Origin of the sequence: Mesorhizobium sp. M0621, from assembly GCF_040320745.1 — a bacterium.
In the GTDB taxonomy this organism is placed as follows: Bacteria; Pseudomonadota; Alphaproteobacteria; order Rhizobiales; family Rhizobiaceae; genus Mesorhizobium.
Genome location: NZ_JAMYQF010000005.1, coordinates 1 through 112567, shown reverse-complemented (window position 1 = coordinate 112567; position 112567 = coordinate 1). Strand labels below are relative to the sequence as shown.

At 63.0% G+C, this 112567-nt stretch carries 111 protein-coding genes and 1 riboswitch (1 of these 112 cut by a window edge); of the genes, 58 read left to right on the top strand and 53 right to left on the bottom strand.

The genetic code is table 11. The features are described from left to right. Positions 1–589 carry the final stretch of a S8 family serine peptidase gene (locus NKI38_RS05555; RefSeq protein ID WP_352655457.1) on the top strand. The gene continues 833 nt to the left of window position 1, outside the view, so 589 of the gene's 1422 nt are visible here — the last part of the coding sequence; its start codon lies off the left edge, out of view; its stop codon occupies positions 587–589. A 23-nt stretch (positions 590–612) separates the two neighbouring features. On the opposite strand, the gene NKI38_RS05550 is transcribed toward NKI38_RS05555, so the two are convergent. Together NKI38_RS05550 and NKI38_RS05545 are read right to left on the bottom strand one after the other, a co-directional pair. Beyond that, positions 613–1959 (bottom strand): NAD(P)/FAD-dependent oxidoreductase, encoded by a 1347-nt coding sequence (locus NKI38_RS05550; RefSeq protein ID WP_352655455.1) that lies wholly within the window; start codon positions 1957–1959, stop codon positions 613–615. Between the two features lie 170 nt (positions 1960–2129). Further along, the gene (locus NKI38_RS05545) at positions 2130–3152 is read right to left on the bottom strand and encodes a LacI family DNA-binding transcriptional regulator (protein WP_352655453.1); all 1023 of its coding nucleotides are present in this window, start codon (positions 3150–3152) and stop codon (positions 2130–2132) included. A 364-nt stretch (positions 3153–3516) separates the two neighbouring features. On the opposite strand from NKI38_RS05545, the gene NKI38_RS05540 reads away from it, so the two are divergent. From NKI38_RS05540 to NKI38_RS05520, 5 genes are all read left to right on the top strand, one after another. Beyond that, a complete protein-coding gene (locus NKI38_RS05540; RefSeq protein ID WP_352655451.1) occupies positions 3517–4872 on the top strand; it encodes an ABC transporter substrate-binding protein in 1356 nt (451 codons plus the stop codon). Between the two features lie 251 nt (positions 4873–5123). After that, entirely contained in the window at positions 5124–6137 is a 1014-nt protein-coding gene (locus NKI38_RS05535) for a carbohydrate ABC transporter permease (protein ID WP_352655449.1), read from the top strand. Position 6138: 1 nt separating this feature from the next. Beyond that, on the top strand, positions 6139–7293 hold the full coding sequence (locus NKI38_RS05530; RefSeq protein ID WP_352655447.1) for a carbohydrate ABC transporter permease: 1155 nt from the start codon (positions 6139–6141) through the stop codon (positions 7291–7293). A gap of 4 nt (positions 7294–7297) precedes the next feature. Continuing rightward, positions 7298–8962, top strand: a complete 1665-nt coding sequence (gene bglA / locus NKI38_RS05525; protein ID WP_352655446.1) for a beta-galactosidase BglA — start codon at positions 7298–7300, stop codon at positions 8960–8962. Positions 8963–8986: 24 nt separating this feature from the next. Beyond that, positions 8987–10099, top strand: a complete 1113-nt coding sequence (locus NKI38_RS05520) for an ABC transporter ATP-binding protein (RefSeq protein WP_352628294.1) — start codon at positions 8987–8989, stop codon at positions 10097–10099. Positions 10100–10188: 89 nt separating this feature from the next. Here NKI38_RS05520 and NKI38_RS05515 read toward each other — a convergent pair whose 3' ends face one another. The 3 genes from NKI38_RS05515 to NKI38_RS05505 all read right to left on the bottom strand — a co-directional run bounded on the left by NKI38_RS05515 (position 10189) and on the right by NKI38_RS05505 (position 10984). Further along, positions 10189–10425, bottom strand: a complete 237-nt coding sequence (locus tag NKI38_RS05515) for a DUF680 domain-containing protein (protein WP_352655444.1) — start codon at positions 10423–10425, stop codon at positions 10189–10191. A 79-nt stretch (positions 10426–10504) separates the two neighbouring features. Continuing rightward, positions 10505–10714 (bottom strand): DUF680 domain-containing protein, encoded by a 210-nt coding sequence (locus NKI38_RS05510; RefSeq protein ID WP_352655442.1) that lies wholly within the window; start codon positions 10712–10714, stop codon positions 10505–10507. Positions 10715–10783: 69 nt separating this feature from the next. Then, on the bottom strand, positions 10784–10984 hold the full coding sequence (locus NKI38_RS05505) for a DUF680 domain-containing protein (RefSeq protein WP_352655441.1): 201 nt from the start codon (positions 10982–10984) through the stop codon (positions 10784–10786). A 472-nt stretch (positions 10985–11456) separates the two neighbouring features. Beyond that, positions 11457–11658: riboswitch (cobalamin riboswitch) on the top strand. A gap of 114 nt (positions 11659–11772) precedes the next feature. Here NKI38_RS05505 and NKI38_RS05500 point away from each other — a divergent pair. From NKI38_RS05500 to NKI38_RS05465, 8 genes are all read left to right on the top strand, one after another. After that, positions 11773–13020, top strand: coding sequence for an aromatic ring-hydroxylating oxygenase subunit alpha (locus tag NKI38_RS05500; protein WP_352655439.1), 1248 nt, complete (start codon positions 11773–11775; stop codon positions 13018–13020). Positions 13021–13056: 36 nt separating this feature from the next. Continuing rightward, on the top strand, positions 13057–14166 hold the full coding sequence (locus tag NKI38_RS05495; protein WP_352655437.1) for an FAD-binding oxidoreductase: 1110 nt from the start codon (positions 13057–13059) through the stop codon (positions 14164–14166). Continuing rightward, positions 14078–14716 (top strand): PqqD family peptide modification chaperone, encoded by a 639-nt coding sequence (locus tag NKI38_RS05490; RefSeq protein WP_352655435.1) that lies wholly within the window; start codon positions 14078–14080, stop codon positions 14714–14716. The genes NKI38_RS05495 and NKI38_RS05490 overlap by 89 nt, the downstream gene beginning before the upstream one ends. Positions 14717–14846: 130 nt before the next feature. After that, complete coding sequence (locus NKI38_RS05485) at positions 14847–15809, top strand: serine kinase (RefSeq protein WP_352655433.1); 963 nt, start codon at positions 14847–14849, stop codon at positions 15807–15809. Beyond that, positions 15806–16558, top strand: coding sequence for a glycosyltransferase family 2 protein (locus NKI38_RS05480; RefSeq protein ID WP_352655431.1), 753 nt, complete (start codon positions 15806–15808; stop codon positions 16556–16558). The genes NKI38_RS05485 and NKI38_RS05480 overlap by 4 nt, the downstream gene beginning before the upstream one ends. Before the next feature lie 55 nt (positions 16559–16613). Continuing rightward, positions 16614–17366 (top strand): glycosyltransferase family 2 protein, encoded by a 753-nt coding sequence (locus NKI38_RS05475; protein ID WP_352655429.1) that lies wholly within the window; start codon positions 16614–16616, stop codon positions 17364–17366. Next, the gene (locus NKI38_RS05470) at positions 17366–18043 is read left to right on the top strand and encodes a glycosyltransferase family 2 protein (protein WP_352655427.1); all 678 of its coding nucleotides are present in this window, start codon (positions 17366–17368) and stop codon (positions 18041–18043) included. The genes NKI38_RS05475 and NKI38_RS05470 overlap by 1 nt, the downstream gene beginning before the upstream one ends. After that, entirely contained in the window at positions 18040–19515 is a 1476-nt protein-coding gene (locus tag NKI38_RS05465; protein WP_352655425.1) for a nucleotidyltransferase family protein, read from the top strand. The genes NKI38_RS05470 and NKI38_RS05465 overlap by 4 nt, the downstream gene beginning before the upstream one ends. A 23-nt stretch (positions 19516–19538) precedes the next feature. Here the strand turns inward: NKI38_RS05465 and NKI38_RS05460 are convergent, their stop codons facing one another. The 6 genes from NKI38_RS05460 to NKI38_RS05435 all read right to left on the bottom strand — a co-directional run bounded on the left by NKI38_RS05460 (position 19539) and on the right by NKI38_RS05435 (position 25593). After that, the gene (locus tag NKI38_RS05460) at positions 19539–20285 is read right to left on the bottom strand and encodes a ferredoxin reductase (RefSeq protein WP_352655423.1); all 747 of its coding nucleotides are present in this window, start codon (positions 20283–20285) and stop codon (positions 19539–19541) included. Beyond that, entirely contained in the window at positions 20282–20893 is a 612-nt protein-coding gene (locus NKI38_RS05455; protein WP_352655422.1) for a molybdopterin-dependent oxidoreductase, read from the bottom strand. The genes NKI38_RS05460 and NKI38_RS05455 overlap by 4 nt, the downstream gene beginning before the upstream one ends. 141 nt (positions 20894–21034) lie before the next feature. Then, positions 21035–22561: a DegQ family serine endoprotease gene (locus tag NKI38_RS05450; protein ID WP_352655420.1), complete on the bottom strand. Its 1527-nt coding sequence runs from the start codon at positions 22559–22561 to the stop codon at positions 21035–21037. 302 nt (positions 22562–22863) lie between these two features. Continuing rightward, positions 22864–23559, bottom strand: coding sequence for an MBL fold metallo-hydrolase (locus NKI38_RS05445; RefSeq protein WP_352655418.1), 696 nt, complete (start codon positions 23557–23559; stop codon positions 22864–22866). A 16-nt stretch (positions 23560–23575) separates the two neighbouring features. Continuing rightward, entirely contained in the window at positions 23576–24742 is a 1167-nt protein-coding gene (locus NKI38_RS05440) for a diphosphate--fructose-6-phosphate 1-phosphotransferase (RefSeq protein ID WP_352655416.1), read from the bottom strand. Positions 24743–24828: 86 nt separating this feature from the next. Then, complete coding sequence (locus NKI38_RS05435) at positions 24829–25593, bottom strand: L,D-transpeptidase (protein ID WP_352655415.1); 765 nt, start codon at positions 25591–25593, stop codon at positions 24829–24831. A 239-nt stretch (positions 25594–25832) separates the two neighbouring features. Between NKI38_RS05435 and NKI38_RS05430 the strand changes: the two genes are divergently transcribed. Both NKI38_RS05430 and NKI38_RS05425 read left to right on the top strand, forming a co-directional pair. Then, positions 25833–25955, top strand: a complete 123-nt coding sequence (locus NKI38_RS05430; RefSeq protein ID WP_352628329.1) for a hypothetical protein — start codon at positions 25833–25835, stop codon at positions 25953–25955. Between the two features lie 96 nt (positions 25956–26051). Beyond that, the gene (locus tag NKI38_RS05425) at positions 26052–26675 is read left to right on the top strand and encodes a LysE family translocator (RefSeq protein ID WP_352655413.1); all 624 of its coding nucleotides are present in this window, start codon (positions 26052–26054) and stop codon (positions 26673–26675) included. Between the two features lie 62 nt (positions 26676–26737). Here the strand turns inward: NKI38_RS05425 and NKI38_RS05420 are convergent, their stop codons facing one another. Further along, entirely contained in the window at positions 26738–29524 is a 2787-nt protein-coding gene (locus NKI38_RS05420) for an autotransporter family protein (protein ID WP_352655411.1), read from the bottom strand. A gap of 225 nt (positions 29525–29749) precedes the next feature. Here NKI38_RS05420 and NKI38_RS05415 point away from each other — a divergent pair, with 225 nt between their 5' ends. Together NKI38_RS05415 and xylB are read left to right on the top strand one after the other, a co-directional pair. Continuing rightward, positions 29750–31072, top strand: coding sequence for a tetratricopeptide repeat protein (locus NKI38_RS05415; RefSeq protein WP_352655410.1), 1323 nt, complete (start codon positions 29750–29752; stop codon positions 31070–31072). 81 nt (positions 31073–31153) lie between these two features. Further along, the gene (gene xylB / locus NKI38_RS05410; RefSeq protein ID WP_352655564.1) at positions 31154–32608 is read left to right on the top strand and encodes a xylulokinase; all 1455 of its coding nucleotides are present in this window, start codon (positions 31154–31156) and stop codon (positions 32606–32608) included. A 191-nt stretch (positions 32609–32799) separates the two neighbouring features. Here xylB and NKI38_RS05405 read toward each other — a convergent pair whose 3' ends face one another. Then, positions 32800–33162, bottom strand: a complete 363-nt coding sequence (locus NKI38_RS05405) for a nuclear transport factor 2 family protein (protein ID WP_352655408.1) — start codon at positions 33160–33162, stop codon at positions 32800–32802. 109 nt (positions 33163–33271) lie between these two features. Between NKI38_RS05405 and xylA the strand changes: the two genes are divergently transcribed. Together xylA and NKI38_RS05395 are read left to right on the top strand one after the other, a co-directional pair. Further along, a complete protein-coding gene (gene xylA / locus NKI38_RS05400) occupies positions 33272–34597 on the top strand; it encodes a xylose isomerase (RefSeq protein ID WP_352655406.1) in 1326 nt (441 codons plus the stop codon). A gap of 392 nt (positions 34598–34989) precedes the next feature. Beyond that, the gene (locus NKI38_RS05395; RefSeq protein ID WP_352655404.1) at positions 34990–35199 is read left to right on the top strand and encodes a hypothetical protein; all 210 of its coding nucleotides are present in this window, start codon (positions 34990–34992) and stop codon (positions 35197–35199) included. Positions 35200–35245: 46 nt separating this feature from the next. Here the strand turns inward: NKI38_RS05395 and NKI38_RS05390 are convergent, their stop codons facing one another. Beyond that, positions 35246–36226 (bottom strand): GlxA family transcriptional regulator, encoded by a 981-nt coding sequence (locus tag NKI38_RS05390; protein ID WP_352655402.1) that lies wholly within the window; start codon positions 36224–36226, stop codon positions 35246–35248. A gap of 77 nt (positions 36227–36303) precedes the next feature. On the opposite strand from NKI38_RS05390, the gene bcoG reads away from it, so the two are divergent. The 7 genes from bcoG (at position 36304) to NKI38_RS05355 (ending at position 44142) form a co-directional block, all read left to right on the top strand. Then, positions 36304–37221, top strand: coding sequence for a 3-dehydrocarnitine:acetyl-CoA trimethylamine transferase BcoG (gene bcoG / locus NKI38_RS05385; protein WP_127415848.1), 918 nt, complete (start codon positions 36304–36306; stop codon positions 37219–37221). Positions 37222–37243: 22 nt separating this feature from the next. Then, positions 37244–37873 (top strand): HD domain-containing protein, encoded by a 630-nt coding sequence (locus tag NKI38_RS05380; RefSeq protein WP_352655400.1) that lies wholly within the window; start codon positions 37244–37246, stop codon positions 37871–37873. Beyond that, entirely contained in the window at positions 37870–38964 is a 1095-nt protein-coding gene (locus NKI38_RS05375) for a carnitine 3-dehydrogenase (protein ID WP_352655398.1), read from the top strand. The genes NKI38_RS05380 and NKI38_RS05375 overlap by 4 nt, the downstream gene beginning before the upstream one ends. Before the next feature lie 4 nt (positions 38965–38968). After that, positions 38969–40132 (top strand): acyl-CoA dehydrogenase family protein, encoded by a 1164-nt coding sequence (locus NKI38_RS05370; protein WP_352628346.1) that lies wholly within the window; start codon positions 38969–38971, stop codon positions 40130–40132. Positions 40133–40135: 3 nt separating this feature from the next. Beyond that, entirely contained in the window at positions 40136–42214 is a 2079-nt protein-coding gene (locus tag NKI38_RS05365; RefSeq protein WP_352655396.1) for an acetate--CoA ligase family protein, read from the top strand. Continuing rightward, the gene (locus NKI38_RS05360) at positions 42207–42989 is read left to right on the top strand and encodes a carnitinyl-CoA dehydratase (RefSeq protein ID WP_352655394.1); all 783 of its coding nucleotides are present in this window, start codon (positions 42207–42209) and stop codon (positions 42987–42989) included. The genes NKI38_RS05365 and NKI38_RS05360 overlap by 8 nt, the downstream gene beginning before the upstream one ends. A 217-nt stretch (positions 42990–43206) precedes the next feature. Then, positions 43207–44142, top strand: coding sequence for an alpha/beta hydrolase (locus NKI38_RS05355; protein ID WP_352655392.1), 936 nt, complete (start codon positions 43207–43209; stop codon positions 44140–44142). Between the two features lie 31 nt (positions 44143–44173). Here the strand turns inward: NKI38_RS05355 and NKI38_RS05350 are convergent, their stop codons facing one another. From NKI38_RS05350 to NKI38_RS05340, 3 genes are all read right to left on the bottom strand, one after another. Beyond that, on the bottom strand, positions 44174–45829 hold the full coding sequence (locus NKI38_RS05350; RefSeq protein WP_352655390.1) for an FAD-binding dehydrogenase: 1656 nt from the start codon (positions 45827–45829) through the stop codon (positions 44174–44176). Between the two features lie 34 nt (positions 45830–45863). Beyond that, on the bottom strand, positions 45864–46850 hold the full coding sequence (locus tag NKI38_RS05345; RefSeq protein ID WP_352655388.1) for a Gfo/Idh/MocA family protein: 987 nt from the start codon (positions 46848–46850) through the stop codon (positions 45864–45866). A 181-nt stretch (positions 46851–47031) separates the two neighbouring features. Beyond that, positions 47032–47922 carry a LysR family transcriptional regulator gene (locus NKI38_RS05340; protein WP_352655386.1) on the bottom strand — a complete coding sequence of 297 codons (891 nt, stop codon included), beginning with the start codon at positions 47920–47922 and terminating at the stop codon, positions 47032–47034. A 96-nt stretch (positions 47923–48018) separates the two neighbouring features. Between NKI38_RS05340 and NKI38_RS05335 the strand changes: the two genes are divergently transcribed. After that, complete coding sequence (locus NKI38_RS05335) at positions 48019–49014, top strand: aldo/keto reductase (RefSeq protein WP_352655384.1); 996 nt, start codon at positions 48019–48021, stop codon at positions 49012–49014. A 261-nt stretch (positions 49015–49275) separates the two neighbouring features. Here NKI38_RS05335 and NKI38_RS05330 read toward each other — a convergent pair whose 3' ends face one another. From NKI38_RS05330 to infC, 8 genes are all read right to left on the bottom strand, one after another. Further along, positions 49276–49878, bottom strand: a complete 603-nt coding sequence (locus NKI38_RS05330) for a nucleotidyltransferase family protein (RefSeq protein WP_352655382.1) — start codon at positions 49876–49878, stop codon at positions 49276–49278. A 122-nt stretch (positions 49879–50000) separates the two neighbouring features. After that, complete coding sequence (pheT, locus tag NKI38_RS05325) at positions 50001–52409, bottom strand: phenylalanine--tRNA ligase subunit beta (RefSeq protein WP_352655380.1); 2409 nt, start codon at positions 52407–52409, stop codon at positions 50001–50003. Further along, complete coding sequence (locus NKI38_RS05320) at positions 52406–52828, bottom strand: GFA family protein (RefSeq protein ID WP_352655378.1); 423 nt, start codon at positions 52826–52828, stop codon at positions 52406–52408. Before NKI38_RS05320 ends, pheT begins: the two co-directional genes overlap by 4 nt. Beyond that, positions 52825–53922, bottom strand: coding sequence for a phenylalanine--tRNA ligase subunit alpha (pheS, locus tag NKI38_RS05315; RefSeq protein ID WP_352655376.1), 1098 nt, complete (start codon positions 53920–53922; stop codon positions 52825–52827). The genes NKI38_RS05320 and pheS overlap by 4 nt, the downstream gene beginning before the upstream one ends. Positions 53923–54066: 144 nt before the next feature. Continuing rightward, complete coding sequence (rplT, locus tag NKI38_RS05310) at positions 54067–54468, bottom strand: 50S ribosomal protein L20 (protein ID WP_013528310.1); 402 nt, start codon at positions 54466–54468, stop codon at positions 54067–54069. A gap of 147 nt (positions 54469–54615) precedes the next feature. Continuing rightward, positions 54616–54819 carry a 50S ribosomal protein L35 gene (gene rpmI / locus NKI38_RS05305; protein ID WP_006201248.1) on the bottom strand — a complete coding sequence of 68 codons (204 nt, stop codon included), beginning with the start codon at positions 54817–54819 and terminating at the stop codon, positions 54616–54618. A gap of 205 nt (positions 54820–55024) precedes the next feature. Next, entirely contained in the window at positions 55025–55675 is a 651-nt protein-coding gene (locus tag NKI38_RS05300; RefSeq protein WP_352655375.1) for a methyltransferase family protein, read from the bottom strand. Between the two features lie 179 nt (positions 55676–55854). After that, positions 55855–56391, bottom strand: coding sequence for a translation initiation factor IF-3 (gene infC, locus NKI38_RS05295; protein ID WP_352630715.1), 537 nt, complete (start codon positions 56389–56391; stop codon positions 55855–55857). A gap of 207 nt (positions 56392–56598) precedes the next feature. On the opposite strand from infC, the gene NKI38_RS05290 reads away from it, so the two are divergent. From NKI38_RS05290 to NKI38_RS05275, 4 genes are all read left to right on the top strand, one after another. Then, positions 56599–57387, top strand: coding sequence for an alpha/beta hydrolase (locus NKI38_RS05290; RefSeq protein ID WP_352655373.1), 789 nt, complete (start codon positions 56599–56601; stop codon positions 57385–57387). Then, entirely contained in the window at positions 57387–58571 is a 1185-nt protein-coding gene (locus NKI38_RS05285; protein WP_352655372.1) for a benzoate/H(+) symporter BenE family transporter, read from the top strand. Before NKI38_RS05290 ends, NKI38_RS05285 begins: the two co-directional genes overlap by 1 nt. 75 nt (positions 58572–58646) lie before the next feature. Next, positions 58647–59126, top strand: coding sequence for a DUF2852 domain-containing protein (locus NKI38_RS05280; protein ID WP_352655370.1), 480 nt, complete (start codon positions 58647–58649; stop codon positions 59124–59126). A gap of 205 nt (positions 59127–59331) precedes the next feature. Next, on the top strand, positions 59332–60087 hold the full coding sequence (locus NKI38_RS05275; protein ID WP_352655368.1) for a M48 family metallopeptidase: 756 nt from the start codon (positions 59332–59334) through the stop codon (positions 60085–60087). A gap of 153 nt (positions 60088–60240) precedes the next feature. Here the strand turns inward: NKI38_RS05275 and NKI38_RS05270 are convergent, their stop codons facing one another. Continuing rightward, a complete protein-coding gene (locus NKI38_RS05270) occupies positions 60241–60459 on the bottom strand; it encodes a hypothetical protein (RefSeq protein WP_352630682.1) in 219 nt (72 codons plus the stop codon). 112 nt (positions 60460–60571) lie between these two features. Between NKI38_RS05270 and NKI38_RS05265 the strand changes: the two genes are divergently transcribed. The 6 genes from NKI38_RS05265 to NKI38_RS05240 all read left to right on the top strand — a co-directional run bounded on the left by NKI38_RS05265 (position 60572) and on the right by NKI38_RS05240 (position 66183). Beyond that, the gene (locus NKI38_RS05265) at positions 60572–61231 is read left to right on the top strand and encodes a phosphoribosylanthranilate isomerase (protein WP_352655366.1); all 660 of its coding nucleotides are present in this window, start codon (positions 60572–60574) and stop codon (positions 61229–61231) included. A gap of 78 nt (positions 61232–61309) precedes the next feature. Continuing rightward, complete coding sequence (trpB, locus tag NKI38_RS05260) at positions 61310–62530, top strand: tryptophan synthase subunit beta (protein WP_352655364.1); 1221 nt, start codon at positions 61310–61312, stop codon at positions 62528–62530. A 2-nt stretch (positions 62531–62532) separates the two neighbouring features. After that, positions 62533–63372, top strand: coding sequence for a tryptophan synthase subunit alpha (gene trpA, locus NKI38_RS05255; RefSeq protein WP_352655362.1), 840 nt, complete (start codon positions 62533–62535; stop codon positions 63370–63372). A gap of 48 nt (positions 63373–63420) precedes the next feature. Further along, the gene (gene accD, locus NKI38_RS05250) at positions 63421–64347 is read left to right on the top strand and encodes an acetyl-CoA carboxylase, carboxyltransferase subunit beta (protein WP_352655360.1); all 927 of its coding nucleotides are present in this window, start codon (positions 63421–63423) and stop codon (positions 64345–64347) included. 62 nt (positions 64348–64409) lie between these two features. Next, positions 64410–65735: a bifunctional folylpolyglutamate synthase/dihydrofolate synthase gene (locus NKI38_RS05245; RefSeq protein WP_352655359.1), complete on the top strand. Its 1326-nt coding sequence runs from the start codon at positions 64410–64412 to the stop codon at positions 65733–65735. Positions 65736–65763: 28 nt separating this feature from the next. Then, on the top strand, positions 65764–66183 hold the full coding sequence (locus NKI38_RS05240) for a VOC family protein (RefSeq protein WP_352655357.1): 420 nt from the start codon (positions 65764–65766) through the stop codon (positions 66181–66183). A gap of 138 nt (positions 66184–66321) precedes the next feature. Here NKI38_RS05240 and NKI38_RS05235 read toward each other — a convergent pair whose 3' ends face one another. From NKI38_RS05235 to NKI38_RS05165, 15 genes are all read right to left on the bottom strand, one after another. Continuing rightward, entirely contained in the window at positions 66322–66735 is a 414-nt protein-coding gene (locus tag NKI38_RS05235) for a PIN domain-containing protein (RefSeq protein WP_352655355.1), read from the bottom strand. Further along, positions 66732–66980: a plasmid stabilization protein gene (locus tag NKI38_RS05230; protein ID WP_352655353.1), complete on the bottom strand. Its 249-nt coding sequence runs from the start codon at positions 66978–66980 to the stop codon at positions 66732–66734. The genes NKI38_RS05235 and NKI38_RS05230 overlap by 4 nt, the downstream gene beginning before the upstream one ends. 69 nt (positions 66981–67049) lie before the next feature. Further along, on the bottom strand, positions 67050–67331 hold the full coding sequence (locus NKI38_RS05225) for a cupin domain-containing protein (RefSeq protein ID WP_352655351.1): 282 nt from the start codon (positions 67329–67331) through the stop codon (positions 67050–67052). 226 nt (positions 67332–67557) lie between these two features. Then, a complete protein-coding gene (gene trxA / locus NKI38_RS05220; RefSeq protein WP_023761143.1) occupies positions 67558–67881 on the bottom strand; it encodes a thioredoxin in 324 nt (107 codons plus the stop codon). Positions 67882–67955: 74 nt separating this feature from the next. Next, entirely contained in the window at positions 67956–71471 is a 3516-nt protein-coding gene (addA, locus tag NKI38_RS05215) for a double-strand break repair helicase AddA (RefSeq protein ID WP_352655349.1), read from the bottom strand. After that, a complete protein-coding gene (gene addB / locus NKI38_RS05210; protein WP_352655347.1) occupies positions 71468–74602 on the bottom strand; it encodes a double-strand break repair protein AddB in 3135 nt (1044 codons plus the stop codon). The genes addA and addB overlap by 4 nt, the downstream gene beginning before the upstream one ends. Further along, entirely contained in the window at positions 74599–75327 is a 729-nt protein-coding gene (locus NKI38_RS05205; RefSeq protein ID WP_352655346.1) for a nucleotidyltransferase family protein, read from the bottom strand. Before NKI38_RS05205 ends, addB begins: the two co-directional genes overlap by 4 nt. Continuing rightward, complete coding sequence (gene tsaE, locus NKI38_RS05200; protein WP_352655344.1) at positions 75324–76835, bottom strand: tRNA (adenosine(37)-N6)-threonylcarbamoyltransferase complex ATPase subunit type 1 TsaE; 1512 nt, start codon at positions 76833–76835, stop codon at positions 75324–75326. The genes NKI38_RS05205 and tsaE overlap by 4 nt, the downstream gene beginning before the upstream one ends. Before the next feature lie 8 nt (positions 76836–76843). After that, positions 76844–79399 carry a sensor histidine kinase gene (locus NKI38_RS05195; RefSeq protein WP_352655342.1) on the bottom strand — a complete coding sequence of 852 codons (2556 nt, stop codon included), beginning with the start codon at positions 79397–79399 and terminating at the stop codon, positions 76844–76846. 200 nt (positions 79400–79599) lie between these two features. After that, positions 79600–81000 (bottom strand): adenosylhomocysteinase, encoded by a 1401-nt coding sequence (ahcY, locus tag NKI38_RS05190; protein ID WP_352655341.1) that lies wholly within the window; start codon positions 80998–81000, stop codon positions 79600–79602. 179 nt (positions 81001–81179) lie between these two features. Continuing rightward, positions 81180–81491, bottom strand: a complete 312-nt coding sequence (locus NKI38_RS05185) for an HPr family phosphocarrier protein (RefSeq protein ID WP_352630650.1) — start codon at positions 81489–81491, stop codon at positions 81180–81182. After that, entirely contained in the window at positions 81488–81889 is a 402-nt protein-coding gene (locus NKI38_RS05180) for a PTS sugar transporter subunit IIA (protein ID WP_056589309.1), read from the bottom strand. Before NKI38_RS05180 ends, NKI38_RS05185 begins: the two co-directional genes overlap by 4 nt. Positions 81890–82053: 164 nt before the next feature. Beyond that, a complete protein-coding gene (locus tag NKI38_RS05175; RefSeq protein WP_111545059.1) occupies positions 82054–82515 on the bottom strand; it encodes an HPr kinase/phosphorylase in 462 nt (153 codons plus the stop codon). A 92-nt stretch (positions 82516–82607) separates the two neighbouring features. Continuing rightward, the gene (locus tag NKI38_RS05170; protein ID WP_352630646.1) at positions 82608–84392 is read right to left on the bottom strand and encodes a sensor histidine kinase; all 1785 of its coding nucleotides are present in this window, start codon (positions 84390–84392) and stop codon (positions 82608–82610) included. A gap of 21 nt (positions 84393–84413) precedes the next feature. Next, positions 84414–85115: a response regulator transcription factor gene (locus NKI38_RS05165; protein ID WP_352630644.1), complete on the bottom strand. Its 702-nt coding sequence runs from the start codon at positions 85113–85115 to the stop codon at positions 84414–84416. A 342-nt stretch (positions 85116–85457) separates the two neighbouring features. Between NKI38_RS05165 and NKI38_RS05160 the strand changes: the two genes are divergently transcribed. From NKI38_RS05160 to NKI38_RS05145, 4 genes are all read left to right on the top strand, one after another. Continuing rightward, complete coding sequence (locus NKI38_RS05160) at positions 85458–87083, top strand: phosphoenolpyruvate carboxykinase (RefSeq protein ID WP_352655339.1); 1626 nt, start codon at positions 85458–85460, stop codon at positions 87081–87083. Positions 87084–87168: 85 nt separating this feature from the next. Then, positions 87169–87606: an alternative ribosome rescue aminoacyl-tRNA hydrolase ArfB gene (gene arfB, locus NKI38_RS05155; RefSeq protein ID WP_352655337.1), complete on the top strand. Its 438-nt coding sequence runs from the start codon at positions 87169–87171 to the stop codon at positions 87604–87606. A gap of 89 nt (positions 87607–87695) precedes the next feature. After that, positions 87696–88169, top strand: coding sequence for a peptidoglycan-binding protein LysM (lysM, locus tag NKI38_RS05150; RefSeq protein WP_352630638.1), 474 nt, complete (start codon positions 87696–87698; stop codon positions 88167–88169). Positions 88170–88273: 104 nt separating this feature from the next. Continuing rightward, positions 88274–88918 (top strand): alpha-ketoglutarate-dependent dioxygenase AlkB family protein, encoded by a 645-nt coding sequence (locus tag NKI38_RS05145; protein ID WP_352655562.1) that lies wholly within the window; start codon positions 88274–88276, stop codon positions 88916–88918. On the opposite strand, the gene coaA is transcribed toward NKI38_RS05145, so the two are convergent. From coaA to hisB, 9 genes are all read right to left on the bottom strand, one after another. Then, complete coding sequence (gene coaA, locus NKI38_RS05140) at positions 88905–89864, bottom strand: type I pantothenate kinase (RefSeq protein ID WP_352630634.1); 960 nt, start codon at positions 89862–89864, stop codon at positions 88905–88907. The genes NKI38_RS05145 and coaA overlap by 14 nt on opposite strands. A gap of 23 nt (positions 89865–89887) precedes the next feature. Then, the gene (locus NKI38_RS05135) at positions 89888–90211 is read right to left on the bottom strand and encodes a phosphoribosyl-ATP diphosphatase (RefSeq protein WP_352655335.1); all 324 of its coding nucleotides are present in this window, start codon (positions 90209–90211) and stop codon (positions 89888–89890) included. Between the two features lie 72 nt (positions 90212–90283). Beyond that, positions 90284–91075: an imidazole glycerol phosphate synthase subunit HisF gene (gene hisF / locus NKI38_RS05130; RefSeq protein ID WP_352655333.1), complete on the bottom strand. Its 792-nt coding sequence runs from the start codon at positions 91073–91075 to the stop codon at positions 90284–90286. Continuing rightward, on the bottom strand, positions 91075–91911 hold the full coding sequence (locus NKI38_RS05125) for an arginase family protein (protein WP_352655331.1): 837 nt from the start codon (positions 91909–91911) through the stop codon (positions 91075–91077). The genes hisF and NKI38_RS05125 overlap by 1 nt, the downstream gene beginning before the upstream one ends. Beyond that, the gene (gene hisA, locus NKI38_RS05120; protein WP_352655329.1) at positions 91908–92651 is read right to left on the bottom strand and encodes a 1-(5-phosphoribosyl)-5-[(5-phosphoribosylamino)methylideneamino]imidazole-4-carboxamide isomerase; all 744 of its coding nucleotides are present in this window, start codon (positions 92649–92651) and stop codon (positions 91908–91910) included. Before hisA ends, NKI38_RS05125 begins: the two co-directional genes overlap by 4 nt. Before the next feature lie 4 nt (positions 92652–92655). After that, entirely contained in the window at positions 92656–92946 is a 291-nt protein-coding gene (locus NKI38_RS05115; RefSeq protein WP_352655327.1) for a DUF1330 domain-containing protein, read from the bottom strand. Between the two features lie 87 nt (positions 92947–93033). Then, complete coding sequence (gene hisH / locus NKI38_RS05110) at positions 93034–93684, bottom strand: imidazole glycerol phosphate synthase subunit HisH (protein ID WP_352655325.1); 651 nt, start codon at positions 93682–93684, stop codon at positions 93034–93036. Between the two features lies 1 nt (position 93685). Further along, positions 93686–94162, bottom strand: a complete 477-nt coding sequence (locus NKI38_RS05105) for a DUF2628 domain-containing protein (RefSeq protein ID WP_352655323.1) — start codon at positions 94160–94162, stop codon at positions 93686–93688. A 4-nt stretch (positions 94163–94166) separates the two neighbouring features. Next, on the bottom strand, positions 94167–94766 hold the full coding sequence (hisB, locus tag NKI38_RS05100) for an imidazoleglycerol-phosphate dehydratase HisB (protein WP_352655321.1): 600 nt from the start codon (positions 94764–94766) through the stop codon (positions 94167–94169). Between the two features lie 214 nt (positions 94767–94980). On the opposite strand from hisB, the gene hslV reads away from it, so the two are divergent. The 6 genes from hslV to NKI38_RS05070 all read left to right on the top strand — a co-directional run bounded on the left by hslV (position 94981) and on the right by NKI38_RS05070 (position 100449). Continuing rightward, a complete protein-coding gene (gene hslV / locus NKI38_RS05095; protein WP_352655319.1) occupies positions 94981–95532 on the top strand; it encodes an ATP-dependent protease subunit HslV in 552 nt (183 codons plus the stop codon). A gap of 53 nt (positions 95533–95585) precedes the next feature. Continuing rightward, positions 95586–96098 carry a GNAT family N-acetyltransferase gene (locus tag NKI38_RS05090; protein WP_352655317.1) on the top strand — a complete coding sequence of 171 codons (513 nt, stop codon included), beginning with the start codon at positions 95586–95588 and terminating at the stop codon, positions 96096–96098. Then, on the top strand, positions 96095–97249 hold the full coding sequence (locus tag NKI38_RS05085; protein WP_352655315.1) for a hypothetical protein: 1155 nt from the start codon (positions 96095–96097) through the stop codon (positions 97247–97249). The genes NKI38_RS05090 and NKI38_RS05085 overlap by 4 nt, the downstream gene beginning before the upstream one ends. 48 nt (positions 97250–97297) lie before the next feature. Beyond that, on the top strand, positions 97298–97897 hold the full coding sequence (locus NKI38_RS05080) for a DUF2585 domain-containing protein (protein WP_352655313.1): 600 nt from the start codon (positions 97298–97300) through the stop codon (positions 97895–97897). 4 nt (positions 97898–97901) lie between these two features. Next, positions 97902–99215 (top strand): ATP-dependent protease ATPase subunit HslU, encoded by a 1314-nt coding sequence (hslU, locus tag NKI38_RS05075; protein WP_352655311.1) that lies wholly within the window; start codon positions 97902–97904, stop codon positions 99213–99215. Positions 99216–99489: 274 nt separating this feature from the next. Then, positions 99490–100449: a DUF1402 family protein gene (locus NKI38_RS05070; protein ID WP_352655309.1), complete on the top strand. Its 960-nt coding sequence runs from the start codon at positions 99490–99492 to the stop codon at positions 100447–100449. A 27-nt stretch (positions 100450–100476) separates the two neighbouring features. On the opposite strand, the gene NKI38_RS05065 is transcribed toward NKI38_RS05070, so the two are convergent. The 3 genes from NKI38_RS05065 to NKI38_RS05055 are packed head-to-tail and all read right to left on the bottom strand — an operon-like array spanning position 100477 to position 103170. Further along, positions 100477–101706: an NAD(P)/FAD-dependent oxidoreductase gene (locus NKI38_RS05065; protein WP_352655307.1), complete on the bottom strand. Its 1230-nt coding sequence runs from the start codon at positions 101704–101706 to the stop codon at positions 100477–100479. 5 nt (positions 101707–101711) lie between these two features. After that, the gene (locus NKI38_RS05060) at positions 101712–102026 is read right to left on the bottom strand and encodes a MocE family 2Fe-2S type ferredoxin (protein WP_352655305.1); all 315 of its coding nucleotides are present in this window, start codon (positions 102024–102026) and stop codon (positions 101712–101714) included. A gap of 52 nt (positions 102027–102078) precedes the next feature. Continuing rightward, positions 102079–103170, bottom strand: coding sequence for a fatty acid desaturase family protein (locus NKI38_RS05055; RefSeq protein WP_352655303.1), 1092 nt, complete (start codon positions 103168–103170; stop codon positions 102079–102081). 167 nt (positions 103171–103337) lie between these two features. Between NKI38_RS05055 and NKI38_RS05050 the strand changes: the two genes are divergently transcribed. The 10 genes from NKI38_RS05050 to NKI38_RS05005 all read left to right on the top strand — a co-directional run bounded on the left by NKI38_RS05050 (position 103338) and on the right by NKI38_RS05005 (position 112331). Then, entirely contained in the window at positions 103338–104369 is a 1032-nt protein-coding gene (locus NKI38_RS05050; RefSeq protein WP_352655301.1) for a LacI family DNA-binding transcriptional regulator, read from the top strand. Positions 104370–104722: 353 nt separating this feature from the next. Continuing rightward, positions 104723–105664, top strand: coding sequence for a sugar ABC transporter substrate-binding protein (locus NKI38_RS05045; RefSeq protein WP_352655299.1), 942 nt, complete (start codon positions 104723–104725; stop codon positions 105662–105664). A 100-nt stretch (positions 105665–105764) separates the two neighbouring features. Then, positions 105765–106841 (top strand): ABC transporter permease, encoded by a 1077-nt coding sequence (locus NKI38_RS05040; protein WP_352655297.1) that lies wholly within the window; start codon positions 105765–105767, stop codon positions 106839–106841. Between the two features lie 2 nt (positions 106842–106843). Further along, positions 106844–107611, top strand: a complete 768-nt coding sequence (locus NKI38_RS05035; RefSeq protein ID WP_023761106.1) for an ATP-binding cassette domain-containing protein — start codon at positions 106844–106846, stop codon at positions 107609–107611. A 117-nt stretch (positions 107612–107728) separates the two neighbouring features. Further along, positions 107729–108730 (top strand): inositol 2-dehydrogenase, encoded by a 1002-nt coding sequence (gene iolG, locus NKI38_RS05030; protein WP_352655295.1) that lies wholly within the window; start codon positions 107729–107731, stop codon positions 108728–108730. Positions 108731–108753: 23 nt separating this feature from the next. After that, entirely contained in the window at positions 108754–109548 is a 795-nt protein-coding gene (locus tag NKI38_RS05025; RefSeq protein ID WP_352655293.1) for an SDR family oxidoreductase, read from the top strand. Positions 109549–109650: 102 nt separating this feature from the next. Then, complete coding sequence (locus NKI38_RS05020) at positions 109651–109917, top strand: type II toxin-antitoxin system prevent-host-death family antitoxin (RefSeq protein ID WP_292454106.1); 267 nt, start codon at positions 109651–109653, stop codon at positions 109915–109917. Further along, positions 109914–110336: a type II toxin-antitoxin system VapC family toxin gene (locus NKI38_RS05015; protein WP_352630591.1), complete on the top strand. Its 423-nt coding sequence runs from the start codon at positions 109914–109916 to the stop codon at positions 110334–110336. The genes NKI38_RS05020 and NKI38_RS05015 overlap by 4 nt, the downstream gene beginning before the upstream one ends. 50 nt (positions 110337–110386) lie before the next feature. Next, positions 110387–111031, top strand: a complete 645-nt coding sequence (locus NKI38_RS05010; RefSeq protein ID WP_352655291.1) for a DUF6904 family protein — start codon at positions 110387–110389, stop codon at positions 111029–111031. A gap of 208 nt (positions 111032–111239) precedes the next feature. Continuing rightward, positions 111240–112331, top strand: coding sequence for a 3-deoxy-7-phosphoheptulonate synthase (locus NKI38_RS05005; protein ID WP_352655289.1), 1092 nt, complete (start codon positions 111240–111242; stop codon positions 112329–112331). The last annotated feature ends 236 nt before the right edge of the window (positions 112332–112567 follow it).

Here is a 112567-nt window from a genome sequence, read left to right as displayed (position 1 = left end):
CGTCGGCGCACTGGAGGGTATGGCGCCTGGTGCCAGGATCTACCACGCCCGTGCCTTCGAGGGCGGCAAGTCGACCATGGACGTCATCCTGGCGGCGCTCGACTGGGCGGCGGACCAGGACGTGCGTATCATCAACATGAGCTTCGTCGGGCCGAAGAACGATCTGCTCGGCGTCGCCTGCCGCAATGCGCGCGCGCTCGGCATGGTTCTGGTCGCCGCCGCCGGCAATAACGGGCCGAAGGCGCCCTATGGCTATCCGGCCGCCTTCGACGGCGTCATCGCCGTGACCGCAACCGATGCCAAGGACGGGCTGATGCCGCAGGCCAATCGCGGCGCCTATGTCTTCATCTCGGCGCCCGGGGTCGAGATGGTGGCGCCGAGCGGCGCCGGCTCGGACGTGGTCACCGGCACCTCATTTGCCGCGGCAATCGTGAGCGGCGCCATCGCCAATCTCATCCATGCCGCACCCGATCGCTCGGCCGACGACATCGAAAAGGCGCTCGCGGCGACGGCAAGAGATCTCGGCCCTAAGGGGCGCGACAATGATTTCGGCTACGGGCTGCTGGACATCAAGGCGGCGGCGGAATGATCCTGGGCGACATGCACCAAAATTTACAGGGCCGGACCTAACCGAACGGCGCTTCCATCATGGAAGCGCGACAGTCGGAAGCGGCTGAGGTCATGCCCAGTCTCGTTTCCCTGAATCATGTCGGAAACGACGCGACCGATTCCAGGTCCGATACCGAACCCGTGGCCGCTCATTCCCGTCGCGACGAAAAGACCGCCAACTGCCCGCACGTGATCCACGACGGGGACGACGTCGGGCATGGCGTCAATCATGCCGCCCCAGCCTGCCTTTAGACGAACTGTTTCGAACTGTGGAAAGAGGTGTCTGAAATTGCGTTCTATCGAACGCAGACCGGAGCATTCCGCGGCTGGGTTGAGTACCCGCATTCTCTCGAAAGGACTCTGTGTATCCGGTGCCCAATCGCGCGGCGTCGACCAGCTATCAGGATAACCCGATGGAGCGAACGGAAAATAGCGGGTTCCGAGCGGATTGGCCATGAAGGCGGGAAGATACTTGGTGGCGTGCCGGAATGCGTCAGGCCCCAGGTAGAGCAAATTACTGCCTCCCGGGGCGAGCGTGTATCCGCCATCTTGTCTGCGCCTGAAAGCGATGTGTTCTTCAGCTGCCGCACCTGCATAGATTTCAGGCATGGGTTCCGTTGCGGCTACGGTTACCCTGACGCTGAGTTGGGGGATGGACACGCCGTGTCTTCTCAGGAACAGGGATGACCAGGCGCCGCCCGCGACCAGTACGCTGGGGGTCTCGATGTGTCCCGCCTCGGTCCACACGCCCCTGATCCTGCCAGCTGAGATTTCGAGAGTTCGCGCTGCGCAATTCTCTACGATTTTGGCGCCATTTCGGACAGCAAGCCGAGCAAGTGCAGGCACCGCCAGCCAGGGCTCCGCGCGCATGTCGGAGGGCGTCGTCATCGCGCCCTGGAACTTGCGCGACATGCCTTTGATGAGTTTCGCAGTTTCGTCCGCGTCCAGGAGGCGCGTGTCGAGCTCATGGATCGCGGCGATCTTCATGAACTCTTCGAAGCCGGTCATGTCCTTGTCCGAGTTCGCCAGGTAGGTCACACCTGTCTGGTTCAGCCCGATGTCTTCGCCGCATTCCTCGGCCAGCTGCCGCCATAGGCGACAAGCCTCGATAACGATCGGCAGCTCATCTGCGTCTCGTCCCTGCTTTCGAATCCATCCCCAATTTCGAGAGGACTGTTCGGCCGCAACGCGTCCTTTTTCCAGCAGCGTCACCGGAATGTTCCGCTTGGCAAGAAAAAGAGCTGTCGTTACGCCGATGATACCGCCACCGACAATGACCACCTCCGAAGTCTTCGGCGGTGGTCCAGGATGTTGGATTGGATCCGCTTCGGAGAATGGGAATTTGGGCAAGTGGCGCATCCTGGAGGGCTGATTGATGGCTCTGGTTTACTGGTTGCCACCCTCCAAAAGCCAAATCAAGGTCAGGTGCAGGCAGACCATTGTCCCACGACATGCAATCGATCTTCCGGCGACGCCGCAAGGGGGCGAACTTAGCCTTTCGGAGCGATTGGGTTTGATCCCTAGCCAGGCGCGCCGGCGACCGATCCCCTGACCACCAGGTCGACAGGCCAGACTTCCCCGCGGGCGCCCTCTTCCAGCCCCGAAATCCGTGCCGCCAACCGCTCGGCGACGCGGGCGCCGGCGAGGCGGATGGATGAGCGCGTCGTCGACAGCGGCACCGAAAAATTCTCCGGCCTCAGCCAGGGGAAGACATCGTCATGGGCGATCAGCGACACGTCGCCCGGAATGCTCAGGCCAAGGTCGCGCACCGCACGCACGACGCCCAGCGCCATGATCAGGCTGGAGCAGGCGATCGCCGTCGGCGCATCGTCCTCTTCCAGCAAACGCCTGGTGGCGCGATAGCCATTCTCCTCGGTCATATCAACGGAGCAGACGTGGCGCTCGGCCAATGTCAGCCCGCTCGCCACGAGCGCCCGGCGCACACCGCGCTCGCGATGGATGGCAAAGGTCTCGCGGTCGTCGCCGTTGATCAGCGCCAGCCGCCGGTGGCCGAGCTGGATCAGCAGCCTCGCCGCCTCGCGGAAGGCGCCCTCATTGTCGATGTCGGTAAAGGCATAGTCGAAATCGAAGCCTTCACTGCGGCCATGGACGATGAAGGGAATGCCGAGGGTGTTGACCAGCGCCACGCGCCGGTCGGCAGGCCTTGGTGAGGAGATGTAGACGGCGTCGACCTGGCGGTTGGCGACGATGCGCCGGTAGGTCGTCTCCTGATCGTCGGCGTCGGCCGGCGACAGCACCAGATCGAGCTCGTGCGAGCGTGCATAATCGCCAAGGCCGGACAGGAACTCGACGAAGTGCGGATCGATGTCGACGGATGCACCGGTCGGCAGGACATAGCCGATCATCCCGGTCTTGCCGGTCGCCAGCCGGCGCGCGCTGGGATTGGGGCGGTAGCCGTGGCGCTTGGCGGCGTCCATGACACGCCTTCGCGTTTCCTCGTTGACCTCAGGATAGCCATTCAGCGCGCGGCTTACCGTAGTCTGCGACAGTGCCAGCATATGGGCAAGCTGCTTGAGGTTCACGAAAACTCTCCATCTCCCTCAAAGCGCTTTTAAATTGAATCGACCCAAGTGCCGTCGGGCTTGGGCCATTCGACAGCGGACCATAAGCGTGGTTCAGAGGTGTTTGAAACAAAAATTGCTGCTGCACTGCCATAAAAGCATGTTGCGGCGCACTTTTCAGGCCGCAAACGCGTCAGATTAAATCGATTAGCCCGGCTGCCTCTTGACTTCCGGCCGATTCAATGGCGAGATCAAAAAGGCCAAAGCGCTTTGGAAGACTCTTCGAAAGGTTGCGATTCCTTTCTGACTGAGTCACAGTCCTGCGGCGTCGGCGGGCGGAATGGAGGTTCCGTCCGGTGTGTATGATCCACTGGGAGGAATACCGATGAAGAAAATGCTTTTGCTGGGTGCCGCGTTTGCCACGCTCGCCCTGAACGCGCCCGCGCATGCCGAACTGAAATTCAAGCCGGGTGAGGACAAGCGCTTCAACTGGGCGAACTACGAAGAGCTCAAGAAAGTCGATCTCAAGGGTGAGACGCTGTCGATCTTCGGACCATGGCGCGGTGAGGACGAAGGCCTGGTGCGCGGCGTTCTCGACTATTTCTCGGAAGCCACCGGCGTCGAGATCAAATACTCCTCCTCGGAGAATTACGAACAGCAGATCGTCATCGACACGCAGGCCGGCAGCCCGCCGAACATCGCCGTGCTGCCGCAGCCAGGCCTGATCCAGGATCTCGCATCGAAGGGCCTGTTGACGCCGCTCGGCGATGACACCGCCAAATGGGTCAAGGACAATTACGGCGCCGGCCAATCATGGGTCGATCTCGGCACGTTCAAGGACAAGGACGGCAAGCCGGGCTTCTTCGCCTTCCCCTACAAGGCCGACGTGAAATCGCTGGTCTGGTACTCGCCAGACAATTTCGAGGAAGCCGGCTACAAGGTGCCGAAGACGCAGGAAGAGCTCGCCGATCTCGAAAAGAAGATCATCGCCGACGGCGGCAAACCGTGGTGCATCGGCCTCGGCTCCGGCGGCGCCACAGGCTGGCCAGCGACCGACTGGGTCGAAGATTTGATGCTGCGCACCCAGTCTCCGGAAACCTACGACAAGTGGGTGAAGAACGAGATCCCGTTCAACGACCCGGCAGTGGTCAGCGCCATCGACATCTTCGGCAAGATCGCGACCGACGACAAGATGGTCGATGGCGGTGCCAAGGCAGTTGCGGCGACCGACTTCCGCGACAGCCCGAAGGGCCTCTTCTCAGTGCCGCCGAAATGCTACCTGCACCACCAGGCGTCGTTCATCCCGACCTTCTTCCCGGAAGGCACCAAGATTGGCCAGGACGCGGACTTCTTCTACTTCCCGCCCTATGCATCCAAGCCTGAACTGGGCACGCCCGTGCTCGGTGCCGGTACACTGGCGATGATCACGAAAGACAGCAAGAGTGCCCGCGCGTTCATCGAATTCCTGAAGATGCCGCTCGCCCATGAGATCTGGATGGCCGAGGGTGGTTTCGTGACGCCGCTCAAGTCGGTCAACAAGGATGCCTATGCCAGCGACGCGCTGAAGAAGCAGGGCGAAATCCTCGCCAACGCATCGACCTTCCGCTTCGACGGTTCCGACCTGATGCCGGGCAAGATCGGCGCCGGCGCCTTCTGGACCGGCATGATCGACCTGGTCGGCGGCAAGTCCGCGCAGGATGTCGCCACCGACATTCAGAAAAGCTGGGACGCCATTAAGTAGGCAAGTCGCCGATTGTTCGGCTGGACGTTTGAACTATCGATCCTGACTGGATCCGGGCCCCTGGGGCCCGGATCCAACCGGCGGCCCGTGCCGCGGCGACTATCATGAGCACACAGACATCCGGCATGAAGCGCGACCAGCAAAGAGGAAGACCTGTCTTGCTTGGCGATGGCGCTCTGAACAACTGAATCGGCGCATCTCACCGCCCTGACCGTTCGGCCTTGGCTAGTGATGCGCAGGGGGAGGGACCCATGGCGGCTCAGATTTTCTCGGCCATATTCGTCATCATCGTCGGCGTCGGCGGTTGCGTCGCCTATTTCTGGGGCGCCAACAGACTGGTCGACCTGATATTCCCGTCGCGCGGCGTCGCCGGCGCCGCGGCCATCGACAATCTGCGCCGGCAAGGGCTGGTCAGGCCATGGCTGTTCGTCGGTCCGGCGATGATCATCCTGACCATCTACCTGATCTATCCGGTGGTCGAGACGCTGCGGCTGTCGTTCCTCGATCGCGGCGGCGTCAATTTCGTCGGCTTGGCCAACTATCAATGGGCCTTCGGCGACCGTGAATTCCGCAACTCGATCCTCAACAACATCGTCTGGCTGGCGGTGGTGCCCGCCGCCTGCACCTTCCTCGGGCTGATCATCGCCGTGCTCACCGACAAGATCTGGTGGGGCACGATCGCCAAGAGCCTGATCTTCCTGCCGCTGGCGATCTCCTTCGTCGGCGCCAGCGTGATCTGGAAATTCATCTACGAGTATCGCGGCGAGGGCCAGACGCAGATCGGCATCCTCAACGCCATCATCCAGCATTTCGGCGGCCAGCCGCAGGTCTGGATATCGCTGCCGTTCTGGAACAATTTCTTCCTGATGGTGATCCTGATCTGGATCCAGACCGGCTTTGCCATGGTCATCCTGTCTTCCGCCCTGCGCGGCATTCCCGAAGAAACGCTGGAAGCCGCCGTCATCGACGGCGCCAATCCATTCCAGATCTTCTGGAAGATCATGGTGCCGCAGATATGGGGCACCATCGCCGTCGTCTGGACCACCATCACCATCCTGGTGCTCAAAGTGTTCGACATCGTGCTGACCATGACCAACGGCCAGTGGAACAGCCAGGTCCTGGCCAATCTGATGTTCGACTGGATGTTCCGTGGCGGCGGCGATTTCGGCCGCGGCGCCACCATCGCCATTATCATCATGATCGCGGTCATTCCGATCATGGTCTGGAACATCCGCCAGGCGAACAAAGAGACGGGAGGACATTGAGATGGCCGTTGCGACCGGAAATTCCTTCGCCAGCCGCTTCGGCGTCCACATCGCCGTGCTTGTCTTCGTCGCGATCTGGACCATACCGACGCTCGGCATCCTGGTCTCGTCGCTGCGCGACAAGAACCAGATCATCGCCTCTGGCTGGTGGAATTCGTTCGCCAGTTCCACTCAGACCGAAGCCGGCCGGCTGCCGGCCGCCTCGACGCAGGTCGAAAAGGACGGCAAGTTCGTTCTCGAGGGCAACATCTTCGGCGACGGCGCCAAGCGCAACATCAGCGCCTTCGGTGTCAAATCGGCGGCGCCAACGCAATATCCCGCTGGCACTTCGGCGGATCTCGGCGATGGCGTGACCTTGCAGCTGAATGAAGACGGCAGCTTTGTCATGCAGTCGCCCAAGGCATTCGAAGGCGATCGCGGCCAGCGCGTCTACTATGCCTCGTCGGCGCCGCCGAAATTCACCACCGAGAACTACAAGACAGTGTTGTTTTCCGAGGGCATCGGCCGGTCGTTCATGAATTCGCTGACCGTCACCATTCCGGCGACAGTCATTCCGATCCTGATCGCCGCCTTTGCCGCCTATGCATTGGCCTGGATGCGGTTTCCCGGCCGTGCGCTGCTGATCGCGGTCATCATCGGCCTGCTGGTGGTGCCGCTGCAGATGTCGCTGATCCCGCTCTTGAAACTCTACAATGGCGTCGGCGCTTTCTTCGGCATGCCGTCGAAGACCTATCTCGGCATCTGGCTGGCGCATACCGGCTTCGGCCTGCCCTTCGCCATCTACCTGCTGCGCAGCTACATTGCCGGCCTGCCGCGCGAAATCATGGAATCGGCGCGCATCGACGGCGCCAGCGATTTCGAGATCTTCGTCAAGATCGTCTTGCCGCTGTCGTTCCCGGTGCTGGCCTCGTTCGCCATCTTCCAATTCCTGTGGGTATGGAACGATCTGCTGGTGGCGATGGTTTTCCTGGGTACAGAAGCAGACCAGATCGTGCTGACCGCCAAGCTCAACGCGCTGTTGGGCTCACGCGGTGGCGACTGGGAGATTCTGACGACATCGGCTTTCGTGACCATAATCGTGCCGCTGATCGTCTTCTTCTCGCTGCAGCGCTATTTTGTCCGCGGGCTGCTTGCCGGCTCGGTGAAAGGAGGCTGAAACGATGCGATCCGCTTTGAAGGCCAGCTCGAAACCTGACCTCGCCATCGATCGCGACTGGTGGCGGGGTGCTGTGATCTACCAGATCTACCCGCGCAGCTATCAGGACTCGAACGGCGACGGTATCGGCGACCTCAAGGGGATCATCGGCCGCCTCCCCTACATTGCGGCACTCGGTGCGGACGCCATCTGGATTTCGCCGTTCTTCAAATCGCCGATGAAGGATTTCGGCTACGACGTCACCGATTACCGCGACGTCGATCCGATGTTCGGCACGCTGGCCGACTTCGACGCGCTGACCGCCGAGGCGCACAGGCTGGGCTTGAAGGTGATGATCGACGAGGTGCTGTCGCACACCGCCGACAACCACCCGTGGTTCCAAGAAAGCCGGTCGAGCCGCACCAACCCCAGGGCCGACTGGTATGTCTGGGCGGACGCCAGGCCGGACGGCACGCCGCCCAATAATTGGCTGTCGATTTTCGGCGGCTCGGCCTGGCAATGGGACACCAGCCGCCAGCAATATTACCTGCATAATTTCCTGGCCGAGCAACCCGACCTCAACTTCCACAACCCCCAAGTTCAGGATGCGTTGCTGGACGTCACCCGCTTCTGGCTGGAGCGTGGCGTCGACGGTTTTCGGCTCGACACCATCAATTTCTACTTCCACAGCCAGGGCCTGGAAAACAATCCGCCGCTGCCACCGGAAGAGCGCAACGACCAGACCGCACCGGCGGTCAACCCCTACAACTACCAGGACCATCTCTACGACAAGAGCCGCCCGGAGAACCTCGGCTTCCTCGAGCGCTTCCGCGCCCTGCTCGATGAATATCCGGCGACCGCTGCGGTCGGCGAGGTCGGCGATTCGCAGCGCGGACTGAAGGTGGTGGCTGCCTATACCGCTGGCGGCAAGCGCGTGCACATGTGCTACTCCTTCGACTTCCTGGCGCCTGAAAAGATCAGTGCGGTCAAGGTCCGCTCGGTGCTGGAATCCTTCGGCAAGGTCGCCAGCGACGGCTGGTCGTGCTGGGCCTTTTCCAACCACGACGTGATGCGCCCGGCCTCGCGCTGGGCGGCCGGCGAACCCGACCCGACCGCCTATCTCAAGGTCATTTCGGCGCTGCTGATGTCCTTGCGAGGTTCGGTCTGCATCTATCAAGGCGAAGAGCTTGGGCTCGGTGAAGCCGACCTCCAGTTCGAGGATTTACAGGACCCCTATGGCATCCGCTTCTGGCCGGAATTCAAAGGCCGCGACGGCTGCCGCACACCGATGGTGTGGGACGGCAGCGCCAAGAATGGCGGCTTCTCCCCGGCAAAGCCCTGGCTGCCGGTACCGGCCAAGCATCTGTCGCAAGCGGTCAATGTCCAGCAGGGTGACGAGACCTCGCTGCTCGAGCACTACCGGCGCTTTCTCAGCTTCCGGCGCGCCCATCCAGCGCTGGCCAAGGGCGATATCACCTTCATCGAAAGCGAGGGCGACACCGTCGCCTTCACGCGCCGCGCCGGCAACGAGCAGATCGTCTGCGTCTTCAATCTGGGCGCAAGGCCAACCGAGGTTGACCTTGGCGGCCGATCGCTGCAACCTTTGCCCGGGCACGGATTTTCGGGGCAGGCAAGCACTGGTTCCATCGAGCTTGGCGGCTACGGCGCCTGGTTCGGGCGCGTCGACTGAATTTCAAATCACTGGAGGAAACCAATGGCCGATGTCACGCTAAGGCAAGTGAAGAAGTCCTACGGCAATCTGAACATTCTCCACGGCATCGACCTCGATATCAAGTCGGGCGAATTCATCGTCTTTGTCGGCCCGTCGGGCTGCGGCAAGTCGACATTGCTGAGGTCGATCGCCGGGCTCGAGGAAATCACCTCCGGCGAACTCAGAATAGCCGGCGAGGTCGTGAACGACGTGCCGCCTTCGAAACGGGGCATCGCCATGGTGTTCCAGTCCTACGCGCTCTACCCGCACATGACCGTCTACGACAACATGGCGTTCTCGATGAAGATCGGGAAGGAGAACAAGGCCGAGATCGACCGGCGCGTGCGCCAGGCGGCGGAAATCCTGCAGTTGACGAAATATCTCGACCGCTTGCCCAAGGCGATGTCGGGCGGACAGCGCCAGCGCGTCGCCATCGGCCGCGCCATCGTGCGCAACCCGAAGGTGTTCTTGTTCGACGAGCCGCTGTCGAACCTCGACGCCGCACTTCGCGTTGCCACCCGTATCGAGATCGCCAAGCTCAAGGAATCGATGCCCGCCACGACCATGATCTACGTCACCCACGACCAGGTCGAGGCGATGACGCTGGCCGACCGCATCGTGGTGCTCAAGGACGGCCATATCGAACAGGTCGGCACGCCGATGGATCTCTACAAGAAGCCCGGCAATCTGTTCGTCGCCCAGTTCATCGGCTCGCCGGCCATGAACATCTTGCCCGCGACCATCGACAAGACCGGAAATCCGACCGTCGTCAGCCATGTTGGCGGGCGCAAGGCAACCGTGCCGATCACGACGCCTGCTTCGGCAAAGGGTGCCGCGGTGAGCTTCGGCGTGCGGCCGGAGGATTTGATCATCGCCAGCGGTGCGGACTATCTGTTCGAAGGGACGGTCGACTATGTCGAGCAGCTCGGCGAGGTTCAGCTTGTCTATGTCGACATCGGCCGCGCCGACCTGCCGTTGGTGACCAAGCTGCCTGGCAATGTCGAAGTCAAGCGCGGCTCGACATTGCGGCTGAGCGCCAATGGCGAAGACCTTCACATCTTCGATACGGACGGGCGGTCCTTCGCCCTTCACGAAGCGGAAGCGAAGGCGGCTTGAGACGAGGCAGGATTAGATTATGCGTCGACAACATGAAAGAGCGGCGGGCTAGGGCCCGCTGCTCTTTTTGTGAAGATCAGCTTCGGCTGTTAGCGGCCGAAGAGATTCCGATCGCTGCCCTGAGGGGCTGACTTCGGTACATCGCCCGACGAATTGAGCAGCTTGTAGACAGGCGATTCGCTCTTGCGGATCGAGCCCGTGTGCGAAGTGTCGACGTTGACGGTCGCCTGCTTGTTGATGTCGGTTCCGCCAACGTTGTCGTTGCGGGCATAGGCGCTGCCGGCGGCAATCAGAACAGCGGCGGCAGTAAGAACAATCTTCTTCATTTTTGATACTCCGTATTTTCGAATTCGATGCGGCGGGTTAACCCGCCGCATCGATGTCTGATGTTGGTTTGGTCGGATGTTAGTTGTTGCCGAACAGATTGCGGTCGCTGCCATGGTTGACAGGCGCCTGCGTGGCCGGCTCCGACTTCTGGGTGGAAGCCGTGTACGAGCTGTCGGTGGCGGTGGTGGCAGGCTGGTTGGCGCCATTGGAGCCAAAATTGTCGCTGCCGGCGAAGGCACTGCCGGTGATGGCCAGAACGGCGGCGGCGGCAATAAGGATCTTCTTCATTTCAAGTCTCCTGATTTTTGAATTTTGCCAGGGCGACGGGCAAGCCCGCCGTCTGCCGGTAATCGGCTTTTAGTTGTTGCCGAAGAGATTACGGTCGCTGCCCTGGGCAGGCGTCTGAGCAGCCGGTTCCGACTTCTTGACCGAAGCCGTGGACGAGCTGTCGACAGCAGTGGCTGCCGCGGCGTTCGAACCGTAGTGGTCGCTACCATTAGCGAAGGCGCTGCCGGAAATCGCCAGAAGGGCGGCGGCAGTGAGAATGATCTTTTTCATTTTGTGTACTCCAGTATTTTTCCCGTCCGTCTAGCGGCGTGTCTTGGGAAGAAATCGCGTCGTTCGGACAGCCCCGATGTGGGAGGGCATCCTCGCCTTTTCCAATCACGAAGTTGTTTCGTGTGGACCATGAGTCCGCCACTTGAAATTGTGCCAAGGGCTTCTACGCGCCACTTTTTACTTATATTTTTCAATGATTTAAGTAAAACCGCCCGCTTGATCACCAACTGTTTCGAGGGCCCAGCGTTCACACCGTCCTGCACGCACCGTCAACAGAAACGAACCGTTCGGTTCGATTTTAGAAAGAGCTAATAGTCACTTTTCGAAACTGTTAACTTTTTTGACCCCGAGTGAGGGGTCGGTTTCGAGGAGATTGCAAATGGGAAATGGCCGCCTCGGAACGTTTCGCATCCGTGTCGCGCCGCATGGATACGATGTCGTTTTCATGCCGATGGCGCGTCCGCGATCGTGGTTAGATCATATCATCTCAGGTGCCACTTCGTGACGACGAGGCGGAGAATTGGGAAGCCGGTCAGAATCCGGCGCTGCCCCCGCAACGGTGGTGGAGTTCAAGTCGCAACGGGAGACCACTGGGCAACTGCCTGGGAAGGTGTCGCGATGGTCCGCAAGGACAACTCCAGAGCCCGGAAACCAGCCCGAGATCATTGAACTCGACTGATCGCGGTGGGCGGTCAAGAGGTGGATAGTGCATGTCCGGCGCATCGCCGGCCTGTGTCCAATCCTTCCTCCGTCACCACCAGTTCAGTCCTTAGAAACGAGGACAGGACATGGAAACTCGCAACGACATGCTGAGGCTCTTGAACAGCCGCCGGCAAGGCTTTTCGCTAGAACAGCCCTTCTATACCGATCCGGACTACTTCAAGCTCGATATGGAGCTGATCTGGTATCGCGATTGGCTGTTCATCGGCCACGATTGCGAACTGCCGAAGCCGGGCAGCTACATCACCGTGCAGATCGGCGACTATCCGGTCGTCCTTGTCCGCGATCAGCAAGGCAAGATCAACGCCTTCCACAATTCCTGCCGCCACCGCGGCAGCCGCGTCTGCAATACCGAGAGGGGTACGGCGGCAAAGCTCGTCTGCCCCTATCACCAGTGGACCTATGAGCTCGACGGCCGCCTGCTGTTTGCCCGCCAGATGGCCGACGGTTTCGACAAGAGTGAGTTCAGCCTGAAGCCAGTCGCCTGCGAGAGCGTCGGCGGCTACATCTTCATCTGCCTTGCCAGGGAGCCCGCCGATTTCGCGCCGATGCGGGCGATGATCGAACCTTATCTTTTGCCGCACCGGTTGCGCGAAGCAAAGATCGCCTTCGAGAGCACGATCATCGAGAAGGGCAACTGGAAGCTGGTCTGGGAAAACAATCGCGAGTGCTATCACTGTGTCGCCAATCATCCCGAGCTGTGCAAGACCTTCCCCGAAGCGCCGACCGTAACCGGCGTCAACGGCGCCGACAGCGACCCCGAAATGGTCGCGCATTGGGCTAAGTGCGAGGCATCAGGCCTGCCGAGCAAATTTCGCATCGATCCGGCCGGACAGTACCGCGCCACCCGCGCGCCGTTGCTGCGCGATGCCGTCAGCTACACCATGACCGGCAAGCGGGCGGTGGAGAAGAACCTCTCCGACACTGTCTCCGCCGACCGGATCGGCACCTTGATGCACTATCACTACCCGACGACCTGGAACCACATCCTCATCGATCACGCGGTGACGTTCCGGGTGTTGCCGATCAGCGCCACGGAAACGGCGGTGACGACGAAGTGGCTGGTGCACAAGGATGCGGTCGAGGGGGTCGACTACACCATCAAAGATCTCACCCATGTCTGGACCGAGACCAACGACCAGGACCGCCGCATCGTCGAGGAAAACGCCTTCGGCATCCTGTCGCCCGCCTATGAACCAGGCCCCTATTCGGAGCTGCATGAGGGTGGCGTGATCCAGTTCGTCGAATGGTACGCGTCGTTCATCGGCCCGCGCCTCGCGGAAGGCGGTCGGCCGGCCCTGCGCAGCGTCGCCTAGGCTTTGGATCATGCACAAAACAAAAGAGACAAGAGGATGAATGCGGTGACGGATCTTGGCCTCTATCGCCATCTCGACCAGATGACGCCCTGGAACGACCGGCTGCAGGTGCTGGAGGTGATCGGCGTCAGCGACGAGGCGCCTGACGTCAAGACCTTCACCTTCCGCTCCGACAACCAGACCTGGTTCCGCTACAAGCCGGGCCAGTTCTTGACGCTGGAACTGCCGGCCGCCGACGGGCCGCTGATGCGCACCTACACGCTGTCGTCCTCGCCATCGCGGCCGTTCTCGATCGCGGTGACGGTGAAGGCGCAGGCCGGCAGCATCGGCACGCGCTGGATGTTCGACCATCTGACGCCCGGATCGCACGTCAAGGCTTACGGGCCGACCGGCGACTTTTCGCTGCACAGCCACCCGGCGGCGAAATATCTGTTCATCTCCGCCGGTTCCGGCGTGACGCCGATGATGTCGATGCTGCGCTGGCTGAACGACTGTGCGCCATGGACCGATGTCGGCTTCGTCAACTGCGCGCGCCGTCCGGAAGAGATCATCTTCCGCAAGGAACTTGAACTGCTCGGCAGCCGGATGCCCGGCCTGTCGCTCGGCTTCATGATCGAGGAGCGGTCGAGCCGCGAGGGCTGGTTCGGCCATATGGGCCGCATCGACGCCATTCGGCTGCCATTGCTGGCGCCCGATTTCCGCGAGCGCGAAATCTTCTGCTGCGGGCCCGATCCCTTCATGCGTGCCGTGCGCGGTATGCTCGACGCCGCCGGCTTCGACATGACGAAATACCATCAGGAGAGCTTTGCGGCGCCTGTGGTGGAGGAGGTCCCGGCTCCGTTCGCGTCGCCTGCGGGAGACGGTGCTGCCGTTGTCGTCGAAGCCGCGACGCCGATCCGTTTCGCGCTTTCGGATGTCGACGCCGAATGCGTCACCGGGCAGACCGTGCTGCAGACCGCGCGGGCCTCCGGCGTGCGGATTCCCGCCGCATGCGAGTTCGGCCTGTGCGGCACCTGCAAGGTGAAGAAGGTCACGGGCGCCGTCGAGATGAGCCACAATGGCGGCATCCTCGATCACGAGATCGACGACGGCTTTATCCTCGCCTGTTGCTCAAAACCGCTTTCGGCGCTCGAAATCGAGGCGTGATCGGCTTGGAGCCGCTGGCGCACGTTGGCTTGCCAAGCAAGAATCGAGTGTTTACAGGCGTTATAGGCTGAGCGACCGCGCCGACCGGCGACTGCTCGCGCGGCTGCGGGGGCCAAGACAAATGCGTCGTACCGATGTCTACGCAATTTCGAGCAAGGATATTGTCTTTGAATCTTTCGACGGCGAAGCCGTCGTGCTCGATCTTTCGAACGGGAAGTATTTCGGATTTTCCGATTCGGGCAGCAGGATTTGGCAGGCGCTATCGTCCGGCGTCGATGCCCAGGCTCTGGTCGGGCTGACCGTTGGCGCCAGGACGATTGGCCCAGATGAACTCGAAGGTTTCGTATCGCAATTGCTTGAACTGGGGCTCCTGGTTCGCCTGGATGCGCCACCGCTGCCGCTGCCTGGCGAACTGCTCGCCGACCTTGCCGCCACAACCGAGTCGCTCGCTGTGAGCGTTCACGACGACCTTGCCGACCTCATCATCGTGGATCCTATCCATGAAGTCGAGGAACCCGTTGGCTGGCCGGCGATAAAGCAGACATCCTGACGGGCGACTGGTTGCACGCCAGAGAGGGACACTGGACCTGACCATATCGCGCGTCACTCTCGAAATCTTGCCGGACTACGCCCGGTATCTCATTGCCGCCGCTGAACGCACGGCCGCGTACAATTCAGTCGTGCGTAGGATCAACCTTCCCCGGCTTGAGCTTAGCGCGCATCTCAGCCCCGGCGCGCTGGCGGATGCACTCAGCCATGCTTTTCTCGAGACTCGGGATGATCAGCCGGAAACGTCCCGTTGCCGCATTTTCATCGTGCATCCGGGCGTCGCTGGTATCCCCGACCCAGCCAAGTGGGCCGACGCGCATTTCACCGAGCACGGCTTTGCCAAGCGGCTTGCCGAGGCCGGGTTGCGTGGCCATCACTTTCACGATCTCGACTTCTGGCAGTTCTATGATCCGCAACGTCGCGTTGGCGTTCAGTTGATGGCCTCGGCCGAAGCTTTTCCACCATGGGAGCCGGGAGCACCGTTGCGGGCTTTCCTGCATTGGGAATATGCGGCACGCGGCACGCGCCTTGCCCATGCAGGCACGCTCGGCGCCAACGGCAAGGGCGTGCTGCTGGCGGGCGCGGGCGGCGCAGGGAAATCCGGGACTGTCGCTGCCGGCCTCCTCAACGGGCTGGACAGCGTCGGCGATGATTATGTGCTGATCGACCTCGCCGACGGCGTGACTGCCCGCCCGCTGTTTTCAACACTCAAACAGGATCCCCAGGGATTTGCACGGCTTGGGCTGAAGCAACGGCTGCCGGCGCATGGTCCGCTCAACTGGCAAGGCAAGCACACCTTTCACATTGGTGAGATTGCGCCTGAGCCGGTGCCTGAAACTCTGGACATCGTTGCGCTGGTGGTGCCACATATCGGTGGTGGCGAGGTAAGTTCGATCGTGCCGGTGTCGCGCAAAGATGCCATGATTGCCTTGGCTCCATCTGGCATAGCGCAGATGCCGGGCGAGCGGGAAAGCGGTTTTCGCTTCTTCGGCGACCTGACGCGCCTGCTGCCATGCTACCGTCTGTCGCTGGGTACGCAGCCCCGGGAGATAGCCGGCACAATTGCGGACTTTCTCGCGCGGGGCGCTTCGTGAAACTGAGCGTGATAATGCCTGTCTACAATCGCGAGCGCTATGTCGTTTCGGCATTGCGCTCGCTGGTGCGGCAGCGCGACGCCGCTGATCTCGACATCATCGTCATCGATGACGGCTCGACCGACGCCTCAGTTGAAGCCGTGCGCTCGATGATGCGCGAGACACCCTGCATCCGCCTGTTCCAGCAATCCAACATGGGCATCGCCAAGGCGCGCAATGCCGGGCTGCGGCAACTGCCGCCGGACGCCGCGTTTGTGTCCTTTCTGGATTCTGACGACATCTCGCTGGCCGGGCGGTTCAAGGCAGATCTTGCGCGCTTCAAAGCCGATTTCGACCTGGAGCTGACCTATTCCCTGATAACCCTGGCAGACCGGATTGACGACGAGCGGCTGGAACCGACACCCGACAGCCGCACGATGACACTGCGCGGAATTTCGCTGAGTGCGGCCCTGTTCAAAAGGCAGCTTATCGACCGGACGGGCCAGTTCGATGAGGATTTCGAGCAGGCCGAGGATACTGATTATCTGCTGCGCGTTTTCGAAACGGGACCGAACTGCGAACTGATGGACGCCGTCGCGATCTACTATCGACGGCACGCCGGGAATGTTACCAAGGAGCATGGCGGCAGGGTTCGCAACAATTTGCGTGCAATTCATAAGTCGATGCGACGGCGCAAGGCCGACCCTTCGCTGCGAGATGTCCAGGGAATCTTCGAACTGAAGAGTCCCGCTGATTGGCAGATGCTATGATGCTGCACACAATCGTGCCGCATCAGCCAAGCCGCGAACGGTCGTGGAGCCGCCTATGAGGCTGAGCGTGATCATGCCGGTCTACAACCGCGAAGCCTTTGTAGGCCCGGCCCTGCGCTCGCTGCTGAGGCAACGCGACGCTGCCGATCTCGACATCATCGTCGTCGATGACGGGTCGACCGACGGATCGGCGGAAGCTGTGCGCTCGGTGATGGACGAGAACCCGTGCATCCGCCTCTTCCAACAGCCCAATCTTGGTGTGACCCGCACGCGCAACGTCGGGCTTAGTCTGATCAAGCCGGAAACGGAATTGGTATCCTTTCTCGATTCGGACGATATTTCCCCATGCGGACGGTTCGCGACCGATCTCGGACTGTTCAGGAACGATCCGGACCTGGACCTCACCTATTCAAGAATGATGCTTGTCGACAAGATCGACGACGACCGCCTTGAGCCGGCCGCCGACAGCCACAGCGTTACGGTTCGCGGCATCCATTTGTCGGCGGCGATCTTTTCGCGCAGGCTTGTCGAGCGTATCGGTTGCTTCGACGAGGCCTTCAACCAAGCCGAGGATACCGACTACCTGCTGCGCACCTTCGAAAGCAGGCCAAGACATGCGATGCCGGAGACCGTGGCCCTCTACTACAGACGTCATCCTGGCAACATGACCCGCCAAACCGATGTCCAGTCGCGTGAATTCATGCGCGCTATTCACAAGTCGATGAATCGCCGCAAGGCAGATCCGTCCCTGCGTCGAATCGAAGGTATCTTCGATCTCAGGGATCTCGCTGACTGGCATTTCATGTGATGAGCGGATACGGCGTCGTCATTCCGGCCTTCAACGCAAGCGGTACGATCTCCGAGACGTTGCGGTCGGTCGCGGCCCAGACGGTGCGACCCGAAATGGTCGTGATCGTCGACGACGGCTCGACCGACGATCTTGCTTCGGCGATCGACGGCATTGATCTCCAGATGCAACTCCTACGCCAGGACAATGCGGGACCCGGCAGTGCTACGACCCGTGGCATTGCGGCACTCTCGACGCCGCTTATCGCGACGCTGGACGCAGACGATCTGTGGCTGCCTAATAAGATCGAAAGGCAGATAGCATTTTTCGACGGATCTCCCGCGACATCCGGGGTTTTCTGTCACCTGCGGAATTTCCGCAACGACCGACCCGACGCACCCGAGGCAGCGACGGTGCCCGGCTGGTTGCGGACGACCATGATGATCCGCCGCACGGTTGCCGAGGCCGTCGGGCCAGTCATCGACCAAGCAGGCGGGCGCGGTGAGATGATCGACTGGATCGCCCGGGCTCGTGAGGCAGGCTTTGTCCTTGCCATGCTCGACGACGTGCTTGCATTGCGCCGCATCAGGCCGGGCAGCCTTTCCCATGGCCGGGATCCGGAACGCGACCGCGGCTATCTCCAGGTGGCAAGGCTCGCCATGCAGCGGCGAGCCCAGAACAAGGCGGGCTCGAGTTGAAAGCCGGGCCGGTTCGCCGTATCGGCCGTCGCTTTCCGGACTATGGTTGGTCCTGGCCGACCGGCCAGCTCGACCAGTTGCTCAAGGCAGCCCTGTTCGCCGATGAAGACGCAGCCGCCGGCTGCGCCGAGCGCTGGCTGGATGAGAACGACATCGAGCTTGTCTCGTTTAGAGAACACCGGTTGCTCGCTGCCATCTCCGACAGGTTCGGAAGGAGGTTGGCTGGCCATTCCGCCCATCCGCGCCTCGTCGGCCTGCAGAAGATGCTGTGGACGAAGTCACGGATGGCGATGCGCGAAGCAGAGCCGGTGCTGAAGGCGATGGTCGACGGCGGCGCCGATATCATGTTGATCAAGGGCGCCAGCCGCGTTGCGGTGGACGCCTCGGCACAGCGTGGTCGGGTGGCCCACGACATCGATATACTGGTGCGCCCGCGCGACATGGCTGCCGTGTTCGACATCCTGCGCGATCGCGACTGGCAGATCGCCTCGGGCGTCAGTGCGCAATATCTGCGAACCCGATTGGCGTCGCTGCGGTCGATGAACTTTTTCAAGGGTCGTTTCGGCGACATCGACCTGCATCAGCTCGGCTATGACGGCTCGCAGATGAGCCCGGAAGACGATCTGGCGATCTGGCAGCGAGCGATCCCGGCCGAATTCAGCGGTGTCGCGGTCTTCGTGCCGTCGCCGGCCGACCGCATGGCCTTGGCCATCGCCCATGGCGGCCTCGACGCCCACACCCACAGCGACTGGCTTGTCGATTGTGCCGTCGCCATCCGTGGCGGAGACGTCGACTGGGATGTTTTCCTCGACATCGTCGGCAGACGCGGTCTGGCCGTTCCGGCGGCAGTGGCATTGTCCTACCTGGTGTTTGAGATCGGCGTTTCCGTGCCGGGGCCGACGTTGGCCAAAATCTTCGCGATGGCTGATAGGGCTGGCCTGTCGCGTTGGTCGTCGATTTTGCAAGCCAAGCCGCGCACGGATTTCGGCACCCTTGTCCGGCTGTCGCGCGGACTTGCCAAGCAATTGCGCCTGAAGCGCAAGAAGGGCCGGTTGCAGCAGAAGCCCCACGCCAAACCTTGGCGTGGCAGGCCAGCCGCGCGCAACCCGCAAGCCGCACCGATGCCTTTGACGTTTTCGCAAGCCATCGCCTGCCCGCCGATGACGGGCGACATGATGCTTGCTATCGTCGTGAGAATCAGTGTTCCGCCTGTCCGGCGCCGCATCGAAATGGAAATCAATGCCGGTGATGGCCATATCGCTCGGCTGCGCGCCATGGCCATCAGCCGATCCGGCAAGGAACGCGTGCTGTATTTTCGTGGAAGGGTGACGCTCGACGGCGCACGGAATGACCTGACGCTCGAAGCGCGACCGTCGCGTCAGTTTCGCGAATGGAACGACGACGCCACGGTGGCTGCTTATGGAGCCTTGCCTTTCCAGCTGCTGTCGGCGCACTTCTCGCCTATTGGCTGAGAGCGCGATCTCTATAGGACTCCTCAGACCCCGTAGCGTTCGGTGCGAATGACTTCCGCTGCGACGCCGGCATCGATCAGCGCCTGGGCGGCGGCTGACACGAAAGCGTTGGAGCCGCAGACGAAGGCGATGCCTGGCGGCTCGGGCAGCCGCGCCATCGCTTGCACCATCATCGCGACGTCCACCCGCCGCGCATAATCGGCCGGGCGCCGGGCGGCTTCGCGTGTCAGCGTCAGCACGAGGTCGAAGCCGTCCCTGCGGTCGTCAAGGCCGATCAGTTCGCCGCGAAAGATCACTTCGTCCCAGACCCGGGCTGAAAAGACCAGGACAACGGGGACCGGCGAATTGCGCGCGGCGCGATGACGGATCATCGACATCAAGGGTACGACGCCCGAACCGCCGCCGATCAGCACAAGCGGCCCACTCTCCCCATCGGGCCAGACGAAATGCCCGCCGAGCGGCCCGCGCAGTTCGACCTCGTCGCCAACCGCCGCGACCTCGTGGAAGAATGGCGAAACCTCTCCATCGTCGAGCTTCTCGATCGCCAACTCGATCACGCCGTCAATCTCGGGCGCGGAGGCAATGGAGTAGGAGCGGCGTACCTGATAGCCGTCCGGCGCCGTCAGCCTGACATCGACATGCTGCCCGGCGCGATAGGCAAACGGCCGCGACGGCAGGAAAAAGAAGCTGGTGACGCGCGGCGTGCGCTTTTCGATGCGGACAATCCCGGCTGTCTGCCAGGGCGACTGCACTGCTGCCGCATCGCTCATGGATCGTCCGTATAGCGCTGTTCGCGCCACGGGTCGCCATAGATGTGGTAGCCGCGCAATTCCCAGAAACCGGGTTCGTCGCGCGTCGTGAATTGCAGGCCGTTCAGCCATTTGGCCGACTTCCAGAAATAGAGGTGCGGCACCAGCAGCCTTGCCGGGCCACCGTGATCCGGCGTGATCGGCTTGCCTTCGTAAAGCAGCGCCACCATGGCCTTGCCGGCGGTGAGATCCTTGACCGGCACATTGGTGGTGTAACCGTCGAACGCGTGCGCCAGCGTGAAGCCGGTCGGCGGCTCCAAACCCGCGTCGGCAAGGATATCGTCGACCAGCACGCCCTGCCACGGCGTGTCGAACTTGGTCCATGCGGTCACGCAATGGATGTCGCGTGTCATCTTGGTCAACGGCAGTGTGTTGAATTCGGCCCAGGTCCATTTCTTGATCGGCCGTGGCCCATGCTTCAGCGTGAACGACCAATCCTGTGTGCGCACGCTCGGCGTCGGACCGGCCGACAGGACCGGAAAACCCTGTTCGAGATATTGGCCGGGCGGTATGCGCGCATCGTCATCGGTTGGCGGGCGCCGTCCTGAAGAGAAACCTCGGGTGACCATCGCGGTAATTCCTCTGCAGCAGGCATCCATCAGCCCGTCGCAGTTTTCTCGATGATGCCGCTGCGGGCAACCGAAATCTTGACGGACAGGGGCGGCAGGCTTGTCGAACCTGACGCCTCTGTCCTAATTCAGCGCGATGCGTCAGCCATTGGCAAACGGCACCGCGACATAGATCTGGCTGCCGTCGCGCTCGACCAGCAGAAGCACCGACTTCTTGCCGGACTTGCCGGCCTGGGCGATCGCCTGCGTCACTTGCCTGGCGCTCTTCACCGGCATCTGATTGACGGCGACGATGATGTCGTCGGCCTGAATTCCGGAAGCCGCGGCTGCCTTGTCGGGATTGACGCTGGCAACGACCGCGCCGCGCTGATTGTCGGCGAGATTCAGCTGCTTGCGGATGTCGGGAGTGATGTCCATCAGGCCAAGCCCCATCGCCGGCACGCGCGAGCCTTGGCCGGCGCTGGGCGCGCCGGATCCGTCGTCCACCGACGCCGTCTTCACGTCATCGGTGTTGCGCCCGACATTGACGGAAATATCCACGGCCTTGCCTTTGCGCCAGACGTTCAGTGTCTCCCGGGCGCCGGGCGCGACATCGGCGACCGCCCGCGACAGATCCTTGGGATCCTTCACATCCTGTCCGGCAAAGCCCGTGATGACGTCGCCGGTCTCGACACCGGCCTTGGCGGCCGGCGAGCCCTCATTGACATGCGAAACCAGCGCGCCGCCAGGATGGTCGAGCCCGACGGCACCAGCCACATCCGGGGTCACCGGCTGGATCTCGACGCCAAGATAGCCGTACTGGATGGAACCGCCTTTCATCAACTTGGCGACCACCTTCTGGGCCTGGTCCGACGGGATGGCGAAGCCGACACCGACGCTGCCGCCATTGGGCGAATAGATAGCCGTGTTGATGCCGACGACATTGCCGTTCACATCGACCAGCGGACCGCCGGAATTGCCATGATTGATCGGGGCGTCGATCTGGATGAAGTCGTCAAACGGGCCACTGTGCAGGTCGCGGCCGCGCGCCGAAACGATACCCGCCGTGACCGTGGTGCCGATGCCGAACGGATTGCCGAAGGCCAATACCTGGTCGCCTGGCATGAGCTTGTCGGAATCACCCCATTTGACGGTCGGCAGGGGTTTGTCCGACTTGACCGTGAGCACGGCGAGATCGTTCTTGGCATCGCGGCCGACGAGCTTGGCGGGAAGTTCGGTGCCATCGTCGAGCGTCACCTTGATCGAAGAGGCGCCATCGACGACATGATTGTTGGTGACGATGGTGCCATCGGACGCGACGATGAAGCCGGAGCCGAGTGCCTCGGCGCGCGGTGCCTGCTGCTGCGGCGGTGTCCGCGGGGCGGGCATGCCCTGGTCGCCGAAGAACTGACGGAAATAGTCGTCGAATGGCGAGTTGCCGAGAGGCATGCCGTCGTCCGGGCTTTCCGACTGTGCCCTCATGACGGTGGTGATCGTCACCACCGCCGGCTTGTCGGCGGCCACGATGGGGGCGAACGAGCCGTTGGGAGCCGTTATGCCGGCGACAGGTGTCTGGGTTGTCGGAATCGCGTCGCTGGCGCTTTGAGCAAAAGTCATAACGAAGGGGGATATGATCAGCGCAGCGCCCAGCAAGGCCGCGACGCGATGTCTGCGAAGGATATCTGACATGGTCGTTCGTCCGGGCGAGAGTTGATCCGGCGCCGTGGCGGCCCCTATGAGGAAAAACCGGCCATTCGGCGTGTCGAACGTCGCGATTGCCTGTCTCGCCTGGCAAGGCAGCCGGACCGGATCGACAGCTCTGAATCTAGTGCGCAGCTTGGCCCGATTTAGGGATTCCGGGCCACCTTACGAAGATTTAATTTCCGGAATGACGGCGATCACGATGTTGTCAGGCGACGGGCCAGTCCGGCCTTCCCTGCCCGCCGGGGGCTCAGAACCCGCCGGTTCGTCCGAGATACGCCGTGGCGATGTCATGCATGCGCTTGCTGTCGAAGCTCGGTCCGTGGCCGCCATGGCCGATGCGGATCGGCAGGTCGAGCAGGCGCTGCATCGTACTGATATAGGCCGTTCGGTCCGAATCCGGCAGATCGTCGATCAGTGTCGTCGTAGATGGCGTCGCCGCTGAAAAACAGGCCATCGGCCTCGTCGAACAGCGCGATCGAGTCCGGCGAATGGCCGGGCAAATGCAGCACACGGAATTGCCGGTCCCCGAGATCGACGATGTCGCCCTCGTCCAGGGTTCGCGTCAACGGCGCGGACGGGATTTTGTAGTCGGCAGCCTTCCAGCCCGGCGCCGGCAGTTTCGAAACGGCGCCTTCGAGATCCTGGAACATGTAAGCATAGGTCGCCGCCTCATCCATGCTCTCGAACTGCTCCGCGCTGTGCCTTGGCCCTGCGCGCCACAGGAATTCATGCAGCGAGCCGACATGGTCGAGATGGATGTGGGTGGCGACGACCAGCAGCGGCTTGCCCTGCGGCGTCTGGATCTGCGGCGCCAGCGGACTGATGCCCATGCCGGTGTCGACCAAAAGGTCGGCGTCGCGGCCGCGCAGGTGCCAGATGTTGGCGCGCAGGTACTCATGCACGAACGGTTCGGTCAGCATCGTCATCTTGTCGTCGACGATGCTCCTGCTGAACCAGCCCGGCATCAGGTGTGAGCCAGGCATCAGGTGTGATCCGACATCAGACGAAAGGCTTCCCGACCTTGTACTTTTCCGGCACCAGCCGCTTGAGATAGGCCATGCCGGCATCGGACAGCTGATTGACATCGGGCTTCATGAAATTATCCGGCATGTGGCGGGTCTTGCCGGCGACGTTCTTCAGCGGCACCTTCTTCAGCACCGTTTTGGTGCCGTCATATTGCAGCGCCACCGAGCCGCCGCCCTGTTCAGCGACAGTGACAGCGAAAGCGCCGGCATCGAACGCCTCCTGCGCGTCGACTGCGCTGATGGCGCCGATATAGCCGCGCGGCATGTAGCCGAGCGCATCGACGCGGGCGCGCTTGCCGGGCAGGCCTTCGGCCAGTGCGCGCTCAAGTGCGGCCGGCAGATCGCTGCCCGACAGCTTGACGTTGCCATGCGCATCGCGCTCGAGCTTGTCCGGCGGCACCAGGCTTTCGACCAGCGCCTTGCCGTCGGCGGTGCTGACACCTTCCGAAACGGCTACGATGCAGCGTTTGTGGCGGTCGAGCGTGGCGCGCACGTCGTCGATGAAGCCGGCGGCCGAGAATGGGCGTTCGGGCACATAGACCAGATGCGGGCCGCTATCGGGGTCGAGCTGCCATGCTGCCGCGGCGGCGGTCAGGAAGCCGGCATGCCGGCCCATGACGATGCCTACATAGATGCCGGGCAGCGCGCGAAAATCGAGGTCGACGGAGAGAAAGGCGCCGGCGACGAACTCGGCCGCCGAAATGAAGCCCGGCGTGTGGTCGTTTTCCTCGAGGTCATTATCGATGGTTTTTGGCGCATGGACGAAAGCGATCGTGCCGCCTGCGGCATCGGTCAGGATCTGCTGCGTGCCCGACGTGTCGTTGCCGCCGATATAGATGAAGGCATCGGCGCCCGCCTTCTTCAGTCCGTTGAGGATGACGTCACAATAGGCGGCATCCGGCTTGTCACGCGTCGAGCCAAGGGCGGCACTTGGCGTTCCGGCAATCAGCCGCAGCCGGTCCTCCGGGATTGCCGAAAGATCGACATAGTTGCCGTCACGGATACCGCGCACGCCGTGGATGGAACCGAGAACCTTGGCACCGGGATGCCGCTTGCGGATCTCCAGTGTCGCCCCGACCACCGTCTGGTTGATGACAGCGGTTGGGCCGCCGCCCTGAGCGATGACAAAAGTTCCGGCCATTCCTGACGTCTCCCGAGCGATGAATTCGCAGGCACATTCGCCTGTCTTTCGCTATCGCGCAACGGAAGAGTGGAGCGCGTGACGTGTCAGACGACCACCACCGGGTTTTTCTTGGAGACGCGGCTGTAGAGGTCGATGATGTCCTGGTTGATCAGGCGCACGCAACCCGACGACATCGCCTGGCCGATGCTCGCCCATTCGGGCGAGCCGTGGATGCGATAGCCGGTGTCCTTGCCGTCCTGGTAGATATAGAGGGCGCGCGCGCCGAGTGGGTTGGTGAGGCCGCCGGGCTGGCCGGCCTGCCATTTCACCAGTTCGGGCTTCCGGGCGATCATCTCCGGCGGCGGCGTCCAGGTCGGCCATTCCCTGCCGTACTGGATGTTGGCGCGGCCGGACCAGCGGAAGCCGTCCTTGCCGATGCCGACGCCGTAGCGGATGGCGTCCCCACCCGGCTGGACGAGATAGAGCATGCGCTCCTGCAGATGGACGACGATGGTGCCGGGTGCCTCGCCTGTCGTGTCGACGACGATCTGGCGACGGAATTCCGGCTTGACCTTCAGATACGGCACTTCCGGCACGTTGAAGCCGCCATCCGTCAGCGCGGCATACATGACGCCGGGGCTGGTGATGTTCTTGTCGACACTGATGCTCGGCCGGATCGGCACGGAGCTGGTGACGGTATCGTCGAGTTCGAGCGCCGGCAGGCCACCGCCCGAGGTCGAGCAACCGGCGGCGCTGAGCAGCACCAGCGCGCCTGCCCCGGACAGGATGGCGCGGCGGGAAAGATGATGATCGGCTACGCTTGCGTCGCCGTTTCGCGGCGGCGTTGGACCTTGCGGCAACTCACCCATATACCCAAACCCTACGCTGTCGGCGGGAAGCACGGTCCGGCCAGATAGCAGGCATTTTCATCATTCATGGTTGATAAAGCGTGAAGGCCTTATACAGCCTGCGTTTGCGCATGACCGTGTTGGCTTTCGACCTCCCTCCCGACCCGTCGACCGGGAGCTGCCGCGCGAAAAGACCTCGGTCGGGTCATAATCCCGACGCTGGCGCTTCCTACTCCTCAAGCGATCAGCGAGGGGCCTCCATGTGCAAGACGTTAAAAACCGACATCACGCTTTTTGCCGCGGCCATTGTGGCGGCGGCAACCGTTCTCGGTGCCAATGTCAGCCTGGCCGATATCGTGAGCGCGCTGAGCGGTGCGAACTGACGCCGGTCTGCCGTTGGCGAAATTAGGGAAATCGCATCTTTACATTCTCCCGGGCCTAAGGATTTATCCTCTTCTTTGAGCTCAAAGGAGACGAGCATGTCCTTCGAAAACTGGGCCGCCTTCGGCGCCGCATCGACGATCCTCCTCATCATCCCGGGTCCGACCATCCTTCTGGTCGTATCCTATGCGCTGGGCCAGGGCTGGCGCACCGCCCTGCCGATGGCCGTCGGCGTGGCACTGGGCGACTTCACCGCAATGACCTTGTCGATGCTGGGCATAGGCGCGCTACTTGCGGCCTCGGCGACCGTCTTCACCATCCTGAAGCTGATCGGCGCCGGCTATCTGATCTATCTCGGCGTGAAACTGTTCCGCGCCGGCGGCGCGCTGAAGGCCGAACCGCGCACCGACGCGGTGTCGTCGGCCAAGATGATGGCGCATGCCTGGCTGGTCACCGCGCTCAACCCGAAAAGCATCACCTTCTTCGTCGCCTTCCTGCCGCAGTTCCTCGACCGGCACGCCGATTTCTGGACGCAGATGCTGATCTTCGAGACGACTTTCCTGGCGCTCGCCTTCGCCAATGCCTTCGGCTATGCGCTGATCGCGGCACGCGCACGCAACGTCGTGCGCAATCCCAAGGCAATCCGCGTCTTCAACCGCACCGGCGGCACGCTGCTGGTCGGCGCCGGCATTGCCACGGTGGCGATGCGTTCGGGCAACTAGGCTCTATTCTGAATTCTGATCATGATCCCGAAACCCGGTTTCGGGATCATGATCGATCAGCCTCACCATTTGACGCTGAACCCCAGGTTGCCTTCGAGGATCCGGCGTTTGTCGCCGCCGAGATTGGTGGTGTAGTCGCCGGTGGCGAAGATACTGACCTTGTCCGTCACCTTGGCGACCACGCCGCCGCCGAACTCGAACGAGGTCGATCTGCCCTCGGTCGAGATGTCGGTGGTGTCGAAATTGACATGGCTGGTCCCGCCGAAGTCATGCCAGATGTTAGCTTTGAGGTAGGGCTGCAGCGGCACGCCGTTGATGGCAGTCTCGCCCTGCAGCCTCGCGCCCAGCCGGCCGGTGACGCTGCCGTCGGAATCGAAGGAAACCGAAGCAAAGCGGTCCGATGTATCGTCGAGCGACAGATGCTGCCAGACCAGTTGCGCCTGCGGCTCGAGCGTCCAGCCTTGTCCCAGCGCTATGGGATAGCCGCCTTCCAGCGAAGCGGTGACGCCGGTGCCATCGATGTCGACGCCGACGTCGCGCGACGATGTCGCGTTGCCGCCGAAGAAGGTGGCCATGACGACACCGTCCAGGTACCAGCCGCCCTGGCCGATGCGGGTCCAGTAGCCGCCGACACTGGTGCCATCGAGATCGATACCGCCGACGGACAGATAGTCCTGTCCCAGCGCCTGGCCGCGCACATCTCCATTCATGCTGGCATAGGCAATGAACAGGCCGGCGCGATCGACCGAGCCGGAGCTGGTTTCTCGACCGAATACGTCGAAGCCGCCCTGGAAGCCGAACAGAGTGCCGTCGAAGGACGGCGAGACCGTTCCCGAATAAGCCATCTTGCTGTCCTGGCCGAAGATACGGCCCCAGACCGGCGACAGCTCGGTGTTCGACAACAGGCTCTGCTCGCCACGCCGTTCGTGGAAGGTGCCGAGCGTCGTCATCGCCAGATGTTCGGCGACCGGCGGCAAGGCCGAATAGACCGGAACCTCGATGCGATAGAGCAGGATTTCCTCTCCCCCGGCCGGTGTTGGCAGGTCTGGCGTTTCCGTCGGCACCGGTGGCGGTGGCGGCGGCGGATCCGCTGGTGGCGCCGGTGGTGGTGGCGGCGGCGGGTCGGGCTCCGGATCGGCGGCCTGCACCGGCGGTGTCGGGTCGACCGGCGGGCTGTTGATGTCGCCCTCGGTCGGCGGCGGCGTTGGCGGCAACTCGGAAGGCGGCGGGGGCGGCGGCTCGGCCGCCGGCGGCACCGGTTCCGGCGGCGTAGGTTCGACCACTGGCGGGGCTGGGGCCGGCGGGGCCGGCGTGTTCAACGTCGAGCGCAGGTACCAATTCTCCTCGCTGCCGGCGCTGACGCCGCCCTTGAACAGATAATATTCGAAGGCACCGGCGGCGACTGGTGCGTCGAGCGCGAAGGTGGAGGCGCCCGAGTTGGCGCCGTTGACCGCCTGGACGACCATGATGCCGTCCTGCGTCGTCGCAGCACCGGCGCCGCCGAGATTGACCACGGAGATGCCGGTCGAACCGGAAGCCGTTCCGCCCGACAGAACCAGCCTGTCGGACGCGGAACTGTCGTCGCCGAGTTCGGTCTGGATCAACAGCAGGCCGCCCAGGCCGGTATAATTGCCTGATATCGTCAGCCGATCTGTCGCGCCGGTGCTGCCGTTGGTCAGATCGATGCGTCCGGCATTGGTGACCTGCGCCAGCTGGCCCGCCGTAAAGGCCTGGATCGCCGCGTTGAACCCGCCGCCATAGAGCGTGCTCGCGGCATCGACGCTGAGCGAACCTGTCCCGGTGCCGCTGTCGCCGAGCACAAGATTGCCGTCGAACGTCAGCTCGGTGTCGTTGGTGGCGCCGATGCTTTCCCAGTTCTGGAGCCGGCTGATCCCATGCAGCTTGACGTTGTCCAGGGTCAGCGCATCGGTGCCGAGGCCACCAGTGATTGCATCCGTGGCGCCGAGATTGGCGTTGGTGAGGTTGCTGAGCTTGGCGGTGTCGTTGTCGCCGCCGAGATCGACGGCGCCATAAATGATGCCGCCGCCATTCCAGACGAAGTTGTCGGCGCCAAAGCTCATCAGGATGTCGCCGCCCACCGTGCCGCCGGTGACCGTCACGCTGTCATTGCCACCGCTGACGCTGATGTTGCCGCCGATGGTGCCGCCCGACAGGATGATCGTGTCCATGTCGAAGCCGGTGACGAGGTTGCGGTCGATTGTGCCGCCTGACATGTTGAAATAGTTCTGGTCGAGCTTCATATTGACGCGGCCGATGCGGCCGCCGGTCATCACGGCATTGTCGCCATCGTCGAAGAAATCGACGATGCGGCCGCCCGTCATGGTGAACGTGTCAAGGCCATCGCCCTGGTTGAGCGAGCCGATCTGGCCACCGCTCATGTTGAAATCGTCGATGCCGGCGCCCTGCTGGACATTGCCGGCTACGGTACCCGCGCCAATGGTGAAGAAATCGGTGCCGCCGCCCTGATCGACAGTGCCGGTAATGGTGCCGGACTGCATGTTGATGCGGTCCGTACCGACGCCAAAGGTGACGTTGCCTGATATCTGCCCGGTCCCGCCGGCGGGGAAATTCAGCGTGTTGTCGCCATCGGCATCGGTGAGGCTGCCGCCTGAGTCGCCGCTATCACAGGTGTAAACGGTGTTCCCGGCGGATGGGCCCAGCACGCATGCGGCAAATGCAGCGGAACTGGGCAGCAACGCAAAGGCTATAGTTGCGAGAAGGCTAATGAACCATGGATGTAGTCCAGGCGGCCTTCGCCGCAGCAAAGCAACTGTGTCTTCCGCGTCCTCCGAACGACTGTTCGGAAGCCTGTTTTTCAGATGCCGCATCGCGTCCCTCTCGATTCGCGATTTCAAGCCCCCGCCCAATGCCGCAATGAAGACACAATTCGTTCGCCTTTACAAAGCCTAATCTGCCCCGCATGGTTGCTAAACTGCAAAGACTACTGAAATGGCCCAGCGTAGCGCGTGGTTGGCACGTTTGTGGTCCATGCCTTAAGATTGTCCTGGCCCGAAGGGCGTGGCGCCCGCCACGGGCCGATCAAAGGACGTTGCATGGCAATCAGGGACGCATTCGGCCTGACATTTTCGGGCGCGACGGAGTCGGGGTTCACGCCCTACAGCCAGGCAGTGCGTGAACTGCAGTGCTTCATCGGCGATCCCGTAGCCTCGATCGACCGCGCCATTGCGGAAGCTCCCGGCTTCGTCATGGCGCATGTCTTCAAGGGCTACCTTTTCGGCCTCGCCACCGAGCGAGAGGCGACGGACGTAGCCAAGGCTTGCCATCAGGCCGCATTGCCACTTGCCGCGACCACGCGCGAGCAGGCGCATGTCGCTGCCCTTGGCCATCTCACCAACGGACGCTGGCATCAAGCCAGCCGCATTCTTGAGGATGTCACCATCGAGACCCCTCGCGACGGGCTGGCGCTGCAGGTCGGCCACCAGATCGATTTCTTCACCGGCAATGCCCGCATGCTGCGTGATCGCATCGCCCGTGCCCTGCCATCATGGCAAAGCGGCATGCCTGGCTACCACGCCATGCTCGGCATGCAGGCGTTCGGACTTGAGGAGATGGCTGACTATGTCAGGGCCGAGCAGCTTGGCCGCGCGGCAGTCGACATGGAGCCGCGCGACGGGTGGGCGCAGCATGCCGTCGCTCATGTCATGGAAATGCAAAGCCGGCAAAGAGATGGTATTGCCTGGATGCGCGCCGACCCCGAGGCGTGGACAAGGGAAAGCTTCCTGCAGGTTCACAATTGGTGGCACCTGGCGCTGTTCCACTATGATCTCGGCGAGACAGACGAGGTGCTGGCGCTCTATGACGGTCCCATCTATGGCGGGCAGTCGACCATGGCGCTCAACATGGTCGACGCGTCGGCAATCCTGTGGCGGCTTTATCTTGGCGGCATCGATGTCGGCGACCGCTGGGCGGCGCTCGCCGCCAACTGGCGCAAGGCCGGCGCCGGCAATTATGCCTTCAACGATGCCCACGCGATGATGGCGTTCGTCGGCGCCGGGCTCGACGCCCCGGCCCAGACCTTGCTCGACGCACAGCGCGAGGCCATGCATGGCAACGACGATAACGCGGATTTCACCAGGGATGTCGGCTATCCCCTGACGCTCGCCATCAAGGCATTCGGTGAAGGCAGCTACGCCGAGACCGTCCGCCTGGTCCGGCCGATCCGGGCGATCGCCCACCGTTTCGGCGGCAGCCACGCCCAACGCGACGTCATCGACCTGACGCTGATCGAGGCGGCCCTGCGTGCCGGTGACGGTGCGCTTGGCAGGGCGCTCACGGCCGAACGGGGAATGGCTCGGCCCGGCAGTCCACTGTCGGCGCTGCTTTCTCGGCGTGCGGCCAATTTGTCAGAGAATTGACCCGCGACCGATCTTGTCTTAAAAACTGACCAAGCCGGATTTTTTCGAGACCCGAAAAAATTAATGGCAAGGGAGGAAATCATGTATCTCGGCCTCGATCTCGGGACATCGGGCGTCAAGGCGCTGCTGATCGATGCCGGGCAAACCGTCATTGGTTCCGGCCATGCGTCGATCGACGTGTCGCGACCGCATCCAGGCTGGTCGGAACAGAATCCCGACGACTGGATCCGCGCTTGCGAAGAGGCGATCGCCGACCTCAAGGCCAGGCATCCCGGGGAGTTCGCCGCGGTCAAGGGTATCGGCCTGTCCGGCCACATGCATGGCGCAACGCTGCTCGATGCCGCCGATAAGGTGCTGCGTCCCTGCATCCTGTGGAACGATACACGCAGTCACGCCGAGGCCGCCTTCCTCGACGCCGACCCGCGCTTCCGCGCGCTGACCGGCAACATCGTCTTTCCCGGTTTCACCGCACCCAAGCTTGCCTGGGTGAAGAACAACGAGCCCGCTGTCTTCGCCAAGGTCGCAAAAGTGCTGCTGCCCAAGGATTTCCTGCGGCTCTGGCTTACGGGCGAACACATTTCAGAAATGTCGGATTCCGCCGGCACGTCCTGGCTCGATGTCGGCAAGCGGCGCTGGAGTGCGGACCTGCTCGCGGCGACATCGCTCGATGAAAAGCAGATGCCGTCGCTGGTCGAGGGCACCGAGAAGGCAGGCGCGCTGCGTGCCGAACTGGCGTCGAAATGGGGCGTCCAGGCCGGCATTCCGATCGCCGGCGGCGCCGGCGACAATGCGGCCTCGGCCTGCGGCATGGGCACGGTCGGCGCAGGCAACGCTTTCGTTTCGCTCGGCACATCGGGGGTGCTGTTTGCCGCCAATGCTTCCTACCTGCCCAATCCGGCAAGCGCGGTGCATACCTTCTGCCACGCGCTTCCGAATACCTGGCACCAGATGGGCGTCATCCTGTCGGCAACCGATTCGCTCAACTGGCTGTCCGAAATCACCGGAAAAGGCGCCGGCGAGTTGACCGCCGAACTCGGCGACACATTGAAGGCGCCGAGCGGCGTGTCCTTCCTGCCTTATCTCTCGGGTGAGCGCACACCCTACAATGATTCCGCCATTCGCGGCGCGTTCACGGGGCTGGCGCATGAATCGAGCCGTGCCCTGCTGACCCAGGCCGTGCTGGAGGGCGTCGCCTTTGCCTTCCGCGACAGCCTTGAGGCCCTGGCCAATGCCGGCACGACCTTGACGCGGGTGACGGCGATCGGCGGCGGTTCGCGCTCGCGCTATTGGCTGAAGGCGATTGCCACCGCGCTTCAACTGCCTGTCGACATTCCCGCCGACGGCGACTTCGGCGCCGCCTTTGGTGCTGCTCGGCTCGGCCTGATCGCGGCGACGGGTGCCGATCCGCTCGAAATCTGTACGGCACCCAGGACGGATGCCACGATCGAACCGGACGTGACGCTCGGCGGCGTCTATGCGGATGCCTATCAGCGCTACCGGGCGCTGTACCCGGCAATCAAGGTCGCCACGGCGTGAGCGGGCGCTTACCCCCCTCTGCCCTGCCGGGCATCTCCCCCTCAAGGGGGGAGATCGGCAGCTTCATTGCCTCATTTCTTTCACCATGGGTTATTGGCGAAGGCCCGCGTGACAGCCGATCTCCCCCCTTGAGGGGGAGATGGCCGGCAGGCCAGAGGGGGGCGCTTCACGCCCGCCTCCCCCAGAAGTCCTCATTGCGCTGGCACTTTGTCGAGAAAACCGGTGACGCTCTTCAGGCGGCCGTTCTCGATGACGCCGATATCGGTGCCTTCGATCGCCGAAGGCGTCCCCTCAGGTCCGAGATTCCACGAGAAGCGGATCTTGTCGGCAAAACCGTCCGGCGTGCCCTTCAGCGAAAAGCGAAACCCGGCAAATCGCTGCTGCACGCCGTCGATCAGCGCCGCGACACCCGCATGGCCATCGCCCTGCATGAGCGGATCGCGATAGCTGACGTCTTCGGTGAAGGTCGCCTTGAGCAATTCGGCCCGGCGGCCGGCATCGCTTTCGTTCCAGGCGGTGATGTAGTTTTTGGCGATCTTGTTGAGGTCGGTCATGGTCTGTCTCCTTTATTGAGCGGCTTTGACACGAGCCTTTTCGACCAGCGGAAGAACGAAACCAATTACGCCTGAGGTAATCACGGCGAATTATTCGAGAGGAAAAAACATGAGCAGCGGATTTTTCGGCGACATCAAAGAGATCAAATATGAGGGGCCGGATTCGACCAATCCGCTGGCCTACCGGTTCTACAATCCCGACGAGGTGGTCGCCGGCAAGCGGCTGGAAGACCATCTGCGCTTTGCCGTCGCCTACTGGCACTCCTTCGCCTGGCCGGGCGGCGATCCATTCGGCGGCCAAACCTTCGACCGGCCGTGGTTCCCCAAGGCCGGCGGCACCGACACGATGGAGCTGGCCAAGCTCAAGGCCGATGTTGCCTTCGAGATGTTCACGCTGCTCGGTGCGCCCTATTTCTGCTTCCACGACGCCGATGTGCGGCCGGAGGGCAAGGACTTTTCCGAGAGCGCGGCGCGCCTCGACGAGATTGCCGACTACTTCGCGGGAAAGATGAAGCAGACCGGCGTCAAGCTTTTGTGGGGCACGGCGAACCTGTTCTCCAATCGCCGCTTCATGTCGGGTGCCGCCACCAATCCCGACCCGGATGTCTTTGCCTATGCTGCGGCGACGGTAAAAAGCTGTATCGACGTGACCAAGCGGCTGAAGGGCGAGAACTACGTGCTGTGGGGCGGGCGCGAGGGCTATGAGACGCTGCTCAACACCGACCTTGCGCGCGAACAGGAACAGGCCGGGCGGTTCCTCAGCATGGTCGTCGACTACAAGCACAGAATAGGCTTCAAGGGCACGATCCTGATCGAGCCGAAGCCGCAGGAGCCGACCAAGCATCAGTACGACTATGATGTCGCGACCGTCTATGGCTTCCTCAAGCGCTTCGGGCTGGAGAAGGAGGTCAAGGTCAACATCGAGCAGGGCCACGCCATCCTGGCCGGCCATTCCTTCGAGCACGAGCTGGCGTTGGCCAATGCGCTCGGCGTCTTCGGTTCGATCGACATGAACCGCAACGACTACCAGTCGGGTTGGGACACCGATCAGTTCCCCAACAACGTGCCGGAAATGGCACTGGCCTACTACCAAGTCCTGCAGGCCGGCGGCTTCAAGACCGGTGGCACCAATTTCGACGCAAAGCTGCGCCGCCAGTCGCTCGATCCGCAGGATCTGCTGATCGGCCATATCGGCGGCATGGATTCCTGCGCTCGCGGCTTGAAGGCCGCCGCCCGCATGGTCGAGGACAAGGCGCTGTCGGCACCGCTGGCCGAACGCTATGCTGGCTGGAACACGGCCGAAGGCAAGGCGATGCTGTCCGGCAAGCGCACGCTGGAGGACATCGCCGAGCGTGTCGTCAAGAAGAAGATCGAGCCGCAGCCAAGGTCGGGCCGCCAGGAACTGCTGGAAAACATCGTCAACCGATACGTGTAAAATCCGATCGCTGAAAGCCGCCGCCATCGCCTTCTGCCAGAGCAATTCCAGGAAAAGCGTGAAGCGGTTTTCCGTCCGGAATTGCGTCAAAACAAAGAGTTAGAGGGTTCGCCGTTTCCGTGAGACGGTGAAATGCTCCAGTCAGCCCATTCGCGACAGGCAGCCGAGGATCGCATAGATCCTCAGCTGCCTGCTGTTCGAAAAGCGGCTGTAAACTCTCCTTGGCCTGACATGCCCAGACACGGGAACAAACTTTGCGCAAAGCCGGGTGCGACGACACGGTTTTTGCCCTTTGACGCCCTTCAATGACCTCGCTCTTGCCTTCAAACTGCCGTCACGTATCTCGTATAAGACTGGCTCGTGGCGGGAGAGGAAGAAGGAGGCGAACCGATATGCAGAACGAACGTGAAATCGACGCCCTGCTCTCACCTGGCGAGGCCGGATCGATCATCGATAGGCTGATGGCAATGCCGCATCCGAAGGATGGCACGCGCCGCTCGAACGAGTGGGACCGCGCCGTCGCCAGCCGTTTTGAGACCCACCTTGCCAGACAGATGCGCTCACAGATCGATAGCGGCAGCGATCACCAAGACGCTGCCTGATCTTTCCGATTTTGTGCATGTCGTCGTCCTTTCGGTCGACCTGCACTCAGCCCCGGCGCAGCCTGACCGGCGCTTCACCGAAAGCCCTTGAAAACGCCCTAGAAAATGCCGCGGCGGACGAAAATCCGGTCCGCCCGGCAATGTCGGCCATCGCCACCCTGGTGTCGACCACGAGCCGGCGGGCAGCACCCAGGCGCAGCCTGAGATAATAGGCGCCTGGCGTCTCGCCGATCGACTTGCGAAAGATGCTTTCCAGCGTCCGTGCCGTCACCCCGGCACGCTTTGCCACCGCTTCTATGGTGAGCGGCTGGTCGACATGCGATTCCATCAGCCGGATGGCTTGCGCCAGCCGCGGATCGTAGCCGTCGAGCCGGCCAAGCGAGACCAGCGGCTGGGCATCGGTCGCGGCGCGCGCCTGATCGTAGATGAAGACGCTGGCGACATCGAGCGCGACGGCCATGCCCAGCCGCGTGCGAATGAGATGCAGCATCAGGTCGAAGGTCGGCGACGCGCCGCCTGAGGTGAACACCGGGCCGTCGATGACGTAGCGGTCCGGGCGCACGTCGACGCCGGGGAAAGCCGACGAGAAATCCTCCATGTCCTCCCAGTGGGTGGTGGCGCTGCGCCCTTCCAGCAGGCCGGCGCGTGCCACCAGCCAGGTGCCCGCTTCGACGCCGCCACAGGCGCGGGCCGTCCGCGCCGCCCGCCGCAGGCCGGAGAGCAAGGCCGATGTCGCATAATTCTGGGTGCCGAAGCCGGCGACGACGACAAGAACGTCGGTTGGCTCACCGGCATCGAAACGGTCGCTAACCGCCACCGGCAAGCCGCATGTGGTGACCGGAGCCTCGCCGGTCACCGAGACCAGCTTGAAATCGAACAAGGTCTCGCCGGAGATGCGGTTGGCGGCGCGCAGCGGATCGACGGCCGACGCCACGCACATGATCGACGAGCCGGAAAACACCAGCAGCGTTACCTTGAGCGAAGAGCGCTCGGCGCGAAAGATCGTCGGTTTTTCGCTTTTTGTCATACGCCCTTCGTAAAACGCAAAACAGTTTCCGGCAAGTCAGGCATTGTTGTGGCTTGTTTCTTTCGGAGGAGAGTTCCATGCCGCTTGCGATGAACCGTGAGGTCTTCATTACCTGTGCCGTGACGGGATCCGGCGGTTCGCAGGACCGCAGCCCGCATGTGCCGCGTTCGCCCAAGCAGATTGCCGATTCGGCCATCGATGCGGCCAAGGCTGGTGCGGCGATCGTCCACTGCCATGTCCGCGACCCCGAAACCGGCAAACCGCGACGCGACGTGCATCTCTACCGTGAGGTCACCGAGCGCATCCGCGCGGCGGAAGTCGACGTCATCTTGAACCTGACCGCCGGCATGGGCGGCGACATGGTGTTCGGCTCGCCGGAAGCGCCGCTGCCGCTCAACGAAAAAGGCACCGACATGGGCGGCGCCACCAATCGCATGGAACATGTGCGCCAGTGCCTGCCGGAAATCTGCACGCTCGACTGCGGCACCATGAATTTCGCCGAGGCCGACTATGTCATGACCAACACGCCCGGCATGCTGCGCGCCATGGGCGGCATGATGACGGCGCTGGGCGTCAAGCCGGAGATCGAGGCGTTCGACACCGGCCATTTGTGGTTCGCCAAGCAGTTGGTCGAGGAAAAGGTGCTCAATCCCGACGCGCTCGTGCAGCTCTGCATGGGCGTGCCGTGGGGCGCGCCCGACGACCTCAACACCTTCATGGCCATGGTCAACAACGTGCCGTCGACCTGGAACTGGTCGGCCTTCGCCATCGGCCGCAACCAGATGGCCTATGCCGCGGCGGCGGTGCTGGCCGGCGGCAATGTCCGCGTCGGCCTGGAAGACAATCTGTGGCTCGACAAGGGCGTACTGGCGACCAACGCGCAGCTGGTCGAGCGTGCCGCCAGCATCGTCACCAATCTGGGCGCCAGGATCATCGGCCCGGAGGAAGTGCGCAAGAAACTGAACCTGACCAAGCGGGCGCCGATAGCGGCATAAATTATTCGCTGGGAGGGCCGACATGACTACCGTAAAATTCACCGCGATGAAGGATGGCGACAGGGACGACTACGAGTTCCTGACCACGCATGAGATCGACTATGCGGCCAGGACCGGTGAGCGGCTGCTCGACGCGCTGGTCCAGCTCGACGAGGGCCTGTCGGGCTACAAGATCACAAGGCTCGGCCATTCGCTGCAGACGGCGACCCGCGCCTGGCGTGACGGCGCCGATACCGACTGGATCGCGTGTGCGCTGCTGCACGACATCGGCGACATCTACGCGCCCTACAATCACGATGAATATGCCGCTTCGATCCTGAAACCCTTCGTGCGCGAACAATGCACCTGGGTGGTGGAGAAGCATGGCGACTTCCAGCGGCTCTATTATGCCCATCATCTGGGCGGCAACCGCCACGCGCGCGACCGCTTCGCCGGCCACGCTTATTTCGACGATTGCGATCAGTTTTGCGAGCGCTGGGACCAGTCGAGTTTCGACCCCGACTACGACACGCTGCCGGTCGAATTCTTCCGGCCCTTCGTGCTCGAGGTGTTTGCCCGCAAGGCTTACGATGCGTCCGTGATCCGCGCCGGCGAGCGCTTGCCTCTCATCGATCCCGCAACAGCCAAGACAAGAACCGGAGCTTCCGCATGAGCATCATCAACAAGGCGGCCGCCATCGGTGGCGGCGTCATCGGCGCCGGCTGGGTGGCGCGGCTGCTGCTCAACGGCATCGACGTGTCGATCTTCGATCCCGATCCCGAGGCATCGCGCAAGGTCGGCGAAGTGATGAAGGGCGCGCGCCGCGCCTACAAGCAGATGGTGCCTGGCGGCCTGCCCAAGGAGGGCAAACTGACCTTTGCCAAGACCATCGCCGAGGCGGTTGCCGATGCCGATTTCATCCAGGAAAGCGTGCCGGAGCGGCTCGACCTCAAGCACCGCGTGCTGGCCGAGATCGATACCCATGCGCCGGCCAACGCCATTGTCGGCTCCTCGACCTCGGGCATCAAGCCGACCGACATGCAGGTGGCGATGAAGAAGCACCCGGAGCGGCTGGTCGTCGGGCATCCGTTCAACCCCGTTTACCTCTTGCCGCTTGTCGAGATCGTCGGCGGCGAACAGACCTTTCCCGAGGCGATCGAGGTCGCCAAGGAAATGTATGCCTCGATCGGCATGAAGCCTGTCGTCATCCGCAAGGAGATCGAGGCTTTCGTCGGCGACCGCCTGCTCGAAGCGGCATGGCGCGAGGCGCTGTGGCTGATCAAGGACGGCATCTGCACCGTCGAGGAACTCGACGATATCATGCGCTACGGCTTTGGCCTGCGCTGGGCGCAGATGGGCATGTTCCAGGTCTATCGCGTTGCCGGCGGAGAGGCCGGCATGCGCCACTTCATGGCGCAGTTCGGGCCGTGCCTGAAATGGCCATGGACCAAGCTGATGGACGTGCCGGAGTTCAACGACGAACTGGTCGACCTGATCGCCACGCAGTCGGACGACCAGGCGCACGGGCTGTCGATCCGTGAGCTTGAAAAGATCCGCGACGACAACCTGGTCGCCATCATGGCCGCGTTGTCGAAGCAGAACAAAGGCAAGGGCTGGGGCGCCGGCGCCCTGCACAAGGACTATACCAAACAACTGGCCAAGCTAGGGGCCAAAACGCCTGTGGCCTCCAAGGCGGCCGAGAAGGCCAAGGCGTTGAAGCCAGTGAAGAAAGCCGAGAAGCCAAAGAAAAAGAAGAAGGGCTGAGAGCATGGATTTCGGGCTGTCGGAGGAACAGAGGCTCATCGTCGAGACGACGAAGGCGTTCGTCGAGAACGAGCTTTACCCGCATGAGCGCGAGGTCGAGCGCACCGGCGTGTTGCGCCGCGAGCTGATCGAGGAGATCAAGGCCAAGGCGATCGAGGCCGGGCTCTATGCCGCCAATATGCCGGCCGATGTCGGCGGCGCGGGCCTGGATACCGTGACCTGGCTGCTTTACGAGAAGGAACTTGGCCGCGCCAATTATGCGCTGCACTGGACCTGCGTGGCGCGGCCCTCCAACATCCTGCTGGCCGGCACGCCCGAGCAGCGCGAGAAATATCTGTTCCCCTGCATTCGGGGCGAGAAGTGGGACTGCCTGGCAATGACCGAGCCGGGCGCCGGCTCCGATTTGCGCGGCATGAAGGCGACCGCCGTGCAGGATGGCGACGACTGGGTGCTGAACGGCACCAAGCATTTTATCTCCCACGCCGACCTCGCCGACTTTGCCATCGTGTTCATGGCTTCCGGCGAAGAGGATTCGCCGCGCGGCAAGCGCAAGAAGATCACCGCCTTTTTTGTCGATAAGGGCACCAAAGGCTTCACCGTTCGCGATGGCTACCGCAACGTCTCGCATCGCGGCTACACCAACGCCATCCTCGAATTCGACGATTGCCGGCTTCCCGCAAGCCAGGTGTTGGGCGAAGTCCATAAAGGGTTCGATGTCGCCAACTCATGGCTCGGCGCCACACGCCTGCAGGTCGGTGCCACCTGCCTCGGCCGTGCCGAGCGGGCGCTCGGCCATGCCGTCGAATATGCCGCGCAGCGCCAGCAGTTCGGCCAGCAGATCGGCAAATTTCAGGGCGTGTCGTTCAAGCTCGCCGACATGGCGACCGAACTGAAGGCCGCCGACCTGATGGTGTTCGAAGCCGGCTGGAAGTACGATCAAGGCACCGTCACCGACCAGGACATGGCCATGGCCAAGCTGAAGGCCACCGAGATGCTCGCATACGTCGCCGATGAGGCCATCCAGATCCATGGCGGCATGGGGCTGATGGACGACCTGCCGCTGGAGCGCATCTGGCGCGACGCCCGCGTCGAGCGCATCTGGGAAGGCACGTCCGAGATTCAGCGCCACATCATTTCAAGGGCGCTGCTGCGCCCGTTTGGGGCCTAACATATGCATAAACTCGAACGTCTTTTGCGCCCCAAATCGATTGCCGTCTTCGGCGGTGCGCAGGCTGCCGCCGTCGTCGCGCAATCTATCAAGATGGGATTTGCCGGCGATATCTGGCCGGTGCATCCGACCAAGGATGAAGTCGCCGGCCGCAAGGCCTATCGCTCCGTCGCCGATCTTCCCGGCGTGCCCGACGCTGCCTTTGTCGGCGTCAACCGGCATTTGACCATCGAGGTGGTCAAGGCGCTGGCCGAGCGCGGCGCCGGCGGTGCCGTCTGCTTTGCCGCCGGCTTCCTCGAGACCGAAGCCTATGACGATGACGGCGAGCGGCTGCAGGCCGAGCTGGTCGCGGCGGCGGGCCAGATGCCGATCATCGGCCCGAATTGCTACGGCCTGATCAACTATGCCGACGGCGCGCTTCTGTGGCCCGACCAGCATGGCGGCATCCGATTGGCCGAGGGCGGCAAGGGAGTCGCCATCATCACCCAGTCATCCAACATCGCCATCAACATGACGATGCAGAAGCGCGGCCTGCCGATCGCCTTCCTGATGACCGCCGGCAACCAGGCGCAGACCGGCCTCTCCGAAATGGCGCTCGGCCTGATCGAGGACGAGCGGGTCACGTCGCTTGGCCTGCACATCGAAGCCTTCGATTCCGTAGCCGGCTTCGAACGGCTGGCGGCGCGAGCACGGGAGCTGAAAAAACCGATCATCGCCATGAAGGTCGGCCGTTCCGAACAGGCGCGGCAAGCCACTGTCTCGCACACTGCCTCGCTGGCCGGCTCGGACGCGGCTTCGGGCGCCTTTTTGAGGCGGCTCGGCATCGCGCGTGTCGATTCCATCCCCGCCTTCATCGAGGCGCTGAAGCTGCTGCACATCACCGGACCTTTGCCCGGCTATAGGTTGTCGTCGATGAGCTGCTCCGGCGGCGAGGCCTCCGTCATGGCCGACAGCGCCGAAGGCCGCTGGGTCAATTTCCCGGTGCTCAGCGACACCCACCGCGCCCATGTCAAATCGACGCTCGGGCCGCTGGTCGCGGTCGCCAATCCGCTCGACTATCACACCTTCATCTGGAACAACGAGCCGGCGATGACCGCCACCTTCACCGCCATGGTGTCGGGTGGCTTCGACCTCAACATGCTGGTGCTCGACTTCCCGCGCCCCGATCGCTGTTCGGTCACCGACTGGTGGGCGACGCTGCGCGCCTTCGAATCGGCGCTGAAGACCAACAAGGCGCACGGCGCGATCGTTTCCTCGCTGCCGGAGAACCTGCCGGAGGAATATACCGCGGAGTTGATGGCACGCGGCATGGTGCCGTTGTTCGGCATTTCCGAAGCCATGGACGCAGCCCAGGCGGCGGCCTTCATCGGCTGGGCATGGCACGAGCCGCAGGCGCAGCCGATCGACACGTCCGCCTCCGGCGCGCCTGGCGGCGACCACGTCACGCCCGACGAGGCCGAGGCGAAGTCCCGCCTCATCGAGGCCGGCCTGCCGGTGCCGAAAGGCGAGCGCGCCGCAAATGCGGTCGAGGCGGTGATCTCGTCGATGGCGCTCGGCTTCCCGGTGGCGCTGAAGGCGCTGGGCGTCACCCACAAATCCGAGGTCGGCGCCGTGCGTCTCAACCTCAAAGACGCCGAGTCCGTCAGCACGGCGGCGCATGACCTCTTGCCGCTCGGCACCGGGCTCTATGTCGAGCGCATGGTGCGCGACGGCGTCGCCGAACTCATCGTCGGCTTCACCCGCGACCCGATGTTCGGCGCGGTGATGACGCTGGGCACCGGCGGCGTGCTGGTCGAGCTGCTGCGCGACAGTGTCACGCTGATGCTGCCTGCGACGCGCGACGACATCGAGGCAGCGTTGCGCGGCCTCAAATTGTTCCCGTTGCTCGAAGGCTATCGCGGCCGGCCGAAGGCCGATGTCGCGGCCGCCATCGACGCCATCTCCGGCATTGCCGCCTTCGTGCAGCAGAATGCCGGCGAGATCGAGGAACTCGACATCAACCCGCTGATCGTCTGCGCGGAGGGCAAGGGCGCCTGGATCGCCGATGCGCTGCTGGTGCTGGGAGACAAGAAGAATGTCTGACGTCATTTCGACCCGCCGCGAAGGCACCATCCTCGAAGTCACGCTCGACCGGCCCAAGGCCAACGCCATCGACCTGAAGACCTCGCGGCTGATGGGCGAGACCTTCAAAGCGTTCCGCGACGATCCCAGTTTGCGTGTCGCCATCGTCAAGACCGCCGGCGACAAGTTCTTCTGCGCCGGCTGGGATCTGAAGGCGGCTGCCGGCGGCGATGCGGTCGACGGCGACTATGGCGTCGGCGGCTTTGCCGGGTTGCAGGAACTGCGCGACCTCAACAAACCGGTCATCGCCTGCGTCAACGGCATGGCGGTTGGTGGCGGCTTCGAACTGGCGCTGTCCTGCGACCTCATCTACGCCTCCGACCATTCCTCCTTCGCGCTGCCCGAAATCCGAGCCGGCACGCTGGCCGACGCGGCAACGATCAAGCTGCCGAAGCGCATCCCCTACCATGTCGCCATGGATCTCTTGCTCACCGGCCGCTGGATGGATGTCGCCGAAGCGCATCGCTGGGGCCTGGTCAACGAAGTGCTGCCCAAGGAAAAGCTTGAGGACCGCGTCTGGGAGATCGCCCGGCTGCTCGCCGGCGGACCGCCGCTGGTGTTTGCAGCGATCAAGGAAACGGCGCGCGTGGCCGAAGCGCTGACTTTCCAGGACGCGATGAACAGAGTGACGCGCCGACAGTTGGCGACGGTCGACGCGCTCTATGGCTCCGAGGACAATATGGAAGGCTTTCGTGCTTTCGCCGAAAAGCGTGAGCCGGTGTGGAAGGGGAAGTAAGTATTGTTGCCGAAATGATGGCGCTTACCCCCCTCTGTCCTGCCGGACATCTCCCCCTCAAGTGGGGAGATTGGCAGTTTCAGCGCAACAGCTCAACCTGCAACGCCAGAGATTGGCGAAAGCCGATGCGACATCCAATCTCCCCCCTTGAGGGGGAGATGTCCGACAGGACAGAGGGGGGTGCCTGGGCTCAACCTTGGCGGCCCGTTCAGCACCCATGACGGACTACAAAACCCTCATCGACGCCGAGACCTGGGCCTTTATCGAGCGGACCAATTCCTACTATCCGCCCGATACGATCGACTACACGATCGCGCAGCAGCGCGAGATCTATGACCGCATGTGCCGCGAATTCTTTGCCGGCTATCCCGACGGCGTTGCGGTCGAAACCTCGGCCATTGCAACGCCCACGCACATCCCGATCCGCACCTACCGAAGCGTGCCGCAACCAGCCGCGACAGTGCTCTATTTCCATGGCGGCGGCTTCATCCTCGGCGGGCTGGACAGCCATGACGATGTCTGCGCCGAACTCTGCGCCCGCACCACCTATGAGGTGGTCTCGGTCGACTATCGGCTGGCGCCGGAGCACCTGCACCCAGCCGCCTTCGACGACGTGATGAGCGCCTTCGAATGGGCTGCTGTTACCCGCAACCACCCAATTCTGCTTTGCGGCGACAGCGCCGGCGGCAATCTTGCCGCTGCCGTCAGCCATGCGACACGCGGCCACGCGAAAAGGCCGATCGGCCAGGTGCTGATCTATCCCGGTCTTGGCGGCGACCGGTCGAAGGGATCCTATCTCAAGCATGCCGAAGCGCCGATGCTGACCAGGCGCGACCTAGAATTCTACAAGAACATCCGCACCGGCGGGAGAGACGGCACCGGCGACATCACGCAGTCACCGCTTGCCGACGCCGATTTCGCCAATCTGCCGCCGACCGTGCTGATCACCGCGCAATGCGACCCGCTGTCGTCCGACGGCGAAGCCTATCGCGACCGCATCGTCGCGGCTGGCGGACGGGCATACTGGTTCGAGGAACCAGGGCTGGTGCACGGCTATCTCAGGGCCCGGCACACGGTCGGCCGCGCCCGCGCCAGCTTCACTCGCATCGTTGACGCAGTTGCCGCCCTTGGACAGGGTGCCTGGCACTGGTGAGCGGTCTTTTCGCCTCGCGGCCTGAACCTTATTACACCGAGGCAGCCGCCGACCGGCCGGCGCTGCGGCCCGAAAAGATGCAGCCGCCCAGGAAGGTGCCCTCAAGCGCCGCATAGCCATGCACGCCGCCGCCGCCGAACCCGGCGGCTTCGCCGACCGCATAGAGCCCGGCGACCGGCTGGCCATCGGCACCCAGCACGCGGCTGTCGAGATCGGTCTGCAGGCCGCCTAGCGTCTTGCGGGTCAGGATGTTGAGGCGCACCGCGATCAGCGGGCCGTTCGCCGGATCGAGCATCTTGTGCGGCTTGGCCGTGCGGATCAGCCTGTCGCCGAGATAGGCGCGAGCGCCGCGCAAAGCGGTGATCTGCATGTCCTTGGAGAACGGGTTGTCGAGCTGCCGGTCACGAGCGCGGATTTCGCGCTCGACCTGGGCCAACTCAAGCAGCGGTTCGCCGCCGGCCAGCGCGTTCATGCGGGCGACCAGTGTCGGCAGGTCCGCCTCGACGATAAAATCCTCGCCTTTTTCCATGAACGCCTTGACCGGGCCCGGAATGCCCGAGGTGGCGCGGCCGAGTACCTGGCGCCAGCTCTTGCCGGTCAAATCGGGGTTCTGTTCGGAGCCCGACAGCGCGAACTCCTTCTGGATGATTTTCCTGGTCAGGATGAACCAGGAATAATCGAAGCCGGTACTCATGATGTGGGAGAGCGTGCCCAGCGTGTCGAAGCCGGGATAGAGCGGCACCGGCAGGCGCTTGCCGCGCGCGTCGAGCCACAATGATGATGGGCCGGGCAGGATGCGGATGGCATGATCGGTCCAGATCGGCGCCCAGTTCTTGATGCCCTCGACATAGTGCCACATGCGGTCGCGGTTGATGATCGAGCCGCCGGCCTGTTCAGTGATTGCCAGCATGCGGCCGTCGACGTGATCGGGCACGCCGGTGATCATGCGCCTGGGTGCCGCGCCGAGCCGCTGCGGCCAGTTTTCGCGGACAAGCTGATGGTTGGCGCCAATGCCGCCGGAGGCTACGATCACCGCCTGCGCATGAAGCTCGAAATCGCCGGCAATGTCGCGCGAGCTCTTGTGGCCGCGCTCGACAGTGCTCGGCTGCAGGATATCGCCGCGCACGCCGTCGACGGTGGCACCCGTTCGGGTCAACTCGTTGACGCGGTGGCGGAATTTGAAGCTGATCAGCCCTTGCTTCTGGGCTTCGAGAACGCGCAGGACAAATGGTTCGAGCACGCCGGGGCCGGTGCCCCAGGTGATGTGGAAGCGTGGCACCGAATTGCCGTGGCCGATGGCATTGCCGCCGCCGCGCTCGGCCCAGCCGACGACGGGGAAGAATTTCAGGCCGCGCTGCATCAGCCAGGAGCGTTTCTCGCCGGCGGCGAAACCAACATAGGCTTGCGCCCATTTGCGCGGCCAGAAATCCTCCGGCCGATCGAAAGCGGCGGTGCCCAGCCAGTCCTCGAGCGCCAGATCATGCGAATCGCGGATGCGCATGCGCCGCTGCTCCGGCGAATCGACGAGGAAAAGGCCGCCGAACGACCAGAATGCCTGGCCACCGAGTGACTGCTCCGGCTCCTGGTCGACGATGATGATCCGCTTGCCGGCCTCGGCAAGCTCGGCAGCGGCAACCAGCCCGGCAAGGCCGGCGCCGACAATGATCACGTCCGCGTCGTCCGACATTTTCCCCTCCCCATTCGCCGGCTAAAGCAATGCGTCAGACGGTTTCCCAGCCGTCCTTGTCGCCGGCGCGGAAGATGGCGTCGATGACCTTCTGGTTGAGCACAGATTCCTCCAGCGTGAAGACGCGCTCCTTGCCGCCTTGTGCCGCACGCGCGAAGGTCTCGACCTCCAGCCGGTACTGCTGAGTGCCGGGAAAACGGAACACCTGCGCCTCGGTGTGGTTCTGGTTGTGCAGTTCGACGCGGTGGTGGTCGTAGAGCCCGGCATTGAAGGGCGAGAACAGCTCGATGAAACCCTTCTCGCCGTGGAACACCATGACCTGGCGCGCCGCCATCTGCGTCGACAGGTAGAAGGACAGTTCGAAGTCGCCGAAATCGGCGCGGATCGAGGAGTAGATGTCGGTGCCGAATTTCTTGTCGCGCTCGATCGTCGCCTGCACGCGCAGCGGCTCCTTGCCAGTCGAAAAGCGCGTCGACACAGTCGGATAGACGCCGATGTCGGGCAGCGCGCCGCCGCCGAGATCGAGCTTGTTGCGCATGTTGTTGGGGTCGACATTGTAATAGGAGAACGCACCCTGCACATGGCGCAGCCGGCCGATGGCGCCGCTGGTGATGAGATCGCGCACCTTGATCCATTGCGGATGGTAGATGACCATGAAGGCTTCGCAGACCAGCACCTTCTTCTGGTCGCGTAGTTTGATCAACGGGAGAATGTCCTTGGCGTCGAGTGCCAGCGGCTTTTCGACCAGCACATGCTTGCCGGCTTCGATGGCCTTGGCCGTCCACTCGACATGCTGCGAGGTTGGCAGCGGGATGTAGACGCCGTCGATTTCGTTGGAGGCGAGCAGGTCCTCATAGGAGCCGAAGGCATGGCGGGCGCCAAAGCGCTCGGCCAGCGCCTTGGCCTTCGACAGGTCACGGCTGGCGATCGCCGACAGCACGCCATTCTCGGCCTCGACCATTGCCGGCAACAAATGCTCGCGGCCGATCTTGGCCGTGGACAACACACCCCATCGGAACATCAGGCTTCTCCATCACGATTACAGGTGACGAGGTTTGCCCGAAATCGCCGGAAAAGCCAATTGGAGACTGTCCATCGAAGCGCGCCTTCGTCATCCTCGGGCTTGACTGCGAGACGGGGTGGGGGTGCGCCCTGCGAGACCCCCACCCCGCTCCGCACAAGGAGGAAAGAGTGAGCGCGCTTTACCCGCTCACCTTGAAGAAATCGACGAAGGCGCGCAGCGCCGGCCGCATCTGGCGACGGCTGGGGTAGTAGACGAAGAACCCGTCGAAGGGCGGGCACCAGTCCTCCAGCACGCGGATCAGCCGGCCGTCGGCAAGCGCCTCGCTGACATAGCCTTCGAATACGAAGGTCAGGCCGGCGCCGTTGATCGCCGCTTCGACATTCAGGCGATCCTCGCCAACGATCAGCGGACCCTCGACTGATATCTCAAGCTCCTCGCCATCCTTTTCGAACTCCCAGCGGTAGAGCACGCCGCTCGAGAAGCGGAAGCGGACGCAGCGATGTGCCGCCAGATCGCGCGGATGCAGCGGGCGCGGCATGGTCTCGAAATAGGAAGGCGCGGCAACCACGGCGCCACGGATCGATGGCCCGATCCGCACCGCGATCATGTCGCGTTGCAGGCTTTCGCCGAGCCGCACGCCTGCATCGAAGCCGCCTTCGACCACATCGGTGAAGCGATCCTCGACGACGATCTCCAGCACGATGTCGGGAAAGGCCTGGGCAAAGGCGCCTAGCCGCGGCGCCAATGTGAGCTGCGCGGCGGTGCGCGGCACGGTGAGCCTGAGATTCCCGGCCGGCCGGTCGCGCGCCTCGATCGCCGTCTCCAGCGCCAGGTCGATCTCCGACAGCGCCGGCCGCAGCCGCTCCAGCAATTGCGCACCCTCTTCGGTGGGCGCAACGCTGCGCGTGCTGCGCGACAGCAGGCGAACGCCAAGCCGCGCCTCCAGGCTGGACACCGCATGGCTGACCGCCGATGGCGCGATGGCCAGTTCCCTGGCCGCGCCGCGAAAGCTGCCGCATTGGGCGACGGTCGCCAGCACCGCGAGTTGTGAAAGATGGGATCGATTCATTGATCTATCTTTTAGAACAGGCCGTACGGATGAACCAGGATTATCGAACATAGGGCAAGGCGCTATTTTTGTCGCATCACAACAAGGAGACGCGTGATGCAAACCCGCAAGCTAGGAACTGAATTGAACGTCTACCCGGTCGGCCTCGGCTGCATGGGCATGAGTTTTGGGTATGGCGGCCAGGCGGAAGCCGACGCGATCGCCACGTTGCACCGCGCCGTCGAGATCGGCGTCAATTTCTTCGATACGGCGGAAGTCTACGGCCCCTACGAGAACGAGATCCTGCTCGGCAAGGCGCTGAAGTCGGTTCGTGACAAAGTGACGATCGCGACCAAGTTCGGCTTCAAGATTTTGGAAGAAGGCACCGGCATCGATCGCATGGCCGGCGTCGACAGCCGTCCCGAGCACGTCAAGGCCGTTGCCGAAGCGTCGCTTAGGCGATTGGGCACCGACGTCATCGACCTTTACTACCAGCATCGCGTCGACCCCAACGTGCCGATCGAGGATACGGTCGGCGCCATGGCCGAACTGGTGCGCGAAGGCAAGGTGCGCGCGCTCGGCCTGTCGGAGGCGAGTGCCGCGACTATCCGCCGGGCGCATGCCGTGCATCCGATATCAGCCGTGCAGAGCGAATATTCGCTGTGGAGCCGCGATCCGGAAGACGAGGTGTTCGCCGTCTGCCGCGAACTCGGCATCGGCTTCGTCCCCTACAGCCCGCTCGGCCGTGGCTTGCTGACCGGCACGATCGCCAAGCCTGAGGCACTGAGCGACGACGACTGGCGCCGTGGCCTGCCGCGCTTCCAGGCCGATGCCATGGCGGCCAACGCCGCCGTCATCGCCACGCTGGAAAAGATGGCGGCTGAAAAGGGCGTGACCACGGCACAGCTGGCGCTGGCCTGGGTGCTGCACCAGGGCGATTTCATCGTGCCGATCCCCGGCGCGCGAAAAATCCATCATCTGGAGCAGAACACGGCTGCGGCCAGGATTGAGCTGAGCGCTGCCGAGGTGCAGGCCATCGGTGACGCGCTGTCGCCCGACAAGGTTGTTGGCAAGCGCTATACGGAGGAGTTGCTGGCGCTGGTGAATGGGTGAGTCAGGTCACCGTTGGAGGGGGCGCTTCGGCGTCCCTTTTGCGTGGCGCGGGTGTAGAAGATTGTGAGACCCTGGCGCGAGGCACCCCTCTGGCCTGCCGGCCATCTCCCCCGCAAGGAGGGAGATTGGCAGCTCCACTGCCGGCACCTCTCCTTCGATGTTGGTGATTGGCGAAGCCGGCGTGACATCCGATCTCCCCCCTTGCGGGGGAGATGTCCGGCAGGACAGAGGGGGGTGCCTCGCGCCGACATTCCGGCATTCCTACCAAGCCACCACCGAAATCTCCGGCCAGTGCTCCTTCGCCCGCGTACCCTTCACCTCATGCGTCCGCTGGTTGTCCATCACCCGGTTCGGCACGATGCGAAACGAGAAAATCTCGTCGAGCCCGAACGGCGCAACCAGATCAAGCTGCCCATCCGCGTCGTATCGCACGCCGACCGCGTGGGTCTTCGACGCGAAATAGCTGACGGATTCGCTGGAGCTGGAATAACGCGGGCACGGTTGCCCGAACTTCTGCGGATACCACAGATGCACCCGCGCCTGGTTGCGCACCTCGACCGGCAGCGGCAGTCCATCGAAATACACCGCCGCGCGGCGGATCACCGCGTCCTCCGCCTCGTAGGACAGGTCGCTGTCATCGAAATAGAACAGGTCGACATCCCTAATGCCATAGCCCGGCGGCTTGCCGGTCAGCTGATTCCAGACGGTGTTGTAGAGCGCGCCGGAGACAATCAGCCAGTTCGGGAGGTCGAGCGTGCGCGCGCGCGTCAGCGCCTCGCAAACAAGAGGATCAGCCGAGACGATCTCAAGAAACGTCGTGCGTTGCGTTTCGAACGGGAGCCCGGAATAACGCAGATGGTCCATCCCCCTTTGGAGGGCGATTCGCCATCTGCTCGCAAGGCTCAGAGCAATTCCAGGAAACGTGTGAAACGGTTTTGCCGGGAAAAGCGCAGAGCGCTTTCCCTTGGGAATTGCGTCAAAAGAATCTAGCCGCGCAGAACGCCGCCGGTCTGCTTGCCGACATTCTCGACGATGCGCTTGGCCAGCGCCTCGAAATCCTCGTCGGTCAACGTCTTTTCGACCGGCTGGATCGATACTTCGATGGCTATCGACTTCTTGCCCGCTCCGAGCGAGGCACCTTCGAAAATATCGAAGACCGAAACGCCTGATATCAGCTTCTTGTCGGCAGCGAGCGCTGCGCGCACCAGCGTGCCGGCCTCGACAGTCTTGTCGACGACAAAAGCAAAGTCGCGCTTGACCATCTGGAAGGCGGAGAGCTCGAGCTTCGGCTTGGTCTTCGTCGGCTTGGCCTTTGGCTCGGGCACGGCATCGACGAACACTTCGAAGCCGCAGAGCGGCCCGGAAACATCCAGCCCTTCCAGCGCCTTCGGGTGGAATTCGCCAAACGTGCCGAGCACGGTTTTCGGACCGAGCTTGATCGTGCCGGAACGGCCAGGATGATACCAGGCCGGACCGCCTGCCTCGATCTGCAGCCGCTCGACCGGCGCGCCGCAGGCTTCGAGCGCGGCGATGGCGTCGGCCTTGGCGTCGAACACGCCGACCGGGCCGGAATTGCCGGCCCAGTTGCGGCCGGAACCGTCGAGCTTGGCGGTGCCGCGACGCACGCCGGCGGCCACGCGCCGCTGCTGGTCGGCGCCGTCGCCCTCATAGGTGCCTGAAACTTCGAACAGCGCTACGTCGCCAATGCCCTTGTCGGCATTGCGCTGGGCGGCGGCGATCAGCCCCGGCAACAGCGAGGGCCGCATGTCGGACATGTCGGCGGCGATCGGGTTGGCGAGCTTCAGCGCGGTCTGGCCGCCGCCGAACAGTTCGGCGTGTTTGGCCGGAATGAACGACCAGGTGACGGCTTCCATCATGCCGCGTACAGCAAGTGCGCGCTTGGCCGTGCGGGTGCGGACCTGCAGCGTGGTGAGTATTCTTGCATTGACCGCGTCATGCGCGCCGAGCGGCTGCGGGGCGATGTTGTCGACGCCGTGGATACGCATCACCTCCTCGACCAGGTCGGCCTTGCCGTCGATATCCGGGCGCCAGGACGGCACCGCCACATCGATGACGTCGCCCGAGCCCTCAGGCCTGAAGCCAAGGCGCGAGAGGATATGGCGGCTTTCCTCCGTTGGCACTTCGATGCCGGTCAGCCGCTTCACTTCCGAGAGCGGAAAGGAGACGATCTTGGGCGTGTGGCCTCCATAGCCTGCCACTTCGATCTCCGTCGGCGCGCCGCCGCAGAAATCGAGCACCAATCTGGTCGCCAGCTCGACGCCGGGCACCATGAATTCGGGATCGACGCCGCGTTCGAAGCGGTAGCGCGCGTCGGTGATGATGCCGAGCGTGCGGCCGGTGCGCGCGGTGGTGATCGGATCCCAAAGGGCGGATTCGATCAGCACGTCAGTGGTGTTCTCGTCACAGCCCGAATGCTCGCCGCCCATGATGCCGGCGATCGACTCGACGCCGTCTTCATCTGATATGACGCACATCTCCGGTGTCAGCGTGTATTCGCGGCCGTCGAGCGCCTGCACCTTTTCACCATCGTGCGCCCGCCGCACCGTCAGATTGCCGGCAACCTTGCCGGCGTCGAACACATGCAGCGGCCGGCCACGGTCGAAGGTGACGTAGTTGGTGATGTCGACCAGCGCGCTGATCGGCCTGAGACCAATGGCGATCAGCCGTTGCTGCAGCCATTTCGGCGACGGTCCGTTCTTGACCCCCTTGACCAGCCGCAGCGCAAAGCCAGGGCAGAGTTCCGGCGCTACGATCGTCACCTTGACCGGGCACATGCCGGCGCCGACATGGGGCATGATGGCGCCGCCGACGAGGCGGCCAAGCCCGCTCGCCGCCAGATCCCTTGCGATGCCATAGACGCTGGTGGCGTCCGGCCGGTTCGGCGTCAGGTTGATCTCGATGACCGGATCGTCGAGATGCGCATAGGCAGCGAAGCTGGTGCCGACAGGCGCATCCTCAGGCAGGTCGATGATGCCGTGGTGCTCGTCGGAAAGTTCCAGCTCGCGCTCGGAACACATCATGCCATGGCTTTCGACGCCCCTGATCTTGCCGACCGTCAGCGTCACGTCGATGCCGGGAACATAGGTCCCGGGCGCGGCAAAGGCGCCGATCAGACCGGCGCGGGCATTGGGCGCGCCGCAAACGACCTGCACCGGTGGCTTGCCGTCGCCGGTGTCGACGGTGAGCACGCGCAGCCGGTCGGCATCGGGATGCTGCACCGCCGTCAGAACCCTGGCGATGACGAAGGGTTTCAGGCTCGACTTGTCGTCGACATGCTCGACTTCGAGGCCGATCGAGGTCAGCCGCTCGACGATCTCGTCGAGCGTGGCGTCGGTCTCGAGATGATCTTTGAGCCAGGAAAGGGTGAATTTCATTGGATTGTTCCGTCTGGTCTTTTGACGCTTGTTTTCAGATGTCTCGGCAGGTCGTCGGAGATATGCAGGAAGGGAAGCTGCTCGCTGACGTAGGCATGCAGCGTCGGCTTGAAATCGGCCGGCATGTCCATGGCGCCGAGCATGAAATAGATGTCGTCCTCCAGCCGCTCGTCGACATAGGCAATGGGCGAGCCGCAGATGCCGCAGAAGGAGCGCGTCACCGGGCCGTTCTCGAACATCTTCAGTGCCTTGCCTGTGAACGCGACCTGACCGGCCAGGAAGCCGACAAAGGCCGATACCGGCGCGCCGCTCGCCCGTCGGCAATCGCCGCAATGGCAATAGCTGACGTGATGCGGTTCGGCCGAGGCTTCGAACCGCACGGCGCCGCAGCGACAGCCGCCGGTGTGCGGCGCTGTCATGCGCTTAGGCCCCCGAACAAGGTCGGCATGTCGAGCGGCCTGAAACCGTAATGCGACAGCCAGCGTACATCGGCGTCGAAGAAAGCGCGCAGGTCCGGCATGCCGTATTTCAGCATGGCGATGCGGTCGATGCCCATGCCCCAGGCAAAGCCCTGATATTCGTCCGGGTCGAGCCCGCCATGGCGCAGCACGTTGGGGTGCACCATGCCGCAGCCGAGGATCTCCATCCAGTCGGAGCCCTCGCCGAAGCGCACTTCGCCGGGCCGCGAGCGGTCGCATTGGATGTCGACCTCGAGGCTGGGCTCGGTGAACGGGAAGAAGGACGGCCGGAAGCGCATCTTGACCTGTGGCACCTCGAAGAAGGCCTTGCAGAACTCCTCCAGCACCCACTTCATGTTGGCGACATTGGCCGTCTTGTCGATCACCAGTCCCTCGACCTGATGGAACATCGGCGAATGGGTGGCGTCCGAATCCTGCCGGTAGGTCTTGCCCGGAATGACGATGCGGATCGGCGGCTTCTTTGCCTCCATGGTGCGGATCTGCACGGGCGAGGTGTGCGTGCGCAAAAGCTTGCGCTCGCCCTTCTCGTCCGGCTGAAAGAAGAAGGTGTCGTGCATCTCGCGCGCCGGATGGCCTTCGGGGAAATTCAGCGCGGTGAAATTGTAATAGTCGGTCTCGATATCCGGACCTTCGGCTATGGAGAAACCGAGATCGCCGAAGATCGCCGCGATCTCGTCGATGACCTGGCTGATCGGATGGATGCGGCCGCGCTCGGCCGGCGACTGCCGCACCGGCAGCGTCACATCGACCTTTTCGGCGGCCAGGCGGGCGGTGATCGCTGCATCCCTGAGTTCGGCCTTGCGGGCCGTCAGTGCGTCGGTGACGCGGTTCTTGAGTCCGTTGATAACAGGACCCTTGACCTGCCGCTCCTCAGCCGTCATGGCGCCAAGCGTTTTCAGCATCTCGGACACTGTGCCCTTCTTGCCGAAGGCAGCGATGCGCACGGCCTCGATGGCCGGCTCATCGGCGGCCGACGCGATGTCGGCCAGAAGTGAAACTTCCAGGGCTTCAAGATTTCCGGCAGTGGCGTTCACGGCGAAGCTCTCTCGATCGGGTGACCCGCCACCATCAGGCGTGTCACCAATTTGGTTACATCAGGGTCAAAAAAAGAACCCGCGCCAGCTGTGCCAGCGCGGGTTCCCCGAATCAGAATTGCGAATGCTTGGGAAGCGCTGGTCTTAGGCGACAGCGCTTTCAAAAGCGTTCGGCGTGGTGTTCTTCAGATATTCGAGCGCCACCTTGGCCTTGGCCACAAGCGCTGCGAAAGCCTGCGGCTCGTGGATGGCCATATCCGACAGGATCTTGCGATCGATCTCGATACCCGACTTGTTGAGGCCGTCGATGAAGCGGCCATAGGTCAGGCCGTGCTCGTGGGTCGCTGCGTTGATGCGCTGGATCCACAGCGCGCGGAACGAGCGCTTGCGGTTCTTGCGGTCGCGGTAAGCGTACTGCAGCGACTTTTCCACCGCCTGCTTGGCGATGCGGATGGTGTTCTTGCGGCGGCCGTAGAAACCCTTGGCGGCTTTCAGGACCTTCTTGTGCTTGGCGTGCGAGGTGACGCCTCTCTTTACGCGTGCCATGTCATGATCTCCTTAATAGCAATTCCAGGAAAAGTGCCTTGCGGTTTTCCGTTCGGAATTGCGTAAAACAAATGCGTGTCCGGACCGAATGATGCCTATTTGCGCGGGATGTTATCCAAAAAGTCTGCAACTTTTTGGCATCACGCCTTAGAGGCCGTTCGGAAGAAAATTCTTGATGACCTTCTTGCCATCCGGTTCAGCCAGAACCATCGTGCCGCGGGCATTTCGAATGAACTTGTTGGAACGCTTGATCATGCCGTGACGCTTGCCGGCCGCAGCCGACAGGACTTTACCCGTACCTGTGATCTTGAACCGCTTTTTGGCGGCGGACTTGGTCTTCATCTTGGGCATTTTGCTACTCCGTTTCTATGAGGTCCCTGTCGTGCCTCCGGCACTCCACGCCTCTTGTCTTGTTCGCTTCGGGCCGACCAAAGCCCGAAAAGCAAATGAAACCGCCACGGCATGCCCTGCCGGGCGGTTTTCTTGAACGGCGGTCCTATACGTCAAAGCCGGCGGCTGTGCAACACCTGTAGAGATGCGGGCTCTGCCCTTTGAGTCAGGGCAGCCGGAACAATACCGGCAGCATGCCCGACTGCTGGGCGCCGTCGATCAGTTCGAAGGCCGGCAGCGCGACGAGGAACACCAGGCCGTCGAGCAGCGTGGTCAACAACAGGCGCGGCTTGAAGCTGCCCGTGTCGCCCTCCTGGTAGAGCGACAATTTCGGGAAGAAGCGCGGCACCCGCGCCAGATAGGCCGCATACGGCGCGCCGAGTACTTCCTGGAGGAATTTCTCCTCGCGCAAGATGACGATGTGGAAGGCGCCCGCGCACAGCAACGCGAACAAGATGATGCCGGAGAATGAACCGATCTGGGCACCGACACCGGCCGCGGCCACGGTCGAGAACACATAGAGTGGGTTGCGGGTGATCGAGTAAGGCCCGCCGGTCACCACCTCGGAAGATTTGCGCCCGCCAATGTAGAGCGTCGCCCAGAGGCGACCGACGATGCCGAGGAAAATCAGCAGCACGCCGAACATCTCGATCGACTCATGCACCCAGGTTTCAGGCGGGAAGGTCGATTGGCCGAACAACAGCGCCGCGAACAGCACCAGGACCAGAACGGCAAGCACCATCCTGCGTGTCCGCTGATAGTTGCCCAGCCCGTATTTAAAGTCCTGTACGTCCGAAATCTTGACTTCATTGACCATGGCGGAATCCGATCGTCGAAGAGCTTTGCTGGCGGTCGCAGCTTGGGCCAATGAAATAAGGCGTCCCGCCGATCGCCGGGACGCCTTGGGATGTGATTCAGGCGGATTTAAGCGCGACAACCAAGCCTGACGTCATCGTGATCTCAGATGTGTTGGTATTCAGCACACCTGAGCGCGGCTTAGCGCGGCGACAGCACCATCATCATCTGGCGGCCTTCGAGCTTCGGTTCCGCCTCGACCTTGGCGATGGTCGCTACTTCCTCGCGAACCTTGTTCAGAAGCTGCATGCCGAGTTCCATATGCGCCATCTCGCGGCCACGGAACCGCAGCGTCAGCTTGACCTTGTCGCCTTCCTCGAAGAAGCGGCGAACCGCCTTCATCTTGGTCTCATAGTCATGGCTGTCGATGTTCGGGCGCATCTTGATCTCCTTGATCTCGATGACCTTCTGGTTCTTGCGCGCCTCGGCCGCCTTCTTCTGGTTGGCGTATTTCAACTTGCCGAGATCGAGAATCTTGACGACGGGGGGCACCGCATTGGGCGATATCTCGACGAGATCGAGCCCAGCCTCTTCGGCGAGCAGCAATGCGTCGTTGATGGAAATATCGCCGCGGTTCTGGCCTTCGGCGTCGATAAGCTGGACCCGGGGGACCCGGATATCACGGTTGGAGCGCGGGCCATCCTTGGTCGGCGCCGCTGCTTTGAAAGGTCTGCGAATGGTCGTGGTCTCCTTGGCCGTTTCGTTCAGGGTTTGTCAGTGTTGATAGGTGGACGCGCCAATGTGGTGAGCGCGCGGGCGGAGTCAATAGCACAGCATTGACAGAAAATCACCCTGATCGCTGCCCTGCACCAAACAAAGAAACATCGCGAGCACTTTCCGCCTCGCCGCCGGCTGTGTCACAAGACCGATGTTGAGGAAAAAACCATGATTGTCACGCCCCCACTCTTTCTAGATGTCCCAATCTTTCCCGGTGTTGGGGGATCGCGCATCGCGGTGCGCCACACTGCTGGTTCTGCGCCCGGCATCGTCTGGCTCGGCGGCTACAAGTCGGACATGCTTGGCACGAAGGCGCAGACGCTGTCGGACTGGGCGGCAAGAGAAGGCCGCGCGTTCCTGCGCCATGATTATTCAGGCCATGGCGAATCCGGCGGCGCCTTTGCCGACGGGACGATTTCGACATGGCTTGCGCAAAGCCTTGCCGTGTTCAGGCATTTCACCAAGGGCAGGCAGATCCTGGTCGGCTCGTCGATGGGCGCCTGGATCGCTTTGCGCATGGTGCAGGAATTGCGCAAGGCAGGCGACAGCAACATCGCCGGCCTGGTGCTGCTGGCGCCGGCACCGGATTTTACCGCTGAGCTGGTCGAACCGGCGCTGACGAAGGCGCAGAAACGCGACCTCGCCAAAAAAGGGTTTTTCGAAGAGCCGTCGGACTATGCCGCCGAGCCCTACATCTACACGCGCGCCCTGATCGAGGACGGGCGCGATAACAGGGTGATGACGGGTCCGATCGACACGCATTGCCCGGTGCACATCTTGCAGGGGCTGGCCGATGCGGACGTGCCGGCAAGTCACGCGCTGAAGCTGGTCAGCCTGCTGCCGGCCGACGACGTGACCTTGTCGCTGATCCCCGATGGCGACCACCGCCTGTCGCGGCCGCAGGATCTCGACATGCTGGTGCGGGCCGTCGACGCGATGGCGCGGAGGGGAAACTGATGCGCCTTTCCATTCCGATATCCGCCTTCGTCGCGGCAATCGTCGGCTTCGGCGGCACGCTGGCCCTCGTCATTGCCGCCGCCAAGGCGGTCGGCGCGACGCAGATCGAGACGGCGAGTTGGGTAACGGCGATCTGCCTGGCGATGGCGATCGAGTGCCTGTGGCTGTCCTGGCGCACGAAAATGCCTGTTATCACCGCATGGTCGACGCCGGGCCTGGCGCTGATCGCCGCGTCAAGCGGCTTTTCGATGAACGAGGCGGTTGGCGCCTTCATCGTCACCGGCATACTGTTGATCGCCACCGGCCTGTTCGGACCGCTGACGCGGCTGATCGCCAGGATACCGGCGTCGGTGGCATCCGGCATGCTGGCCGGTATCCTCATCAGCTTCGCCATCAACGCGGTCAAGGCCATCCCCGCCGATCCCTGGCTGATCCTGCCGCTGATCGCGGCCTTCTTCGTCATCAGGCTGTTCAATCCGGCTGTATCGGTGCTGGTGGTGCTGATCGGCGGCGGCCTCGCGGCATTTCTCACCGGCCGCGTCGGCGGCCTGCCGACACCGGAACTGTCGACGCTGACGCTGATCGCGCCGCAGTTCAGCGCCGCCGCGATCATCGGCCTGGCGCTGCCGCTCTACCTCGTCACCATGGCTTCGCAGAACCTCTCCGGCCTCGCCGTGCTGCGCGCCGCCGGCTATCACCCGGAGCCCGGCCCGCTGATCGGCGTCACCGGCCTGTTTTCGCTGCTGTCGGCGCCGTTTGGCGGGTCAACCACCAATCTGGCGGCGATCTCGGCGGCGATCTGCACCGGGCCTGACGTCCATCCGGACCCCGCCGAGCGCTGGAAGACCGGTCCGTTCTATGCGCTCGCCTATCTCGTCTTCGCCATTTTCGGCGCTTCGCTGGTGGCGATCTTCGCCGTCCTGCCGCAGAGCCTGATCGTGCTGGTGGCCGGTCTCGCGCTGATGGCGCCGCTTGCCAATGCTTTGTCGATCGCCTTGAAGGATGAAGGCGAACGCATGCCTGCCACCGTCACCTTCGCCGTCACCGCGTCGGGGCTGACGCTGTTCGGCGTCGGCGCGGCATTTTGGGGACTTGTCGCCGGATTGGTCGTGCTTTTCCTCGAAGCGTTCAAAAAGCAACAATCATTTCAGCCTCTTGTCCGGTTTTGGCGGATATTGTCTTGAATCGCCGTTTTCTTCTTCCCATTTCGATTCCACGCAGCCGGTCTTGGCTGTCTCCAACCGAAGGAATGGGAGAAAATGAACACATCTGCATTGATCCGCCCGGCTTGGACGCCGGCAACCATCGCGTTGATGGTGATCGGTTTCATGGTGTTCTGGCCACTCGGCTTCGCCATGCTCGCCTACATCATCTGGGGTGACCGCCTCGATGGCTTGAAGCGTGACGTCAACCGCGCGACCGACGGCATCTTCGCCGGCTGCCGCCGCGGTTCCGACAAGGCCGCGCGCTGGGGTCACGGCTCCGCCCGCACCGGCAACGTCGCTTTCGACGACTGGCGCGAAAAAGAACTTGAGCGCCTCGCTGAGGAACGCCGCAAGCTCGACGAGATGCTGACCGAGTTCGACGAGTACGCCCGCGAATTGCGCCGCGCCAAGGACCAGGACGAGTTCGACCGCTTCATGGCCAACCGCAACAAGTCGACGGCGCCGACCAAGGCCGGTCCGAGCACGGGGACGACCACCAAGCGAGGCAAGGGTTCGAACCTGCTTGACGACTAGCGCATCGGCCCGAAAATCGACTTCGATTTTCGGAAAGCACGATGCGTAGATTCAAAAGTGTTAGAGCGTACTTTGTGCGTCCAATTGGACGCACGTCGCTCTAATGACCCGGCGACTGGTCACATCGTGAAAAAACGGCGTCGCGAAAGCGGCGCCGTTTCTTTTTTGTTCTATTCGTTTTCCTCGAATCACGTATCGTCCGGCCATGTCTTTCGGCTTCTTCCGCAATCTGCCAAAGCCCAAGCCCGCGCCCGAAGAGCGCGAGCATGTCGTTGCCGGCCGCTCGCTGCCGCTCAAGATCGTCGAGAACAACCGCGCGCGGCGGCTGACGCTGCGCATCGATTCCGGTGGCCGGGGCCTGCGCATCACCGTGCCGCCAGGCTTGCGCCGGGGCGAAGTGGAAAAATTCCTCGACCGCCATCAGGACTGGCTGGAACAGCGTTTGGCCAAGGTTCCGGCCCGGCCGCAGGTGCGGCCCGGCATAAAGATCCCAGTGCGTGGCGTGGCGCACCGCATAGTCCATGAGCCTTCAAGCCGCGGGACCGTGACCGTGTCGAGCGACGAGCGTGGCCCGCTGCTGATCGTGCATGGCGACCGCATACACCTGCCGCGCCGCGTCGCCGATTTTCTCAAGCGCGAGGCCAAGAAGGAAATCGAGAAGCTGGTGCTCAAGCACACCCAGGCGCTGGGCAAACGTGCCAAAGCCGTCCGCTTCAAGGACACGTCGAGCCGCTGGGGCTCCTGCACTTCCGACGGCAATCTGTCCTTCTCCTGGCGGATCATGATGGCGCCGTCGCCGGTGATCAACTACCTCGTCGCGCATGAAGTGGCGCATCTCAAGGAGATGAATCACGGGCCTAAATTCTGGAAACTATGCGAGCAACTCTGCCCGGACACAGAGCGCTGCAAGGCATGGCTGAAGCGCAACGGCGGCGCGCTGCAGGCGATTGCGTTCGAGTAGAGGCAGCCGGGCGGCACGTCGAGCGCAGCAGGCTACTCACGTGACCGTTGAAGATTGGCGGAGCCACCTCCAACGTCGTCATCCTAGGATCTGCGCTCCGCTTCCTAGGATCTGCGCTCCGCTTCGCGTCGCTCCGCCCTAGGATGACGACATTCAATCGTCGTTGGCGGCGTTGAGCTCCTCCGGACGCAGCCCCTCATCGCCATGATGCGGCCAGGGCAAAAAATTGCCGTCGAAGGCGTCGCTGCCGAAATAGTCGAGCGCGCGGTGTGCCTCGGCGCCGTTGAAGGCGGCCTTGTCCATCAGGTGGGCGATGACCTCGCGCGCCTGCGTTATCTTCTGCCTGAGTTCGGCAACGGTTCTATCGGCCATGGTTTTGCTCCCGCCTTGCATCCTGTCCATCAATAGGTAGCGCCTTTGGCTTCGCCGGCAAACAGCATGCTTTTTCTCGACTCTTTTCGCTTTTCATGCCAATTCCCGCGCCATGGCACTCGACATCAAGATCTGCGGCTTGAAGACCGACGGGGCAATGGCCGCGGCGCTGGCCGGTGGCACCAGCCATGTCGGGTTTATTTTCTTCGCCAAAAGCCCACGCTATGTCGAACCTGTCGAGGCTGGCCGTCTGCGCGAAGCCGCACGCGGCAAGGCCAAAGCGGTTGCGGTCACCGTCGATGCCGGTGACGTCTTCCTGGATGAAATCGTTGCCAAGATGCAGCCCGACATGCTGCAGTTGCACGGCGCGGAAACGCCCGAGCGCGTGACCGAAGTGAAGGCACGCTTTGGCCTGCCGGTGATGAAGGCGCTACCGCTCAGCGTGGCTGCCGATCTCGAACGGATAAAGCCGTTCATCGGTATCGCCGACCGCTTCCTGTTCGACGCCAAGCCGCCGAAAGGCTCCGAACTGCCGGGCGGCAACGGGGTGGCCTTCGACTGGCGTATCCTCGCCGGCCTTGACGCCGGCGTCGATTACATGCTTTCCGGTGGGCTCAACGCCGCCAACATCGGCGAGGCCCTTCAGCTTGCCAACCCGCCCGGAATAGACATTTCCTCAGGCGTGGAAAGCGCGCCGGGCGTCAAGGATCCGGCGCTGATCGAACAGTTTTTCCGGGCCGTCAGGGCAGCGCGCGACAACCGCGCCGCCTGACCGGTTCAAACAGAGCATGTGGGAACTGGTTTTCCGACAAGAACATGCTCAAGACATCAAGATGCCAGGAGATCGGCGATGAACAAGCCGGCGACACCCAATTCCTTCCGCACCGGACCCGACGAGCAGGGCATGTTCGGCATTTTCGGCGGTCGTTTCGTTGCCGAAACACTGATGCCGCTGATCCTCGATCTGGAGCGTCACTGGAACGAGGTCAAGAACGATGCGGATTTCAGGGCTGAACTGACTGACCTCTCGACCCACTATGCCGGGCGGCCCTCAAAGCTCTATTTCGCCGAGGGCCTGACCAGGCATCTCGGTGGCGCGAAAGTCTATTTCAAGCGCGAGGATTTGAACCACACCGGTTCGCACAAGATCAACAACTGCCTAGGCCAGATCCTGCTGGCCAAGCGCATGGGCAAGAAGCGCATCATCGCCGAGACGGGCGCAGGCCAGCATGGCGTGGCATCGGCCACGGTCGCGGCCCGCTTCGGCTTTCCCTGCGTCGTCTACATGGGCGCCACCGACGTCGCCCGGCAGAGCCCCAACGTCTTCCGCATGAAGCTGCTCGGCGCCGAAGTGCGGCCGGTGACCGCAGGCCACGGCACGCTGAAGGACGCCATGAACGAGGCCCTTCGCGATTGGGTGACCAATGTCGAGGACACTTATTACCTGATCGGTACCGCCGCCGGCCCGCATCCCTATCCGGAGTTGGTGCGCGACTTCCAGTCGGTGATCGGCATCGAGGCGCGCGCGCAGATCCTCGAACAGGAAGGCCGGCTGCCGGACACGATCATCGCCGCTGTCGGCGGCGGTTCGAACGCCATCGGCTTGTTCCATCCGTTCCTCGATGACAAAGAGGTTCGCATCATCGGCATCGAGGCCGGCGGGCGCGGCCTCGATGGCATCGAGCATTGCGCCTCGATGAATGCCGGTGCGCCGGGCGTGCTGCATGGCAACCGCACCTATCTCCTGCAGAATGCCGACGGCCAGATCATGGACGGCCATTCGATCTCGGCCGGACTGGACTATCCCGGCGTCGGGCCGGAACATTCCTGGCTGCGCGATTCAGGCCGCGTCGAATATGTGCCGATCCTCGATGACGAGGCGCTGGAAGCCTTCAAGTTGACGACGCGCGTCGAAGGCATCATCCCGGCGCTGGAATCGGCGCATGCCATCGCGCATGCGGTGAAGATCGTGCCCGCCATGGATAAGGACCAGATCGTCATCGTCAACCTGTCCGGCCGTGGCGACAAGGACGTGCATACGGTGGCCTCGATGCTGGGCATGGAGATCTGATCATGGCTACCCGCATCGATCGCCGCATGGCGAAGCTGAAGACCGAAGGCCGCCCGGCGCTCGTCACCTATTTCATGGGTGGCGACCCGGACTACGATACCTCGCTGTCGATCATGAAGGCACTGCCTGGCGCAGGCGCCGACATTATCGAGCTCGGCATGCCGTTCTCCGACCCGATGGCCGACGGCCCGGCGATCCAGGCGGCGGGCCTCAGGGCGCTGAAAGGCGGCCAGACGCTGGTCAAGACGCTGAAGATGGCGTCGGAGTTCCGGACCGGCGACAATGAGACGCCGATCGTTTTGATGGGCTACTACAACCCGATCTACATCTACGGCGTCGACCGCTTTCTCAAGGACGCGATTGCCAGCGGCATCGACGGGCTGATCGTCGTCGACCTGCCGCCGGAGATGGATGAGGAACTCTGCATTCCGGCGCTGAAAGCCGGCATCAATTTCATCCGGCTGGCGACGCCGACCACCGACGACAAACGCCTGCCCAAGGTGCTGCAGAACACGTCGGGCTTCGTCTACTATGTGTCGATGACCGGCATCACCGGCTCGGCGCTGGCCGACACCGGCAAGGTGGCGGCGGCGGTCAAGCGCATCAAGGGCCACACCGACCTGCCGGTCTGCGTCGGCTTCGGCGTCAAAACCGCCGAGCAGGCCCGCGTCATCGGCGCCAATGCCGACGGCGTCGTCGTCGGCACCGCGATCGTCAATGCGGTGGCCAATGTGCTGGGGCCGAAAGGCGAAAAGACCGCCGACCCTGCCGAAGCCGTGGCCACGTTGGTCAGCGGCCTTGCGCAAGGTGTGCGCTCGGCCCGCCTTGCTGCCGCCGAATAGTTTCCCTACCTTTTTACCCAACTCTTCGTCAGGACAGGAGCCGAAGCGATGAACTGGATCACCAACTACGTTCGCCCGAAGATCAATTCGATGCTCGGCCGGCGCACCGACATGCCCGAAAATCTCTGGATCAAGGATCCGGAGACCGGCGAGATGGTGTTCCACAAGGATCTGGAATCCAACCAGTTCGTCATCCCCTCGTCCGGCCATCACATGAAGATCTCGGCCAAGGAGCGGCTGAAATTCTTCTTCGACGACGGCAAATACGAGACCCTGGACAACCCCAAGGTCATGCAGGATCCGCTGAAGTTCCGCGACGAGAAGCGCTATGTCGACCGGCTGAAGGACGCCAAGGCCAAGACCGGCCTGGAAGATGCGATCATCAACGCGCTGGGGACCGTCGAGGGCCTGCCGGTTGTGGTCACGGTGCAGGACTTCGCCTTCATGGGCGGCTCGCTCGGCATGGCTGCCGGTGACGCCATCGTGCATGGTTTCGAAGTCGCCCTGCAGCGCAAGCGGCCGCTGATCCTGTTTGCCGCCTCCGGCGGCGCCCGTATGCAGGAAGGCATTTTGTCCCTCATGCAATTGCCGAGGACCACGGTCGGCGTCGACAGGCTGAAGGAAGCTGGCCTTCCCTACATCGTCGTTTTGACCAATCCGACCACCGGCGGCGTCACGGCCTCCTACGCCATGCTGGGCGACGTGCACATTGCCGAGCCCGGCGCGCTGATCGGCTTTGCCGGACCGCGCGTCATCGAACAGACCATCCGGGAAAAACTGCCCGACGGCTTCCAGCGCTCCGAATATCTGATGGAGCACGGCATGGTCGACATGGTGGTGTCGCGGCTGGAATTGCGCGAAACCATCGCGCGCCTGCTCAAGATGCTGCTCAAGCTGCCGGAAGAGCAAAAGCCGCTGGAGCCGGAAATCCTGCCGCCGGCAACAATTCCGACGGAAGCCCGACCGCAAGCCTGACGCGACATCGTGCGCCGCGAACCGCGATTGCGCGCGCTTTGCGACCCGCATAGGATTCTTCCATGATGACGCTTGCCGCCGACCGCGAAATCGAAGCCCTGATGGCGCTTCACCCGAAAGGCTTCGACCTTTCGCTCGACCGCATTTCGCGGCTCCTGGAGCGGCTTGATAATCCGCAGGACCGGCTGCCGCCGGTCATTCACATCGCCGGGACCAATGGCAAGGGCTCGTGCGCTGCGTTTTCGCGCGCCCTGCTCGAAGCGGCGGACTACCGCGTCCATGTCCACACCTCGCCGCATCTGGTCAACTGGCACGAGCGCTACCGGCTGGCCGCCGATAGCGGCGGCAAGCTGGTGGAGGACAGGGTGTTCGCCGATGCCATCGCGCGCGTCGCCAGGGCCAATGAAGGTGAGACGATTACCGTCTTCGAGATTCTCACCGCAGTTACTTTCCTGCTGTTTTCCGAACACCAGGCCGATGCCGCCATCATCGAGGTCGGGCTCGGCGGCCGTTTCGATGCCACCAATGTTGTCAAGGAGCCGGCCGTATCGGTGATCATGCCGGTGTCGCTCGACCACGAGGCCTATCTCGGCGACCGTGTCGAACTAATCGCGGCCGAAAAGGCCGGCATCATCAAGCCTGGCTGCCCGGTGGTCATCGGCGCACAGGAAAGCGAGACGGCACTGCAGGTGCTGATCGAAACCGCCGAGCGGCTCGAGTGTCCCACCTTCGTCTATGGCCAGGATTTCCTCGCCTTCGAGGAGAACGGCCGCATGGTCTATCAGGACGAAGACGGCTTGATGGACCTGCCACCGCCAAGGCTGCCCGGCCGCCACCAGTTCGCCAATGCGGCGGCGGCGATCGCAGCGGTCAAGGCGGCCGGCTTCGAGATCAGCCATCGCGCAGCCGAAAAGGCGATGATCAGTGTCGCCTGGCCCGGCCGCATGCAGAAGCTGGCGCAAGGCCGGCTGGCCGATCTGGCGCCCAAGGGCGCCGACATCTGGCTCGATGGCGGCCACAATCCCGGCGCCGGCGTGGTTATTGCCGAAGCGCTGGCCGAGCAGGAAGAAAAGAACCCGCGTCCGCTCTTCCTCATCTCGGGCATGATCAACACCAAGGACCAGAGCGGCTATTTCCGCGCCTTCAAGGGCCTGGCCCGGCATGTCTACACGGTGCCGGTGAGCCTCAGCGAGGCCGGCGTGCCGAACGACGAACTGGCGATCCGCGCGACGGATGCCGGGTTGACGGCCGAGCCGGTGAGTTCGGTCGCCAATGCGCTGATGCTGCTGCGCGACACCTGGGATGGTCCGGCGCCGCGCATCCTGATCGGCGGTTCGCTTTATCTGGCTGGCGCTGTCCTGGCCGAGAACGGCACGCCGCCAACCTAAGGCCGGACCTTCTCGAGAGGAGCCAGTCATGATCAAGGTCAAGCAACTCGCTCACGTCTGTATCTTCGCCGACGACCTGGAGGCGACGCGAAGCTTCTACCGCGACGTGCTGGGAATGGACACCCGCTTCAATTTCCTGCGTGACGGCAAGATTTTCGGGTTCTATCTCGATTGCGGCGGTCGCAGCCATGTCGAGGTGTTCCGGAAAAGCGAGGCCCGCTACAGCGACCTGAACCAGATCAACCATTTCTGCCTCGAAGTAGAAGATATCGACGCGGCAATCGCTCACATCCGGTCGAAGGGATGCGAGGTCACGTCCAGGAAACTCGCCTGCGACGACACTTACCAGGCCTGGATCCGCGACCCCAACGACGTGAAGATCGAATTGTTCGAGTACACCGAAAAAAGTGCGCAATTCACCGGCGGCGATCGTATCGCCGACTGGTAGAGCATTCCGCCTTTTCCGTGAAACGGTGAAACGCCCTAAAGCGCGTCGCGTTTGAACGGATTCAGGCGGCGCGCTTTAGGTCTTTGTTTTTATGCATGTCGTCTTCCCAAAACCGAGATCACTTTTGGGCGACATGCATTAGAAATCCCAAGGTGAGATCAGATCAAGGTTGGCCGGACCGAAGTCGTTCAGGTTACGCGTCGCCAGCCGACCGCCATTGACGCGCACTATCGCTGCAATCATGCCATCGGGTGCCGACATGCCCCGGCCCTGGCGCGTCGCCGTTCCCATAATCTCGCCATAAGCCAGAACCGCCTCCTCCGTCAGCCCAAAAATGCGACCGGCAAAGCGATGGCGCCATTGGGAGAGACCTTGCTCCAGGCGATCGGCACGCTCGTCAGGTCGTATCTTTTGGATGCCGAAAGCGATCTCGGCAATCGCGACCGTGGGAAGCGCCAGTTCGGCATCATTGCGGACCAGCCAAGCCATGGCAGCCGCGTCAGGCGCCTTTCTAAGGCTCTCTGAAATCACATTGGTGTCGACGAAAATCAAAGCTCCGGCCCTGTATGGACCTTGCGGCTTTCCCGGATGATTTCTTCCAGATCGATGTCGACGCCAACGCTTGCCGTCAGGCGAGAGTAGAAGGCGGATGCCGGTTCTCGCCCGGCCTCCCGAATCTCATAGGATTCAAGCGCGCGTTCGACGACATCAGCTATTGAGCGGTTTTCGCGACGAGCGAGTCGATGCGCAAGATCACGTGCTTTTGCGCTGCGGACGGAAAGCTGGGGTTCGGCCATTTCAAACTCCCTTTTGAGAAAGATAGCTTTCCTGCCCCTGCCATCAAGATGGCAGTTGATGGCAGGCCATCACCTCAGCTCGATCTCGATGAAGGCATATTCACCGTCATTGGCGTTGATGACGTCGTGCTCGACGCCTTCCTTGCGGAAATAGGGTGCGCCCTTCTTCATCTCGGCAAAGGATTCGCCGTCCTTGGTCAACAGCTTCACCTTGCCGTCCATCAGCGGCACGACGACATAGTCGTGGCCGTGGCGGTGCCAGCCGGTGTTTTCGCCCGGCGCGAAGCGATATTCGGTGACGATGACACGCTCATTGTTGATGAAGACGGTGGCCTTGGCGGATCCGGTCATTGGGTTCTCCTATCTCCCTCAAGCAGATGACATGGAGTGGCCGGACGCGAGGGCCAGAGCGTGGCAGCGCATGACCCAGAAAATCGGAATCGATTTTCTGAAAGGATCATGCGCCAATCAAACTGCTACAGCGTCCTTTGCGCGTCTAAGGACGCGCGGCTGTAGACGACGCCCAACAAAAAAGCCCGGCGCGAGGCCGGGCTTGATATCAGGAAATTCGGACCGGTCAGGCGAGGCTGCCGTTGATCCAGTGCGACAGCGCGGTCTTTGGTGCGGCACCGACCTTCATATCGGCCACTTCGCCGCCCTTGAAGATCATCAGCGTCGGGATCGAGCGCACGCCGAACTGCGCGGCAAGTTCGGGATTCTCGTCGATGTTCAGCTTGGCGATCTTGATCTTGGCACCAAGTTCGGTGGCGATGTCTTCCAGCGCCGGCGCGATCATCTTGCAGGGACCGCACCATTCCGCCCAGAAATCGACGACGACCGGTACGCTGGCGTTAAGCACATCGGCCTGGAAATTGCTCTTGTCGACCTTGACAGTGGTCATGCGGAAATCCTTTCGAAATTTTTCGTCGCACCAAATGTGGTGGTGATCGCGCCCGTCTTCAAGCAGGTGTTGTGTCACGCTCCCGTGAGTCGAGCAAGGGCGTCATCCATGGCACCGGCCGGCAGCTCGATCAGCCGCGGCGCCTCGGTGAACAGCAGGGCCGCCTTGACCGCGCGTCCGGGATAAAGCGGCTGCAACAAAGCGCGATAGAGCGCGAGCTGCAGGACATAGGCCGGCGGGACCTCGGCCAGAGAGGCGGGTGCCGGCCGGTTGGTCTTGTAGTCGACGATCGATACCGACTCTGGCGTCACCGCCAGCCGGTCGATCTTGCCTGAAATCGAGCGCTTTTTGCCCTTGACCTCCAGGCTGCCCATGATCGCGACCTCGGCACGCGACGACGGCGCAAACAGCGGACTGAAGCTGGCGTCGGCAAGGATGGCGGTCACCGAAGCCAGGGCCTTCTCCCGCTCCGACGGAGGCCATTCCGCACCCGTTCGTGCGAGATAGCGTTCCGCCGCGCCCTGACGTTCGGGCGCGGCAATGCCGGGCAGCATCTGCAGCAGTTTGTGCAGGGCAAGCCCACGCAGCACGGCAAAGCCCGGCTCGGCATCGGCGTCGAGCACCGGCGAAGCCTTGTCGACCACCGCTTCCTTGCCTTCGTCGATCAGCGCCGAGGCGCCGGATGGCGACAGCGGACGCGGCAAGTCCTCGAAAGGCGGCAACGGCCGGAACAGGCCAGTCGGCAAAGGCTCGAAAGCGTCGGCTTGCCGTGCCTGCTCGCTGGATACCAGTGCGACCGGCGGCAGCTTCGTGACATGGAACCGATGCACCGGCTCGCCGCCGGCGGGATGGGGACGTTGCTCGCTCTCTGGAGCGCCGAGCAGCGCGCGGCTGACGATCGAATGCCAGGTGCCGGCGTTCGGTGCCCGCTTGCCGTGATAGCCGCAGACGATCAGCCGGTCCTCGGCGCGGGTCATGCCGACATAGAGCAGCCGGCGGTATTCGTCGTCGGCGAGCTCTCGGGCCCGCGCTGCCGCTGCTTTGGAAAAGCCGTTGGCGACGTCGCTGGCCGAGCGCCAGAGATAGCCCTTGCCATCCCAGTTGGCGCCGGAGCCATCGAAGGGCATCAGGCGCGGCAGATGCTGGTCGCTGAACGGGGCGGAGCCGCCATCGACAAGGAACACGACCGGCGCTTCCAGGCCCTTGGCGGCGTGCACGGTCATGACCCGGACCTCGTCGCGGGTCTGGTCCATCTCGCGCTTGATCTCGGGACCGGCGTTTTCCAGTGTCGACAAGAACGCTTCCAGCCCCGGCAGGCCGGTCCGCTCCTCGGCGAGGCAGAAGCTCAGGAACTCGTCGAGAATGTCGCCGGCTTCAGGCCCGAGCCGCGCGATCATCTTTTTACGCACGCCATCGCGCGCCAGCAGCCCGGCATAGAACTCGAACACCGGCTTGAAGGCGGCCTCATTTGTCCAGATGTCCAGTTGCGTGACGATCTTTGTCAGTCGCTCGCTTTCGCCGGCACGCTGGCGCAGCGATGCGAGCAACGACAGCCCAGCCCTCTCCGCAGCGAACGTGAACAGTTCCTCCTCAGGCAGATCGAAGATCGGGCTGCGCAGCACGGCGGCGAGCGACAAATCGTCCTGCGGCTGGATCAGGAAATGGCCGAGCGCGATCAGGTCCTTGACCGCTATGTGACCGGGCAAGCTCAGCCGGTCGGCGCCGGCGACCGGAATGTCGCGGCGTTTCAAGGCGCGAGTCAGCGCATGGACGAAGCGGTCGCGCTTCCGCACCAGCACCAGCACGTCGCCCGGCCGCAACCGCTTGCCGCTGCCTTCGATGATCTCACCGGTGCCGATCCAGCCGGCTATGGTGGCGGCGACGTTCTCGGCAACGCGCACCGCCGGCGCATGCGCGTGGTCGATGGCCTGCGTCCAGTCGTCGGGCTCGTCGACGACATCGGCGCCGACCGACGACCAGACCTCAACATAGCCTGGCGCGTCGGTGCGGATCGCCTTGTGGCTCAGCGGATCGGGATCATGGCTGATGCCGCGCCGCACGAGGGGATCGGCGAAGACGCGGTCGACGGCGGCCAAAACGTCGTCGGTCGAGCGGAACGACCAGGTCAGCTTGAGATCGGCGAAAGACGCTTCGGCGTCGCGCACTCGTCCCGCGAACAACAGCCGGCTGTCGGCGAAGGAGTCCGGCGCGGCTCCTTGAAAGGAATAGATCGACTGCTTCTCGTCGCCGACGGCAAAGACCGTGCGATGGACCCTGTCACGGGCGCCGAAGCCGGCAAAGAACTCTTCCGCCAGCCGCTTCACCACCTCCCATTGATCCGGGCTGGTGTCCTGCGCCTCGTCGAGCAGGATATGATCGATGCCCTGGTCGAGCTTGTATTGCACCCAGGGACCGGCATCAGGCCGCGCCAGAAGGTTGACGGTGCGGGTGATCAAATCGTTGAAGTCGAGAAAGCCGCGGCTGCGCTTCAGTACTTCATAGCGGGCGATCAGCCAGTCGGCGATGGTCAGTGCGGCAACCGTGCCTTCCAGCATCCGGAACAGAGCCAGCCGGTCGACGGTTTCGATGATGGCTTTTGTCGCCGAGAGATAGCGCTCCGCCAGATCCGGCAGCCGATCGACCAGAGCTTTCTTGAAGGCCTTCGCCGGGTCGTAGGCATCGCCATCGGTCTTGAGGAAGGCTCTTGCGAGCAATTGCAGACGGCGAATGGGGTCGCCCTGGGCGAAAGCCTGGCGCGCATAGGGCAGGATGTTGTTCAGCACCGATCTGGCGTCGGTGGCTTCAGCAGCCTGGGCAAAGCCGGCAAAATAGTCGGGCAGGAAGCCCGGCAGCGGCCAGACCGATGCCGCAATGCCCTCGGCGGTCTGGCCGGAGCGGAAATGGAATTCGTCGAACAGCACCTGGAAGCGCGTGCCGTCGCGCCCGACAGCGTCGATGAAATTGCGCAAGCCGTCGCGCTTGCGCACGATCTCACCCAGCAAGGCGTCGAGCCCGGCTTCGCCGCCCCGATCGAGAATGGCGGCAAAAGCCTCGGCCAGATCCTTGTCACCGGCGGATGTGCCCGAAATCATGTCGCGGCGCGCGGCGGCAAACAGCGATGCCTCCATCTGGCCGTCGAGCATCTCGAAATGGGCCGGGATGTTGGCTTCCAGCGGGAACTGGTGGAGCACGGATTCACAGAAGGCGTGGATGGTCTGGATCTTCAGCCCGCCGGGCGTTTCCAGCGCCTCGGCGAACAGGCGCCGCGCCCGGCGCATAGTCTCGATATCGGGCCGGCGATCCTCCAGCGCCTCGACCTTTGCCGCCAGATCCGCATCACCGAGCGTCGTCCATTCCGACAGTGTCGAGAACACCCGGTTCGACATGTTGGCGGCAGCGGCGCGCGTGTAGGTCAGGCACAGGATCTTCGACGGGTCCGTGCCGCGCAGCAGCAGCCGGATGACGCGCTGGGCCAGCACATGGGTCTTGCCGGAGCCGGCATTCGCCGACACCCAGGCGGAATTGCCGGGATCGGCGGCGCGGGCCTGGCTGGTCGCGGTATCGCTCGGGATGGGATAGGCCTTCTTCATGCCTCCCCTCCCTCGTCGCCGGCGTCGCCGCCTGCCGACCATTCGAGCACGCGGGCAAGATGGTCGTAATCGCCATCGGTCTCGCCTTCGCGAAACGGCAGCGCGCGCGACAGGTATCCGGTCGCCGGGTCGGCATAGTGGATCAACAGCTTTTCCAGCCGCGCCCAGGCCTCTTCGGCAAGATCGGTGGCGGTTCGCGGCTGGCGATTGTGTTCGAGGATGGACTCTTCGAACACTTCGCCATTCGGCTTCAGCCTGATGAAGGCCAGTTGCGAGGGTTCGCGCGCGCCCAGACCCTTGAAAGCGCCGCGCCTGAGCAGCGCGCCCTCCAGCGCCAGTTGCGGCGCCAGCAGCGTATGCGCCTGCGCCTTGGACGGCGAGGAGCCGGTCTTGTAATCTAGTATGTCGGCCATGCCGCCGGCCAGCAGGTCGACGCGGTCGGCGTAGCCGGACAGCGTCACGCCGGACTGGCCGACGACGGTCTTGCCGGCGCGCTCCTCGGCATGCCGCCGTATCACCGCGTCGGCGCGTGTGCGCTCCCATTCGATGACGTTGGCGGCGAGTTTTTCAAAACGCGGCCACCACACCGCCTCGACATCAGCCGGAAGTGCGGCTTCGGCAAAACAGGCGCGGCCGGCGGCGATGAGACCGGCGAACGCGTCGGGCGCGCGTGGATCGGCCACACTCGCGGAGAACAGATGCAGGATGGCATGGAACAGCGTGCCGCGCTCGGCGGCACCGGGGTCGCGAATGACCGGATCGAGCGGCATCAGGCCAAGTATCCGTCTTGCATAGACGGCGTAGGGATCCCGGCGCAGGGTCTCGATCTCGGTGACCGAGAAATGGGTTGGGCGCACTGACAGTGGCGGTTTCGGCTGCGGCCGCGGCGCGAAATCCTGCCTCGGGCCGGTATCGAGCGCGCGCGCCCAGGCGAGCAGTTCGTCACCACGGCGGCGCAGCTCTGCCGCCTGCCCCTTGCCGATGAAGGTGAGCAGGCGCTGCAACCAGCGCGATGGCACTGCGGGTGCGTCGCCAGCGCGCGCCGAGCGGGCCAGCACCACTTTCTTCGCCCCCATGGCCATCTGGAAATCATGCGCGGCGAGGCCGATGCGCCGTTCCGGCGGTTCGAGGTCGATACCGGTCTTCATCAGCCGCGACATAAAGCGGTCGCTCTCTGGCTTGCGCGGCCACACGCCCTCGTTGAGCCCGCCGATGACCAGGGTGTCGACAGTCTGCAACCGCGCTTCCAGCGCGCCCCAGATGGCGATGTTCCTGTCGGTGCCTTGCGCCGGTTTGACCGTTTCAGGCGCGATCAGTGCCGCCATCACGTCTGGCCATTCGCTCGCCGCGAAGGACAGCGATGCAGAAGCAGCGACCAGTCCGCGCAGCAGTTCGGCGAGCTTCTCGCCGGCGTCGCCGGCATAGAGTTCGGCAAGGCCGCCATCGGCGGTGCGGCCGACACTTTCGAGTGCGACGACGCTGGCCCCGACCAGCGCTGCAAGGTCGGCGTCATCCTGGCCCCGGAAAGCCGCAAGTGGGGCCAGTGCTTGCGTGAGACGTTCCAGCAAATTCCGCGCGCTTTCGATGGAACGCACGGTCAACCGGGAAAACCAGAAGGGCGGCCGGCTGCCGCTGCCGAGCCCAGTGAGGCGGGCTTCGAATAGTTCCGGCAACGAAACGATGTCGGGACGGCCTGTGCCGCCGCGCAGCGCCACCAGTTCGACCAGTTCCGCAGCATGGCGCACATCAGCCCGTTCGAGGCCGAGGCCAAGCAGCGGATGCTTGAGCAGCGATAAGAGGCCAACCGGATCGCCTGGCCGGAACACCGCTTCGAGCGCCAGCCGGAGCAGGCTGGCCGGCGGGGTGTTGGCGAGCGAGGTGCCGCCGGAATCGTCGGCGACGACGCCGAAGCGCTGGAGTTCGATCGAGACGCGCCGCGCCAGTGCGCGGTCGCCGGTGACGAGAGCCGCCCTTTGGTCTGATACTTCGACCGCGCGCTTCAGCGCGACGGCAATGGCGACGGCTTCATCGCGTTCGCTGGCCGCTTCGAGCAAGGTCACGCCGGCGAAGGCCCCGGCGACGTCGGACACTGAAAAACCGTCGCGCGTCTCGGCCCACAATTCGGTGGTCTCGGCCGGCCGCAACGCTTCGCCGACAAGAGCGGCGCGAAGCGCAAGTTGCGGTTCGGCCGCGCCGATCTCCCCGACATCGCCGCGCAGCACGCCGATCTTGCCGATCAGCCTGGCGAGGCCATATTGCGGGTGGCCGAGCACGGCCGGACGGGCCCCGGGCGCCGCGATTGCCTGGAAGGATGCGTCGTCCAGTGTCCGGTCGAGGCCGGGCAGCACGATGGCGCCGCCGGGCAAGCGCGCGATCGCGGTAAGCAGTTCGGCGGTGGCCGGTATCGAGCCGGTCGAGCCTGCGGCGATGACCGGTCCAGCGGGCGGATTGCGCTGCAGCCGCGCTGCCTCGGCGCGGATCAGCGCGCTGCGATGCGCGGCCGGGTTTGAGCGATCGCTCTCGGCAAGGAATTTCGGCCAGGCGTCGGTGACGATGCCGAGGAATTCGAGCGTCACCTGCCACCATCCGGCAAGGTTGCCACCCACCAGATCGGTGAGCTTGGCCCAGTCCGTGCCCTCCGTCTCGATCTCGTCCATCAGCCCCGCGAGATCGCGCGCCAGCCAGATCGCGTCGGCGGTCGAAGCCGGGATGACGATCTCCTCGGCGAAAAGTGCCGCGACATGCGCCGGCAGCCGGCGTTTCCAGGCGCGCACCAGCGGCGTCAGCAGCAACAGGCGTTCGGAAGCGGCGATCGGTGGTGCGAGATCGATGGCGGCCGCTGCCTCGGTCTCGAATACGGCCTCGTCCTCGTCGAATTCGCCGAGTGGGCGGATGACCGGCAGGATCGCCGAACCGCCGCCGCCGCGCGCCGCCAGACTGTCGACGAAGACACCCCGCAGAGCGCGCGCCGCGCGGCGCGTCGGCACATAGATGGTGACATCGGCCAGAGCGAGCGGGTCGCCGTCAAACCGAAACCCTGGAACAAGGCAACCGTCAAGCAGCGCCTCGGCAAGCGTCGGCAGAAACGGCGCTCCGGGGGGAATTGAGAAAACGCGGCTCGAGCCGCTCATTGCAACTCGGTCAGTGCGCCGGCGACCGCCGCTTCCGCGAGCGGAATGGCATCTGGCGTGCCGACGGTGATCCAGTGGCCATGCATCGGCATGCCAAATAGGCGCCCGGCGGCAATGGCGGTGTCGAAATAGGCGTTGAGCGAGTGCGGCCCGGCCGGTGCCTGCTCGAACAGGCGCGGATGGATGATCGCCGCCCCAGCATAGATCAGGCCCGCCGGATCGCCTTTTGAGCGCCGCAAGGCGCCATCCGGCGCGACCAGGAAATCGGTGCTGCCGCAGTGTCCGGTCGCCTGATGGAGATCCGCAAGCATCAGCAGAATATCCATTTTCGCCGCGTCCCATGCAAGGGCGAGACGCTTGAGATTGAGAGGACCGTCGTCGATCCAGAACGTGTCGGCGTTGAGGATGTAGAAGGGCCGCTCACCCAGTTCCGGCAACGCCTTGACGATGCCGCCGGCGGAATCGAGCAGTTTCTCACTCTCATCGGAGATAACAATCTTCGGCGACTGGCGCGCCGCGACATGGGCGACGATCTGTTCGGGAAAATAATGGACGTTGACCACGGCCTTGCCGACACCGGCGGCGGCCAGGCTGTCGAGGCTCCAGTCGAGCAACGTCTTGCCGGCGATCCTGACCAGCGGCTTGGGAATGGTGTCGGTGATCGGCCGCATGCGTTTGCCGAGCCCGGCGGCAAGTACGATGGCGGTGTCCGGTTTTGCTGTCACAGCGCTCGCTCCTCCAGCAAACCGTGGCGGTCGTAGAACTCGCGCAGGCTTGCCAGCGCCGGATGAGACAAGGCCCGGCGCAGATAATCGCGAATGCGCGGCAGGTGTTTCAGATAGTAGGGTTTGCCGTCGCGCTTTTCGAGACGGACGAAGATGCCGAGGATCTTGGAGTTTCGCTGCGCCGCCATGATGGCGTAAGATTCCAGGAAACTTGCTTCGTCGAAAGCACCGGCTGCGTGGCGCGCCGCGATATAGGCATCCAGCGTCTGTTTCTCGATCTCGGGTGACATGGTGATGCGCGCGTCCATGGCGAGCGAGGCGACATCATAGGCGGATGGGCCGATCAGCGCATCCTGGAAATCGACGATGCCCAGCCGGTCATGCCCGGAACGGTCGCCGCGCCAGATGATGTTGGGCGAATGGAAATCACGCAGCATCAATGTGACTTCGCGGCCCTGCAGCCGGTCGAGAAGCGCGTTCCACTCCTTGTGGTAGCCGGCGCGCAACCTGTTGCTTGCCGGGCTGCCCGATATCGCCGGCACGTACCAGTCGACCAGCAGATCGGCTTCGATCATCATGGCATCGCGGTCGAAAGGCGGCACTTCGTGGAAGCCGCCCAGCCCTGTTTCCAGGCGTCGCGGCCAGGTCCTGCCATGCATCATGGCCAGCAGTTCGGCCGCCGCCGCATAGCGCTCCGCCACCGGCTGGCCATCGCTGCCGAGAAACCCTTCCGAACCCAGATGTTCGAGAAGCAAAAACCCCTGCTCCTGATCCTCGGCATGGATTTCCGGAACGCTGACGCCGGCGGCCTTCAAGGCGCGGTCGATGGCGACGAAGGCGGAGACCGACTGCGCGGTGTGAGCGATTTCGGCATAGGGCTTGCCGTCGCGCACCGGCGGGCCGAGCACCAGCCGGGGCGAGTTCATCAGCACTTGCGGCTTCTGGTCCGGCAGCGAAACGATCTCATAGGAGCGGGCCGAAGCATCGCCGATGAAGTGGCGGCGCTGCGCTTCCCCCCAGCCGGCGTTCACGAGAAAGTCGCGCATGGCCAGCGACCGTGTCGCCCGGTCGAAGGCAGCACCCTGCCCCGACAGCCGCGCCAGCCGGCCCTCGCCATGCTGGATGAGTTCGATCAGGACCGTGGTTTTCGGCAGATAATCTTCCGCCCGTTCCGGCCACTCAACCAAAGCAGCGCCTTGGGTCAGGGCTTCATCGAAGCCGAGCTCATCGATCTCGGCCGCCGAGGACAGGCGGTAGAGATCGAAATGATGGACCGGAATGCGGGTGTCGTAGCTCTGCACCAGCGTGAAGGTCGGGCTCGGCACATCGAGGCCGGCATCGTCAGCCAGAGTCCTGATCAAGGCTCGGGCGAGCGTCGACTTGCCGGCACCGAGATCGCCCTTGAGGGCAAGCACATCACCCGGGCGTAGCGACAGCGCGAGATCCTCGCCCAGCCGCGCTGTCTGTGTCTCGTCGGCGAGTAAACGCTCCAGCACCAATTCGGTCATCGAGCGCGCTACTCGGCCGCGGCGCGGATGCCCGGCATGTCGGGAAAGGTGCAGATGACGGTCGTACCCTTGTCCTTGCCGGTTTCGATGCGAACGCTGCCGCCATGCAGCTCGACAAAGCTCTTGACGATCGACAGGCCGAGACCTGCGCCGCGCCGGCGGCCACCATTGGCGCGCGGCTCGAAACGGCGGAACACCGAATCGAGCACATCGGGCGGCATGCCGGGGCCGTCGTCATGAACCGAGAATTCCACCCCGTCCGCCAGATGGCGGCAAGTAAGCCGGATGGTGCTGGCTTCCGGCGCGTAGTTGGCGGCGTTGCTGAGCAGATTGTAGAGTATCTGGCGGACACGGATTTCGTCGCCGTGGAACGTCTTCGGCGCGGCAGTGGCATCGACCTCGAGCCTGATCGCATGCTCTTCCAGGCGGTCGGCCACCAGTTCGGCCGCAGCCGCAATGGTGCGATCGACCTGCACCTCGGAAATGTCGAGCTGCATAATGCCGGCGTCCACCGTCGCCAGGTCGAGGATATCGTTGACGATGGTGAGCAGGACCGAGGAAGACGAGCTGACATGCTCGACATATTCGCGCTGCTTCTGCGTCAGCGGACCGGTCGTGGACTGCGACAGCAGTTCGGTGAAGCCGATGATGTTGGTCAGCGGCGAGCGCAACTCATAGGAGACGTGCTGGACGAATTCGTTCTTGAGCTGGTCGGACTTTTGCAGCGCCTCGTTCTTGTCCTTCAGCGCCCGTTCGACATGGACGCTGTCGGTGACATCGACGAAGGTCATCATCACTTGCCCGTTGGGCAACGGGATCATGGCGTAGCTCAGCACGTTGCCGTTGTTGAGTTCGGTCTGGCCGTGGCGGTCGCGGCGCTCGTCGTCGAACCCGGTGACGGCCGCCACGAAGCCTGGCCAGGGACTGTCCGCCGCCTGCCGGTCGCAAAGGTCGCGGATCGTGGACACGTGGACATTGGCCTTGGCCGCTTCGCCGCTCAAACCCCAGAGCGTGGCAAAGGCGGGGTTCGACAGCCGAAGCCTGCCGTCGGGGCCGAACACAGCCACGCCTTCGGCAAGATTGTCGAGCGTCTCGCCCTGGACCCGCACCGCCGTCTGGTAGCGGCTTTCGAGGTCCATCTTCTCGGTCAGGTTCTCGAACACCCAGGTCACGCCACCCTTGGGCTGCGGATTGGCGACGACGCGGATGGTCTTGCCGTCCGGCAGATGCCACCAATGTTCCTGGGATTCGACAGCGCGATAGGCGCTGAGCAGGCCTTCCTTCCAGCGGCGCCATTCAGGTTGCTCGGCGATCTTGCCCTCGCTGCGCAGCCGGTCGAGCAGCAGCGCATTGTCGGGAGCGCTGTGCAGGAAACCACTGTCGAGGCCCCACAGCTTCTGGAAAGCCTGGTTGAAGAACCGCAGCTTCTCGTCGGTGTCGAAAATGGCGACCGCCGTATTGAGCTGGTCGAGCGTGTCGGCGTGGCTCCTGACGGTCCGCTCGTATTCGCCGCGAACCGTCTCGATGGCGCTGGTGTCGCAAGCAAGACCGGCCGAGCCATCGCCGCCGGCGAAATCGGTGACCGCGAACACACGGCGATCGCCTTCGATCACGGTGGAAAGCGACTGTTCGAAGACCGGATGCGTCTTGTGCTGGGCGGCAATCGCGTCGCGTGCCTGGCCGCCGAGGAACTCTTTTGCCTCCCGTACCGCGGCTTCGGCATTTTCCGCCTCGACCGCATCGGCATAGGCGCGGTTGACCCACTTCAGCCGCCCGTCCTCGCTGCGCAGCCAGGCTGGCATGTTCAGCGCGTCGAGCAGGCCGATCATCGTGTCATGGTCGGCAGCCAACCGCTGGTTCTCGATCTTCAGCCTGGCTTGGCTGCGCTGCGTCTCCGAAAGCGAGACGAAGCGCACGAGCACATGCGCCGCGCTCTTGCGGCCATGCACTTCGAGCGGCGCGCCGGCCTGCGATTCGATGACGAGGTCGAAGGGTTTCGCCTTTTCGCGCAATCCCGCAACGGCATGTTCAAGCGCCGCCGCGGAACGCGGCATCAGCCAGCGGCCGAAAGCAAGAAAAGCGGCCCTGTCCTCCGGAGCGCCGCTTTCGACGGGCAATGTGCCGATGAGTTCGGGCTTCTTGTTTTCCGCGGCCCAGACGACCACGCGCTGGTCGCGCAGATTGAGCAGCGCCTCCGAGCGGCGGAGCGCCGCGTTGATGTCGGCGAGGCGGCTCCTGAGCTCGACATTTTCCGCCGAGGTGCGGGCTCTTTCGCGGATGAGGACGATCGCCGATATCAGTGCAGCACCCGTCACACCGACAAACACCGCAAGCTGCATCACCTCGACGGCGCTCATGGAAAATCCGGCGACGGCGGAACCAGCGGTTTCGGCACGCGCGACAGCACCGGCTAAGGGGCCGGCAAGCGCGGAGGTGGCAAGGAAGAATGACGCACGGGCGCGCCAGGACAGGCTTCCGCTTTGCAAGGCGGAGCCGGTGATCCTCGAATCGTCATGGCCGCCGGAAACGGCCCGTCCCGCTCTGTGCGGGTGTTGCCCCGGCATGTCTTGGTCCTCTCCGCCGCCTGAATGCAAGACCGCCCTGATGCGCACCTCTCTTGAACCCCTCTCGGGCCGGAAGCATCGCCGAATCACCTGACAATAAACCCTCGCCGAATCGGCGTGAAGGCTGATGGCGCGCAAAAATAAAGCCGGGCGAAAGTCAATCGCCCGGCCTCAATATCTGGTAGTAATTTTAGCTTTGGTTAATAGCGGTAGTGTTCCGGCTTGAACGGCCCCTGCTGGGTGACGCCGATATAGGCGGCCTGCTCATCGGACAATTCGGTCAGGCGGGCGCCAAGCTTGTCGAGATGCAGGCGCGCGACCTTTTCATCGAGGTGCTTGGGCAGGACGTAGACCTGGTTCTCGTACTGGCCGGGCTTGGTGTACAGCTCGATCTGGGCCAGCACCTGGTTGGTGAAGGACGCCGACATGACGAAGCTCGGGTGACCGGTGGCGTTGCCGAGATTGAGCAGACGGCCTTCCGACAAAAGGATCATCCGCTTGCCGTCCGGGAAGGTGATCATGTCGACCTGCGGCTTGACGTTGGTCCATTTCAGGTTGCGCAGCGAAGCCACCTGGATCTCGTTGTCGAAGTGGCCGATGTTGCCGACGATCACCATGTCCTTCATCGAACGCATGTGGTCGAGGGTAACGACATCCTTGTTGCCGGTGGTGGTGATGACGATGTCGGCGGTCGGAGCCGCGTCTTCCAGCGTGACGACTTCAAAACCGTCCATCGCCGCCTGCAGGGCGCAGATCGGATCGACCTCGGTGACCTTGACGCGGGCGCCGGCGCCCTTGAGCGAGGCCGACGAGCCCTTGCCGACGTCGCCATAACCGCAGACGACCGCGACCTTGCCGGCCATCATCGTGTCGGTACCGCGACGGATACCGTCGACCAGCGATTCCTTGCAGCCGTACTTGTTGTCGAACTTCGACTTGGTGACCGAGTCGTTGACGTTGATGGCGGGGAAGGGCAGCAAGCCCTTCTTCTGCAACTGGTAAAGCCGGTTGACGCCGGTCGTCGTCTCTTCGGTGACGCCGCGGATCGCCGCCTTCTGCTTGGTGAAGAAGCCGGGCGAGGCCTTCAGGCGCTTCTTGACCTGGGCGTAGAAGTACTCCTCCTCCTCGCTCTGCGGGTTGGACAGCACGTCCTCGCCGGCCTCGGCGCGGGCGCCGATCAGAATGTACATGGTGGCGTCGCCGCCATCATCGAGGATCATGTTGGAAAGGCCACCGTCGGTCCACTGGAAGATCTTGTCGGTGTAGTCCCAGTACTGCTCGAGGCTCTCACCCTTGACGGCGAACACCGGGATGCCAGCCTCGGCAATGGCCGCGGCCGCGTGATCCTGGGTCGAGAAGATGTTGCAGGAGGCCCAGCGGATATCGGCGCCGAGCGCCTTCAGCGTCTCGATCAGCACCGCCGTCTGGATGGTCATGTGCAGCGAGCCGGTGATGCGCGCGCCTTTGAGTGGCTTCTTGTCGCCGAATTCCTCGCGGCTGGCCATCAGGCCCGGCATTTCGGTTTCGGCGATCTCGATTTCCTTGCGGCCCCAGCCGGCAAGCGAGATGTCGGCGACCACATAGTCCTTGCTACCCGTCATGGTAGTACTCCCTGCGAATGTTGTGCTGCGAATTGGTTGCGGATGCGCCCACGCCGGCCGGCGCGTCGAAGGGCGCGAATTGCCGGCCTGACTAGCAGATCGGGGCGAAGACGACAATGGGATATAAAGAAATCTTTATTCGTGCATGTCTCTCGGACATGCATTTGCGATGCACCGGATCAGCTTTCCTCGCCGAAGCGGGACGCCACCAGCTGCTCAAGGGCGTCGATGACCTGCCGGGCCTCCGGTCCGCTGGCGGTAACACGGATCGAGTAGCCGGGGCTTGCCGCCAGCATCATCAGGCCCATGATCGAGGTGCCGCCGACTTTGACGCCGTCCTTCTCGACATGCACCGAAGCGTCGAAACCGCTGGCCAGCTGGACGAACTTCGCCGAGGCGCGCGCGTGCAGGCCGCGCTGGTTGATGATGGGAAAGTCCCTGGTGATCGTATCTTTGGCAATATGATCTTTTTCCGGGTACAGCGCGTTCATTTGCTGCTCAAAAGCTGGCTGGCGACATTGATGTATTTGCGGCCGGCCGCCTGAGCCTCGTCGAGGGCGGCCGCCATATTGTCGCCCTTGCGGATCGAGGAGAGCTTGATCAGCATCGGCAGGTTCATGCCGGCGATCACCTCCGTGCGGCCCGATTCCATCACCGAGATAGCGAGATTGGAGGGCGTGCCGCCGAACATGTCGGTCAGCACGATGACGCCCGTTCCGGTGTCGACACGGGCAACCGCATCGACGATGTCGCGGCGACGCTGCTCCATATCGTCGTCGGCGCCGATCGCCACGGTTTCGAAATTGTCTTGTGGCCCGACGACATGTTCCACGGCATGTCGAAACTCGGCGGCCAGTTGACCGTGCGTTACAAGCACGAGTCCGATCATTCTTTGGTGGCTCCCGTCATCGCCGCTTCACAGGCGCATATTATGCTCGCCAGCCATTCCTGGCGGCGGGAGCGCTATCTTGTCGACGCGCGGCCCGTTGACAAGCCCAAAATTGCGCAGGCCCATGCCATTTTGACGCATTGCAGCAAAAAAACCGGGGCGGATCATAGAAAAGGCGCGATCGACAGCCGCGCCATCACGGCCGGCAAGGCCGTGGCGGCGTTACGCTCGGCAAGGTCGATACGCGGCACCGGGCAGCCTGCGACCGGCTCGCTGATTTCCTCCTGGAAACGGGCCATCTCTGCCTTGGGCACCAGCCTCACATGCAGGTCGATCACTCCGCCCGGCTCGAACGGCAGCGGGCGCGGCATGAACCCCGGTACTTCGGCGAGACCGGCGATGGTCGCCGGCACGCGACAGACCAGCCGCCCAGCACGGGCCGCGGCAAGCAGCCTGTCGTCGCCGATCAGCCGCGAGAACAGCCCGCGCGCGCGGCAATGGTCCAGGAGTGTCAGCGCCAGCGTCGTCTTGCCGGCGCCGGACGGCCCGGTGATGAGGACGCCGCGCTCGCCGATCAGGATCGCGGTTCCGTGAATGTTTTCAGGCTGTGCAACTGGATCAGGCACGGTCTTGCACGATCATGTTTTTGGATGAAGCATGATGATCTCTGGACGAACGGAACCGTTCGTCCGAGAAAACCGGCTCCCACTTTTCGGGATCATGCTTCGGCCGGCAGCGTCACGACAAAGCGCGCGCCCTTGATCTCGCCGGGTTTGGTGCCCGGGATGTTCTCGGCGGTCAGCGTGCCGCCATGGGCCTCGACGATCTGCCTGGATATCGACAGGCCAAGGCCAGAATTCTGGCCGAACGCCTCGCCGGCCGGTCGGTCGGTGTAGAAGCGTTCGAAGATGCGATCGATGTTGTCGGCCCGGATGCCGGGACCATTGTCGTCGACGGTGACGATGTTGAACTTGCCGGCGCGCGCCAGCGACAGGCCGATGTGGCCATGGTCCTCGGGAACGAAGGAGCGGGCGTTCTCGATCAAATTGGTGATGACCTGGCCGATGCGCAGATCATGCCCGACGACGAAATAGCCTTTGACGCCCTGCGGCAGTTTGGCGACCTTGAACTCGATCTCGACCGCCTTCTTGTTGCGCGTGGCTTCACGCGAAACGGCGACGAGATCGGTAATGAATTTCTTCAGGTCGACGTTCCCGGCATCTTCGCGCGCGAGCTCCGCATCAAGGCGTGAGGCGTCGGAAATATCGGTGATGAGCCGGTCCAGCCGCCTGACATCGTGTTGGATGATGTCCATCAAACGGCCGCGCGAATCGTCGTTCTTGGCCAGCGGCAAGGTTTCCACCGCGCTGCGCAGCGACGTTAGCGGGTTCTTCAATTCATGCGACACATCCGCCGCAAAGCTTTCGATCGCCTCGATGCGGGCGTAGAGCGCGTTGGTCATATCGCGTATGGCGATCGACAGATTGCCGATCTCGTCCTGGCGGTCGGAAAAGTCAGGGATTTCCTCACGGCTCTTGACGCCGCGCCGCACCCGCACGGCCGCCGCCGACAGCCGGCGCAGCGGATTGGCGATGGTGGAGGCGAGCAGCAGCGACAGGATGGCAGTGACCAAGGCCGCGATGCCGAAGACGCGCAGGATGGCCTTGCGCTCGGCGGCAACGATCTTGTCGATGTCGCCGCCTTCGGTCGACAGCATCAGCACGCCGAGAACGGCGCGGAAGCGCTGGATCGGCACCGCCACGGAAACGATCTGCTCGCCCTGTTCCGAGACGCGAACGATGGTCGACGGGCTGCCGGTGAGCGCCTTGACCACTTCCGGGAAGGCGGCGCCATTGCCGCCCGGCTGCTCGTGATAGACCGGCAGCTCGGTGTTGCGGAAGAAGTCGAAGACGAATTTCTGGATGCGCTCGACCAGGTCGGGCTCTTCCTCTTCGACCGGCGGCAGGTCGTAGCGCAGGATCTGGCCGCGCGAATAGAGATGGCGCGAATCGAGCAGCAGATTGGCGTCGCGGTCATAGATGCGGGCGCGGGTCCGGGTCGGCGAGATCAGCCTTCTCAGCACCGGTGCGACGCGCTCCGGGTTGATCGGGAAGTCGAGATTGTCGAGTTGGTCGGAGCCCGGTCCCAGGCTTTCGCCGGCCTGCAGCTCAAGCAGCTTTTCCGGGTCGATGCTGATCGAATCCGTCTCGACCGTCGCCGACGCGGCGATCGCGCCGGCGATGATCTCGCCCTGGGTCATCAGGCTTTCGACGCGGGCGTCGATCAGCCCGTCGCGAAAGGTGTTGAGATAGAGGATGCCGGTCACCAGGACGGCAAGGCCGGCAAGGTTGAGGAAGAGGATACGCCGCGTCAGGCTGGAAAAGATATGATGGCCGAGGAAGCGGCGCATCGGCACCGTGATCTTCGACACGAAAGACGGCATGATCCGCGACGGCCGCCTGGAGGCGCCCGCCGGTCTGCTTCGCTGTGCTTCCACTGCCATCGAATAGCAGTCCCTGCTAACTTACGCTTCGCGGAACCGGTATCCGACTCCGTAAAGGGTTTCGATCATCTCGAAGTCGTCGTCGACGGCCTTGAACTTCTTGCGCAGCCGCTTGATGTGGCTGTCGATGGTGCGGTCGTCGACATAGACCTGTTCATCATAGGCCGAATCCATCAGCGCATCACGGCTTTTTACGACACCGGGACGCTGCGCCAGCGAATGCAGGATGAGGAACTCGGTGACGGTGAGCGTCACCGGCTCGCCCTTCCAGGTGCAGGTATGGCGCTCCTGGTCCATGACAAGCTGACCGCGCTCGAGCGAGCGGGCCGCTTGGCTTGGTGTCTTGGCCGCGGCTTCGCGGGCGCTGGCACGGCGCAGCACGGCGCGCACCCGCTCGACCAGCAGACGCTGCGAGAACGGCTTGCGGATGAAATCGTCGGCGCCCATCTTGAGGCCGAACAATTCATCGATCTCGTCGTCCTTGGAAGTCAGGAAGATCACCGGGAGGTCGGACTTCTGGCGCATCCGGCGCAGCAGTTCCATGCCGTCCATGCGCGGCATCTTGATGTCGAGGATGGCAAGATTCGGCGGGCGTGCCGCCAATCCTTCCAGCGCCGACGCACCATCCGTGTAGGTCTCGACGCGATACCCCTCGGATTCGAGGGCGATCGACACCGATGTCAGAATGTTGCGGTCGTCATCGACAAGCGCGATTGTTGCCATTTCAAGCGGCTCCCTCATGAGCTGTCCCTTCTTTCGTAGAGAAGGGGCTTTTGCAGGACAAATTAGGTACAAAATGTGGCATAGGCCTTGTCCGCTGTCACGCGCGGCTTGCCGGCGGCCACAATCCTACCTCGATAAGAATTGGACGAACGAACATCGCCAATCCTTTGGGCAACCGCGAAACTTTTTGCACATATAAACGATTTAAACAACTTTCAAAATATTTAAATCGATTAATGATTTGATATCATTTGGCTTTTCTGGTTCTGACCATTTCAGCCTGCGGTGCGGGCTTGCCGGAAACGTGCCGGCAAAGATGCGGCAAATCCAGAAGGGACACCCATGTCGGAAGTCGGCAAACGCAATTCCGCCTGCGCGATCGATCATATCGGCCTGAAAACCACCGGCATGGTGCGCTATAATTTCGGTGCAGCCGCCCTTTATGAGGAATCGATCCGGCGCGGCGAAGCCCGGCTGACCGCACATGGCGCGCTGGTCGCCGAGACCGGCCAGCACACCGGCCGCTCGCCCAAGGACAAGTTCGTCGTCCGCGACGACGCCACCGAGCCGCATATCTGGTGGGACAACAACAAGGCGATCTCGCCGGCCCAGTTCGACACGCTGCTTGCCGATTTCCGGGCGCATGCCGCGGACAAGGATCTTTACGTCCAGGATCTGGTCGGCGGCGCCGATGAGGAGCTGAAGCTGCCCACCAGGGTGATCACCGAGTTTGCCTGGCATTCGCTGTTCATCCGCAATCTGCTCATCCGTCCGAATGCGGCCGAACTTGAGCATTTCGTGCCCGAGATGACCATCATCGACCTGCCATCCTTCCGAGCCGATCCCGTCCGCCACGGGAGCCGCACCGAAACGGTGATCGCCGTCGATCTCACGCGCAAGATCGTGCTGATCGGTGGCACCTCCTATGCCGGCGAGATGAAGAAGTCGGTGTTCACCATGCTCAACTATCTGCTGCCGGCGAAAGGCGTGATGCCGATGCACTGCTCGGCCAATGAGGGCGCGGCCGGCGACGCCGCCGTCTTTTTCGGCCTGTCGGGCACCGGCAAGACGACGCTCTCGGCCGATCCCTCGCGCACGCTGATCGGCGACGACGAGCATGGCTGGGGGCCGCACGGCATCTTCAATTTCGAAGGCGGCTGCTACGCCAAGACGATCAAGCTGTCTGCGGAGGCCGAGCCGGAAATCTTTGCCACCACGCAGCGCTTCGGCACCGTGCTGGAAAATGTCGTGCTCGATGTCGATGGCGTGCCGGATTTCAACGACGGAAGGCTCACCGAGAACACGCGCTGCGCCTACCCGCTGCATTTCATCCCCAACGCCAGCAAGACCGGACGCGCCAACCATCCCAACAACATCATCATGCTGACCGCAGATGCCTTCGGCGTGATGCCGCCGATCGCGCGGCTGAGCCCGGCGCAGGCGATGTATCATTTCCTGTCCGGTTACACCGCCAAGGTGGCCGGGACCGAAAAGGGCGTGACCGAGCCCGAAGCGACGTTTTCGACCTGCTTCGGTGCACCGTTCATGCCGCGCCATCCATCGGAATACGGCAATCTGCTGCGTGAGCTGATTGCCCGCCATGGTGCCGATTGCTGGCTGGTCAACACCGGCTGGACCGGCGGCGCCTACGGCACCGGCAAGCGGATGCCGATCAAGGCGACGCGGGCCCTGCTTGCCGCCGCACTCGACGGCTCGCTGAAGACGGCCGAGTTCCGCACCGACCCGCATTTCGGTTTCGAGGTGCCGGTGGCGGTTCGCGGCGTCGACAGCGCCATTCTCGACCCGATGATTCTGGACCCTCGGGCGACCTGGGCGGACAAGGCCGGCTATGACCTGCAGGCGGCAAGACTGGTCGGCATGTTCGCCGTTAACTTCGAAAAATTCGAAAGCCATGTCGACGCCGTGGTGCTGGGTGCCGCCCCGCGCATGCAGGAAGCGGCGGAGTAATCACGCCATCCGGCTCGGCTATCGTTGAAAGGCCCGGTTTCGATCGGGCCTTTTCTTTTTTGATTCGCCGCGCCATGACTGCGGCATGGCGAACGACGACAACATCATCATATCAGACGATGCGGTGATCTACCCGGGCGACCTGCACGAGGACTTCATCCGTTCGTCCGGTCCGGGCGGCCAGAACGTCAACAAGGTGGCGACAGCGGTGCAACTGCGCTTCGACGCGGCCAACGCGACGGGCCTGTCGGAGCGCGTGCGCGAGCGGACGATCAAGCTTGCCGGCCAGCGCGCCACCAAGGACGGTGTCATCGTCATCGAGGCGGGCCGCTTCCGCACCCAGGAACAGAACCGGGCGGACGCACGGGCACGGCTTACGGCATTGGTCGCCAAGGCCGCCGAACCGCCACCACCGCCGCGCAAGAAGACGCGGCCGTCGAAAGGCGCCGTGGAACGGCGGCTGAAGAGCAAGGCCGGACGCGGCACGATCAAGAAACTACGCGGCCGGGTGGAGAACGATTAAGCACCACACCAATAACGCGCTCAAAACGACTTCCCATTTCGCATCGCAGATGCAAGGTTCCACCATTGCCACAGCAAGGGAGACCAAAGATGGGCATGTTCGATTTCGTCAAGAGCGTCGGCAAGAAACTGGGCATCGGCGGCGACGAAGAAGCCGCACCCACGGCCGATACACTCAAGAAGGAGCTCGATTCGCACAAGCTCGGCACCGATGGCGTCGAGGTCGTCGTCAAGGGTGATACGGCAGTACTCAAGGGCGTGGTCAAGGACCAGTCGATCTTCGAAAAGGCGGTCATCGCCGTCGGCAACACGCTTGGCGTCTCCAAGGTGCAGGCGGACGAATTGCAGGTTGCACCAGAGGCCGGCAAGACCGCGGCCCCGGCAAAGGAACCCACCTTCTACACTGTCCAGAAGGGCGACAATCTCTGGAAGATCGCCGAGAAGAGCTACGGCAAGGGCAAGGGCGTCAAGAACACGGTCATCTTCGAGGCCAACAAGCCGATGCTGACCCATCCCGACAAGATCTATCCGGGCCAGGTGCTGCGGATACCGGACCTCGCCTGATCGGGGCGATTGCCAATTAGGCATGAGCGGCGGCTTTCGGGTCGCCGTTTTCATTCGATCGTGACATTTTACGGTTTCGAACTCTTCGCAAGGTGACCGAATCCGTGCTCGTCCTGCCCAAAGGCGTCCGCCACATGCCGGCTTACCTGTCACGCAGCGTGCAGGAAGCGCTGGTCGAGGAGGTGAGAAACATCGTGCAGCAGGCGCCGCTGTTCGTGCCGGCGATGCCGCGCACCGGCAAGGAGATGAGCGTGCGCATGACCAATTGCGGCCCGCTCGGCTGGGTCACCGACAAGGAGCAAGGCTACCGCTACCAGCCGACCCACCCGGTGACCGGAGCGCCATGGCCGCCAATCCCGAATGGGCTGCTCGAGCTGTGGCGTGAGGTCTCCGGCTATCCGCATCCGCCTGAGGCGTGCCTGGTCAATTTCTATACGCCGGAGGCAAAAATGGGCCTGCACCAGGACCGCGACGAGGCCGATTTTTCGGCGCCGGTGGTTTCCGTCTCGCTTGGCGACGATTGCCTGTTCCGGGTCGGCCGAGTGACGGGCGAGGGGGCGACGCGTGAGGGCGGCACAAAGTCGTTCCGACTGAAAAGCGGCGATGTCGTGGTGCTCGGCGGCGAGGGGCGGCTGTGCTTTCACGGCGTCGACCGCATCTATCCCTCGACCTCGGCGCTGCTGAAAAATGGCGGCCGCATCAACCTGACGCTGCGACGGGTGACGAAGCCGGCCGTCACAGCTTCCTGAGCGCCACTTCCTCAACCAGGTGGTCGGCGCCCTTGCGCAGGATAAGGTCGGCACGGGCCCGCGTCGGCAGGATGTTTTCGCGCAGATTCTTCAGATTGATGTTGGTCCACAGGCCTTCGGCGATGGCGCGCGCCGAACCCTCCGAGAGCTGCGAATAGCGGTGAAAGAAGGAGTCCGGGTTGCGGAAGGCGGTCTCGCGCAGCCGCATGAAGCGGGAGATGTACCAATTGTGGATCAGCTTCTCGTCGGCGTCGATATAGATGGCGAAGTCGAAGAAGTCCGACAGGAAGGGTACGATCTTGCCGTCCTGCGGCAGCTTGCCGGGCTGCAGGACATTGATGCCTTCGAAGATCAATATGTCGGGCCGGTCGATGGTGACGAACTCGCCGGGAATGACGTCATAGGTCAGGTGCGAATAGACCGGCGCGCGGACATCGGGCAGCGCCGACTTAATGCCCGAGAGGAAGCGCAGTAGCGCGCCGACGTCGTAGCTGTCCGGAAAACCCTTGCGTTCCATCAGGTTCTCGCGGCGCAGCACCTCGTTGGGCAGCAGGAAGCCGTCGGTGGTGATGAGGTCGACCTTGGGGCTCGACGGCCAACGCGCCAACAGCTCCTTCAACACGCGCGCCGTGGTCGATTTGCCAACCGCGACGGAACCGGCAATGCCGATGATGAAAGGCGTCTTGACGATGTCCACCGCGTTGAAGAAGGCCTGGCGTTGCCTGAACAGCAGCTGGCTCGCCTCGACATGCGCGGACAAAAGCCGCGACAGCGACAGATAGATGCGCTTGACCTCTTCGAGGTCGATCGGGTCGTTGAGCGAACGCAGGCGGCGGAATTCGTCCGCGCTCAGCGTCAATGGCGTGTCGGCGCGGAATTGCGACCATTGCTCGGCGGAGAAGAAACGAAAGGGGGAATATTTCTCGGTTGGCGCGAGCTGATCCATCGAGATACCTGCCCTCCTCGCGGTCAGCCCTTGGGCCGTGACGCCTTCTCGGCGATGCCCGAACGCCCGGTGCGGCCTTCGAGTTCCCTAAGCACGTCGCTCAGCGGAATCCCGGAGAGGCCGAGAACGACGAGCCAATGATATACAAGATCGGCACTTTCCGAAACGAGGGCCTGTTTGTCGCCCTTGACGGCGGCAATCACAGTCTCGACCGCTTCTTCACCGAGTTTCTGCGCCGCCTTGTCGATGCCGCGCGCAAACAGGTTTGCGGTCCAGGAATCCGGATCACCGGAATGGGCGCGTTCCCCGACGATCTTTTCCAGATCGGATAGCGAAAACTCGGTCATGACCGTCATCTATCTGCTTGTTTAAGCATGATCTTTTTCCGAAAACCGGTTCCCATTTTTCGGGATCATGCTTTAAGACCGATTGCCGAGGGAGTCCAGCCGCATCGGCAGCCCCGCGGCGGCCATATGCGCCTTGGCCTGCGCTATCGTATAGGTGCCGAAATGGAAGATGGAGGCCGCAAGCACGGCGCCGGCATGGCCATCGCGAATGCCTTCGACCATGTGATCGAGTGTGCCGACCCCGCCGGAAGCGATCACCGGCGCCCGCACCGCGTCGGCAATGGCGCGGGTCAGCGCGATGTCGTAGCCGGCCTTGGTGCCGTCTCGGTCCATCGACGTCAGCAGGATCTCGCCGGCGCCGCGATCGACCATCAGCCGAGCGAATTCGACCGCGTCGATGCCGGTCTTCTCGCGCCCGCCATGGGTGAAGATCTCCCAGCGATCGGCCTCGCCGGTGCCGGACACGTTCTTGGCGTCGATGGCGACGACGATGCACTGGTTGCCGAACTTGTCGGCCGCCTCGGCGACGAAATCCGGGGTCTTCACCGCCGCCGTGTTGATCGACACCTTGTCGGCGCCGGCCAGCAGCAGCTTCCTGATGTCGGCGACCTGGCGCACGCCGCCGCCGACGGTCAGCGGCATGAAGCATTGTTCGGCGGTGCGGGCGACGATGTCGAAGATGGTCTCGCGATTGTCCGACGAAGCGGTGATGTCGAGAAAGCAGAGTTCGTCGGCGCCGGCCGCGTCATAGGCCTTGGCCGCCTCGACTGGATCGCCGGCGTCGATGAGATCGACGAAGTTGACGCCCTTGACGACGCGACCGTTCTTGACGTCGAGGCAGGGGATGACACGGGCTTTGAGCATCAGCGGCCCTCTATCGTGGCGATGAGATCGTTGAGCAACTGACCGACCAGCGGCGGGACATCGCCCTGCGCGTCGAAGGCCGGATCGTAGGCGGAAACAGTGATGCCGACGACAGGCACCGCAAGCGCCATGGCGCAAGTGGCGTCGCGCAACTGTTCCGGGCTCGGCCCGCCAGACGCGATATAGCGGTTAGCCTGCAACTCCCCGGGATCGTGCACGTCCATGTCGAGATGCATGTGCACGCGTTTGGCACCGGCGACCTTCAGTCTTTCGGTCGCCTGGGCCACTCCAGGGCATTCCGTCCGGATTATCGGCAATGTCTCGAGGAGTTGCTTTTCCGCCGGATCGAGATCGCGCGCGTTGACGAGCACGCAGCGTGAGGGATCGATCGGCTTGAAGCCGGGGATGGCCGCCGCCATCGGGCGCCAACACAGGCCAAGCACCGTCGCCAGCGCCATGCCGTCGAGAAAGCCGTATGTGGATGTCTCGGGCGTGTTGAGGTCGCCGTGCTGGTCGGCCCAGATGATCGCATCGGCGTCCTCGCCGGCGACCGCGCCGGCGCTGGTCAGGCAGTTTCCGGCAAGGACGATGGGAAACCGACCGGCGTCCCGGGCAAGGCGAACCTCGGTCGCAACCGCGTTGCAGACAGCAAAGCCGGTGGCGATTTCGCGCTCCTGGGCATCTCCAACCTTGCCAATATCCTCGACCATCACATCGTGGCCGGCCATCGTCAGAGCGTCGACGAGCCCGCCTGATATCAGCGCATCCGGACCCTGGCCCATGCCGCCATGGTAATGGCCGCTGTCGTAGGAGGCCAGGATAATGGAGATGTTCACGTCCGCGTCTCCGCCTTGCCCTGCAGGATCGCAAGAGCCTCGGCCGGATCGATGCGGCCGTCATAGAGCGCGCGGCCGGAGATGGCGCCTTCGAGCTTTTGCGCATCGGGCATGGTCATGCGCACGATGTCGGCGATCGAGGCGAGGCCGCCCGACGCGATGACCGGGATCGACACGGCGTCGGCGAGGCCGATGGTGGCATCCCAGTTGATGCCGGTCAGGACGCCGTCACGGTCGATGTCGGTGTAGATGATGGCAGCGACGCCGGCGCCTTCGAATTTCTTCGCCAGTTCGATGACGCCGAGGCTCGATGCCTCGGCCCAGCCCTCGACGGCGACCTTGCCGCCCTTGGCGTCGATGCCGACGGCCACCTGGCCCGGGAATGCCTTGCAAGCCTGCTTGACCAGATCGGGATCGCGCACCGCCACCGTGCCGAGGATGACGCGGGCCAGCCCGCGATCGAGCCAGTCCTCGATCTGCGCCAGCGTGCGGATGCCGCCGCCGAGCTGGACCGGATTCTTCGTCGCCTTGAGGATGGCGCCGACCGCCGCACTGTTGACGCTCTGGCCCTGGAAGGCGCCATTGAGGTCGACGACATGCAGCCATTCGAAGCCCTGCTGCTCGAAGGCTTTGGCCTGGGCCGCCGGGTCGTCATTGTAGATGGTCGCGGTGGCCATGTCGCCGTGCTTGAGGCGCACGCATTGGCCGTCCTTGAGGTCGATGGCGGGGAAAAGGATCATCCGTTCAGGCGCCTTCAACGATGACGAAATGGCCTGATGAGGCGGCAAGCCGAAACTTCGAGGCGTGCTGATATTCCGGCGAATGATAGCATTCGACCGCCTTGTCGTAGGAATCGAACTCGACCAGCACGTGACGATTGCCGGTCGGTCCTTCGGGATTCTCGTAGCGACCGGCGCGCACTGGGAATTTCGCGCCGTATTTCGCAAAGGCGACGGCATTCGCCTCGATGTACTGCTTGTACACATCGGGATCGCGGACATCGACCATCGCCATCCAGTAGCCCTTCTTGCTCATGAGTTATCCCTTCGCTTGAGCATGATCTCGGGACAAACGGGAACCGTTTGTCCGAGAAAACCGGGGGCCACTTTTCGGGATCATGCTCTAGGGCCTCCAGCGCAGGAAGTTGGTGATCAGCGCCAGGCCGAGCGCCTGGCTCTTTTCAGGGTGGAACTGCGTGCCGACGAGATTGTCACGGGCAACGGTGGCCGTCACCGGGCCGCCATAGTCGGTGACCGCCAGAACCTCGTCCGCCCTGCGCGCATCGAGATGGTAGGAATGGACGAAATAGGCGTGCAGCCCGTCCGGCCCGGTCGGAATGCCGGCAAACAGCGGATGCCGGCGTTTGAGTTCGATCGTGTTCCAGCCGATCTGCGGGATTTTCAGCGCCGGATCGGCGGGCGTGATCTCCTTGACGTCGCCTGATATCCAGCCAAAGCCGTTGGTAATTGTCTTTTCGAGGCCACGCTGCGACATCAGCTGCATGCCGACGCAGATGCCGAGGAAGGGCCGGCCTTTGCCGATCGCGACTTCTTCCACCGCTTCCCACATGCCTTCTACGGTATGCAAGCCGGCCGCGCAGTCGGCGTAGGCGCCGACGCCGGGCAGGACGATGCGATCAGCGGTACGCACCCGTTCGGCATCGGCGGTCAGGTCGATGTCCGCTGATATGCCGGCTTCCCGCGCGGCGCGCTCGAAAGCCTTGGTGGCCGAGCGCAGATTGCCCGAACCGTAATCGATGATGGCAACCCGCATGTCAGCGTCTTCCCGGAATGTGGGTCAGCCCCAACGCCATGCCCGGCTGCGCGGGCCGCGCGCGAGCAGCGTCCGGGACCATGCGTTGCACCGGGGCAGCCTCATCGGCAAGCGCATCCGTCTCGAGCGCATAGCGCGTATCGGCATCATCGAGCCATCCGGCCTCGACCACGCCCCATTCGTGCCAGCCGCGCCGGCGAAGTGCCGATATGCGCAGCGCCTGTCCTTCCAATCCGACATAGAGCGAAACCAGCAGCGACAGCAGCGAGTCGGCCAGCCCAAGACCGAGCTTTTCGCCGAGCATCGAAAGCAGGCCCATGATGACGAAGGCGAGGGCTGCTTCGATCCACAGCCGGTGCCAGGCGAGCCATAGCGGCGGCACCAGAAAGCCGAGCCAGGCGAAGCCATCGCGCACAAAGGCCGTTGTATCGGCTTTCTCACCGCGGCCGGGCGGTTCCATGACGACATAGGCGGCCATGACGCTATCCCTTCAAAGATCCCTTGGTGGAGGGTACCGCGTCCGGCTGGCGCGGATCGCGTTCGAGTGCCGTGCGCAGCGCACGCGCCACCGCCTTGAAGCAGGTCTCGGCGATGTGGTGGTTATTGGCGCCGTAATGATTGGTGACATGCAGCGTGATGCCGGCATTCTGCGCCAGCGCCTGGAAGAACTCGCGCACCAGTTCGGTGTCGAACATGCCGATCTTCGGCGACGAGAAGGAAACGTTCCAGACCAGGAAGGGACGGCCGGACACGTCGATCGCCGCACGCGTCAGCGTCTCGTCCATGGCAAGGTCGATCGAGGCATAGCGCATGATGCCGCGCCGTTCGCCGAGTGCCTTGGCCAGCGCCTGGCCGAGCGCGATGCCGGTATCCTCGACCGTGTGGTGGTCGTCGATGTGCAGGTCGCCCTTGGCCCTGACCGTCATGTCGATCAGCGAGTGGCGGGAAAGCTGGTCCAGCATATGATCGAAGAAGCCGACGCCCGTCGAAATGTCTGATTTGCCCGAGCCGTCGACATGGACCGATACCGCGATATCGGTTTCCTTGGTCTTGCGGCTGGCTTCGGCGGAACGGGGCGACATGACCTTGTCCTTGTCCCAGGGTTTTCACGCGTTCCAAGCCTTCACCGGCTTGAAAACGAGAGCCTTCTAGCAGCATGATCCGGCGATTGCCAGTTGCCATCCCGGTCGGGTATCGAGCGGTTTGCAATCACCGGGCCCATGCATACATATGGCCGATCAAGTCACTCGTACCGCGCCAATCGCCTTTTGGGATAGCGCTGCTCGGAGCCAGGAAATGTCGAATGAACTGACCATGCACGCCACGACCATCGTGACGGTGCGCAAGGGCAACAAGGTGGTGATCGCCGGCGATGGCCAGGTCAGCCTTGGCCAGACCATCATGAAGGGCAACGCCAAAAAGGTGCGCCGCATCGGCAAGGACGGCAATGTGATCGCCGGTTTCGCCGGCGCCACGGCCGATGCCTTCACCCTTCTGGAGCGGCTCGAAGCCAAGCTCGAACAATATCCCGACCAGCTGACGCGCGCCTGCGTCGAACTCGCCAAGGACTGGCGCACCGACCGCTATCTGCGCCGGCTGGAAGCGATGATGCTGGTTGCCGACAAGTCGGTCTCGCTGGCGCTGACCGGCACCGGCGACGTGCTCGAGCCCGAACACGGCGTCATGGCCATCGGTTCGGGCGGCAACTACGCGCTGGCCGCGGCACGCGCCCTGATGGACAGCGACAAGGATGCAGAGGAGATCGCCCGCAAGGCGATGCAGATCGCATCCGACATCTGCGTCTACACCAACAATAATTTCGTCATCGAAACGCTCGATGCCGGCTGACCCGGCCGCCAATCATGATCCCGAAAAGTGGAAACCGGTTTTCGGGAAAGATCATGGTTGAACAAGAAGATAGGTATGATTTTCGGCCGGTGACCGAGAAAGACCTGCCGATGATTGCCGGCTGGCTCGCCGAGCCGCATGTCGCGGAGTGGTGGGACGATCCCGAAACGGAAATCGCCGAGATTCGCGAGCACATCGATAGCATTTCCGTCGAGCCGCTGATCGTCGAACTCGACGGCGAGCCGATCGCCTATCTGCAGAGCTACGATCCGCACATGGAAGACGACCATCCCTATGCCGACCAGCCGTTCGGCACGCTCGGCATCGACCTGTCGATCGGCCGGCCGGAGCTGCTCGGGCTCGGCCATGGCTCGGCAATCGTGCGCCAGTTCGTCGAACAGCTGTTCGAGGAAGGCGTGCCGCGCGTCATCATAGACCCGGACCCCGCCAACGGGCGGGCTATCCGCGCCTATGAAAAGGCTGGCTTTGTTGCCTTTGACACCAGAATATCGGAATACGGGCCAGCATTGATGATGGCGCGCGACGCGCCACAGGAGCCCGATTGATCCGCGCGGAAACACTCGACAAGGCAATCGCCTCGGGTCTGATTTCGCAGACGCTGCGGGATCAACTTGAGGCCATGGAACGCGCGGTCGCGGCTGAGGCCCAGCACGTCGATGATGAGGGTGACGAGGAAAACCTGCGACTGGTCGGCGGCGGCAATGATCTCTTCATCACCGTCGGGACTGTTCTGCTCAACGCCGGTATTTTCTTCGTCCTCATCACCATGCTTCCTGGTCAGACGTTCTGGATTGCCGGCATTCTTGCGGTTTTCACCTGGGCGCTGGCCGAAATTGTCACGCGTCAGCATCGGATGAAATTGTCTTCTTCCGTGCTTGCCCTGATCTTCATAGTCGCCATTCTGGTCGCGCTGGCGCTGCGAGTTAGGGCCAGCTTTGACATCCGCATGCCGGAAACCATCTGGCAGCTATTGGCGTTGCGCCAGACGGCTTCCCGGGCCGGATATCTGTTTCTCGGCGGGGGAATAGCGGCGGCGGTAATCTATTTCTGGCGCTTTCGCGTCCCCGTCCTTGCCGGGGTCATCGCCATCGCCTTCACACTGCTTGCTTTCCTGCAAACGGCGATAATCCTGTACGACGGCCTGACGACAGGCGCGGTTGCGCCGCCAAGCCTCGAGGATGTTCCCGAATTGCTCCGCGCGGCACTCTACATGCCGCTGATCTGCGGCCTGATCGTATTCTCGACGGCCGTGGCTTTCGACATCCACGACCGAGATCGACGCAAGATCTGGTCAGATTGTGCGTTCTGGCTGCATGTCGTATCGGCGCCCATGCTGGTGCATCCGCTGTTTATCATGGCAACTGGCCAGAACGTCGCATTCGGACATATCGCGCCCGACGCCAATGCGACCATCATGCTGACGATCCTGATCCTTGGCTTCGTTTATGTCGCGCTCGCCATAGACCGCCGTTCGCTGTTGGTTCCCACATTGGCCTATTTCGGCTCGCTGGGCATCTACTATCTGGTCAACTCCGCCTCCCATTCGACTGGCATTCCGCCTTTTGCCTTGATCTTGGTCGTTGTCGGCGCGTTGATCATCCTTTTCGGGGCGGGCTGGCAGCGTATCCGGCGAATTGTCGTCAAGCCAACTTTGCCGGCGGCCGTAATCCGCTGGCTGCCGCCGCTGAAGGCGTAGCGGCTGTGATGACCGAAGAGCACGACGGGCATGAGGGGAAATGAGGGCATGAAAGCATCCGGCGAGGACAAAAACCTCTCGGCCTACGAAAACAGCTGGCGGATGGGGCTGCTCATCGTGCTTGGGCTGATCATCGTCCAGGCCGTCACGCTTTATTTGATGGGACGGACACCGATCTGCACCTGCGGCTACGTCAAGCTCTGGCATGGCGTCGTGCAGAGTTCGGAGAATTCCCAGCATATTTCGGACTGGTACACGCCATCGCATTTCATCCACGGCTTCCTGTTCTATGCCTTGGCGCGGTTTTTGTTTCCACGCTCACCGATCGGACTGAGGCTGGCATTTGCCGTCCTCATCGAAGGCGGCTGGGAGCTGGTCGAGAACAGCCCCTTCATCATCGACCGCTACCGCGCCGGCACCATCTCGCTCGACTATTACGGCGACAGCATCATCAATTCGGTGTCCGACACACTGGCCATGGTGCTGGGATTTGTGATGGCGCGAACCCTACCTATATGGGTGATCGTCAGTCTCGCCGTCGTTTTCGAATTGGGCACCGGTTATCTGATCCGGGACAATCTGACACTCAACGTGATCATGCTGCTGCATCCGTTAGAGGCCATCAAGCAGTGGCAAAGTGGAATTTAATGATATGACTACATTTTCTCCTCGCGAAATCGTTTCCGAACTCGACCGCTTCATCATCGGCCAGAAGGACGCCAAGCGCGCCGTGGCCATCGCCTTGCGCAACCGCTGGCGCCGCCAGCAGCTGGAAGGCCAGATGCGCGAGGAGGTGATGCCGAAGAACATCCTGATGATCGGGCCGACGGGCGTCGGCAAGACCGAGATTTCGCGCCGCCTGGCGCGGCTGGCCGGTGCGCCTTTCGTCAAGGTCGAGGCGACCAAATTCACCGAAGTCGGTTATGTCGGCCGCGATGTCGAGCAGATCATCCGCGACCTGGTCGAGATCGCCATCGGCCTGGTGCGCGAGAAGATGCGCGAGGACGTCAAGGCGCGCGCCCATATCAACGCCGAGGAACGCGTGCTGGAATCGCTTGTCGGCAAGACGGCGAGCCCGGCCACCCGCGATAGCTTCCGCAAGAAGCTGCGCGACGGTGAGCTCGACGACAAGGAGATCGAGATCGAAGTCGCCGACACCGGCACTGGCGGCATGCCCGGCTTCGAGATTCCCGGCATGCCGGGCGCCAACATCGGCGTGCTCAACATCAACGACATGCTGTCGAAGGCGATGGGCGGCAAGAAGACCAAGGCGCGCAAGACGACGGTGAAGGAATCCTACGCGCTGCTGGTCAACGATGAGTCCGACAAGCTGCTCGACCAGGATGAGGTGGTGCGCCGGGCGCTCGATGCGACGGAAAATGACGGCATCGTCTTCCTCGATGAGATCGACAAGATCGCGTCGCGCGAAGGCGGCATGGGCGCCGGCGTTTCTCGCGAAGGCGTGCAGCGCGACTTGTTGCCGCTGATCGAGGGCACGACGGTGGCGACCAAATACGGACCGTTGAAGACCGACCACATCCTGTTCATCGCCTCGGGTGCGTTCCACGTCTCGAAGCCGTCCGACCTGCTGCCGGAATTGCAGGGCCGCCTGCCGATCCGCGTCGAGTTGCGCGCGCTGGAGAAGGATGATTTCGTCCGCATCCTGACCGAGACCGAAGCGAGCCTGATCAAGCAGTATATCGCGCTGATGAAGACAGAAGGCGTCGACCTGACCTTCACCGACGACGCCATCGATTCGCTGGCCGGCATCGCCGTCGACCTCAACGCCAGCGTCGAGAACATCGGCGCAAGGCGGTTGCAGACGGTGATGGAGCGGGTGCTGGACGAAATCTCCTACGACGCGCCGGACCGCAACGGCACGAGCGTCACCATCGACGCCGCCTATGTGGAAAAGCATGTCGGCGATCTGTCGCGAAACACAGATTTGTCGCGATTCATCCTTTAAACGACGGCGCCGGGTCATTCCGGCGCCGGCTTAAGCAACAGATTCCGGCAAATAGAATCATGTGTGGCCAGATGGTACCATCTGGCCACCTTTCGTATTGCCGGGTGAAGGGGTGCTCTCGACTCAATCAAGAGCTTTACCTAGTTTGCGCGGCAATTCTCTAGGGCAGTTCACCGTTTCCCGGAGACGGTGAACCATTCCATCTCTTTGTTTGACGCAATTCCGGACGGAAAACCGTTTCACACTTTTCCTGGAATTGCTTAGGCGGCGGCGCATGAAAAAACTGATCCTGCTCATTCTCGGCTTGACGCTGGCGGCGACGCTGTTCGCCACTGAAGCGGCGACATTGGTGCCGGCGGGAAACCGCAATGCCGTACAGCCGGACATTCCCGGCGCTTCAAGCCGGCGCACGCAGGCGACCAACACCACCTTCCAGGCGAAATACCGCAAGGTCTACGCCCTGCTGCAGAACGACGCCGATCTGCGCGGTAAGATCAAGAAGACAGCGGCCACCTACGGCATTGATCCCCTGCACATCGTCGGCGCCATCGTCGGCGAGCACACCTATAATGTCGACGCCTACGACCGGCTGCAGACTTATTACGTCAAGGCGATCTCTTACCTGTCGAGCAAGCTGTCCTTCGCTTATGACGGCGAGGACGTCACTGATTTCGTGCAGCGGCCGGAATTCAAGAAATGCGCTGGCGTCTCGGACAGCTATGATCTGTGGGAATGCCGTGAGCAGGTGTGGAACCATTCGTTTCGCGGCAAGAGCGTCGGCGGGACAAGCTTTCCAGACGACCGCTTCGGCGCCACCTTCTTCCAGCCCTATTATGCCGGCCAGACCTTCGGCCTCGGCCAGCTCAATCCGCTGACCGCCCTGCAGATGAGCGACCTGGTGCACAAGGTTTCCGGCCTGCCAGAACTCGATGTCGCCGATCCCAACTCGGTCTACAAGACCATCATGGATCCCGACCTGACGCTGCCTTACGTCGCCGCGACGATCAAAAAATCGATCGACGCCTACAAGAGCATTGCCGGCTTCGATATTTCGGGCAATCCGGGGCTGACCGCCACGCTCTACAATGTCGGCAATCCGGAGCAGCGCGCCTATGCGCTGAAAGCGGAGAACGACAGGCGCCGCGCCGCCGGCGAGCCGGAGAAGCTGCCGGAAGAGAATTATTATGGCTGGCTGGTCAACGACAAATTGGCGGAGCTGAAGGCGCTGTTTTAGGGCCTCGGCCCTCCATTCTTCGCGAGCTCAAGCCGCCAGCAACGACTTCAGCTTGACGGTTTGCGATCCCAGCGCTTCCGGCGTCGGTTTCGCTCGTTTGCCGATCAGCATTTCGGCCAGCCGGATGTCGCGGGCGACCGCGTTGCCGGGGCCGATGCCGCTGGCGGCCACCAGCCTGCCGTCCTCGGCCAGATGGAAGAGGATGAAGGCTCCGTCGCCGAGATCGCGCCGCACGATGCTGCGGCCCTCGTCCGAGAGGCCCGCGATCTGCAGGGACAGACCATATTGATCCGACCAGAACCACGGCACCGCAGCATGCGCCTCGCCGGCGCCGAGCATGTTTTTCGCCGCCAGCGCGCCTTGTTCCTGGGCGTTGCGCCAGGCTTCCAGCCGCACGCGGCGACCGCCATAGACGGCGAGCGGAAACGAGCAGCAATCGCCGGCGGCAAAGATATCGGGATCGCTGCTGCGCAGCTCGGCATCGACAGCGATACCGTTGTCGATCGTCAGCCCCGCTTCGGCCGCAAGCCCGGTCACCGGCACGGCGCCGATGCCGATGACGGCGAGGTCGGCTGATATGTCCTGTCCGCCGGCAAGCGCAATGCGCACCTCGTTGCCATCGTCGGCGACGGACGCGATGCCGTCGCCGCACAGGATCTTCACGCCCTCGGCGACATGCGCATCATGAATGATTTGGGCGATCTCGGCCGGCACGCCGCGCATCAGGATGCGCGGCTGCGCCTCGACGACGGTGACCGACGCTCCGAGCTTGCGTGCCGCGGCGGCGAGTTCGAGGCCGATGAAGCCGCCGCCGATGATGGCGATACGATTGCCTGCCTTGAGATGCGCGCGAATGGCAAGCGCATCGACGAAGGTGCGGAGATAAACGCAGCGCCGACCCAGTCCCACCATCGGCAGCTTGCGCGGCGTCGAACCGGTCGCCAGCAGGAGCTTGTCATAAGGCAGGACCGAACCGTCCGACAGGCGCACCATATGCGCCGCGCGATCGATCGCCACGGCCTGAACGGAATGGATATGCCGGATCGATTTCTCGGCCAGAATTGCGTCGCTGGCGATCGCCTTGATCTCGGGCGCCTCGCTGGCCATCGCGTCCTTGGACAGCGGCGGGCGCTCGTAGGGCAGATGCGGCTCATCGCCGACCAGCGTCACCGGCCCGTCGTAACCGAGATCACGCAGTGCCAACGCTGCTCGCCCACCGCATTCGCCGGCGCCGATGATGACCATTCCCCGCGCCATCTCAGTTATCCAATCTGGATCAGGACTTTGCCGGCGTCGACCTTGACCGGATAGGTCTTCAGGTTGACGCAGACCGGCGCGCCGCGGGCATCACCCGTCTTGTAGTTGAAACGGCCATTGTGCTTGGGGCATTCGATGATGTCGTCCATCACCAGCCCCTCGGCCAGATGCACCTTTTCATGCGTGCAGAGGCCGTCGGTGGCGAAGAACTCGTCGTCGGGGCTGCGATAGATGGCGAAGGTGCGGCCGCCATGGTCGAAGCGCATCACATCCTCCTCGTCTATGTCGCCGGTGGTGCAGGCCTCGACCCAGTCGCTCATTCAGTCCTCCTCAAAAATCGGGGCTCGCCTGGAAATCCGGACGACCGAGCAATCATTCCGCAGCAGCCGCGATGGCATCGTTGTGGAATTCTTCGCGATATGGCCGTGCGGTCGGCGGCAACTCGCGCTTGAGGAAATAGTCCTCGTTGCGCAGCTGGCGCAGGAAGACCGGGATCATCTCGCGGTAGCCGGCCAGGATCGACGGTGTCGGCGCCGGCAGATCGTGCTTAATCAATTCGTGCAGCTTCGGCAGCGCATGGTAGGGCACCATCGGAAACATGTGATGCTCGACATGGTAGTTCATGTTCCAGTAGATGAAGCGGCTGATCGGGTTCATGTAGACGGTGCGGCTGTTGAGCCGATGATCGGTGACATTGTCGGCCAGGCCGCCATGTTGAAGCAGGCCGACCATGACGTGATGCCAGGCGCCATAGAGCCTAGGCAGGCCAACCAGCATCAGCGGCAGGAACGAACCGGCGTAGAACGCCAGCGCGATGGTGGCGGCATAGATCGCCGTCCAGATGCGGGCGATGCGGATCGCCCTTGGCTGTTCCTGCTCGGGAATGAAGGTCTTTTCCGCCGCGCTGATGTTGCCGGCGGCGTTGCGCAGCATATCGCTCATCGCATGCCAGGCGTCGAGCACGCCGACGAAGCCCAGCATGGCGCGAAGCAGATCAGGCGGGCGCATAACCGAGATTTCCGGGTCGCGGCCGACGATGATGGTGTCGGTGTGGTGGCGCGTGTGGCTCCAGCGCCAGGTCACCGGATTGCGCATGATCATGAAGCAGGCGATCTGATAGACCACATCATTCATCCACTGCGTCCGGAAGGCGGTGCCATGACCGCATTCATGCCAGCGTGAATCGGTGGATGAGCCGTAGAGGACGCCATAGACGAAGAAGAACGGCACGCACCACCAGCTGCCCCAGAACCAGACGCCGCCGCCGCCACTGACAATCAGGGCGGCTAGCCAGATAATGGTATCGCGGATCGCCGGCCCGTCGGAGCGCTGCATCAGCTCCTTCATCTGCTTGCGCGGAATCTCGGTGTGATACCACTCGGCCGCCGACAGGCCGGTCTCGACGGCGAGCTTGGCGTCGCGGCCGATCAGGCTGTAGTCACGCCGGGACGGCGCAGTGGACATGATTGCCTCCCTCGGCAAGGCATTCGCCAGGGCGAATGCCTGAAATCCAGTGGCTTCGAGTCTGAAAAATAGCGCCAGACCATGATAGACTCAACATCATAAAGATAGTTTCTATCATTTTCTATCAGGATGATGTAGGAAAAGCCCAACACTCCAATGAGGCAAGCATGGCGAAACGGCCGACCATATCAGACCTGGCGCGCATCTCCGGTGTCAGTGTTGCCACGGTGGACCGCGTGCTCAACAGCCGCCTGCCGGTGCGCGAGGACACGGCGCGCCGCGTCTACGAGGCGGCGACCGAGATCGGTTATCACGCGGCAGGGCTGATCAAGCAGCGGATGCGCCATGAATTGCCCGAGTATCGGCTCGGATTCCTGCTGCTCAAGGGCAATTACGTCTTCTACAGCGAGTTCGCCCGCGAGCTTGAACGCGCCGTGTCGCAATCGCCGCGGTTCCGCGGCGTCGCCATGATCGATTTTGCGGATTCGCTCGCCGCAGACGAAATCGTCGAGCGCGCGCGCAGGCTGGCGACCAAGTGCAGGGCCGTCGCTTTGGTCGGGCCGGATCATCCGACGCTGACGGTCGCCGTCGAGGAAATGAAGGCGAAAGGGCTGCCGGTGTTTTCCCTGCTGTCCGACTTCGCCGCCGGCATCCGCGAAGGCTATGTCGGCCTCGACAACCGCAAGGTCGGCCGCAGCGCGGCCTGGATGATCTCGAAGGCGGCGAAGCGGCCGGGCAAGGTTGCGTTGTTCGTCGGCAGCCACCGCTTCCATGGCCACGAACTGCGCGAGATCGGCTTTCGCTCGTTCTTTCGTGAACAGGCGCCGGAATTCACCTTGCTCGAGACTTTGGTCAATCTCGAGGCCAACGAGATTACCCAGGATACGCTGCTCGATCTGCTCGGCCGCCACCCCGATCTCGTAGGCTGCTATGTCGCCGGCGGCGGCATGGAAGGCGCGGTCGCGGCACTCAGGCAGGCAAAGCCGGCCGAGATGCCCGCAGTCGTCTGCAACGAGATCAACGCGACATCGCGCTCCGCCTTGGCGGATGGCATCCTGACGATGGTGATCTCGACGCCGTTGGCGGCCCTGTGCCGCGAACTGGTCGACCTGATGGCGCACGCCATCGAGACGGGCGCCGCCAACGCGCCCGGCCAGACCTTCCTGCCGTTCGATATTTATTTGCCGGAGAACATTTAGGGCTCTGACGTTCAAAGATCGGCTGAGGCGCCTAAACTTCGTCATCCACGGGCGGAGCAAGGAGCGCAGCGACGCGGCGCAGACCCGAGGATGACGAAGTGGTGGGTGCCCATCATCCGAAATTCCTCCACCCGGTTTTGGAATCTCCTTGACGCCTCACAGCAAAATGGAATAAATATTTCACCAACTGTGTATTTTGGTTCTTTCGTTCCGGAACATCTGGGTTTGGCGTTCCAGCAAACGGCAAGGCGTCACCCGGGACAGAAACGACAGCAGGGAGAGATTCCCCGGGGAGATCGGGGATTCCGGATAAATCGGTGAAACCGGACACCAGCATGTGGAGGAGAAAGACAATGAAGAAACTAATTTTGGGCGTCGCTTTCGCGGCGCTGATGAGTTCATCCGCTTTTGCCGCCAAGGTTGGCGTGTCAATGGCCAAGTTCGACGACAACTTCCTGACCGTGCTGCGCAACGGCATGATCGAGCAGGCCAAGGGCATGAGCGGCGTCGAGCTGCAGGTCGAGGACGCGCAGAACGACGTCGCCAAGCAGCTTGATCAGATCAAGAACTTCGCCGCTTCGGGCGTCGACGCGATCATCGTCAACCCGGTCGACACCTCGGCCACGCAGGCGATGTCGGATGCAGCCGCCGCGGCCAAGATTCCGCTGGTTTACGTCAATCGCGAGCCGGTCAATGTCGACACACTGCCCGACAACCAGGCCTTCGTCGCCTCGAACGAAGCCGATTCCGGCACGCTGGAGACCAAGGAAGTCTGCCGCCTGTTCAAGGACGCCGGCAAGAAGGAAGCCAATGTCTATGTGATCATGGGTGAACTCTCCAACCAGGCCGCCGTGCAGCGCACCAAGGACATCGAAGAGGTGATCGCGACGCCGGACTGCAGCTTCATCAAGATCATCGACAAGCAGACGTCGAACTGGAATCGCGACGAGGCCCAGAACCTGATGACCAACTGGCTGTCGACCGGCAAGCCGTTCGATGGTGTGATCGCCAACAATGATGAAAGCGCCATCGGCGCCATCCAGGCGATGAAGGCCGCCAACATCGACATGAAGACGGTCGTGGTCGGCGGCGTCGATGCCACCCAGGACGCGCTTGCCGCCATGCAGGCGGGCGACCTCGACGCAACCGTGTTCCAGGATGCGGCCGGCCAGGGCGCCGGTGCGCTGGATGCGGCGCTTAAGCTCTCCAAGGGCGAGAAGGTCGAACACAAGGTCTACGTCCCCTTCCAGCTGGTGACGCCGGCGAACATCGACAAGTTCCTGAAGAAGAACTGAGCCGCACGCATACGGAGCGGCGCTCTCACAGCGCCGCTCCTCTTTCCCTCAGCGCCGGCAAGGCAGCAAGGGACGACCGCGGCTGACGGAGGATAGAAGATTGGCACAGACATCTCATGGCGTCGGCGGGGTCAGCTATGACGCGAAGAAGCGCACATGGCCGGCCGAATTCAATGTTTTCCTGGCGCTCATCATTCTCGTCGTCATCTTCGAATTGATCGGCCGCGTCTTTCTTGGCGACAGCTTCCTGTTCAACACCCGCAGCGACGTCAGTGCGATCTTCAACGAGGCACGGCTACAGATCATCATCCTGCAGGTGTCGATCGTCGGCATCATCGCCATCGGCGTGACGCAAGTGATCATCACCGGCGGCATCGACCTGTCCTCGGGTTCGATCGTCGGCGCGACCGCGATGATCGCCATGAGTTTTGCCCAGGTGGCGACCGTTAACGGCAATCCCAACCCCAAGGCGATGTTCCTGGCGCAAGGCTGGACCGATCTGCCCGTGATCGTGCCGGTGCTGGTCGCGATCGGCTGCGGCCTATTTGCCGGCTTGGTCAACGGCGCGTTGATTGCCTATACGCGCATTCCGCCTTTCATCGCCACGCTCGGCATGATGGTGACCGCACGCGGCATCGCCAAATGGTGGTCCAAGGGCCAGCCGATTTCGTTTCCCACCGAGGGTTTCGCGGCCATCGGCAAAGGCCTGATGCCCGTCATCATCTTCCTGTCGCTGGCGGTGCTGTTCCAGCTGATCATGACCTACACCAGGTACGGCAAGCATTGCTACGCGATCGGCTCCAACGAGGACGCCGCGCGCATGTCCGGCATCAAGATCGCCAACCACAAGATCCTGGTCTACGTCATCGCCGGTATACTTGCCGCGCTCGCCGCCGTGGTATTGAGTTCCAAGAACCTGACCGCACAGTCCGGCATGGGCGTGATGTATGAACTCGACGCCATCGCCATGGCGGTCATCGGCGGCGTCTCGCTGTCGGGCGGCCGCGGCTCGATCATCGGCACGGTGATCGGCTCGCTGATCTTCGGCGTCATCATCTCCGGCTTCACCTTCCTGCGCCTCGACGCCTACTACCAGGAGATGGTCAAGGGCGTGATCATCGTCGGTGCGGTGGTTCTCGACCAGTGGCGCCAACGCCTGCGGGCAATGAGGGCTTGACCATGTCAGACATCGTCCTGAAGACCGAAAACCTGACCAAGCGCTATGGCGGCGTGCATGCGCTCGAAGGCGCTAACTTCGAACTACGCAAGGGCGAGCATGTCGCCATCATGGGCGACAACGGCGCCGGCAAGTCGACCTTCGTGCGCCAGATCACCGGTGTCGAGCAGCGTACCAGCGGTCAGATCTGGTTCGACGGCAAGGAAGTGAACTTTACCGGCCCGATCGAGGCACGCGAGGCGGGCATCGAAACCGTGTTCCAGAACCTTGCGCTGGCCGACGATCTCGACGTGCCGTCGAACCTGTTCCTCGGCCGCGAAAAGGTGCTGTTCAATCTCGGCCCGTTCTCGATCCTCGATCGAAAATACATGCGCAAGGCGACCGAGGCGGCACTGGTCCGCACGGCGGTGAAGATCCCCAATCTGTCCAACACCATCCGCCACATGTCGGGCGGCCAGCGCCAGTGCGTGGCGATCGCCCGGACGGCGACCTTTGCCTCCAAGCTGATCATCATGGACGAGCCTACCGCCGCCCTTGGCGTGCAGGAGACGGCGCAGGTCGAAAACATCGTCCGCACCCTGAAGGACAATGGCGAGCCGCTGATCCTGATCAGCCACAATATGCGCCAGGTGTTCGACCTTTGCGACCGCATCGTCGTGTTCCGGCGCGGCCGCATCGTCGCCAATCTGCGCAAGGAGAACACCGACGGAAACGATATCGTCTCCTACATCACCGGCGCCAAGACCGGCGAGGCGGAACTCGCGGCCTAAACAGGGTGATCACCCTGTTTTGGGGCGATATGCGTGCTTGAAATAACCTCGCCACCTTCCTCCTAAGGAAGGTGCGGACACAACTCTCTCTAACCCATCCCCCTAGAGGAAATACTCATGACTGTTCGCTTCGCCCTCCTCGGTGCCGGCCGCATCGGCAAGGTCCACGCCCGCGCCGTCGGCTCCAATCCGCAGGCCAAACTGGTTGCTGTCGCCGATGCGTTCGAGAAGGCGGCAACTGAACTGGCGAACGCCTATGGTGCCGAAGTTCGCAGCATCGACGCCATCGAGAAATCCGGGGATATCGACGCCGTCGTCATCTGCACGCCGACTGACACCCATGCCGATCTGATCGAGCGTTTCGCCAAGGCCGGCAAGGCGATCTTCTGCGAGAAGCCGATCGATCTCAACGTCAAGCGCGTCGAGAAGTGCCTGGCCGTGGTCGAGAAGACCAAGGCGACGTTGATGGTCGGCTTCAACAGGCGCTTCGACCCGCATTTCGCCGCCGTGCGCAAGGCGATCGATGATGGCGCCATCGGCACCGTCGAGATGGTCACCATCACGTCGCGCGATCCGGGTGCACCGCCGATCGACTACATCAAGCGCTCGGGCGGCATTTTTCGCGACATGACCATCCACGATTTCGACATGGCGCGCTTCCTGCTCGGCGAGGAGCCGGTGGCGGTCAGCGCGCATGCCTCGGTGCTGGTCGACAAGAAGATCGGCGCGGCCGGCGATTTCGACTCGGTCAGCGTCATACTCGAAACCGCATCCGGCAAGCAGGCCGTCATCTCCAACTCGCGCCGTGCCACCTATGGCTACGACCAGCGCATCGAGGTGCACGGCTCGAAAGGCATGGTCGCGGCCGAGAACCAGCGGCCGGTGTCGATCGAACTGGCCAACGAGAAGGGCTACACGCGCCCGCCGCTGCATGACTTCTTCATGACGCGCTATCTTGACGCCTATGCCAATGAGATCGCTGCCTTCATCGCAGCGGCGACGTCGGGCAAGAAGGCCGCGCCGAGCGGGGCGGACGGACTGGTGGCGTTGAAGCTGGCGGATGCGGCGCTGAAGTCGGCGACCACAGGCAAGACCGTTCGCTTGGACACGGCAAAGTAAGACATCCAGACAGGAGCAGAGCGATGAGCGCATTAGCCGATCGCAATTCAAAGACGCGCGCCATCGTCACCGGCGGTGCGCAAGGCATCGGCTTCGCCGTCGCCGAAGCGCTGGCCGACGAAGGCTGCCGGGCGCTGGCGCTCATCGGCCGCTCGCAGGAGAAGGGCGACAAGGCCGTTGCCCATTTCAGGAAATTGGGTGTCGACGCCATCTTCATCAGCGCCGACGTCTCTGATGTGGCCGACTGCAAGCGCGCGGTCGCCACAGCGATCTCGCATTTCGGCACCATCAACGCGCTGGTCAACGCCGCCGCGACGTCGGCGCGTGGTTCGCTGGTCGAAACCAGCAAAGAGCTTTTCGACCAGATCTTCGACACCAATGTGCGCGGACCGTTTTTCCTGATGCAGGGCGTGGTGGCGCATCTGCTGGAGAAAAAAGCGCCCGGCTCGATCGTCAATGTGCTGTCCATGTCGGCGCATTGCGGCCAGTCTTTCCTGACGGCTTATTCCACCAGCAAGGGCGCGCTGATGACGCTGACCAAGAATGTCGCCAATGCGCATCGGCACAATCGCATCCGCTGCAACGCGGTGCTGCCCGGCTGGATGGACACCGAGGGCGAAGACATCGTCCAGAAGAAATGGCACGACGCCCCGGACGACTGGCTGGCAAAAGCCGAAGCCGCGCAGCCGATGGGCCAACTGGTGAAGCCGGACCAACTGGCTCGGCTGATCAGCTACATGGTGAGCCCGCAGTCAGGCGTCATGACCGGATCGCTGGTCGACTACGACCAGAGTATTGCGGGGTCGTCGCCGGAATAGCAGCGGGCAAGTCCAGCGGGAACGCCCGTCACCCGCGCCCTGTTGCCGCCGCATCGCCATTCCCATATAGTCAAGATAGTCAGACTGGTCATGGAGATCGCAATGCTGTCTGCGCCCAAAGAGAATACCAACTGGACGGTCGCCGGGGCAAAAGCCCGGCTCTCGGAGGTTATCGAGCGCGCGCAGTCTTCGCCGCAGACGATCACCAGAAACGGCAAACCAAGCGTGGTTGTCGTCTCGGCCGAGGAATGGCAGCGGAAGACCGCGCGCAAGGGTACGCTTGCGGAGTTCCTGTTGGAGTCGCCGCTGCGCGGCGCCGATCTCGACCTGGAGCGTCAGCGCGACGAACCGCGCGATCTGCCGCTGTGAGGCTTCTGCTCGACATGAATGTCCTGTCCGAGGTGACAAGGCCGGCGCCGGACGCACGCGTTCTGGACTGGCTGGACAGGCTCGATGAGGACCGCTCATTCATCAGCGTCGTGTCGATCGCCGAGATCCGGCGTGGCGTCGCCCTCATGGATGAGGGCCGGAAACGTGAGGCACTGGCCGAGTGGCTCGCTCGGGACCTGCCGCAGCGCTTCGAGCAGAGGGTCCTTCCGGTGGACGAACCAGTTGCCTTGGCCTGGGGCGACCTGATGGGCTTTGCGAAGCGCCACGGTCGCGGCCTGTCGTCGATGGACGGCCTGATCGCAGCCACGGCGATTGCGCGGGAACTCACCTTGGCAACGCGCAACACGAAGGATTTCGAAGGCTTTGGGATTGGACTCTTCGATCCCTGGACTGAATGAGCCGCTCGGTGCAGCATGTCTAGAAAGCCGGCTGAGACAGGAGGGTGCGTTTGCTTTCATATCGCTTACTGAAAAATCACGCCGGCATTCTTCTGGTTGGTGACTATACATCTCTTCAATGGCTCCACACGGTCGTGCATGAGGTCAATGACCGGTCGCCGCTTATTAAGGACAGGGAAGGCCTGTTCTTAAGTCTAGCCTACGATGTCCGGAAGGCCTACGAACGCCAACGCGAGATTCTACACCCGCCCTCAGATCATGAGGAAATGGGCATCCGTTATGGTGTCCAGGCGCTGTGGCCCGTTATTCTTCTTCAGCAAAGGATGCTGAGGGTATCGCTGGCGTATCTCGAACACACCGCAAAAACCCAGGCCATTGTCTATGCTCTGGAAGCCGTAATCGAGGAGGCTCTCAAGGAGGATTTCGCAGCGCTTGGCGCTGAAGCAGTCGCGCATTGGCAGCGGCTGGATCCAGCATACCGCAATGTTTTCGATGGTCTCTGGAGCCGTACCGCAATTTTCTGCTCATGGTCAAAATCCGAGCGGAGGCGGCATTTTCTGGACCTACTATCAAGTTTCGAACCCCTGTACGAAACCCTCTACACATACCGCCTTCAACGTGGCGAGAAGAATCTTCTGTCACCTGGAGACCTTCTGGAGTGGGATAACGTCGAATGGCCTGATCCGCGCTGGTAGGCCAATCAAGCACGTGACAAGCGCTTCCGCTTCGACTATATGAGCCGCATGATCAACCTGACCGCCACGTATTGGTACTTTAGGAGCTCGCTGGCGGCGGGAGGATTGCGCTCGATCTGAAGATTGCAGCAACAAGATCCAAACAGCCGCCATACCTGGCGGCTTTTTTGTTTCAGCCGGCAGGTTCCCCAAACAGGAGCAGAAAGCCGTGTTGACCACCACAGATGATCTTCGGGTCAAGGAAATCAGGGAATTGAGTACGCCGGACCAGGTGATGCGGGAGATACCGCGCACGCTGACGGCGACGCGTACTGTCAGCGCTTCACGCAACGCCATCCACGCTATTTTGAACGGTACCGACGATCGGCTGCTGGTCATCGTCGGGCCGTGTTCTATCCACGATCCGGTCGCCGCCGTGGACTATGCCAGCCGTCTGGCGGCGTTGCGCGAGAGCCTGTCGGACCGGCTGGAGATCGTGATGCGGGTCTATTTCGAAAAGCCGCGCACGACGGTCGGCTGGAAAGGCCTGATCAACGATCCCGACCTCGACGGCAGCTTCAACATCGACAAGGGACTGCGGATGGCGCGCAACGTGCTCTCCGCCGTCAACAATCTCGGCCTGCCGGCAGCGACCGAATTCCTCGACATGACCACGCCGCAATACATTGCCGACCTCGTTGCCTGGGGCGCGATCGGCGCGCGCACCACCGAGAGCCAGATCCACCGCGAGCTTGCCTCCGGCCTGTCCTGCCCGGTCGGCTTCAAGAACGGCACCGACGGCAATCTGCGGATCGCCGCCGAGGCGGTGAAATCCGCCGCCCAGCCGCATCATTTCATGGCGGTGACCAAGGGCGGGCGCAGCGGTATCGCGACGACCACCGGCAACGAGGACTGCCACGTCATCCTGCGCGGCGGCGTTCAGCCGAATTATGACGCGGCCAGCGTCGAAGCCGCTAGCACGGAGCTTGCCCGCATCGGTGTCGCGCCCCGTTTGATGATCGATGTCAGCCACGCCAACTCAGCCAAGAAGCCCGACAACCAGCCCAAGGTGGCGGCCGATGTCGCGGGCCAGGTCGCGGCGGGGGACGAGCGCATTATCGGCGTGATGATCGAGAGCAATCTCGTCGCCGGTCGGCAGGATGTCGTGCCCGGCAAGCCGTTGGTGTATGGCCAGAGCATCACCGATGGCTGCATCGACTGGGCGACCACCGAGACGGTGCTGCACGGCCTTGCCGGCGCCGTCGAGTGGCGCCGTTCAGCGCGCCGCGCCATGATAGACAGCCGCCAGGGAGCCGCCTGAGGGCAAATCGTACATGGCAGCGCCAGCCCCCTCTCCGGCCGCTGCGCGGCCACCTCTCCCCATTTCATGGGGGCGAGGAAAACGCTAACTACCGATGGCACGGCCTTGGAAACCCTGGGTTCCTCGCCCCCACAAAGTGGGCTAGGGGATGCACACATCTTTTGAGGTGGATGACTCGCTTTTGATTGGTTGTTTGGCGTTGGGATGTGATTCTGTTGGCGATGCTCGGATTGAGG

Bases quoted from the DNA above. Each gene is read 5' to 3' on its own strand.
- NKI38_RS05460 (WP_352655423.1), bottom strand. From the start codon at position 20,285: ATGAGCGATGCGGCAGCAGTGCAGTCGCCCTGGCAGACAGCCGGGATT.
- NKI38_RS05025 (WP_352655293.1), top strand. From the start codon at position 108,754: ATGAGCGCATTAGCCGATCGCAATTCAAAGACGCGCGCCATCGTCACC.
- NKI38_RS05425 (WP_352655413.1), top strand. From the start codon at position 26,052: ATGTCCTTCGAAAACTGGGCCGCCTTCGGCGCCGCATCGACGATCCTC.
- NKI38_RS05350 (WP_352655390.1), bottom strand. From the start codon at position 45,829: ATGTCGGACGACGCGGACGTGATCATTGTCGGCGCCGGCCTTGCCGGG.
- NKI38_RS05395 (WP_352655404.1), top strand. From the start codon at position 34,990: ATGCAGAACGAACGTGAAATCGACGCCCTGCTCTCACCTGGCGAGGCC.
- NKI38_RS05185 (WP_352630650.1), bottom strand. From the start codon at position 81,491: ATGAACGCGCTGTACCCGGAAAAAGATCATATTGCCAAAGATACGATC.
- NKI38_RS05490 (WP_352655435.1), top strand. From the start codon at position 14,078: ATGGCGGCATCCTCGATCACGAGATCGACGACGGCTTTATCCTCGCCT.
- xylB (WP_352655564.1), top strand. From the start codon at position 31,154: ATGTATCTCGGCCTCGATCTCGGGACATCGGGCGTCAAGGCGCTGCTG.
- NKI38_RS05285 (WP_352655372.1), top strand. From the start codon at position 57,387: ATGCGCCTTTCCATTCCGATATCCGCCTTCGTCGCGGCAATCGTCGGC.
- NKI38_RS05360 (WP_352655394.1), top strand. From the start codon at position 42,207: ATGTCTGACGTCATTTCGACCCGCCGCGAAGGCACCATCCTCGAAGTC.
- NKI38_RS05420 (WP_352655411.1), bottom strand. From the start codon at position 29,524: ATGCGGCATCTGAAAAACAGGCTTCCGAACAGTCGTTCGGAGGACGCG.
- hslU (WP_352655311.1), top strand. From the start codon at position 97,902: ATGACTACATTTTCTCCTCGCGAAATCGTTTCCGAACTCGACCGCTTC.
- NKI38_RS05505 (WP_352655441.1), bottom strand. From the start codon at position 10,984: ATGAAAAAGATCATTCTCACTGCCGCCGCCCTTCTGGCGATTTCCGGC.
- NKI38_RS05390 (WP_352655402.1), bottom strand. From the start codon at position 36,226: ATGACAAAAAGCGAAAAACCGACGATCTTTCGCGCCGAGCGCTCTTCG.
- ahcY (WP_352655341.1), bottom strand. From the start codon at position 81,000: ATGACGGGTAGCAAGGACTATGTGGTCGCCGACATCTCGCTTGCCGGC.
- NKI38_RS05495 (WP_352655437.1), top strand. From the start codon at position 13,057: ATGAATGCGGTGACGGATCTTGGCCTCTATCGCCATCTCGACCAGATG.
- addA (WP_352655349.1), bottom strand. From the start codon at position 71,471: ATGAAGAAGGCCTATCCCATCCCGAGCGATACCGCGACCAGCCAGGCC.
- NKI38_RS05520 (WP_352628294.1), top strand. From the start codon at position 8,987: ATGGCCGATGTCACGCTAAGGCAAGTGAAGAAGTCCTACGGCAATCTG.
- accD (WP_352655360.1), top strand. From the start codon at position 63,421: ATGAACTGGATCACCAACTACGTTCGCCCGAAGATCAATTCGATGCTC.
- NKI38_RS05300 (WP_352655375.1), bottom strand. From the start codon at position 55,675: ATGGTCAATGAAGTCAAGATTTCGGACGTACAGGACTTTAAATACGGG.
- NKI38_RS05245 (WP_352655359.1), top strand. From the start codon at position 64,410: ATGATGACGCTTGCCGCCGACCGCGAAATCGAAGCCCTGATGGCGCTT.
- addB (WP_352655347.1), bottom strand. From the start codon at position 74,602: ATGAGCGGCTCGAGCCGCGTTTTCTCAATTCCCCCCGGAGCGCCGTTT.
- NKI38_RS05165 (WP_352630644.1), bottom strand. From the start codon at position 85,115: ATGGCAACAATCGCGCTTGTCGATGACGACCGCAACATTCTGACATCG.
- NKI38_RS05430 (WP_352628329.1), top strand. From the start codon at position 25,833: ATGTGCAAGACGTTAAAAACCGACATCACGCTTTTTGCCGCGGCCATT.
- NKI38_RS05435 (WP_352655415.1), bottom strand. From the start codon at position 25,593: ATGGGTGAGTTGCCGCAAGGTCCAACGCCGCCGCGAAACGGCGACGCA.
- NKI38_RS05375 (WP_352655398.1), top strand. From the start codon at position 37,870: ATGAGCATCATCAACAAGGCGGCCGCCATCGGTGGCGGCGTCATCGGC.
- trpB (WP_352655364.1), top strand. From the start codon at position 61,310: ATGAACAAGCCGGCGACACCCAATTCCTTCCGCACCGGACCCGACGAG.
- NKI38_RS05515 (WP_352655444.1), bottom strand. From the start codon at position 10,425: ATGAAGAAGATTGTTCTTACTGCCGCCGCTGTTCTGATTGCCGCCGGC.
- pheT (WP_352655380.1), bottom strand. From the start codon at position 52,409: ATGAAATTCACCCTTTCCTGGCTCAAAGATCATCTCGAGACCGACGCC.
- tsaE (WP_352655344.1), bottom strand. From the start codon at position 76,835: ATGACCGAATTGGTGCTGGAGCGTTTACTCGCCGACGAGACACAGACA.
- NKI38_RS05370 (WP_352628346.1), top strand. From the start codon at position 38,969: ATGGATTTCGGGCTGTCGGAGGAACAGAGGCTCATCGTCGAGACGACG.
- NKI38_RS05440 (WP_352655416.1), bottom strand. From the start codon at position 24,742: ATGGCCGGAACTTTTGTCATCGCTCAGGGCGGCGGCCCAACCGCTGTC.
- NKI38_RS05170 (WP_352630646.1), bottom strand. From the start codon at position 84,392: ATGGCAGTGGAAGCACAGCGAAGCAGACCGGCGGGCGCCTCCAGGCGG.
- xylA (WP_352655406.1), top strand. From the start codon at position 33,272: ATGAGCAGCGGATTTTTCGGCGACATCAAAGAGATCAAATATGAGGGG.
- NKI38_RS05180 (WP_056589309.1), bottom strand. From the start codon at position 81,889: ATGATCGGACTCGTGCTTGTAACGCACGGTCAACTGGCCGCCGAGTTT.
- coaA (WP_352630634.1), bottom strand. From the start codon at position 89,864: ATGGATCAGCTCGCGCCAACCGAGAAATATTCCCCCTTTCGTTTCTTC.
- NKI38_RS05105 (WP_352655323.1), bottom strand. From the start codon at position 94,162: ATGGCCGCCTATGTCGTCATGGAACCGCCCGGCCGCGGTGAGAAAGCC.
- NKI38_RS05365 (WP_352655396.1), top strand. From the start codon at position 40,136: ATGCATAAACTCGAACGTCTTTTGCGCCCCAAATCGATTGCCGTCTTC.
- NKI38_RS05050 (WP_352655301.1), top strand. From the start codon at position 103,338: ATGGCGAAACGGCCGACCATATCAGACCTGGCGCGCATCTCCGGTGTC.
- NKI38_RS05470 (WP_352655427.1), top strand. From the start codon at position 17,366: ATGAGCGGATACGGCGTCGTCATTCCGGCCTTCAACGCAAGCGGTACG.
- NKI38_RS05265 (WP_352655366.1), top strand. From the start codon at position 60,572: ATGGCACTCGACATCAAGATCTGCGGCTTGAAGACCGACGGGGCAATG.
- NKI38_RS05070 (WP_352655309.1), top strand. From the start codon at position 99,490: ATGAAAAAACTGATCCTGCTCATTCTCGGCTTGACGCTGGCGGCGACG.
- NKI38_RS05455 (WP_352655422.1), bottom strand. From the start codon at position 20,893: ATGGTCACCCGAGGTTTCTCTTCAGGACGGCGCCCGCCAACCGATGAC.
- NKI38_RS05290 (WP_352655373.1), top strand. From the start codon at position 56,599: ATGATTGTCACGCCCCCACTCTTTCTAGATGTCCCAATCTTTCCCGGT.
- NKI38_RS05415 (WP_352655410.1), top strand. From the start codon at position 29,750: ATGGCAATCAGGGACGCATTCGGCCTGACATTTTCGGGCGCGACGGAG.
- NKI38_RS05060 (WP_352655305.1), bottom strand. From the start codon at position 102,026: ATGAGCGACTGGGTCGAGGCCTGCACCACCGGCGACATAGACGAGGAG.
- iolG (WP_352655295.1), top strand. From the start codon at position 107,729: ATGACTGTTCGCTTCGCCCTCCTCGGTGCCGGCCGCATCGGCAAGGTC.
- NKI38_RS05035 (WP_023761106.1), top strand. From the start codon at position 106,844: ATGTCAGACATCGTCCTGAAGACCGAAAACCTGACCAAGCGCTATGGC.
- NKI38_RS05405 (WP_352655408.1), bottom strand. From the start codon at position 33,162: ATGACCGACCTCAACAAGATCGCCAAAAACTACATCACCGCCTGGAAC.
- NKI38_RS05450 (WP_352655420.1), bottom strand. From the start codon at position 22,561: ATGTCAGATATCCTTCGCAGACATCGCGTCGCGGCCTTGCTGGGCGCT.
- rplT (WP_013528310.1), bottom strand. From the start codon at position 54,468: ATGGCACGCGTAAAGAGAGGCGTCACCTCGCACGCCAAGCACAAGAAG.
- NKI38_RS05160 (WP_352655339.1), top strand. From the start codon at position 85,458: ATGTCGGAAGTCGGCAAACGCAATTCCGCCTGCGCGATCGATCATATC.
- NKI38_RS05540 (WP_352655451.1), top strand. From the start codon at position 3,517: ATGAAGAAAATGCTTTTGCTGGGTGCCGCGTTTGCCACGCTCGCCCTG.
- NKI38_RS05020 (WP_292454106.1), top strand. From the start codon at position 109,651: ATGCTGTCTGCGCCCAAAGAGAATACCAACTGGACGGTCGCCGGGGCA.
- NKI38_RS05195 (WP_352655342.1), bottom strand. From the start codon at position 79,399: ATGCCGGGGCAACACCCGCACAGAGCGGGACGGGCCGTTTCCGGCGGC.
- trxA (WP_023761143.1), bottom strand. From the start codon at position 67,881: ATGACCACTGTCAAGGTCGACAAGAGCAATTTCCAGGCCGATGTGCTT.
- NKI38_RS05280 (WP_352655370.1), top strand. From the start codon at position 58,647: ATGAACACATCTGCATTGATCCGCCCGGCTTGGACGCCGGCAACCATC.
- bcoG (WP_127415848.1), top strand. From the start codon at position 36,304: ATGCCGCTTGCGATGAACCGTGAGGTCTTCATTACCTGTGCCGTGACG.
- NKI38_RS05090 (WP_352655317.1), top strand. From the start codon at position 95,586: ATGGTTGAACAAGAAGATAGGTATGATTTTCGGCCGGTGACCGAGAAA.
- NKI38_RS05225 (WP_352655351.1), bottom strand. From the start codon at position 67,331: ATGACCGGATCCGCCAAGGCCACCGTCTTCATCAACAATGAGCGTGTC.
- hisA (WP_352655329.1), bottom strand. From the start codon at position 92,651: ATGATCCTTTTCCCCGCCATCGACCTCAAGGACGGCCAATGCGTGCGC.
- NKI38_RS05475 (WP_352655429.1), top strand. From the start codon at position 16,614: ATGAGGCTGAGCGTGATCATGCCGGTCTACAACCGCGAAGCCTTTGTA.
- hisH (WP_352655325.1), bottom strand. From the start codon at position 93,684: ATGCGGGTTGCCATCATCGATTACGGTTCGGGCAATCTGCGCTCGGCC.
- NKI38_RS05055 (WP_352655303.1), bottom strand. From the start codon at position 103,170: ATGTCCACTGCGCCGTCCCGGCGTGACTACAGCCTGATCGGCCGCGAC.
- NKI38_RS05445 (WP_352655418.1), bottom strand. From the start codon at position 23,559: ATGCCTGGCTCACACCTGATGCCGGGCTGGTTCAGCAGGAGCATCGTC.
- NKI38_RS05135 (WP_352655335.1), bottom strand. From the start codon at position 90,211: ATGACCGAGTTTTCGCTATCCGATCTGGAAAAGATCGTCGGGGAACGC.
- NKI38_RS05535 (WP_352655449.1), top strand. From the start codon at position 5,124: ATGGCGGCTCAGATTTTCTCGGCCATATTCGTCATCATCGTCGGCGTC.
- NKI38_RS05330 (WP_352655382.1), bottom strand. From the start codon at position 49,878: ATGGACCATCTGCGTTATTCCGGGCTCCCGTTCGAAACGCAACGCACG.
- NKI38_RS05345 (WP_352655388.1), bottom strand. From the start codon at position 46,850: ATGTTCCGATGGGGTGTGTTGTCCACGGCCAAGATCGGCCGCGAGCAT.
- trpA (WP_352655362.1), top strand. From the start codon at position 62,533: ATGGCTACCCGCATCGATCGCCGCATGGCGAAGCTGAAGACCGAAGGC.
- NKI38_RS05270 (WP_352630682.1), bottom strand. From the start codon at position 60,459: ATGGCCGATAGAACCGTTGCCGAACTCAGGCAGAAGATAACGCAGGCG.
- NKI38_RS05065 (WP_352655307.1), bottom strand. From the start codon at position 101,706: ATGGCGCGGGGAATGGTCATCATCGGCGCCGGCGAATGCGGTGGGCGA.
- hslV (WP_352655319.1), top strand. From the start codon at position 94,981: ATGTCGAATGAACTGACCATGCACGCCACGACCATCGTGACGGTGCGC.
- hisF (WP_352655333.1), bottom strand. From the start codon at position 91,075: ATGCTCAAAGCCCGTGTCATCCCCTGCCTCGACGTCAAGAACGGTCGC.
- NKI38_RS05340 (WP_352655386.1), bottom strand. From the start codon at position 47,922: ATGAATCGATCCCATCTTTCACAACTCGCGGTGCTGGCGACCGTCGCC.
- lysM (WP_352630638.1), top strand. From the start codon at position 87,696: ATGGGCATGTTCGATTTCGTCAAGAGCGTCGGCAAGAAACTGGGCATC.
- NKI38_RS05530 (WP_352655447.1), top strand. From the start codon at position 6,139: ATGGCCGTTGCGACCGGAAATTCCTTCGCCAGCCGCTTCGGCGTCCAC.
- hisB (WP_352655321.1), bottom strand. From the start codon at position 94,766: ATGTCGCCCCGTTCCGCCGAAGCCAGCCGCAAGACCAAGGAAACCGAT.
- NKI38_RS05045 (WP_352655299.1), top strand. From the start codon at position 104,723: ATGAAGAAACTAATTTTGGGCGTCGCTTTCGCGGCGCTGATGAGTTCA.
- rpmI (WP_006201248.1), bottom strand. From the start codon at position 54,819: ATGCCCAAGATGAAGACCAAGTCCGCCGCCAAAAAGCGGTTCAAGATC.
- arfB (WP_352655337.1), top strand. From the start codon at position 87,169: ATGGCGAACGACGACAACATCATCATATCAGACGATGCGGTGATCTAC.
- bglA (WP_352655446.1), top strand. From the start codon at position 7,298: ATGCGATCCGCTTTGAAGGCCAGCTCGAAACCTGACCTCGCCATCGAT.
- NKI38_RS05115 (WP_352655327.1), bottom strand. From the start codon at position 92,946: ATGAGCAAGAAGGGCTACTGGATGGCGATGGTCGATGTCCGCGATCCC.
- NKI38_RS05335 (WP_352655384.1), top strand. From the start codon at position 48,019: ATGCAAACCCGCAAGCTAGGAACTGAATTGAACGTCTACCCGGTCGGC.
- NKI38_RS05080 (WP_352655313.1), top strand. From the start codon at position 97,298: ATGAAAGCATCCGGCGAGGACAAAAACCTCTCGGCCTACGAAAACAGC.
- NKI38_RS05275 (WP_352655368.1), top strand. From the start codon at position 59,332: ATGTCTTTCGGCTTCTTCCGCAATCTGCCAAAGCCCAAGCCCGCGCCC.
- NKI38_RS05320 (WP_352655378.1), bottom strand. From the start codon at position 52,828: ATGACAGCGCCGCACACCGGCGGCTGTCGCTGCGGCGCCGTGCGGTTC.
- NKI38_RS05355 (WP_352655392.1), top strand. From the start codon at position 43,207: ATGACGGACTACAAAACCCTCATCGACGCCGAGACCTGGGCCTTTATC.
- NKI38_RS05510 (WP_352655442.1), bottom strand. From the start codon at position 10,714: ATGAAGAAGATCCTTATTGCCGCCGCCGCCGTTCTGGCCATCACCGGC.
- NKI38_RS05230 (WP_352655353.1), bottom strand. From the start codon at position 66,980: ATGGCCGAACCCCAGCTTTCCGTCCGCAGCGCAAAAGCACGTGATCTT.
- NKI38_RS05500 (WP_352655439.1), top strand. From the start codon at position 11,773: ATGGAAACTCGCAACGACATGCTGAGGCTCTTGAACAGCCGCCGGCAA.
- NKI38_RS05380 (WP_352655400.1), top strand. From the start codon at position 37,244: ATGACTACCGTAAAATTCACCGCGATGAAGGATGGCGACAGGGACGAC.
- NKI38_RS05240 (WP_352655357.1), top strand. From the start codon at position 65,764: ATGATCAAGGTCAAGCAACTCGCTCACGTCTGTATCTTCGCCGACGAC.